Source organism: Hathewaya massiliensis, from assembly GCF_902143515.1.
Classification (GTDB): Bacteria; Bacillota; Clostridia; order Clostridiales; family Clostridiaceae; genus Hathewaya; species Hathewaya massiliensis.
Genome location: NZ_CABFVD010000004.1, coordinates 1 through 115,343, shown reverse-complemented (window position 1 = coordinate 115,343; position 115,343 = coordinate 1). Strand labels below are relative to the sequence as shown.

Genomic DNA, 115,343 nt, shown 5'->3' with positions numbered 1-115,343 from the left:
ATTTACCAGCCTTAACTAGGGTATGTGAAGATGCAATTCGCTTATCAGGAAAACACATAAAAGAAGGAAGTTTAGCTCTTGGGGCTACTAAGTGGCAAACTATAGTAAAGGTAATTTTACCTAATGCTTTTCCGCAAATATTAACAGGGATAATTCTTGCAGCTGGAAGAATATTTGGAGAAGCAGCAGCTCTTTTATATACTTCTGGAATGAGTGCACCAGAAATTAGTTTTAATATTTCAAATTTATTTAATAATAACTTTGCATTTAATGTGTTTAGACCGGCAGAAACTTTATCTGTTTATATATGGAAAGTTAATTCTGAAGGTATGATTCCAGATGCTGATAGAATAGCTAATGGAGCTTCAGCGGTACTAATAATAATTGTTTTATTATTCAATATAATTTCTCGAACAATAGGAAAAAAAATATACGAGCGTTATACAGGTAAAAAGTAAAAGGAGAGGGGGAAAACTAAATGAATATAATAGATGTAAAGGATTTAAATCTTTACTATGGAAGTAATAAAGCATTAAATAATGTTAATATAAAAGTTGAAAAAAATGAAGTTACGGCCTTAATTGGACCATCTGGCTGTGGTAAATCTACTTTTTTAAGAACTATAAATAGAATGAATGATTTGATTGAAGGAGTTAAAATTACAGGAGAAATAAACTTCGAAGGAAATAATATATATTCAGAGGAATATGATATTATAAATTTAAGAAAAAGAATTGGTATGGTTTTTCAAAGACCCAATCCGTTCTCAATGTCTATATATGATAATATAGCTTATGGTCCTAGAATTCATGGTATAAAAGAAAAGCATAAGTTAGATAAAATTGTTGAAGAAAGTTTAACTGGGGCTGCTATATGGAATGAAGTTAAGGATAGACTCCATAAAAATGCACTAGGCTTATCAGGAGGGCAACAACAGAGGATATGTATTGCCAGAACCTTAGCTGTAAGTCCAGAAGTTATACTTATGGATGAACCAACTTCTGCTTTAGACCCTATTTCAACTTCAAAAGTAGAAGAACTTATGGGGGAGCTTAAAAAAAATTACACAGTTATAATAGTAACTCATAATATGCAACAGGCAGGTAGAATTTCAGATAAAACAGCTTTTTTCTTAAGCGGAGATTTAATTGAATGTGGACGTACAGAAGACATATTTTATAATCCTAAAGATAAGAGAACAGAAGATTATATAACTGGAAGATTTGGCTAAAATATGTTTAAAATTATAATTAGAAAGTTGGTGTAATAATGGTTAGATCAGGTTTTGAATCCAGTTTACGTGATATGCATAATGATTTATTAAGAATGGGTAGCATAGTAGAAAAACAAATTTTTGATTCTATTAAAGCTCTAGAGAATAGGGATTTAGAGTTAGCCGAAAAAGTAATTAAAAATGATGATATAATAGACAATACTGAAAAAGAAATTGAAGATATGGCAATTAAACTTATTGCAATGCAACAACCATTAGCAAGTGATCTTAGAACTATATTTACAACTACGAAAATAGTAACAGACCTTGAAAGGATAGCAGATCATGCTGTTGATATTGCTAAGATAACAAAAAAATTAAGTAAAGATGAATATGTACGTGAGCTTGTATATATTCCTAAGATGAGTGAAATAGTAAAAAGCATGATAAAAGATTCCTTGGATGCATATGTAGAAGGAAGCATAGATAAGGCTTATGAAGTGTGCAGACGAGATGATAAAGTTGACGAATTATATAAAATAGTTTTTAATGAGATGATTGAAATAATGAAGAATAATTCCGAGCATACTAATCAAGCTACACAATTTTTGTTTGTTTGTAAGTTTTTAGAGAGAATAGCAGATCATACAACTAACATTTGTGAATGGACTATTTACTTAGTTACAGGTAAACAAGTAGATTTGAACGAATAAAATTTAAAATAAGGAGAAAACTAAAAAAAAGACTAAAGAACAGGAGCATGTTTATGAAAAAAATTTTAGTTTTCTTTTTAATTTTTATATCTATATTCGTCTCTTCTTGTAGTAGCAAGAAGGAAGAGAATAATACAAATCAGAGTAGTGAAAGTTCAAAAATAACTTTATATACAGATGAATCCTTAAAGCCTATGATTGCAGATATATCAAAGGATTTTAATTTAAATGTTAATAAAAAAATAAACTTTAAAACAGTATCAAAAGCAGAAGTAGAAAAATTAATAAAAGAAACTAATAAGGGTAAAGAAGACGGCAAGTCAAGTAGCAAAAGTACTGAGAGTGAGGAAATTAGAATTTTTATAGGTTATGATATAGAAAAAGAAAATTATAAAAGCGAAACTATAGCAAAGGACGGAATAGCTATTATATCAAGTGAAGAATTTCCTATGGATAATATAAACATAGAAAAATTAAGAGATATTTATAGTGGGAAAATTAAAAGTTTAAAAGAAATGGAAAATATTGATGTTAAAAATAAGACAGAAGATAAAATTAATTTTATTACTTTACAAGAAAATAATTTTTTAAGACATAAGTTTGATGAAAAGGTTATGAGAATTCCTTCAAATCTAAATTATGGTGAAGAATGCACAATAGTTAATTCCTTAGAAGAAGCATTACAAAAGATAAGTGATAAAAACACTATAGGATATTCTAATATGCAGAACATAAAAACACATTGTAAAGTTTTAAAATTAAATGGTGTTAATTTTTCAAAGAATAGCATTGAAGCGGGAGTATACCCTTTAGTATATGAAATTAAAATCACCTATAAGAAAGAAGAAGAGAAAAGTATAGAAGAATTTATTAATTATATTAAAAGCGATGAAGGAAAAAAAATCATACAAAATTATTGTATAGGACAAAAATAATAAATAGATTTCTAAGTTCAAAGGGAGCTATGAGCTTAGTATTACTTATCTAGAGACTTAGCCACCTCTACTGCTTTTTCACAGCTTACTATTAGAGTTGGTAGGTATAGAATAAAAACCTTCTTTTAATATAATAAAGAAGGTTTTTTATAGTTTTACTTGTTATATGTTTTTGTATATATTTAAGGAGATATTTACTATATATTAAATCATTAATAAAAAATAAATTTTTATTAGCTTATCCTAGTATAATTTCAGATTGACTTAATTTAAGAATTACTGTATTATAATTTGATGTATAATTATAACCAAGGAGAGGGATATATGAAAAATTATATAAGTCATATAGAACCTAATAGCATAGCAGAAGAGGTAGGAATTGAAGTAGGAGATTATCTGCTTTCTATAAATGCCAAAGAGGTAAAAGATATAATTGATTATAAGTTTTTAATAACTGATGAGTTTTTAATACTAAGTATAGAAAAATCCTTCGGGGAAATATGGGAAGTAGAAATAGAAAAAGATTATGATGAGGATCTGGGATTGCAATTTAAACAAAGTATTATGGATAGTGCTAGAAGTTGCACTAATAAATGCATATTTTGTTTTATAGATCAAATGCCTAAAGGCATGAGGAAAACTTTATATTTTAAAGATGATGACTCTAGATTAGCTTTTCTTCAAGGGAATTTTGTTACTTTAACCAATATGAAAGAAGAAGAAATTCAAAGGGTTATAGATTATAAAATTAGTCCTATAAATATTTCAGTACATACCACTAATCCTGAACTTAGGGTTAAAATGCTTAATAATAGGTTTGCAGGAAAAATATATGATTATATGAAACGATTCTCAGAAGCTGGTATAATAATGAATTGCCAGATAGTTCTTTGTCCAGGTATTAATAATGAAGAAGAATTAGTTAAAACTGTAGAAGATTTATTTAAATTGTACCCCCAAGTTAAAAATGTAGCTGCAGTTCCAGTAGGTGTAACTAAGTTTAGAGAAGGACTTTATAAGCTTGATACCTATGCTAGAGAAGAGGCCAAGAAAGAAATAGAAAATTTAAAGTTTCTTCAAGAAAAGTATATGAAAAAAATTGGGGAACCTTTTATAAGGTTATCTGATGAGTTCTATGTTTTAGCAGAAGAGGAAATACCTGCGGATGATTTTTATGGGGACTTTGGTCAACTGGAAGATGGGATAGGTATGATCAGAATTTTTAGGACTAATATTGAAAGTACATTAACAGATCTTCAATGTAATAAAAAGGGAAGCTTTACTATGGTAACAGGTGTTTCTGCCTATAATGAGATAAAAAAAGCAGCAGAAAAGATTATGAAAAGAAATCCTAATATAAAAATTACAGTGGAGAAAATTAAAAATGATTTTTTTGGCGAAACAATAACTGTAGCAGGCTTAATTACAGGTACAGATATAATTAAAAATCTACAACATAAAGAGTTAGGAGAATATATAATACTTTCTAGTAATATGGTGAGAAAAGGGTATGAATTAGCTGAAGATAATAAACAGATACTGTTAGATGATTATACCATTGAAGATTTAGAAATAGAGCTAGGAAGAAAAGTTATTTTATGTGATTATACTGGTGAAGATTTAATTAACAAATTAAATAATTTTAGCAAGGAGGAATAAATATGGCAAAACCCATAGTAGCAATTGTAGGAAGGCCTAATGTGGGCAAATCTACCTTATTTAATAAATTAGCAGGAGAGAGAATAGCTATTGTAGAAGATACACCTGGTGTTACAAGAGATAGAATATATGCACAATCTGAATGGTTAAACCATAAATTTACTATAATTGATACAGGAGGTATTGAACCTGAATCAGAAGATATTATCTTTTCACAGATGAGAAGACAGGCACAAATAGCTATAGAAACTGCAGATGTAATTATGTTTGTGGTAGATGGAAAACAAGGTATGACAGACTCAGACAATGAAGTAGCTCAAATGCTTAGAAAAAGTAATAAACCTATAGTTTTAGTAGTAAATAAGATAGATAGATTAGAGCAAGAAAGTAACTTATATGAGTTCTATAATTTAGGACTTGAAAATCCAATAAGTATATCTGCAAATCAAGCTTTAGGTCTTGGAGATATGCTAGATGAAGTGGTTAAACACTTTAAAGATATAGAAGCTTTAGAAGATGAGGAAGAAGATGTTGTTAAAGTAGCAGTAGTAGGAAAGCCTAATGTAGGGAAGTCCTCTCTTATAAATAAAATACTTGGAGAAGATAGAAATATAGTTAGTAACATTCCAGGAACCACTCGTGACGCTATAGATAGTTATATAGAAACAGAAGAAGGAAAGTTTATTTTAATAGATACAGCAGGAGTTAGAAGAAAAAGTAAGGTAAAAGAGGAAATTGAAAGATATAGTGTAATTAGGAGTCTTACATCTATTGAAAAAGCTGATGTTTGTATACTTGTTATTGATGCAGAAGAGGGATTAACAGATCAAGATGAAAAGATAATAGGTTTTGCTCATGAACAAAATAAAGCTATTTTAATTATAGTGAATAAATGGGATTTAATAGAAAAAGATAACAAAACTTTAGATGTGTATACTAAACAATTACAACAAGGACTTAACTTTATGTCTTATGCAGAATATTTATTTATATCTGCAAAAACTGGCCAAAGAGTTAATAGAGTATTAAAAGCAGTTAAAAAATGCTATGATAGTTATTGCTTTAGAGTTCAAACAGGCCTACTTAACGATATAATTAGTAAAGCAGTTATGATGCAAGAACCGCCAGTAGTAACTGGTAGGAGACTTAAAATATACTATGTAACTCAAATAGGTATAAAACCTCCTACTTTTGTATTCTTTGTAAATAACCCACAACTTGTACATTTCTCTTATAGAAGATACTTAGAAAATCAGTTAAGAAATGGATTTGACTTTAAAGGAACTGGTATTAAGTTTATTTTCAGAGAAAGGAATGAAAAGAATGACTAAGGTAACTTTTATTGGAGGGGGCAGTTTTGGAACTGCCCTTTCTATTGCATTAGCAAGAAAAGAAAATATAAATATTACTATATGGGATAGAAGTAAAGAGGTTATTGATGATATAAATTTAAATCATAAGAATTCTAAATATTTAAAAGATATTGACTTATCAGATAGAATAAAGGGAGAAAATGACATAGAAATAGCCGTAAAGAATGCAGACTATGTGGTTTTATCTCTACCATCTCATGTTATTCGTCAGTATTGCAGTAAAATATCTAAATTAGTGAATAAAAATACTATAATAATAAGTATTGCAAAAGGTTTAGAACAGGGGACTTTAAAAACAATGTCAGAAATAATCGAGGAAGAAATGCCTGATAATCCTGTGGTTATTTTATCAGGACCAAGTCATGCAGAAGAAGTTAGTATTGGTATTCCTACAGCTATAGTTGCATCCTCTAAGGATAATAGGGTTGCAGAAAAGGTTCAAGATATTTTTATGGATGAAAAGCTAAGAATATATACTAATAATGATATTATAGGAGTGGAACTGGGGGGAGCTGTAAAAAATATCATAGCTCTTGCAGCAGGAATATTAGATGGTGCAGGTTATGGTGATAATGCTAAAGCAGCACTTATGACAAGAGGTATGAGTGAGATTATTAGAATAGGAGTAAAATTAGGTGGAAATCCTAAGACCTTTTACGGATTAACTGGAATGGGAGACTTAATTGTAACTTGTACAAGTATGCATAGTAGAAATAGACGTGCTGGAATTTTAATAGGTAAGGGATATTCTATGGAAGAAGCTTGTACAGAAGTTAATATGGTGGTTGAAGGTGTAAAGGCTTGTAAGGCTATATATGAGTTAAAAGAAAGAATAGGAGTGGCTATGCCTATTACAGAAGCCCTATATGATGTTTTGTATAGGAGTAAAGATGTAAAAGATGTTATTCTAGAACTTATGACTAGAGATAAAAAAGATGAAATAATTGATTTTTAGTAAAAAGTAGTTATAAATGTATGTGTACCTAAATATATATATAATGTTAAAACGTATATAGGAGGGTATATATATTGGAAAATTTTGATATATATAAGGATATTGCAGAAAGAACCCAGGGAGATATATATGTTGGTGTAGTAGGGCCTGTTAGAACAGGTAAATCCACTTTTATTAAAAGATTTATGGATCTTATGGTAATTCCCAACATAGAAAATCCTCATAAGAAGGAAAGAGCAAAAGATGAACTTCCACAAAGTGCATCTGGAAAAAGTATTCATACAACAGAGCCCAAGTTTGTGCCTAATGAAGCAGTAGAAATATCCTTTGATGAAAGTACAAAGTTTAAAATAAGAATGGTTGACTGTGTAGGATATATTGTAAAAGGTGCCTTAGGCTATAAAGAAGGTCAAGGGGATAAGATGGTTACAACGCCATGGTATGATTATGAGATTCCCTTTGAAGAAGCAGCAGAAATCGGGACTAAAAAAGTAATAAATGAACATTCTACTATAGGCATAGTAGTTACTACTGATGGTAGTGTAACAGGAATAAATCGTGATGATTATATGGAAGCAGAAGAGAGAGTTATAAATGAGCTAAAGATTATTAATAAACCTTTTATAGTAGTATTAAATAGTAAAAATCCACAGGGCGAAGAGACCTTAGAGTTAAAGAAGTCCATGGAAGAAAAATATGATGTACCAGTTCAAGTAATTGACGCTCTAAATATGACAGAAGAACATATTAAAAATATATTTGAAAATATATTAAAAGAATTCCCAGTAAAAGAAATAAAAATTGATATGCCAGAATGGATAGAAAAACTTAATCCAGGTCATTGGTTAAAAATTGATTTTTTAAATGTAGTAAAGGACCTATGCAAAAATATATTTAAGTTAAGGGATGTTAGACAATCCTTTAGAAGTGTTGAAACAGTTGACTTCCTTCAAGGGTCTAGGTTAAATGAAATAAATATGGGAGATGGTACGGCTAGTATCGAACTTAATCCTAAGTCAGGGCTTTTTTATAAAGTTTTAAGTGAAGTTAGTGAGTGTGATATAAGAGGAGAAAGTGAGCTTTTAAATATAATGGAGGATTTCCATAAGGCAAAAAAGGAATATGATAAAATTAAAGATGCCCTAAGAGAAGTTAAAGAAACAGGGTATGGCTTAGTGGCACCTCAGCTTTCTGAAATGAGACTAGAAGAGCCTGAGATAGTAAAGCAAGGTACAAGATATGGAGTGAAGTTAAAAGCCAGTGCACCTTCCCTTCACTTAATTAAGGCTGATATTCAAACAGAGGTTTCTCCAATTATGGGAACAGAGAAGCAAAGCGAAGAGTTGGTTAAATCTATCTTAGAGCAATTTGAAAATGATCCTTCTGAGATATGGCAAAGTAATATGTTCGGAAAGTCTCTTGAAGTTTTGGTTAAAGAAGGTCTTCAGAAGAAATTATATAAAATGCCAGAGGATGTTCAAGTAAAAATTCAAAAGACTCTAGAAAAAATTATAAATGAAGGTAACGGAGGACTTATCTGTATAATATTATAGATATCTTTAATGAATTTAGGCAATTTGAGAAATCAAGTTGCCTATTTTTGTGCTTATATTAGAAAATATAAAAGCATAAAAACTTAGATATAGGGAAAATATAAGTATGAATAGTACAAAATAAAAAGGATAATCTAATATGGAGGGTAATATGATTAAAAAATTTAAAAAAGGTGAATATGAAAAAGCAGTAGAGAAGGCTAAAGATATGATGAATAGAGGAATAGGCAGTTTAGAGATAATGAGCGAGACTGGTTTGGATGAAGGGCATATAAGCAAAATACAAACTAAAAAATATCAAAAGGAAAATGATTAACTTAGGAGGAAGAGATGGATAGTAGGATAGAGAAGTATGCTGAAAAAGGGTATAAGCTTTTAAATGTTGCAAGGGATGTTCAAAAGAATACTGGAGAAGAAATATTAAAAGTGGAACTTAAGGATTTAGATGGTGAAATAAAAATTTTAGAATATGATGATAATTGTGGTGATGAAGTAGAGAAAATCATATTTACCTATTTAAAGGATAAAGAGGGTTTTTCTTAATAAAAAGAGGCTAGATAATTTTTAAATTTTCTAGCTTTTTTTATGCAATTAAACTGACAGAATTAAAATAAAGATATATAATATGTATGGAAATATACTTGGTAAATAAGTATATAAAAATTTTAGGAGGTTGTTATTATGAAGAAGGTAGCTGTTGTATTTAATGGTGGCACAATAACAATGAAGGTTGATCCAAAACTTAAGGCTGCTATTCCTACTTTAAGTGGGGAGGAGATTATGTCCATGGTAACTGGAATAGAAGAATATACAGAAATAGAAACATATACTTTTTCAAGTTTGCCAAGTCCTCATGTAACTCCAGAACTTATGATGGACCTTTCAATATACATAAAAAAGTTATTAGATAGAGAAGATATAATAGGAGTTGTTACAACTCATGGTACTGATACTTTAGAGGAAACCGCATATTTCTTAGATTTAATTATAGATTCACAAAAACCTGTTATAGTTACAGGTTCCATGAGAAATAGTTCTGAACTTGGGTATGATGGACCTGCAAATCTTTCAGCATCTATTTGTACAGCCATGTCGCCTAAAGCTAAGGGGAGAGGAGTTTTAGTTTGTTTAAATGATGAACTCAATTGTGCAAGTGAAGTAACTAAAGAGCATTCAATGCATTTAAATACTTTTAAAAGTCCTGAGTTTGGACCTATAGGTGTGGTAGATAATAATGAAGCTATATTTTATAGGGATAACTTAAATAAGCAAAAAATATTAACTGATAAAATTGATCCAAAGGTGGATCTTATAAAATCAGCAGCAGGTATGGATGGCAAATTAATAGATTTTTGTGTAAAAGAAGGGGCTAAAGGAATTGTAATAGAAGCTATGGGAAGAGGAAATATACCTCCTAAAATGGCTGAAGCTGTAGATAGGGCAATTAAAAGTGGGGTTGTAGTAGTGCTTGTTTCTAGATGCTTTAAAGGAAGGGTTTTAGATAGTTATGGATACTTAGGTGGAGGTAAAGGATTAAGAGAGTCTGGTGTTATTTTTGGGGACAGGCTTCCAGGACAAAAAGCTAGGATAAAGTTAATGCTAGCTTTAGGTAAAACTGAAAATAAAGAAGAAATAAGAGAAATATTCGAACAAGATTTATATAAATAAAAAAAGTTGATTATATGGGATTTAAATAAAAATTACGAATTATAATTTAAAAAACAAATAAAATGTTCGTAAATCTATTGACAATATGATTCTACTTTGATAATATAGTCATATAAATAATTGCATATAGATGCTTATATAATACTGATAATACGGATCAGTAGTTTCTACCGAATACCATAAATATTCGACTATGAGCTTATCTTTAGCTATGTTTGTAAAATTTTCACTAAAAGTTTCGTGAAATGATTACATTACTAAAAACCTTAGGATAACTCATCTTAAGGTTTTTTATTTTTTAAAAAACGGGGGGAAAGTAATGGAGAATTTTTTCAAACTCAAAGAAAATGGCTCAGATGTAAAAAAAGAAGTTATTGGAGGTATAACTACATTTTTAACCATGGCGTACATAATCGTAGTTAATCCTGACATACTTAGCGTTACTGGTATGGATAAAGGGGCATTGGTTACAGTAACATGTATAACAGCAGCTTTTGCCACAATATTTATGGGACTTTATGCGAATTTACCATTTGCTCTAGCTTCAGGTATGGGGCTTAATGCATATTTTGCTTTTACAGTATGTAATCCAAAGGGTATGAATATACCATGGGAGATGGCATTAACTGCTATATTCATAGAAGGATTAATTTTTATATTGCTTTCTTTAACTAGAGCTAGGGAAGCTGTTGCAAATTGTATTCCTAAAAATCTTAAGCTAGCGGTAACTGCGGGTATAGGTCTTTTTATAGCATTTATAGGCTTTGTAAATGCTGGAATTGTAGTTTCTAACGAAGCAACAAAGGTTTCAAAGGGAGATTTAACTTCACCAACAGTAATTATAGCTGTTATTGGGATATTAGTAATTATAATTTGTGAGATTAAAAAGATAAGGGGCGGAATATTACTAGGAATATTAGCTAGTACTTTAATTGCATGGGGATATGCTTTTATATCACCAGAGTCTGCAGCATCTCACATGATATTTGCTCCAAATGGAATTTTTAAATTTGCAAGTATGAAGCCAATTGCATTTAAACTGCAAATTCAACATATATTAGATGCAGATAAAATAGGGAAATTTATAGTAGTAGTATTTTCATTTTTATTTGTAGATTTCTTTGATACTTTAGGAACCTTAGTAGGAGTTGCCTCTAAAGTAGATATGGTAGATAACGAAGGTAAAGTTAAGAACGCGGGCAAGGCACTTTTAGTAGATGCTGTTGGTACTACAGTTGGAGCTGTATTAGGGACTTCTACTGTAACCACTTTTGTTGAAAGCTCAGCAGGAGTCGCACAAGGGGCTAGAACAGGACTTGCATCTGTTGTTACGGGAGCATTATTTTTAGTTGCTATGTTCTTTTCACCTTTATTTATAAGTATACCTTCATGTGCTACAGCACCAGCACTTATAATTGTAGGGATATTTATGATGCAAAATGTAGTTAATATAGACTTTAATGATCTTACAGAAGGAGTTCCAGCCTTTTTAACTATTGCTTTAATGCCTCTTACTTATAGTATTGGGGATGGATTAACTTTAGGAATTTTATCTTATGGAATAATAAATGGGATATATAATATAATGAGAAGGACAAAAGGGCAGGAAAGAAAAAACGTTTCTTCTATAGTATATATACTTTCAATAGTTTTTATTTTAAATATAATAGCACCATCAATTTTATCAAAGTTCTTTAAATAATGGTGAATATTACATATACTATGATTAAAGACACTTACCATAATACATGGAAGTGTCTTTAATCTTTATTATTTTTGAATTTTATATATTTTAAAGGTTGATTTTTTTAGTAAAATATGTTTTAAATATTATGATAAGATTAAAACTTGAAATATAGGCTTTTTATTAGGTATAATTAATAGCATGTATGTATAATTAATATTATAATTGAAATTATGAGTAATAGAGTGCAATTGGAAGGTGGATAATTAGCATGGTAAAAAGTATGACTGGTTTTGGAAGAGGAACTTGTAGTGAAGGGGATAAGACCTTTATAATAGAAATGAAAAGTGTAAATCATAGGTTTCAAGAAACTTCTATAAAGTTTCCTAGGATTTTCTTATCTCTTGAAGACAAGGCTAGAAACTTAATTAATCAACATATTAAAAGAGGAAAAGTTGATGTATATATAACACAAAAAGATTACAATAAACAGTCCACAGAGGCTATACTAAATATGAATTTAGCAAAAAGTTATCTAAAATGTCTAAAATCTATTAATGAAGAGTTAAATTTAAGAGAAGATATAACTGTAAGTTCACTTTCAAGATTTCCTGAAGTTATAAGTCTTGAACAAAAAGAAGAGAGCTTGGATGAAGTATGGGTTAGTATAGAATCTGCACTTAGAGAAGCTCTAGATAAACTTTTATTAATGCGTAATAGTGAAGGTGAAAAACTACAAGAAGATTTAATCTTAAAATTAGACAATATAAAATCCTTAATTGCTAAGATAAATAAAAGAACACCTTTTGTAGTAAAAGAATATAAAGAAAAATTATCTTCAAGATTAAAGGATTTATTAGATGATAAACAGAATTATGATGAAAGCAGAGTTGCTATGGAAATTGCAGTTTTTGCTGATAAGGCTAGTATAGATGAAGAGATAACAAGATTAAATAGTCATATAGAACAAATAAAATCAACACTTAAGTTAGAAGAACCTATAGGAAGAAAATTAGATTTCATTGTTCAAGAGATGAATAGGGAAGCTAACACTATAGCTTCAAAGGCCAATGACTTGGAAATTCTAAATTATACTCTTGAATTAAAAAGTGAAATTGAAAAAATAAGAGAACAAGTTCAAAATATAGAATAAAATTTTCTAGGAGGGTTATTATGAATATTAAATTAATTAATATTGGTTTTGGTAATATAGTGTCAGCAAATAGGTTGGTAGCTATAGTAAGTCCAGAATCTGCACCAATTAAAAGAATAATACAAGAGGCAAGAGATAGGGGTATGCTTATAGATGCCACTTATGGAAGAAGAACTCGAGCTGTTATTATAACAGATAGCGATCATATTATATTATCTGCTGTTCAACCTGAAACTGTTGCTCATAGATTATCAGTAAAAGATGAAGAAGCAGTGGATGAGGTGGAAGAATAAAATGATAAAAAAGGGGTTATTAATAGTAATATCAGGGCCTTCAGGTGCAGGAAAAGGAACTGTTTGTAGGGAACTTTTAAAAGATAAAAGTTATTGGCTATCTGTATCAGCAACTACTCGTCTTCCTAGAGAGGGTGAGATTGAGGGAACTAGTTACTTTTTTTTAGGTAAAGAAACCTTCTTAGAAAAACTAAGCAAAGGAAATTTTTTAGAGTACGCTGAAGTATATGGTAATTATTATGGAACTCCAAAGGATAAGATAGAAGATAAACTAAATGAAGGCATTGATGTAATTTTAGAGATAGATATTCAAGGTGCTTTAAAAGTTAAGGATATATGTCCAGAAGGAGTATTTATATTTATAATGCCACCTTCTATGGAGGAGCTAAAAAATAGAATTATAGGAAGAGGTAGTGAGACAGAAGAAAGCTTAAACTTAAGGTTTAAGTCAGCTTTTCAAGAACTAAACTACGTATCTAGATACAATTATGTAGTAATTAATGATATTATAGAGGATGCAGTAAGTGAGATTAAGTCAATTATTACAGCTGAAAAATGCCGTGTTGATAGACAAAAAGATTTATGTGATAAAATAGGAGGTCTTATAAATGAATAATTCAGATTCAATGATAAATCCAGCAATAGTTAATTTATTAAAAAATGTAGATAATAGGTATTCTTTAATAATTTCTACATCAAAAAGAGCAAGACAAATTATAGATGGTGACAAAAAACTTATAGAAATAGAGTCTATTAAACCATTGACCATAGCTATAAATGAAATAGATAAAGGGGCAATAACAGTTCAAAGGGTGAAAGAAGGTATAAAATAGATGGCAACTGAAAAAACCATAGTGCTTGGAGTTTCAGGTGGTATTGCTGTTTATAAAGCATTGGAAGTAGTTAGTAAACTTAAAAAAAGAAATATGGACATTCATGTTATAATGACTAAATCTGCAAGGGAATTTGTAACTCCTTTAAGTTTTCAAAGCTTAAGTCAAAACATGGTAACCTATGATATGTTTGAAGAACCTAAAGCCTTTGAAATTCAGCATATATCTCTAGCTAAAAAAGCTGATTTAATGGCAATAGTACCTGCTACAGCTAATATTATAGGTAAGGTGTCAAATGGAATTGCTGATGATATGTTATCCACAACTATTATGGCAACAAAAGCCCCTGTATTATTTGCACCGGCTATGAATACAAATATGTATAGCAATGTAATAGTACAGAAAAATATTAAAAAGCTAAAAAGCTTAGGTTATGAGTTTATTGAACCTGAAAGTGGAAGACTTGCGTGTGGTGATGAAGGTATGGGAAAGCTTGCAAATACTGATGTGATTGTACATAGTATTTGCAGTAAGTTGTACCCTATTAAGGATTTAGTAGGTAAAAAAGTTTTAGTTACTGCTGGACCTACTATTGGGAAAATAGATCCAGTTAGAATATTTACTAATCGCTCTTCCGGTAAGATGGGATATGCCATTGCAGAAGAAGCTAGAAATAGAGGTGCAGAAGTTATTTTGATTTCTGGCCCTACTAACATAGAACCTCCATTAGGAGTAACGTTTATAAGAGTTAATACAAACGAAGAAATGTTTAATGCTGTAATGGAGTATTATGATTTTATGGATATTGTAATTAAAACAGCGGCTGTTGCAGATTATAAACCTAAAGAATATAGTTATGAAAAGATTAAAAAAGGAAGCTCTTCTTTAAATATCGAACTTATTAAAGATAGAGATATACTACTTTACTTAGGGCAAAAGAAAAAATCTCAAATTTTAGTTGGCTTTGCTGCAGAAAGTGAAAACTTAATAGAAAATGCTAAGAGAAAAATTGAGAAAAAGAATTTAGATTATATTGTGGCTAACAATATAAAAAATAGTGAAACAGGGTTTGCATCAGATTTTAACAAGGCTACTATAATATCAAAGTGTGGAGAGGAATATGAGTTAAATAAGATGAGTAAGAGCGAACTTGCAAATAGATTATTTAACTTAATAACTTTAGTTAGGCAATTTTAAAATCTAAATTAACTATTGTAGATAAAATATGCTTGTTAGCATATTTTATCCAAACTGAATAATAACACTTATCCAATTTAAATTTATGCATTTTTTAAAACTTCTTAAGCAATTTTTAGTTCTGATAAAATATCTTCTAGTTTAGTATTTTGTTTTAATTTTTCGTATATAAAGCATACAAGTGCTTTTGCCGTGAGGCTGTTTAGATACTTCTGGGTTTCACCTATAGTATTAAAATCTTTGTATTTGTAACTAACTCTAAATAATTCTAAAAAATTATAGATTAGGAATACTATAAGAAAATATCGTTCTATAGATAAAATGCTACGCATTCTATATTTATCAAAGGCTAAATTGCTTTTTAAATACTTATATGAAGTTTCTATACTCCATCTGTGTGAATAATATTTAATTATAGTTTCTGCATTTAATAAAATGTCGGTAGACAGCAAATATACTGGATTCTTGAATCCATCATCGGTAACTTCATAGCAAATAAGTACTTTAGCATAAGGGAATTTAGCAATATTACCTTCATAGGTATATACCCTATAGTCCTTACCTTCAACTGTAACGAGGTCTAAGGTGTTAGGACTAATAAATTTTTCAAATTCTGATAATTGTAGCGAAATTCCTAATGGAGATATTTTTCTGTTAGATTTAATTGCTCCTATTAGGTGGTAGCCCTTTGCTAAAGAAGCTTCTATTAATTTGTTATTTGTATACCATGAATCCATAAGACAATATATTTTTTCACACTTAGATGGAGTTTTAAAAGAAGTTATAAAATCTTTTGCAATATCAACCTTAGATTTAAAATTTTTCTTTAAATCTTCGCAAAATTCCTTTTTATAGTAAGGTTTATATTGTAAAGGAATGGATTTGTCATTTACAACAAAATTTGAAGTAACCACACAATGTGACCAAATATTTTTGCCTTCCGTATGAGAGTAATTATAAGATAGTCCTTGTATTTTCTTCGCAGATTCCTTGGAATTTACAGTATCATCTATAATCAAGAATCCTACGGATTTAGGTTTAATATTATGTTCAAGGAAAAAGTTTAAATAATTGATTCGATTGTTGTTTAAAAGACTATCGTCCCATTTAGAATGGCTTAAAAACCTGTAAATACAACTTTTGTCTTTTGAAGACAATACATTTTTAGCAATTTCAGATAAAGTTTTAGTGCCAGGTAAATTAATTAATCCATTGGCAATAGTGGTTAAATGATTAAATTGAGGCTTAGACATTCCATAGTTTACATCATTTAAGTAATTGTAAAGTTCATCATTAATGGATACAATATTAGTACTTGGCATACTTCTTACCTCCCGTGTTTGTATTTGTGTGGTAACTTTTATATAACACGGCAAGAGAAAGTATGCCATATTTATTTTTTGGTAGTATTACCAATTTAGATTTTTATTTTGCATAACTAAAGTTAATAAATAAAAAGCGCTAATGCGCTTTTTTCTTTATTGAATAATAGTGAAAAAGGTGATTTATTGAATAAACTTGCTAGTGTAATTATTAATTCTTTAAGTTCAGCTATAGATAAGGCTTTTACCTATAAAATACCAAGTGAACTAGAAAATGAAGTTAAAATAGGCCACAGGGTTAAGGTTCCTTTTGGAAATGGCAATAAAGTATCAGAAGCTTTTGTAATTGAGATTTATAACAAAGATGATTTAATTGGAAAAGATATAAAGTTAAAATCTATAAGTAAAATATGTGAGAAGTATCCCGTATTAACTAAAGAGGATATAGAACTAATAAAGATAATGCGTTCTAAATATCTATGTACCTATATAGAATGTATTAGATTATTTTTACCTACTGGAATAAGTAAGGGGGTTACTTTCAAAAAAAGAGAAATACTATATAAAATAAAGGATTTAGATGAGAAATATAAAAAAGAGCCTTACATAAGTATTATGAAAGTAATTCAAGATGAAAGTCTTATTAAAAGTGATATAACAAATAAGTATAAGCTTTCACAATCCTCTCTAAACACTCTAATAAAGCATGGATATATAGGTACAAAAGAAGAGATTGTAGATAGAATGGGTAAAAAAACATATGAAGAATATAAAAAAAAGCAGTTAAGTTTATTACAAAAGAATGCCTTACAAAGTGTTCTTAATTCTGAGGAAAAGAACTTTTTAATTCATGGAGTTACGGGAAGTGGGAAAACAGAGATTTATTTAAATTTAGTAGAACATATGTTGAGTGAAAATAAGCAGGCTATAGTTTTAGTTCCTGAAATTTCACTAACTCCTCAAATGATTGAAAGATTTAAAGGGAGGTTTGGACATAATGTAGCAGTGTTTCACAGTAAACTTTCTGATGGAGAAAGATTTGAACAATGGATGAAAGTTAAGAATAAAGAAACTAATGTGGCAGTTGGAGCAAGGTCGGCATTGTTTTTACCCTTTGAAGATTTGGGAATAATTATAATAGATGAGGAACAAGAAGGAAGCTATAAATCAGAAACAGATCCTAAATATAATGCTAGAGAAGTAGCCTTTTTAATTGGTAGACTTAAAGGGTGTAAAGTTGTTTTAGGTTCTGCCACACCTAGCTTAGAGACTTACTATAGTGGACTTACAAAAAAAATTAAAATAATTGAAATAAATGAAAGAGTATCAAAAAAACCTCTTCCTAAATCTAAAATAATTGATATGAGAAAGGAATTAGAAGAAAATAATAAATCAATATTTAGTAGGGAGTTGTTTAACTCTATTGAAGATAGACTCTACAAGGGAGAACAGGTAATTTTGTTCTTAAATAGAAGAGGTTTTTCACCCTTTGTTTCATGTAGGAAATGTGGTTATGTATTTAAATGTGAAAATTGTGATATAAGTTTAACCTATCATACTAATGGAGACCTAGTTTGTCACTATTGTGGATATAAACAAAAATCTGTAAACACATGTCCTAAGTGTAAAAGTAAATATGTAAAGTATTTTGGTGTTGGTACAGAAAGAGTTGAGAGGGAAGTTAAAAAGTATTTTCCTAAAAGCAAAACTATTAGAATGGATTTTGATACTACAAGAAAGAAAAGTTCCTATGAAGATATGTATAATGCTTTTAAAAATAATAAGGCTGATATCTTAATTGGAACTCAGATGATAGCAAAGGGACTAGATTTTGAAAATGTTACTTTAGTAGGGGTTCTAGCAGCAGACCTCTCTCTAAATTATCCTGAGTTTAGAGCTGCTGAAAAAACTTTTCAGCTTATAACTCAGGTAGCAGGAAGGGCTGGAAGAGGGGAAAAGGAAGGTGAGGTTATAATTCAGACCTACTCTCCTGATAATTACAGCATAGTATTAGCTTCTAATAATAAATACAAAGAATTTTTCAAGGAGGAAATTAAAATAAGGAAAGCTTTAGATTATCCTCCATTTTCAAAAATGCTCTTAATAAATATTAGCTCAGAAGATAAAGCTCAGGGAGAAACTTATATTGAAAAGTTAAAAAATAGTTTAGACAATCTTCTTGACAAATATGATAAAATTAAAATGTTAGGACCCTGTCCATGCACTATTTTTAAACTTAAAAAAGAGTATAGATGGCAGATAATATTTAAAGGGAATTTTACACAAGAGTTTTCTTTCAGTGTAAAAGACGCAGTATATGATATTTTATTTAAACATAGATTTAAAAATATAAAAATAGGTTTAGACAGTAACCCTACAAACTTAATATAAGGAGGACTTAAATATGGCACTTAGAAATTTAAGATTCAATGGAGATGAAATTTTAAGAAAAAAATGCAAAGAAGTAAAGGAAATAGATAATAGAACTCTTCAATTAATAGAGGATATGAAGGAGACAATGTATAAAGAAAATGGAGTTGGACTTGCAGCACCACAAGTTGGAATATTAAAAAGAGTAATAGTTATAGATATAGGTGAGGGACCTATTGTAGCAATAAATCCTGAGATAGTTGAAATGAGCGGTAGTAATATAGATTTAGAGGGATGCTTAAGTGTACCTGGCGCTCAAGGAAAAGTTGAAAGACCTGACTATGTTAGGGTAGAAGCCTTAAATGAAAAAGGCGAAGAAGTTATATATGAAGGACGAGATTTTTTAGCTAGGGCATTTTGTCATGAGATAGATCATTTAAATGGAGTTTTATTTATTGACAAGATGAATGAAGGAGTGGAAGCTTAAATATGAAAATTGTTTTTATGGGAACCCCAGATTTTGCAGTTCCTTCTCTTAAAGCTTTAATAGATAATTATGAAGTGGAGGCAGTTTTAACTCAACCTGATAAACCAAAAGGAAGGGGAAAAAAGCTTACTGCATCCCCTGTAAAAGAATTAGCTTTAAAATATAATATTCCTATATATCAACCAATTAAATTAAAAGAGGATGAAGAAGTTAAGGCGATATTAAAAAAAATAAATCCAGACTTTATAGTAGTAGTAGCCTTTGGTCAAATATTGACAAAAGAAATATTAGATATTCCAAGGTATGGATGTATAAACTTACATGCTTCTCTTCTTCCTAAATATAGAGGAGCAGCACCAATTAATTGGGCTATTATAAATGGGGAAAAGATTACAGGTAATACCACTATGCTTATGAATGAAGGATTGGATACAGGAGATATGTTGCTTTGGAATAAGGTTGAAATAGGTGAGAACATTACAGCTGGAGAACTTCATGATATACTAATGAATACAGGAGGACCACTGCTTATAGAAACTTTAGAAAAACTTTACACAGGAGAAATAACACCTATTAAACAAGGAGAAACATCAACTATGTATGCCTCAATGTTAGGCAAGCATATGGCTAAGATAGATTGGAATGTTTCTGCAAGTGAAATAGAAATGTTCATTAGAGGATTAAATCCTTGGCCAGTAGCTTACACTTATTATGAAGGGAATTCAATGAAAATATATGAGGCAGAGGTTATTAAAAAAGATATTAGTGAAGAACCTGGAACAATTTTAAGTGTAAATCATGAGGGAATTAAAGTTGCTTGTGGAAGAGAAATATTGTTAATCAAAAAATTACAATTTCCAGGTAAGAAATCTATGGAAGTTGGAGAATATATAAAAGGAAATGATATTAAAGTTAAAAGTATACTAGGACTTTAAATATGTACTTGGGATAGAAGCTTTAGTATAAAAAATATTAAGGAGTGATTGATGTGCCTTTTTTCTATGATAGTACTATGATAATTTTATTGCCTGCTCTTATAATTTCTATGTATGCACAATTTAAGGTTAATAGTGCTTTTCAAAGATATTCAAAGGTGTTTAGTAAAAGAGGAGTTACAGGAGCAGAAATTGCAAGAATGCTTTTAGATGAGGCTGGGTTATATGATATTCCTGTAGAGCTTGTTTCTGGCAAACTTACAGATCACTATGATCCAACAAGGAGAGTAATGAGACTTTCTAATGAAGTATACTATGGAAATTCCGTTGCATCTATAGGAGTTGCAGCGCATGAGACAGGGCATGCAATTCAACATAAAGAAAGTTATTCGCCACTTATTATAAGGAATAAAATTGTTCCTGTTGTTAATATTAGTTCTAGTGCCTCTTGGTTTTTATTTTTCATAGGATTAGTTTTTAGTATACCAAGTTTAACGAGTTTAGGCATAATTTTATTTTCTGCAGCAGTTATTTTTCAAATAATAACTTTACCTGTAGAATTTAATGCATCAGCTAGAGCTATTAGGATTTTAGATACAAGAGGTATTTTGGATAAAGAGGAACTTTATGGTGCAAAAAAAGTTTTAAAAGCAGCGGCTTTAACTTATGTAGTAGCAGCCTTAACAGCAATTTCTCAGCTTTTAAGATTAATTGCATTAAGTAATAGAAATAATGATTAAATTTATATAGAGGTGCTTATGAACACAAGAAAAGTAGCAGTTGATATTGTAAATGAAGTATTATATAAAAATTCATACTCTAATTTATCACTTAATTCTAATTTAAAAAAGTATAGCTTTCAAATAAAAGATAAGGCACTTATTACTGAAATTGTATATGGTACCTTAAAGCATAAATACACTATAGATAAAATCCTCTCTTCTTTTTTAAGAGAGGGGATTGATAGTGTAGATAAGTTTGTACTTACTTTACTTAGAATATCCATATATCAATTTAAGTATTTGGATAAGGTACCTAATTTTGCAGTGGTAAATGAGGCTGTGGATATATGCAAAAAATACAACACACTTAAGAACTCTAAGCTAGTAAATGGAGTTCTTAGAAACTATTTAAGACGTGGTGAACCTAAGTTTAACTTTAAAAGTGAATCAGAAAAGCTTGCTTATGAATTTTCTTATAATCCGTGGATGGTAGAACTATTCATAGAACAATATGGTAAGGAAACCTGTATAAAAATATTAAAAGGTTTAAATGAAAGACCTTTAGTTACTGTTAGGGTGAATTCTCTTTTAGGCGATTATGAAGAGGTCTTAGATAAATTAATAACTAATCAATATGAAGTTACAGAAGGAGAAATTTGTCCAGAGGCTATAAAAATCAAAAAGGGAAGTAGTATAGAAGAAAATAAGCTTTTTAAAGAAGGACTTATAACTGTTCAAGATGAGAGTGCTATGTTAGTGGCAACATTAATGGAACTAAAAGAAGGACTAAGAGTTATTGATACTTGCAGTGCGCCTGGAGGGAAAACTACCCATATGGCAGAACTTATGGATAACAAAGGTGAAATATTAGCTTTTGATATATATGATCATAAGTTAAAGTTAATAGAAGATAATGCAAGAAGACTTGGAATAAACATTATAGAAACTAAACTTAAAAATGCAGAAGAACTTTATAATGATCTTATAGAAAGTGCAGACAGAGTATTAGTAGATGTACCTTGTTCAGGACTTGGTATAATAAGAAAAAAACCTGAAATAAAGTGGAATAAATCACAACAGGAACTAAAAAGTTTACATTCAATTCAAACTAATATATTAAATAACTCATCTAAATATGTAAAGAAAGGTGGATATTTAGTATACTCAACTTGCACATTGAATAAGGAAGAAAATGAAAGAATTATACATGAATTTTTAGAAAAAAATAAAGAGTTTAAATTAGATAAAATTTATTTAGGTAAAGTTGAAAATATAATATATAATGAAGAAGGTTATATTACTATTTTACCTAATGAGCATATGGATGGATTTTTCCTGTGCAAAATTAAGAGACAGTAGGTGTTTTACATGAAAAACATTTTAGATTTTACCTTAGATGAACTAAAAACTTTAATGGAAGAAATGGGTGAAAGTTCTTTTAGAGCAAAACAGATATTGGATTGGATATATAAAGGTGTTTGGAATTTTGATGATATGAATAATATACCCAATGCTACTAGAGAAAAACTAAATTTACAATTTAAAATAGAGATACCTAAAGTTATAAGTAAATTAACTTCAAAAGAAGACAATACTGAAAAGTTTCTTTTAGCCTATGGTGATGAGAATTTAATAGAGACTGTAGTTATGAAATATAAACATGGAAATTCTATTTGTGTTTCAACCCAAGTAGGATGTAGAATGGGATGCAAATTTTGTGCATCTACTATAGAAGGCATGGTGAGAAATCTTTCATCAGGGGAGATAATATCTCAAGTTTTAGTAGCCCAAAAAGAAATGGGAGAGAGGATTTCAAATATTGTTTTAATGGGAAGTGGAGAGCCACTTGACAATTATGATAATGTAATTAAGTTCATAAATTTAGTAGGAGAAAAATATACTTTAAATATAGGAAAGAGACATATAACCTTATCAACCTGTGGTATTGTACCTAAGATAAAAAAATTGGCCGATGAAAATCTTCAAATAACTTTAGCAATTTCACTGCATGCTCCAACGGATTATATAAGAAAGCAAAGTATGCCAATTGCAAACAAATATACTATACAAGATATTATAGATGTGTGCAAATACTACATAGACAAAACGGGTAGAAGAGTAAGTTTTGAGTATGCCTTAATAAAGGAATTTAATGATAAGAAAGAGCATGCTGAAGAACTTTCTAATTTATTAAAAGGAATCTTATGTCATGTAAACCTAATACCTGTGAATGAAGTTAAGGAAAGAGACTATAAGAAATCAGAAAAACACAGGATTGAAAACTTTAAAAAAATACTAGAAGAAAGAGGTATACAAGTAACCATAAGAAGAGAAATGGGCTCTGACATAAATGCAGCTTGTGGGCAACTAAGAAGAAGTTATTTAAATAAGGAAAAATTTATTTAAAGGGGGCTACAAAATTGGTGGGTATAGTTTCTGATGTAGGAAATTATAGATTAGTCAATGAGGATTCCGTTGGATACTTTGAAGATTCCACTCTAAAATATTATGTAGTTGCAGATGGTATGGGAGGACATAATGCAGGTGAAGTTGCAAGTAATATAGCCGTTAATAATACTATAAATTTTATAAAAGACACTTATTCAGGTGAAAAAAATTTAAGGGAACTATTAAAAAAATCTATTGAAAAAGCAAACAGACATATATATATGCTATCTAAGGAAAAAGAAGCATATGAAGGAATGGGCACAACTATAACCGCATGTTTGATTAAAGAAGATAAAGTCCTAGTTGCTAATGTAGGGGACAGCTCATGTATTGTAATAAAGCAAGATAAAACTATTAAGAAAGTAACAAAAGACCATTCTTTAGTACAAGAACTTATAGATAGTGGAAGCATTACTTTTGAACAAGGGTTAAAGCATCCAAATAAAAATATAATAACAAGGGCCTTAGGCACTAGAAAAGAGGTAGAAATAGATCTCTACGAATTACAACTAAGTGATCTTTTTAAAATAATTTTATGTACTGATGGTCTTACAAACGTTGTTTCTTTAAGTGAAATTTTAGATATAGTAACAAATTTTAACGAGGATGTTGCTAGTCAAAAACTTATAGAGCTTGGTAAAAAAAATGGAAGTAAGGATAATATATCAGTAATTGTTTTTAGAGGAGCTGATGAAGATGATAGGTAAAGTTTTGGGAAACCGATATGAAATATTGGAGAAAATCGGAGAAGGAGGAATGTCTGAGGTCTACAAAGGGAAATGTAATTTATTAAATAGATATATTGCAGTTAAAATTTTAAAAAGAGAATTTGCAAATGATAGTGAATTTGTAGAAAAATTTAAAAGAGAAGCAACTGCAGCTGCAGCCTTAACTAGTAATAATATTGTCAGTATATACGATGTTGGTAGCGAGGATAGTATTAATTATATAGTAATGGAACTTGTTGAAGGTAAAACCTTAAAAGCATATATTAGAGAAAAAGGATTTTTAAACTTTAATGAGGCTCTAGATATAGGGGTCCAAATAGCAAAAGCCTTAGAATGCGCTCATAAAAACAAAATAGTACACAGAGATATTAAACCACAAAATATTCTTATAACAGAGGAAGGCACTATAAAGGTTACTGATTTCGGAATAGCAAAAGCCATGAATTCAGCCACTATAACTAATACCAATAAAGTGATGGGCTCTGCACATTATTTTTCACCAGAGCAAGCTAAAGGGAATATAGTTGATTTTAGAACAGATATATATTCTCTAGGTGTAGTACTTTATGAAATGTTAGTTGGAAGGGTTCCTTATGATGGGGATAGCCCTGTAACTATTGCTGTAAAACATATACAAGAACCTTTAGTAGAACCTAGAATTCTCAATAAGGATATTCCTCAAAGCTTAAATAATCTCATAGTAAAGAGTATGGAAAAGGACCCACTTAAAAGGTATCAATCTATAAAATATATGATAATGGATATGAACATGATTCAAAACAATATAAATGTAGATTTAAAGCCAAATGTTTACGATACAAGTGAATTTACTAGGGTTATGGAGCCAATTGATGAGAATATATTAGATAATAGCATACATACCAATGGAAATATTCCTAATCATAGGGAAGAAGAGGACATTGAAGAAATTGATGACGACGATGAGGAATATGATGAAGAGTTTAAAGAACTTAATTTTAACAAGAGCAAGATTATAAAGGGTTTAGTAATAGGTATATTGGTATTATTCTTAGGGATTGGTTCTGCTTTTGGGATAAAGAGCCTTTTATTTAAAAACCATGGGGACATAGCAGTGCCAGATATAGTGGGACTAAATAAGGATGAAGCTAAGAAAAAAGTAGAGGAATTAGGATTAAAGTTTTTTATAGATAAAGAAGAAGAAAGTGATAAGCCTAAGGATACGGTTTTAGAATCTTCTCCTAAAGAGGGGGAAAAAGTAAAAAAGCAGGATGAAGTTAAGGTAGTTATAAGTAAAGGTGATAAAAATTCAATAGAAGTAAAAAACTTTGTAGGATTAAAGTTTAGTGAAGTTAAGCCAATGATAGAATCCTTAAAATTAAAGGTTGGAAATGTAAGATATGAATTTAATAATTCAGTACCATCTGATGAGGTTATAAGCCATAATCCAGGGGCAAGTGAAAAAGTAGAAGAAGGTACTGAAATAGACTTTGTAGTAAGTAGGGGACCTGAAGAAAAGAAAGTTACCGTACCAAACTTAGCAGGTAAGAGCATTAATGATGCTTCAAATATTTTATCAAGTTTGGGACTTAAGCTTAGCAAAGGTCAAGAAGTAAAAGTTGGAGATCCTAAAAAAGATAAAATAATAAAGGCACAACAACCAGGAGAGGGTTCACAAGTAAAAGAAGGAAGCTATATATCAGTTGAATATTACATTTTTGATGCTGAATTAGAAATAAAAAATAGATAAGTATAGGAGGTAAAATGGAAGGAATTATAGTTAAGGGAGTAGGTGGACTTTATATAGTAAAAGTAGGTCAGGAGTTTTACAAGTGTACGGCTAGAGGGAAATTTAGATTTAAAAAATATACTCCTATGGTAGGAGATAAAGTAAGGATAAGTTCTGAAAAGGATGGTAATACCATAGAAGAGATATTTGAAAGAACCTCTGAACTCATTAGACCATTTGTTGCTAATGTTACTCAAGCTTTTGTAGTTTTTACTTTAAAGAATCCAGAAGTTAATTTTGAGCTTTTAAACAAGTTTTTAGTCTTATGTGAGAACAGTAATTTAGAAATAACACTATGTTTAAATAAAATAGATCTTATAGATTTCAATAAGGAAGATCAAACCCGAATTATAGAAATCTTAAAATCTATTGGATATGACTTAATATTTATAAATGCAAAAGAGGGGGATGGAATAGATATCATTAAGGATAAAATAAGAGATAATATATCTGTTTTTTGTGGCCCTTCAGGAGTAGGAAAATCTACAATTTTAAACTCTATTATTGGGAAAGAATATATGGAGACAGGAGCAATAAGTGAAAAGTTAAAGAGAGGAAAACATACTACTAGACATGCTGAACTTATAGAGTATGAAGGGGGTTTCTTAGTAGACACCCCTGGCTTTTCTTCTATTGCTACAGAATTTATAGACGGAGAAGATTTAATTCAATGTTTTCCTGAATTTAGGTCCTATCAGGGGCAATGTAAATTTTCAAATTGTATGCATAATAAAGAGCCTGGATGTATTATTAAGGGAAAATTAGAAAAGGGAGAAATCTATAAAGAACGTTATGAATTTTATATAAAATTATTAGAAGAAATACAAAATTTAAGGAGGTACTAATTATGAAAATATCACCTTCTATATTATCTGCAGATTTTGCAAATTTAGGGGAAGATTTAAAGAAAATTGAAAAGTATGGTGCTGATTTAGTGCATATTGATGTAATGGATGGGAGATTTGTTCCTAATTTGACCTTTGGTATGCCTATAATAAAAAGCATAAGATCATATTCTAAACTACCCTTCGATGTTCATCTTATGATAGAAGAACCATCGAAATACATAGATGATTTTATAGCTGCAGGAGCAGACATTATAACTGTTCATTATGAAGCGGATAGACATATAGATAGAACTATAAATTACATAAAGAGTAAAGGTGTTAAGGCTTCTGTAGCATTAAATCCGGGAACTCCTATAAGTAATATAGTTGATTTAATTCCAATGTTGGATATGGTTTTAATTATGTCTGTAAATCCAGGTTTTGGTGGGCAGAAATATATTGACTATTGTTCAAAAAAAATATTACATCTTAGAGAGTTAAGTTACAAATATAATAGTGAACTTTTGATTGAGGTAGATGGAGGAGTAACTAAAGATAATATTAAAAGCATAGTAAATTCCGGTGCAGATATACTTGTAGCTGGATCTGCTGTATTTAAAAATGGAGAAATAGAAAAAAATATAAGAGAATTAAAAGAGGCGTTATTGTAACATGAAGGGAATTATTATTTCTGGAGGGAAAGCACCCTCTTTAGAATTATTAAGTACTTATCTTAAAGATAAGTACTTAATAATTGCTTCAGATAGTGGTGCAAACGTAACATTAAAATATAAGTTAGAACCAAACCTAATTGTAGGAGATCTAGACTCCATATCAAAAGAAGCATATCACTATTATAGAGGTAGGAATTTTAAATTTGTAGAGTTTAATCCTGAGAAAGATTTTACAGATACTGAACTTGCTATAGAAGAAGCTATAAGATTGGGAGCAGATGAAATTCTTTTGTTTGGGTGTACAGGCACAAGAATAGATCATGTACTAGCTAATTTAGGTTTATTAGTGGATTATCATGAAAAAGGTATAAATATTAAACTTATAGATGATAATAATGAAATTTTTGCTACAAAAAAATCTATATATCTAAAAGGAAATAAGGGGGAGACTTTTTCACTACAGGCTTTTAGGGAGAATGTTCGTAAGCTTACTATAAAAAATGCAAAATATGAACTTTTCAACTATGATTTGAAAGCAGGTTCACCTTTAACAGTATCAAATGAATTTTCCGATGAGGATGTTTATATAGATTTTGAAAGTGGTATTTTATTAATAATATTACCTAGAGATTAATTTAAATATATTTCATATACTTTTTATAATCTAAATGAGTAAAAGTTTGTGTGTATTAATTTTAAATAATCTTTCATGAACCCTTAAAATATTTTTGAATAAGATATTTTGAAAGAAAAATTTATGTATTAATAAATTTTTCTTTGGAATAAAGAAGATTCTAAAACATATAAATATTAATGTAAGTCTAAATCAAGTTTTAGGGGTGAATTAAATGAAGATATTTACTGTTAAACTACCTAAATTTTTATCTAATATAATAAAATTTTTTATGAGGAAAAAATAAAAAAATGCAGATTTTAACTGCATTTTTTTATTTATTTTATATTATACTGCACGTTGAACTCTTCCAGAACGTAAACAACTAGTACAAACTTTTACTGTTTTAGGTGTTCCGTTAACTACAGCCTTAACTTTTTTTAAGTTAGGAGCCCAAGTTCTATTACTTTTATTTTCAGCGTGGCTGCGTTGTCTTCCGTATACAACACCTTTACCACATATTTCACACATTCTTGCCATGTAAAACACCTCCCTTTAAACCATATGTAAAAATCTATGAATTCAAACATAGCTTATTTTATCACAAGTTATATATATATATCAAGTATAATATAAAATAATTAAATAAAATTATAATGAATTTATAATCTTGAATAAATCTATTATATCATATAAAATAGCTATAAGGTATAAATTAAGGAGGAATAATAATGAAAGGAAACTTAGCCACTGAATTTGGAAATGTTTACTATACTGATGAGGTGTTAGGTAACATAGTAGGACTTTCAACAATGGAGTGTTATGGAGTTGTAGGAATGGCCTCTAAAAATGCCACAGATGGGTTTTGGGAACTTTTAAGAAAAGAAAACCTAAATAAGGGTGTAAAAATTAATTCAAAAGACAATGAGTTAAATATAGAACTTTTTATAATTGTTGAATATGGAATTAGAATATCTGTAATTGCAAACAATATTATTCAAAAAGTTAAGTATACTGTAGAAAGTCTTACAGGATTAAAAGTATCCTGCATTACAGTAAATGTTCAAGGCGTGAGGGTTTAAGGAGGTACGACAATTGAAATATCAAAGTGTTACAGGACATAAATTTTATAATATGATAGTAAATGCTTCAAATAAACTTGGAGAAAGTAAGGAGCATATAAATGCATTGAATGTATTCCCAGTACCTGATGGAGATACAGGAACAAATATGTGGATGACTTTTAGTTCTGCAGTAGATGAAGTTAAAGGTTTAGAACATAATAATGTTGGAGACATAGCCAAAGTTTTATCTAGAGGAGCTTTGATGGGTGCTAGGGGAAACTCTGGAGTAATATTATCTCAAATTTTAAGAGGTTTTGCTAAGGGTGTAGAAAATAAAGAAAGTGCTAAGGTAGAGGATTTTAAAAATGCATTAAAAGAAGGGTCAAGTTTTGCATATAAGGCTGTAATGAGACCTACGGAAGGTACTATATTGACTATTATTAGAGCTGCAGCAGAAGTGGCAGAAAAAAGCTCTAAAAGTGACGTTTGTGAATTTTTTGAAGAAGTTATAAACTATTCAGAAGAAATTTTAAATAAAACTCCAGAGATGCTACCACAATTAAAAGAAGCTAAAGTTGTAGATGCTGGAGGTGCAGGGCTTTTATTAATCTTAAAAGGCATGTATGAAGCCCTAGAGCTTGATGTAGATGTTACTCTAAATAAAGAGGTTAAAGATAAAAAGGAATCAAATCATATAAATACTGCGCAAAGTAGTATAAGTACATCCAATATTAAGTTTGGATACTGCACAGAATTTTTTGTATATGCAGATAATGTAGATGTAGAACAATTTAAAAGAGACCTAGAAAAGCAAGGTGACTCTATGGTAGTAGTTGGACTTGAAGATGTAGTTAAGGTTCATATTCATACCAACGATCCAGGACTAGTTTTATCAAAGGCTTTAAAGTTAGGAGAATTATCAAAAATAAAAATAGATAATATGAGAGAGCAACATAGACATATTATTTGTAGTGATAATGAAGTAGAAGAGGCTAATGATAATATAGCAGAAAGTAAGAAATTTGGATTTATATCTGTAGCTCGTGGAGAGGGGATAAAATCCATATTAGAGGAACTTGGAGTAGATAGGGTTATTGAAGGCGGACAAACAATGAATCCTAGTACTCAAGATATATTAGACAAAATAGAGAGCTTAAATGCAGAGCATATATTTATTTTTCCAAATAACAAGAATATAATAATGGCAGCTAAGCAAGCAGTGGATCTCACAGATAAAAAAGTTTATGTTATTCCAACTAAGACTATCCCACAGGGTATAACTGCTCTTACAATGTTTAACCCGGAAGCTTCCATAAATGATAATTTAATGGAAATGGAAAGTGTTATAGAAAATGTGGCTACAGGGTCAGTGACTTATGCTGTTAAAGATACAGAAGCTGATGGAATAAAAATCAAGAAAGATGACATATTAGGGCTTGTAGAAGAAAAAATATGTGAAGTTGGAAATGATATATATGAAGTATGTGAAAAAATATTAGAACAAATGGTGGACGAGGACAGCGAACTTATAACTATATACTATGGAGAAGATTGTGACAAAGAAAAAGTTGAAGAACTTATAGAAATTTTGGAGGATAAGTTTGAGAATTTAGATGTTCAGTGTTATGAGGGAAAACAGCCTTTATACTATTTTATTGTTTCTGTGGAATAAAAGCCTTAGGGCTTTTTTTCTTTTAAAGTTAAGAATTCTGTTTATTTCCCATGTTAGGAGTGATAAAGAAGTGAGAATTCAAGATGATATTAAGTTTGTAAAAGGTGTGGGGCCAAAACTTTCTAAGGAATTAAATAAAATTGGTATATTTAGCATAATGGATCTTTTATTGTACTTTCCTAGGGATTATGAAAGTGTGGCTTTTGCTACAGATTTAAATGCTTGCAAGGATAAAGAAAAAATCTCTGCATATGTTAAGGTTGTTAAAATAGATAGAGATATTAGAACCAAAACTGGTAAAATAAAAAGTAGCATTATTTTTGATTTAAATGGAAAAAGTTTAACAGGTGTATGGTTTAATCAACCATACATGAAAAATAGCTTTTTTATTGGGAAAACTTATTTAATTTCAGGTAAATGTGAGTTTTTAGGGAAAAACATAAATATCTTAAATCCTAAAATCATTAGAAATACTTCTTTAGATGGAGATAAAATTATTGCAAGGTATCCTCTTAAGGGTAAAATAACTAATAGATTTTTAAATAAAGTAATAACAAATTTATTATGTGAAATTAAGATTGAAGAAAATTTACCACAGGAAATCTTGGATAAATATAAATTAATATCTTTAGATGAAGCTATAAGAAGTATACATTGTCCTAAGGATAGGGAAAGTATAGAAAGGGCAAAGGAAAGGCTAAAATTTCAAGAACTATTTATTTACAGCTTAAAAATATTAATGCTTAAGGATGTTTATAATAAGGATAATGGAATTAGTTTTAAAATTTCATCCAAGTTAAAAAACTTAAAAGAAAAACTACCCTTTGAACTTACAGAGGCTCAAAATAGGGTTGTAAGAGAAATCTTAAGTGATAGTAAAAAAAATAAACCCATGAATAGATTAGTAGAAGGAGATGTGGGATGTGGTAAAACTGTAGTTGCTATTATAGCTATGTTTAATGTAGTAATGAATGGTTATCAAGCTGTAATGATGGCACCTACTGAAATCTTGGCAAAGCAACATTTAAATGAGATAAGGAATTTACTAAAAGATTTTAATATAAATATAGAAATCTTAACTGGGAGTACTACAAAGAAAAATAAGGAAATCATAAGAGAAAAGTTAAAAACAGGTGAAATACATATAATAGTTGGAACTCACGCTCTAATAGAAGAAAATGTTGAGTATAAAAACCTAGGACTTATTATAACTGATGAACAACATAGATTTGGAGTAAATCAGAGGTGTAGACTTTCTAATAAAAACGAAAATGCAGATGTATTGGTAATGACGGCAACACCAATACCAAGAACTCTAAGTTTAAGTTTTTATGGTGATTTAGATCTTTCTGTAATAGATGAATTACCACCTAGTAGAAAAAAAGTAAACACATATTATATAGCTAAAAATGAAAAAAGTAGAGTATATAATTTTGCCTTAGAAGAAATAAATAAAGGAAGGCAGGTATATGTAGTTTGCCCTTTAGTTGAAGAATCTGAGGACTTAAATCTAAGTTCTGTAGAGAATTTATATGATGAACTTAAAAAAGAGTATTTTAAAGATATTCCTGTAGGTATTTTACATGGAAAAATGCCTTGGCGGGAAAAAGAAGATATTATGAATAAGTTTAAAGAAAAAGAACTAAAGGTTTTAATCTCAACTACCGTTATAGAAGTGGGAGTAAATGTGCCCAATGCTACCTTAATGATAATTGAAAATGCGGAAAGGTTTGGACTTGCACAGCTTCATCAGCTTAGGGGTAGAGTGGGGAGAGGCGAATATAAATCATATTGTGTTTTAATAGCTAATATAAAAAGCAAAAAAGTTAAACATAGAATGGAGATTATGCAAACTGTAAGTGACGGTTTCAAACTTGCAGAAGAAGACCTAAAAATTAGAGGTACTGGAGAACTTTTTGGATATAGACAACATGGTGAAAGTGACCTTATAATATCAGACCCTATAGATGATTTTAATATATTGAGATGTGCTAATAGAGAAGCCAAAGAACTTTTAAAAAGCAATAAGCAATGTCATAATGAATTTAAAAAATATATAGAAGAACACATAGAAAAATCTTCAAAATACATATGCTTTAATTAAGACTTTCTACAAGTTCTTTTTTATGCTAGAATAAAAAAAGAAAAAAGGAGGATGTTAGATGAGAGTAATAGCAGGAATAGCAAGAGGGAGAAAAATTTTACCACCAGAAGGTATGGTTACTAGACCTACTTTAGATAGAGTAAAGGAAGCTATGTTTAGTATGATACAGAATTACATTCCAGAGGCTGTAGTTATAGATGTTTTTTCTGGAACAGGTAGTTTAGGCATAGAAGCAGCTAGTAGGGGGGCTAAAAAATGTTATTTAGTTGATAAAAACCCTACTACTTTTTCAATTTTAAAAAAGAATGTGGAAAATCTTAAATTTCAAGATATATGCCAAACTTTAAATGGTGATTCATATGAAATTTTAAAGAAATTAGGGAAAAAGGGAGAAAAATTTGATATAATATTTATAGATCCACCTTATGCTAAAGAAATGATACCTCTAGCAATTAAGATTATAGAAGATTACTCTATGCTAAAGGAAGAAGGCATTATAATGTGTAAAATTGATTCAGGAGAAGAAATTTTCAAGGGGCATGGAGATATTGTTTTAATAAACCAAAGGAAATATGGAAATACAACAGTGCTTTTATATAAACACAGAGGGGAATAAATTAAAATGAAAATAGCAGTTTACCCAGGAAGTTTTGACCCAATCACAAATGGACATTTAGATATTATAAAAAGAGCTTCTAAGGTCTTTGATAAAGTAGTAGTAGGAGTTTTAATAAATCCAGAGAAAAAAGGATTGTTTTCTATAGATGAGAGAGTAGAACTTATAAATAAAGTTATTAGCCCTTATGAAAATGTTAAGGTAGAGAGTTTTGAAGGATTATTAATAGATTTTATGGATAAACACAATGCAAATGTCATTGTAAAAGGCCTTAGAGCAGTATCAGATTTTGAATATGAATTTCAAATGGCCATGATGAATAATAAGCTGGATAATACAAAAGAAACTGTTTTTATGGCCACTAGTCCAGAGTACTCCTATTTAAGTTCTTCTTCAGTAAAACAAGTTGCAAAGTTTGGTGGATGCATAAAAGAATTAGTTCCAGAAGAAATAAGGGAAATAATATCAAGAAAAGTTATAGATAGAAAATAAGGAGTGGTCTTATGGATGTTATAAAGTTACTAGAATATTTAAAAGAAATTTTAGAAACCTCCTCAACAATTCCTATAGTAGGTAAAGTGGTCATAGATAGAAAAGAATTTTCTGATGTAATTGAGCAAATTATAGATTATCTTCCTGAAGAATTTAAAAAGGCAAAATGGATTACAGAAGAGAAGGATAAAATACTAAAAGATGCTTATGAGCAGGCTGAAATGATAAAAAAAGAAAGCTTAGACATAGTAAGAAAAAAAATAAACAACCATGATTATGTAAGGGAAGCTAACTCAAAAGCTGAGGAAATAATATATGATGCACAGAAAAAATCAAAGGTAATTAAGGATGGAGCTAAAGAGTATTCTTTATATAGAATAGAAGATACACAAAAAGAAATCAATTCAAAATATGAAGAAATGATGAATAACTTAAAAAAAGAGATGGAAAGCTTTATAATCAATATGGATACTTATATAAAAGCTACCACCTCTACCATGGAAGAAGATATGGAAGAATTAAAAAACATTAAATAATCGCTTTAATTTTTCTAAAAGCATTGGAACTATTAGTATACACCCACAGAGGAACAAATAGTTTAAAAAATCAAATTTTTTATTATAGGTATTAAGATTTAAAAAAGAGGAAATGCTATTATAGCTAAATAAGTAAATAATTATACTTATTAGGGCACTAATAATTCCTTGAACAAATTTTCTTAATATATACTTTTTTATTGAAAAATTATATTTATATATAAATGAGTGAACTTGCAATATTATGCAGATACCACTAAATGACATTAAAAAGCTAATTAAACTTAATTTTATACTCATAGGAATATTCATTGAGGATACACCATGACATCCATTAGTTATTTCTAAAAGTCCTAATAAAAATGAAAATAAAACATTAGATTTGGTAGAAGCAATACTTTGGGTATTGCTTCTTATTATTTCTATTATTACTGAAAAAAATACTACAAATCCACTAACAGTTATACATACATTAATAGCATCCTCTATACTATGACTAAAGGCTTTAGAAAAGGAAGTTTTATTATTTACTGCAATAGTATTATTAGATTTTTTTAAATTAGGCTTATTTTTTCCTCTTAAAAGAAAACCTAATATAAGACAAGATAAATAATTGGAGATTAACAGTATATACCCAAGAAAACTACTCTTTAACATAGTAATGGAAATTGTGCCCATAACAAATAGTGGACTTGCATTTGAAGCTATGTTTAAAAGTCTTTCTGAAGTTGCAAAATCTATAATATTTTTCTCATATAAATCTGCAGTATATTTTGCTCCCATGGGATAACCACATAAAAAACTTAGGATTAAAACAACACTGCAAGAAAAAGGTAACCTTAGGGGTTTGCATAATATTGGGCCTAAGACTTTTGCATAGACCTCCACCCCGTTAAAATATATGATTAAATTGCATAATACTAAAAAAGGAAATAAACATGGAAATACAGAATTAATAAATAGCTTTAAGCCTTTTATAGAACCATCCATACAAGGTTTTGGAAAAATTATTATATTTAATACTAAAATACTTAAAATAAAAATAAATACTTTGTTATTTTTGTTTTTATTTTTTTTAAAATATTTCACCTAAATCTTCCTTTTAAAATTGCTTATATAATATCTATATTTCTCTTTTAAAAATAAATTACTATAGTTATTTAATAATTATAGGTTTTCTATAAAAGTCTTCATTATAGTTAATACTTTTATTTAAAAGTCCATAAAAAGCTGTACTATCCAGATCAAGTTTTAAAAAATCATTTTTTTCTTTAGGTATTTTTGTTATTATAGGTATCATTGATTTCTTCTTAATTTCTTTTAGCATCTCTTGCCCCTTAGAATTAAACCCTAATATTCTAGCATAAGGAGCCTTAGACTTTCGCATATCTTCTATAGGATAATTTTCAAAGCCGAGAAAAAGTTGCATTAGTATTCTATGTATTCTTGTTAAAGTGTATCTTTTACTTTTTATATTATTTAGAATGTATGAAAAATCATCACTTCTTAATATTTCATATATTATTTTGTTTTCTATGCCCTCTTTTACATCAGGAATTTTTAAAAGACAATTTCTATTGGTATAAATTTTATGTTTTAAATATGGCAAAATATCTCCCTCCAAAGGAAAGTTTTCTTCTCCATAGTTTGTAAGAATATGAAAAGTTTCTAAAGGAAGAAGATCCTTTAAATCTTTAATTGAATTATTAGAAAAAATAAACTTTCTAATGGCTGTAGCACTAGAAATTTCAGCTATATTTTTTGAATTGTAAGATTCCCCAAGTCTTTCTATAGTTAAGGGTTTTATATTACTTTCTAGCTTTAATAAGCTCTTTAGATATTCTATTCCTAAAATATTATTTGAGGAATTTAAAATCACAGAAAGATTTTCAATAGGAATATTATTACTTTTAATAAAGCTTTCAAGAGCATTGCTTCTAGCCTTTGGAAAACTTAAGCCTTGTTCCAAATAAAAACTTAGAAGTTTTTTATATTGGACTGGTTCTTTTAATAAAACTTCAGCTATTCTCTCTAATATAGTTATATCACCTAATTCACTACCAAAGGAGAGAGTATTAACTATATTTAAAGAGTTAATTAGACTTATACTTCCATATGAAAAAAATTCAGCAGAAGCTAAGCTATAGACTACAGGAAGCTCTATTACTAAGTCTATTCCATTTTTTAAAGCCATGGTTGTTCTACTCCATTTATCTACTATAGAAGGAAGACCTCTTTGAACAAAATTACCACTCATGATACATATAATTCCATCACATTTGGTCAATTCCTTTGTTTTTTTTATGTGATAAAGATGACCTTTGTGAAAGGGATTATATTCTGCTATAATAGCACTGACATTCATTAAAACACCTCATTTTATCATATTTAAGTATATTATAATTAATAATAAAAAATTTATAAAGAATATCTATACTTTCTTTATAAATTTTTTATTAGAAAGTGCTGAATATTAGGTAAATAGTAGGAAACAAAAAAATATCAAAGTAAAACTTGAATAAAAGTGGTAAAAAGGTTATATTATTAATGTGCATGTGTAACCTTTTTTATGTAAAACATTATATCTCATGGGGGGAAGACATATGGAATTAATGAATAAGATATGGAGTATGGCAAAAGAAAATAAAAAAAGAATTGTTTTACCAGAAGGTGATGAAGAAAGAAATTTAATAGCTAGTGAAAGGATTCAAAAAGAAGGGTTAGCAGAAGTAGTCCTTGTAAGCAATGAAGAGTCTATAAAGCAAAAAGCAAAAGAATTAGGAGTAGATATTTCAGGTATAGAAATCATAGACCCTGAAAAATCAGAAAAACTTAATGATTATGCTAAAGAGTTTTATGAACTTAGAAAACACAAGGGCATGACAGAAGAAAAGGCATTATCTACAATGAAAGATCCACTATACTATGGTACTATGATGGTTAAACTAGGTGATGCAGATGGTTTAGTATCTGGAGCTATTCATACTACAGGAGATCTTTTAAGACCAGGTCTTCAAATAGTTAAAACTGCACCTGGAATAAAAGTTGTTTCAAGCTTTTTCTTAATGAATATACCAGATTGTGAATACGGAGAGGACGGATTTTTGTTATTCTCTGATTGTGCAGTAAATCCAAATCCAAATTCTGAAGAATTAGCTTCAATAGCTATATCAACTGCTGAAACAGCTAGAAATCTTTGTAAAATAGAACCAAAGGTTGCTATGTTATCCTTCTCTACTATGGGTAGTGCAAAACATGAATTAGTTGATAAGGTTAAAGTAGCAACAGGTCTTGCTAAAGAACAAAGACCTGATTTATTAGTTGATGGGGAACTTCAATTAGATGCTGCTATAGTAAAAAAAGTTGGAGAGCTAAAGGCACCTGAAAGTCCTGTTGCTGGAAAGGCAAATGTTTTAATATTCCCAGATTTACAAGCAGGAAACATAGGTTACAAATTAGTTCAAAGATTTGCTAAAGCAGAAGCAATAGGACCTATATGTCAAGGATTTGCAAAGCCTATTAATGACTTATCAAGAGGATGTAGTCCAGAAGATATAGTGAATGTTGTTGCAGTAACAGCAGTTCAAGCACAAGCTTAGTTAGTATTTTAAATTTAATATATATAGAAATTTAAGGAGGAAAATAAATGAAAGTTTTAGTTATTAACTGTGGAAGTTCATCATTAAAATATCAATTAATTGATATGGAAACTGAAAAAGCTTTAGCAAAAGGCTTAGTAGAAAGAATAGGAATAGAAGGTTCTATATTAACTCATAAAGGTGATGGAAAAGATAAACATATAATAGAAACTCCAATGAAAGACCATCAAGTTGCAATAGAATTAGTTCTTGGTGCTTTAACAGACAAAGAACATGGTGTAATTAGTGATATGAGCGAAATTTCTGCAGTTGGACACAGGGTTGTTCATGGTGGAGAAAAATATGCTAAATCAGTAATAATTAACGATGAAGTTATGGTTAATTTAGAGAAATGTGCAAAATTAGCTCCACTACATAATCCAGCAAATATTATTGGAATAAATGCATGTAAAAAATTAATGCCAAATACACCAATGTCAGTAGTATTTGATACAGCATTCCATCAAACTATGCCAGAAGAAGCATATATATATGCTCTTCCATATGAAGCTTATGAAAAACATTCAGTAAGAAGATATGGAATGCATGGTACATCTCATAAATTTGTATCAGGCGTTGCCGCAGATATGATGGGCAAAAACATAGAAGATCTTAAAATAATTACTTGTCACCTAGGAAATGGTGCAAGTTTAACAGCAGTTAAAAATGGTAAGTCTGTAGATACTTCAATGGGATTCACTCCACTTGAAGGATTAGTTATGGGAACTAGATGTGGGGATATAGACCCTGCAATAATTCCATTCTTAATGAAAGAAGAAGATTTATCAGTTGATGAAATAGATCAATTAATGAATAAAAAATCTGGTGTATTAGGTATATCAGGTGTAAGTTCAGATTTTAGAGATATAGAGGATGCTGCTAAAGAAGGTAATCATAGAGCTAAACTTGCATTAGATGTATTCCACTATAGAGTAAAACAATATATTGGAGCTTATACTGCTGCTATGAATGGTGTGGATGCAATTGTATTTACAGCAGGATTAGGAGAAAATTCTATAGGATCAAGAGAAATAATCTGTGAAAACATGGATTTCTTAGGAATTAAATTAGATAAAGAAAAGAATAATGTTAGAGGAAAAGCAGTAGAAGTAAGTGCTGATGATTCAAAAGTTAAGATCTTTGTAATTCCAACAAATGAAGAGCTAATGATAGCAAAAGAAACTGTTGGTTTAATTAACAAATAATAGACTTATGTTCTTCAGGTTTCGAGTAAAACTTCTTTTACTCGAAACATTTCTTTAAAAATAAACTTGACTTTTATACGTAATATCTATATAATAACTCTTGTTTAATATATAATAATCTTATTCAAGAGGTATGTATTAATGAAATTTGATTTAATTCAATTAATCAATGGAAAAAAAGATGAAATTGAAGTACATACAATAATTGAGAAGGATAAGCTGATTTTAGGAGATGAAGAAATAAAATATAGTTCTCCAATTACTTTAAATGGGATTTTTAGAAAAAAGTCAGAACAATACATATTTAAAGGTAATTTTATAACTTCTTTAGTCTTTTCTTGTTCCAGATGTTTAGAAGAATTTACTAAGGAAGTAGAGTTTGATGTAGAAGAAGTTTTTTCTAAATATCCTAGTGAAGAAGAGAGGATTATAGAAAATAGTACTGTAGATCTATACAGTATTATTGAACAAAATTTAGTTTTAAACCTTCCAGTTAAGACATTGTGTACAGAATCTTGTAAGGGGCTTTGCACAAGTTGTGGAACTAACCTAAATTTTTCATCTTGTACTTGTATTGTAGAAGATGAAGAAATAGAGGAAGAACCCTTATTGGATCCAAGATTTGCAAAGCTTAAAAACTTATTAAATGATAATAAGTAATGTATAAACTTTATTCATAGGTTAAGGAGGTGTTTATAATGGCTCATCCAAAGAGAAAAACTTCAAAAGCAAGAAGAGATCAAAGAAGAGCTCAAAACTTTAAGCTAAGCATGCCTGGTATAGTGGAATGTCCTCAATGCCATGAATTTAAATTAGCTCATAGAGTATGTAAAAGTTGTGGATATTACAAAAATACAAAGGTAGTATCTGATGATAAATAATAAGAAAGTCGAAAGACTTTCTTTTATTTTTATATCCTATAAAATCACATTAATAGTTTGATGGGTGAAAGGGAAAGATAAACTTTTCTTAAATCTACTCTACAAATTTTGCTAATATGATATAATATATATATAAACTATTTAAGTATAAATACTTTAAAGTGAGGTTAGTATATGATTATAGCAGTAGATGGTATGGGTGGAGATAATAGTCCACAAGAAGTTGTTAAAGGATGTATAGAAGCTTCTAAGGAAGATAATAGTCTTAAGGTTATTATAACAGGACCAAGTGATAGAATACATGAGGAATTAAACAAATACAAATATGATAAAGATAGAATTGAAGTATTTAATGCAGAAGAAGTTATAAGCAATAATGAGCATCCTGCTATGGCTATTAGAAGAAAAAAAAATTCTTCTTTAAGTAGGGCTCTATATTTAGTAAAAGAAGGTAAGGCAGATGCAGTTTTATCTGCAGGAAGTACAGGGGCATTACTAACAGGAGCCACATTAATTATAGGAAGAATAAAAGGGGTAGATAGACCTGCTTTCGCTCCAATTATGCCAGGTAAAAACGGTCAGTTTATGGTAGTAGATTGTGGTGCTAATGTAGACTGTAAACCTAAAAATTTACTCCAATTTGCTCTTATGGGAAAGGTTTATTTTGAAAAAGTTTTAAACATTAAAAATCCTTCTGTAGGACTTGTAAATATAGGTGTGGAAGAAGAAAAAGGTAATGAACTTACAAAGGAGACTTATAAACTTTTAAAAGATGCAAACTTGAATTTTGTTGGAAATGTAGAACCAAGAGAAGTTCCAAAGGGAGATGTAAAAGTTCTAGTCTGTGATGGGTTTGTGGGAAATACTATTCTGAAGATGTATGAAGGAGTAGCAAGTACAATATTATCTACTTTAAAAGAAAACATAATGAGTTCTTTTAGAACTAAAATTGGAGGAGTGCTTTTAAAACCTGTATTTGAGAAGTTTAAAAAGAACTTTAACTACAAAGAAGTTGGAGGAGCTGCTTTTCTAGGTGTTAAAGGTATATGTGTAAAAGCTCATGGAAGTTCTGATGCAAAGGCTTTTAAAAATGCTATTAAGCAAGCTAAGTTTTTTTATGATAATAAGGTTATAGAAGAAATAAAGGAAGAAATTGAGAATATAAATATAGAAGATATAAAAAAATAAATATTTAGATATAAATTTAAGAATAATACATATAAATATAGAAAAGATAATATAAAGTATTAATATATTTATAAAAAGTAGTTGATAAATATATTGAAAACGATTAATATTTATTTATAAACATTAAAAATACTATTAATTTGGAGGAGTAAGTATGGTTTTTGATAAAGTGAAGGATATAATAGTAGAACAATTAAGTGTTAATGAGGATGAGGTTACAATGGAGGCTTCTTTTGTAGATGATTTAGGAGCAGATTCTCTAGATGTTGTAGAATTTATCATGGCACTAGAAGAAGAGTTTGATATAGAAATACCTGATGAAGCAGCTGAAAAGGTTACAACTGTAGGAGATGTGGTGGAATACATAAAATCTCGTGTTGATGAATAATATGGTCCCGCAATGCGGGACTAAATTTTTTTAAATATAAATTAAAGGAGTTAACAAATTATGCAAAGAAAACCTGCAATTAATGAGCTTGAGAAAATAATTGCAATTAATTTTGAAAATAAATCCTTATTAAGAACGGCTTTAACACATAGTTCCTATGCAAATCAAAGAAAGAATGTTTCCTATAATGAGAGATTAGAATACTTAGGAGATGCTGTATTAGAACTTGTTATCTCAGAGTATCTATATATAAACTGCAAAGATAAATTAGAGGGAGAATTAACTAAAATAAGAGCAACAATAGTTTGTGAAAGTTCCTTACATGAAATAGCTCAAAAATGGAATCTTGGACAATTTATAATAATGAGCAAGGGAGAAGAGCAGACTGGTGGAAGAACTAGAAATTCAATATTAGCTGACTGTGTAGAAGCTATTATTGCAGCCGTTTATTTAGACAAAGGATTGAAATTTACAAGAAAATTTATATTAGATAATTTTATGCCAACTATTGAAAAAGCTATTAAAAATCAAATAATTCTAGACTATAAAACTAGGCTCCAAGAATTATTACAAAAAAATGGGGAAATAGCAATTGTATACAACCTAACTTCTTGCGAAGGGCCACCTCATAGACCAATTTTCCATGTTGAAGTATCTATTAATGGAACACCCTATGGAAAAGGTACTGGCTTTAGCAAAAAAGAAGCAGAACAAAATGCAGCTAAAGAAGTTATTCAAGATATGGAGAAGAGAAATGAGTAAAAATCATTATATAATTCCGGTATTTGTACCTCATATAGGATGTCCTCATGATTGTGTGTTTTGTAATCAAAACACAATTACAGGAAAGAAAAAAATAACTATGGTTAATGAAGAAGAACTGGATCCAAACAGAGTTAATCATATAATAAAAACTTATTTATATACAATAAACAAAACAAAAAATAAAGATGCTATTGTAGAAATATCTTTTTTTGGAGGCACATTTACAGCTATTCCTATGAACAAACAAGAAGAACTATTAAAAGTGGCGTTTTCTTATAAAACTCAAGGGGACATAGATTATATAAGGTTATCTACAAGGCCAGATTACATAGATAATGTGAGATTAGGTTTATTAAAAAAATATTCTGTAGATATAATAGAACTTGGAGTACAATCCTTAGACAGAGAAGTTTTAAAATATTCAGGCAGAGGTCACAGTGATGAAGATGTTTATAGTGCAAGTAAACTTATAAAGGAATTTGGATTTACACTAGGAATTCAAATAATGCTTGGACTTCCAGGGGATACTATGAAAAAGGATATTGAAACTGCAGTTAAAGTAAGCAAAATTCATCCTGAAATTGCTAGAATATATCCAGCCTTAGTAATAAAAGATACTCCTATGGAAACTATGGTTAAAAGGGGACAATACGAACCATATACATTATTTTATGCTATAGAAGTGTGTAAAATAACCTATAGTATACTAGTTTCTAAAGGGATAAATGTAGTAAGAGTAGGACTTCAGCCAACTGAAGATATTAATGAGAATGCAGAACTTATATGTGGACCTTTTCATCCAGCCTTTAGGGAGTTAATGGAGAGTAGTCTCTTAAATGAAATGATATTTACCTATATGAATTTAGGGAAAATTAACAGTGATATTTTACTAAAAATAAACCCTAAGAATATTTCAAAATTATATTCTAATAAGAAATATTATTTTAATTTTTACAAAGAAAAACATGGTGCTTATGATATTACAGTTGTGCAAGACCCAAGTATGGATCTAGATAAAGTAGTCATAGATACATGTAAAGAAGAAATAGAATTATCATATATGAAGTTCCTTAACAACAAGTCTGAGGAAGGAAAAAGGATGAGTTTATAGAATAGTTAAATAAAACCGTGAAATCACGGTTTTTAATTTTAATATTATATTTATTTGATATTTTAAAATAAATATAATAAACTTATATAATGAAATAATTAAATTTTAAGAGGTGTTTTCATGAATAAACGTCAAAGGGAAAAAAGTACTAAAATAATGGCTATACTAATTTTAATTATATTTATAGCTGTAACATTTTTATCAATTTTAATTAGATAACTATTAGGAGAGATGGATTTATGTTCCTTAAATCAATAGAAATAAGAGGCTTTAAATCTTTTGCTGACAAAACAGAATTAAATTTTAAAAAAGGGATTACTTCTGTAGTTGGTCCTAATGGTAGTGGAAAAAGTAATATTTCTGATGCTGTAAGATGGGTTTTAGGTGAACAAAGTATAAAACATCTTAGAGGAGCTAAGATGGAGGATGTTATTTTCATTGGAACAGAATTTAGGAAGCCAGTTGGACTTGCTCAGGTATCTCTTATATTAAATAATGAGGAAGGAGAACTTAAGGTTGATTATTCTGAGGTTAAAGTTACGAGGAGACTTTATCGTTCAGGAGAAAGTGAATATCTTATAAACAATACTAAATGTAGGTTAAAAGATATACAAGAACTTTTTATGGATACAGGAATCGGAAAAGAAGGATATTCTATTATAGGACAAGGTAAAATTGATGCTATATTAAGTGGGCGACCAGAAGAAAGAAGGGCCTTGCTTGAAGAAGCAGCAGGTATTGTTAAGTTTAAAAACAGAAAAGAAGAGGCAGAAAAAAAACTTAATATAACAAATGAAAATTTAACTAGAATTACAGATATATTATCCACTTATGAAGAGAGATTAGAACCTTTAAGATTGGATATGGAAAAAGCCAAAGAATTCTTATCCTTATCTGAGGAATTAAAAGAAAAAGATCTGGGATTAATTATACATAATATAGACCAAATACAGAAAAAAGTTTTTACTTTTAAAAATGAAAAAGAGAGTAAAGAAGAATCTCTTGGAGAATTCATAAAAAATAAAAATTATTTAAAAAGCCAGCTTGAAAAATACACATTACTTTTAGAAGAACATGAGGAAAAAAATAAGAGAAGTCTACAAGAATATTATGACTATAAAGAAAAAATTAATAATACAGAAATGGAACTAAAAGTAATTAGTGAAAAAATTAAAAATGCAGAACTGTTAATAAAAAGATATGAAGAAGATATAGCAAAATTACAAAGAGAATTGCAAAACTTATTAATAAATAGAAATGATACAGAAAAAGAAATTGAATTTTTAAGAGAAAAACAACTTAAGTTAAAAAATGGATTAAGCATATATGAAAAAGAGTTATCTAAATTTGAAGGATATTTTAAAGAAAGTAATATGGAATTAGATAACTTAAAAGAAAAACTTAAACTAGTAATTGAAGATGAGCTAAAAAGTGAAAAAGAAAAAGAAAATTTAAATAGAGAGATTAAAGTTTTACTAGATAAAATAGAAGAAATAAACATAGTTACAGAAAATACTTCGAATCTAATTAAAATAAATGCTAACACTAGAAAAAAGTTAGAGGAACAATGCAAAGATATAGAAGAAAAAGTAAAGACTTATGAAGAAAGTATAAAAGAAAACACTAAAGAAATTTCTATTTTTAGAAGTAAATTAAGCAATATAAAAAATCAGCATAAGTCTAAAAATATAGAATTTAATAAGTTAGAAGCTAATCTTAATATTTTATCTAATTTAGAAAAACAATATGAAGGATACACAAAAGCTGTAAAAAAACTTATGGAACATATAGAAAATGGATTCGTAAAAAAAGTTACAGATGCTTTTGTCCTAGGAGAAACGATCAATGTACCAAAAGGATTTGAAACAGCTATTGAAATAGCTCTTGGTGGAAGTATATCAAATATTATTACTGATACGGAAGAAGAGGCTAAAATATTAATAAGTTATTTAAAAGAAAAATCCCTAGGAAGGGCAACTTTTCTTCCTCTTAACATAGTTAAGGGTAGACATATAAATACTAAATTAGATTTTAGTAATATAAAGGGGTTCCTTGGAAGAGCTAGTGATATTCTATCTTATGATAATAAATTTAAAAATGCTATAGAGTTTGTTTTAGGTAATGTAATATTAGCAGAAGATATGGAAAGTGCATTACATATAGCTAAACTCACATCTTATAGCAATAGGATAGTTACCCTTTCTGGTGAAGTTATAAATGTAGGAGGGTCTCTTACTGGAGGTAGCACTTATAGCAAAAGTTCTAATATAATTAGTAGAAAAAGAGAAATTGATGAATTAAGTAGAAGAATAGAAGAGTTAAAAGACGAGATAAAATCTACTACCATAAAAATAGAAGAATATAATAATAGAATCTCTGAATTAGATGAGTATAATTTAAATCTAAGAGATACTATTCACGGAGAAAATATAGATATAATTAAGTTAAAAGAAAGGATAAATTCTCTTTTAGAAGAAGAAAATAAGGGAAATAACACATTTAAAAAATTACAAAATGATGTAAAAAATTATGCATCAAAAATAAATATATATAAAAATAACTTAAATTTTATAGAACAATCTACTTCTAGTTTAAGTATAAATAAGAAAACCTTAGAAGATAATATAAGAGACTTAGAGGATAAACTAGTAAGTTCAAATAAAGAACTTAATTATATAAAAGAAGAAGCTATAGAGAAAAAAATTGCGCTTGCTGCTTTAAATGAAAATCTATCTAACAAGGAAGTAAAATTAGAAGAACTAAAAGTTGAATTTACAGAAAAAGATCATATGATTGGAAAATATTCTTCTTTACGAAATGAAGAAAATAAAAATTTAACAGAGTATAATAAACTAATAAGTTTTAATAAAATGGAACTTTTAAGTTTAAGAGAAAATATAAAGTTATTTGATGAGAAATTTAAAGAAGAGAACATAGATAGATTAAAATTAAAAGATAAAATTAATGAGTTTTCAGGTAAAATAGAAAATCTGTCCATAGAAGAAGAATCTATAAATAAAGAACTTAATAAAGTTATAATGAATCTTACAAGGTTTGAAACAGAGTATAATTCTATTCTAGAAAGATTAAATGAAGAATACAACATAACTTATGCAGAGGCTATAGATTATAAGAACTCTAATTTAGATATTTACAATACTAAAAAAGAAATTGAAAATTTAAAAGCTAAAATTAATAGCTTAGGCATGGTAAATGTTGGAGCCATTCAAGAGTATAAAGAAGTTAAGGAAAAGTATACTTTTATGAGTACTCAAAAAGAAGATCTAGAGGAGTCAAAAAAAGAGATACTTACAGTTATTAATGAAATGACATTAAAGATGAAAGAGGTTTTCAAAGATAACTTTGAAAAATTAAATGAGTATTTTCATGAAACATTTACGGAATTATTTAAGGGAGGAAGTGCTTCTTTAATTTTATCACAAGGAGATGAACTCTCAGGTAAAATTGATATAAATGTTCAACCACCAGGAAAAAAATTGCAAAATATAAATCTAATGTCTGGTGGTGAAAAGGTATTATCTGCTATTGCGCTTTTATTTTCTATTTTAAAAATGAAGCCTACACCTTTTTGCATATTGGATGAAATAGAAGCTGCCTTAGATGATGCCAATGTTTTGCGCTATGCAGAATTTTTAAAGAAATTTTCCGATAGAATACAGTTTATAGTAATAACCCACAGAAAAGGAACTATGGGAGTAAGTGATGCGCTTTACGGAATAACCATGGAGGAAAAGGGAATTTCTAAGGTCGTATCTGTGGATTTGAATAAAAACATTAATAATTAAGGTGGTGCTAATTATGTTTGGAAATTTTTTTGATAAACTAAAAGAAGGACTAGCAAAGACTAGGGATAATTTCACTGAAAAAGTTACAGAAGTTTTAAGTTTTGCTGTAAAAATTGATGAGGAAATGTATGAGGAATTAGAAGAGGCTCTAATTACTTCGGATATTGGAGTTGATACAACTTTAGATGTTATAGAAAAATTAAAAGCTAAAATTAAAGAAAAAAAGATTAAAGATCCTTCAGAAGTTATGCTATGTTTAAAAGAAGTTTTAAGTGAAATATTAAAAGAAGAAAAGAATGAAGAAGAATATCCTAAAATTGTTCTTGTAATTGGAGTAAATGGAGTAGGTAAAACTACATCCATAGGTAAAATTGCTCATAGATATAAGGAAAACAATAAAAAAGTAATTCTTGCCGCAGCGGATACTTTTAGAGCTGCTGCTATAGATCAGCTTCAAGTATGGAGTAATCGTGTAGGAGTAGACATTGTAAATCATCAAGAAGGTGCAGATCCTGGTGCTGTAGTTTTCGATGCAATTCAGGCAGCAAAAGCTCGTAATGCTGATGTTTTAATTTGTGACACAGCAGGAAGGTTGCACAATAAAAAGAATTTAATGGATGAGCTTGGTAAAATAAACAGAATAATAGAAAGAGAATTTGGAACTAAAAATGTAGAAACTCTTTTAGTGTTAGATGGGACTACAGGACAAAATGCAGTTCAGCAGGCAAAGCAATTTAAAGAAGTATGTAATATAAACGGAATAATTTTAACCAAATTAGATGGCACAGCAAAGGGTGGCATAGTTATTTCAATTAAAAATTCTCTTAATATACCAGTAAGATACATAGGTGTAGGCGAGGGTATGGAGGATTTACAAGAATTTAATCCTGAGGCCTTTGTTGAAGCTTTATTTTAAAAAAAGTTGTGTTAGATTAAAATGTTTAAAAAAGCCTAAAAAAAATATGGGGTGTTAAGTCAGAAGTTTAGCACTTAAAAAATTTTTAGGACGATAGTCCGTTGATTTATAATGTTTTATGAGTGAGTATTAATAAATGTGTTAATTCCGATTTTTACTGGAAATTATATAGAAAAAATTTGCATAATAAAAGCATCCCTTTTATAATAAGTTTTGCGAAAACAACAGATAAAAAGGATGCTGATAAAATGAACAAAAGTTATTTAAAACAAATGCTCACTTACTTCTCTAAGGTATACCATCTTGGAGAAAAAATCAATACCCTAAAAGATAAAAAAGTAAAATCTCCAGTAAAAGTTTCAACAATTACCTTTGTGGTATTATTTGGATTTATGCTTCAGATAAGGAGTTTCAACAGATTAGAACATTGGCTTAAAAAAGATAAATTTAAAAAAGTACTACCTAAAAAAACTAAAATGCCACGTATTGATGCCGTTAGGCGTTGTTTAAGTGATTTTGATTTAGATGGATTAAAAGAAATCCTTAAACATATAATAAAAACTACTGTAAAAAATAAGGTATTTAGAAATGGTACAATAGATAGCTTAAAAGTAGTTGCTATAGACGGTGTAGAACTATTTGAAAGTACTAAAAAATGCTGTGATAAATGTCTTACAAGAGTTGATAAAAATGGCTTAACTCATTATTTCCACAGATCAGTGATTTGTGCAACTGTAGGTTCTGACCATCATCTTATTTTAGGTCAAGAAATGCTTGAACCAAAACAAGACGGATCGGATAAAGATGAAGGTGAAATCACAGGAGGTAAAAGACTAATTAGAAGGCTTTATAAAGAGTATCATCATTTTGCAGATATTATAGTAGCTGATGCTTTATATTGTAAATCTACTTGGATAAAAGAAGTACTTTCATTAGGAATGAATGCAGTAGTACGAGTTAAAGATGACCGACTGCACATTGTAAAAGATGCATTAGCTTTATTTAAATGCCGTGAGGCAAATAAAGAATGGATAGTTCATAAGGGAAGCAAAAAGTATGTACAGATAAAAGCTTGGGATGAAGGTAATTTTGAAATGGCTGATTCAGAAGTAAAAGTAAGATTTATAAAATTTATAGAAGAAGTTCATACTGGAGATAAGGTACAATTTAAAGAGGCATGGATTATAACAACAGACAAATTTACGTCAGTAGAAACTCTATGGAAAATAATGCATAAAAGATGGGACATTGAAAACAATGTTTTTCATCAGTTAAAAACTGAGTGGCATTTAGATCATTGTTTTCTTCATAGCCCTACGGGCGTAGAAACAGTGGTAATGTTTTTAATACTAGCATTTAATTTGATGCAATTGTACTTTTTTAGGTGTATAAGATCCTTCAGAAAAAAACGAATGCTTCAAATAGATATTGTTGAGGATATAAGAGATGAGAGATTTACTATAGAAGATGACTGGATCAATCCACTATTTGTAAAAACTTAACTTTAAAATAAAATTGGAAATTATTTATTAAGATTTCGTGGGGTAGGGGTAAGTATATCTATTTTTGCGACCTATCGGTCTGCGGGCTTACCAGCCCTTTAAGTAATTGTAAAAAAATATAATTCCAGTAAAAATAAAAATTTCACTGGAATTTAGGTGCTAAATCTCTGGTGTTAAGTAAAAAAGCTTGACATGAAAAAATTAATCTGTTATTATTAAATTCGTGTTTAAGGTGATTTAATGGATAAGCGTACAGAAATACTTATTTTATTTGATATTTATGGTATGTTACTTACAGATAAACAAAAAAATATAATGGACTTATATTTTAATAATGATCTTTCATTATCAGAGATTGCAGAGAACTCTAGTACTAGTAGGCAAGCAATTCATGATACTATAAAAAGATGTGAAAAATTATTATATGAATATGAAAAAAAACTTCAGCTTATGAATAAAAGTAAAAAAATAAAAAGTATAAAAAATAATATACAAGAAAATTTAAAAGAACTTAATAAGTTAGAACAAACTGAAGTTCATAATATTATATATAAAATAGAATGTCAGCTGAAGGAATTAAATTAGGAGGTTACTTCTATGGTATTTGAAGGTTTATCCTCAAAGTTACAAGATGCTGTAAAAAAGTTAAAAGGGAAAGGTAAGCTTACTGAAAAAGATATAAAAGAAGCTATGAGAGAAGTAAAACTTGCCCTTTTAGAAGCAGACGTTAACTATAAAGTAGTTAAAACCTTTATAAAAACTGTAAGTGAAAAATGCATGGGAGAAGAAGTTTTAGGTAGCTTAACTCCAGGACAACAAGTAATTAAGGTAGTTAATGATGAGTTAACTAATTTAATGGGAACTAAAGAAGCTAAACTACAGTTTTCCACCAAAGGACTTACTGTTATTATGCTTGTAGGGCTTCAAGGTGCAGGTAAAACTACTATGTGTGGTAAATTAGCTTTAAATTTAAGAAAATCTAATAAAAAACCATTACTAGTTGCATGTGACGTTTATAGACCAGCTGCTGTAAAACAATTACAAGTTGTTGGAAGTCAAATTGATATTCCAGTATTTACAATGGGAGATAAAGTCTCTCCAGTAGATATTGCAAAAGCATCTATTGAACATGCTAAGAGTAATGGAAACAATGTAGTTATAATAGATACTGCAGGAAGACTTCATATAGATGAGGTTCTTATGGAAGAACTTGAAGATATTAAAAAAGAAGCTGAACCCTCTGAGATTTTACTTGTAGTAGACTCTATGACTGGTCAGGATGCCGTTAATGTAGCTGAAACCTTTAATAATAAGTTAGATATAACAGGTGTTGTTTTAACTAAATTAGATGGTGATACAAGAGGCGGAGCTGCACTCTCTATAAGTTCTATTACGGGAAAACAAATTAAATTTGCTGGTGTGGGTGAAAAAATGTCTGATCTTGAGGTTTTCTATCCTGATAGAATGGCTTCTAGAATATTAGGCATGGGTGATGTATTAAGTTTAATAGAAAAAGCTCAGCAAGCTATAGATGAAGAAGAGGCTAAAGAATTAGGAAATAGGATGCTAAGTAATGATATTAACTTTGAAGACTTTTTATCCATGATGAAGCAAATGAAAAAGTTAGGTCCACTTAACAAATTGGTAGAGATGATACCAGGGGTTAATGCAAAACAACTTCAAGGAATAGATTTAAGTCAAAGTGAAAAAGAACTTACAAAAATAGAATGTATAATTAATTCTATGACTGTTGAAGAAAGAAGAAATCCAACATTACTTAGTGCACCTTCAAGAAAAAGAAGAATTGCAAATGGATCTGGTAATACAATTCAACAAGTTAATAAATTAGTAAAAGATTACGAAATGATGAAGAAAATGATGAAGAAAACAAAAGGGTTCCAAAAGAATGCTAAAAAAGGTCTTTTTGGTAAATTACCTTTTTGATAAATAGTTTTAAATTTTAAGGAGGTGAAATATATGGCAGTTAAAATCAGATTAAAAAGAATGGGTGCTAAAAAAGCTCCTTTCTATAGAGTAGTTGTTGCTGATTCAAGAGCACCAAGAAATGGTAAGTTCATAGAAGAAATAGGTTACTACAACCCAACAACTGAACCAGTAACTTTCAAAGTTGATGAAGATAAAGCAGCTCAATGGATAAAAAATGGAGCTCAACCTTCAGATACAGTTAAAAAATTATTTAACAAAGCAGGTATCTGCAAATAATGAATGGAGGCGTATCTCGCGTGAAAGAGCTATTAGAAGTAATTGCCAAGTCACTTGTAGATAATCCAGAATTAGTTCAGGTAAATGAGGTAGTTGGAGAGCAATCAATAATATTAGAATTAAAAGTTGCTCCTGAAGATATGGGCAAGATTATTGGTAAACAAGGTCGTATAGCAAAAGCTATCAGAACAGTTGTTAAAGCTTCAGCTATTAAAGAAAATAAAAGAGTAGTTGTTGAAATAATTTAAGTACATAAGAGTTAGGGGAGCCTAACTCTTATTTTATAATCTTATATTTTAAGGAGGAAGGCCTTTGAAAGAATATTTGGTTATTGGTCAAATTTCTAAACCTCATGGTGTAAGAGGAGAGGTAAAAGTATTTCCCTTAACAAATGATCCTAAGAGATTTAAAAAATTACCCTATGTGTTAATAGACAATAAAGAATATAAAATAGAACACTGCAAATTTCAAACTGATAGGGTGATTTTAAAACTAGAAGGAATAGATTCAATTGATGAAGTTATGAAATATAAAAATAAGTATCTAGAGATTAAAAGGGAAGATGGTGTAATACTTCCAGAAGATGAGTACTATATAGCGGATTTAATAGGCTGCGAAGTATATGACACAAGTAATAAATTTCTAGGAACTGTATATGATGTAATAGAAACAGGGAGCAATGATGTATACTGGGTTAAGTCAGAAGACGGTGAACTACTTATTCCAGCCATAGGGTCTGTAATTGATACTGTTATAATAAAAGATTCAAGAATTATTATAAAACCAGTAAGTGAGTGGATGTAATGGAAATTGATATATTAACCTTGTTTCCAGAATACTTTTCTGTTTTTGATTATAGTATAATTAAAAGAGCTAGAGAAAAAGGGATCTTGAGCATAAAATCTCATGATATTCGAAATTTTTCTAATAATAAACATAAGAAAGTAGATGATTATCCTTATGGGGGTGGAGCAGGTATGGTTATGACTCCTAAGCCTATAGTTGATTGTATAAGGCATGTAAAAAACTTTAATAAGGGCAAAGTTATATACCTAGGACCAAGGGGAAAGACCTTTAATCAGAGTATGGCTAAGGATCTTTCTAAAGAGAAAGAATTGATATTCTTATGTGGACATTATGAAGGAATTGATGAGAGGGTTAGAAAATATATAGATGAAGAAATATCTCTTGGGGATTTTATATTAACGGGAGGAGAAGCTGCATGTATCCCAATAATAGATAGCATTTCAAGATTAATCCCAGGAGTACTATCTAGTGCTGAAAGTTATGAGGAAGAATCTTTTTATAATGGACTTTTAGAGTACCCTCAGTATACCAGACCAGAAAACTTTGAAGGAGAAATTGTTCCTAAAGTTTTACTGTCAGGGCATCATGATAATATAAGGAAATGGAGAAAAGCTCAATCACTTTTAATTACTAAAAGATATAGAGAAGATTTATATAGAAAATATAATTTTAATAATGAAGAGAAAAAAATACTGAAAGATTTAAATAAAAATACTTGATTATAGTTTTCTACTGTGGTAAAATTTATTTTGTGCATTCCGGGCGGTCCTCTGTCATGTTATGTGACCATGAACGTCTAATACTTTGTGGGAGGTTGTACATATGTTAGAAATAATAAAATCAATTGAAGCTGAACAACTTAGAAAAGACTTACCAGAATTCGGAGTTGGAGATACTGTTAAAGTTCACATTAAGATTAAAGAAGGTAGCAAAGAGAGAATCCAAATATTCGAAGGAACAGTTCTTAAAAGACAAAATGGTGGAATTAGAGAAACTTTTACTGTAAGAAGAGTTGCTTATAACTGTGGAGTAGAAAAGACTTTCCCAGTTAATTCACCTGCCATTGATAAGATTGAAGTGGTAAGAAAAGGTAAAGTAAGAAGAGCTAAATTATTCTACTTAAGAGATAGAGTTGGTAAAGCTGCAAAAGTAAAAGAAAGATTATAGTAAATTGGGACTTTTTAAGTCCCTTTTTTCATAAGTTTTTTTAAATAGGAAAGGAAGTGTTTTTTTATGGATATTAATTGGTATCCCGGTCATATGGCAAAGACCAAGAGGGCTTTAATAGAGAGCTTAAAGTTAGTAGATGCTGTAATTGAAATTAGAGATGCTAGAATTATTACTTCTAGTGCAAATCCTGATATAGATAACATTTGTAAAGACAAACCAAGGGTCATTTTATTAAATAAAGCTGATCTAAGTGATATAAGGACTACTGAAAAATGGATTAATAAGTTAAGCAATGGTAACACAAAAGTTATTAAAACCAATAGTGTTACAGGAGAAGGGTTAAAAGCTGTAAAACCCGCTTTAAATGAATTATTAAAAGAAAAACATGATAGGCTAAAAGCAAAGGGACTTAAAAATATAGTAATAAGAGTTATGGTAGTTGGTATACCTAATGTTGGAAAGTCATCTTTTATAAATAAAATGGCAAATAATAAAAGTGCGAAAACTGGAGATAAACCAGGTGTCACTAGAAGTAATCAATGGATTAAAACTAAATATGGTATAGAACTTTTAGATACACCAGGAGTTCTTTGGCCTAAGTTTCAAGATGAAGAAGTAGCCTTAAAGCTTGCTTTTACAGGTGCAATAAAAGATGAAATTATGGATATTGAAGAATTAGCACTAAAATTAGTAGAAAATCTTCAATCAAATTATGGGGAAAATTTAAAATCTAGATATAAGTTACAAGAGCTTTCAGAGTCACCTATAGAAAACCTCGAAAATATAGGTAGGAAACGTGGGTGTGTTATGTCAGGAGGACTTATAGATTACAATAGAGCCTCTGTAATGCTTTTAGATGAATTTAGAGGCGGTAAACTAGGTGGCATATCTTTAGACCGTCTTAAGGAGTAATAACATGAATTTACCTTATGATATAAATAATTTAGGAGTTAAAGAAGTAAAAAACTATTCTCTTAAATATGAAAGTGATATAGAAAAATATGGTAGTGAACAAGAGTTCTTGGAGTTCCTAAAATGTCTTGAAGAAGATCAACGTAAAGGAATTCAGGATATATATAATAAACTTTATAGGGCTAAAGAAAAATTTGATTTGGACTGTTCCAGAGTAAAAAAATTATATGAATTTGATAGGAATTTTAAAGGTATTAGATATGTAGCTGGAGTTGATGAAGTAGGGCGTGGTCCTTTAGCTGGCCCTATTGTTGGGGCTGCCGTAATATTAGATTTAAACCACATAATTAACTATATAGATGACTCTAAAAAATTAAAGGAAAAAAAAAGAGAAGTGCTAAGTAAAATAATAAAGGAGAGTGCTTTAGATTATAGTATAGTAGAGATTTCTAATGAGGAAATAGATAAGTATGGTATTGCTACATGTAATAATGAAATATTTAAGAGAGCTATAGCTGGACTTAAAATTAAGCCGGACCTAATTTTAACAGATGGCTATAGGATAAAAAACTGGAATGGTGTATTAAATAAGCATGTTATAAAGGGTGACTCTAAAAGTTCTAGTATAGCTTGTGCATCTATAATTGCTAAAGTTTATAGAGATGAACTAATGAAAAGATATGCTGAAAATTATCCCACGTACAATTTCAAAAAAAATATGGGATATGGTACTAGGGAGCATATAGAAGCTATTAAAACACAGGGAATATGTGAAATTCATAGGAGAAGTTTTTTATCTAGTCTTGGATATTAGTATTTTAATCAATAGAGACTAAGAAGGGGATTTTTATTATATATGATCCTTTAAATAAATAAGGAAGTAGTTACATAATAATACAAGTTAAGCTTCTGTTGCAATACTTGAAATTTTACAGAAGCTTAACTTATTATTTAAATAAATTTAAAAACCTATTCTAAAAGCATCTTCGATGAAATTTATTTTAAATTTCATATTATAGTTTAAATATACTTCTAATACATCAAATCTTATAAAAAAATCATTTAACTTATTTTTTTGAATGTAGAATTTAGAAGCATTAATTATTTTTTTCTTTTTATAAAAATTTACTGCTTCCATGGGTTTTCCATATTTATCTGAGTATCTAGTTTTAATTTCAATAAAAGAAATTACATCTCTTTTTTTCGCTATAACATCAATTTCACCAAGTTTGCACAGAAAATTTTTTTCTAAAATAGTATAGTTATTTTCTTTTAAATACGCTATAGATAAGCGCTCACCATAATAACCTATATCTTTATTTAACATATTCATTTATATTTTATCTCCTAGTGTTTTTTATAAATATACCCTTAATTAATATTTTTAAACAGAGTTATGTATTTAATTATAAAATTAGTCAATAATTTAGATATATATTTTAAAAGGAGAGAAATAATTTGATTAGTTATTTAAATAGTTCTACTGTTAAAGGCATAATTGGAGAGAATGTAAAAGTAGAAGTGGATATATCTAAAGGACTTCCTACTTTTAATATAGTAGGGTTAGGAGATACTTCTATTAAGGAATCAAAAGAAAGAGTTAGGTCAGCTATAGTAAATTCTTCCTACGAATTTCCCTTAGGGAGAATAGTAGTAAATTTAGCTCCAGCAGACTTAAAAAAGGAAGGATCAATTTTTGATTTAAGTATAGCTATAGGAATTCTTGCTGCTTCAAATCAAATAAATTGTGAAGGTTTAAGTGAAACCATGATATTAGGAGAACTTTCTTTAGACGGAGGCATAAATAAGGTAAGAGGAATCCTTCCTATTATATGTAGTGCAAAGGAAAAGGGGTATAAAAATTTTATATTACCCCTTAAAAATATAGGTGAGGCTTCTTTAGTTAGAGATGTAAATATATATCCTATGAATAATTTAAAAGAAGTTATTGGTTTCATACAATATAAGGATCTTATGCCTTATAAAAATAATAATTTAAATATAGAGGAAGAAATTAATGAAATAGACTTTCAAGATGTATATGGACAAGAGAATGCAAAAAGAGCTTTAGAAATTTCTGCTGCTGGAGGGCATAATATTTTACTTTATGGTCCTTGTGGCTCTGGGAAGTCTATGTTAGCTAAAGCTTTTAAAAGTATTTTACCTTCTATGAACTATGAAGAGGCTTTAGAAGTTGCAAAAATTTACAGTATTTTAGGAAAACTAAAAGAAGATAAAATTAGTTTTTCTCCTCCTTTTAGAACTCCTCATCATTCAACTACAGGAACAGCCTTAATTGGAGGTGGCAGTAATCTAGTTCCAGGGGAAATTTCTCTGGCTCATAAGGGAGTTTTATTTTTAGATGAACTTTTGGAGTTTAAAAAAAACATACTAGAAACTTTAAGGGAACCCTTAGAAGAAAAGAAAATAAACATAACTAGACTTAAGGGGAGTTATACATATCCAAGTGATTTTATTTTATTGACAGCTATGAATCCTTGACCGTGAGATTTTCTACTTTGATAAATGAATACTTTATATTTAATATAGCCTTTTTACAATTATTCTCCTGTATAGTACTCACTAGTATTTTATCTACTAATATTTTCACTATTTGTCTTTTGTCCTGAAAAGTTATATTAGGATTATTTATTTTAATTTTCATTTCTTTTAACATTTCTTCAACTTTAGTATAATCTTCAATGTCATTTAAAGTTTCTAATTCAGTTGTAAGTGAGTTTAAATTGTTTTTAATGTTATTATACTCTGTAGTAATTTTACTTATCTGTAGCTCTAAATCATGTGAATTTATAATGCCTTTTCTAAATAAATCTAATATAGACTGCTTTTCATGTTCTTTACCATGCATATTATTTTCTAATAGTTCTTTTTGCTTAAGTAAATCCAATTTACTGTCGTGCTTAGTTTTCAGATTATTTTTTAATATTTCTATTGTTTCTCCTGGATTGTTAACAAAGTTAGTTATATCATTCCAAACAATAGATTCTATATAATTAGTGTTTATATTTTTCGAATTACATTTTCCTCTATAACTTATCTTGCCATTACATACGTAATATCCTCTTTCGCCATACGTAGCTCCAACATAAGTTCTATTACATAAGCTGCACTTTATAAGCCCTTTTAATAAATAATTTCTTTTATGGTTTCTTGAAGCTTCTATTTTATTATCCTCAATTACATGTTGTGCTTTTTCCCATGTTTCTATATCCACTATAGGTGGAACTTCTCTAGTTATTACATCCTTTTTTTTATTAGACCTTTTTCCATAACTATGAATACCTTTATAAGTGGTGTTACGTAGCATTCTTAAAATGTTGCCTGGTCTCCATACACCTGCAGTATTTATTTTTCGTTTACCTTTAGAGACTTTTCTATTATCTTTTTGGTAACTAGTAGGAACATTCATAGCATTTAAGTAATCGCATATCTTAACGGTACTATAATGCTTTTCAACTGTAAGATTAAATATTAACTTTATTATATCAGCCTCACTTAAATTTAAACCAGGTATAATGTCATTGTTTATTTGTAAGTATTTAAATTCATCTACATAGTAGCCATAGGGAACTATTCCGCCTAGCCACTTACCTTCTTTAGCTGCTCTATTGGTACCAAGTTGCATACGTTCTAAAATAGTAGAACGTTCTAAATCAGCCACTCCAGCTAACATAGTTATCATAAATCTACCAGAAGGTGAAGAGGTGTCAAAAGGTTCTGTCATAGATTTAATTTGCACATTTAATTCTTCTAACATATGTATTGAATTTAGTGTTACTCTAGCAGATCTACCAAGTCTATCTAATTTATATAATAGTAAAGTATCAAAATTATTATTTTTAGCATCTTGGATAAGTTGCTTTCCTTGAGGTCTATCTTCTAAAGGAATAGTACCAGAAATACCATCCTCCTTATAGATTTTAAATACTTTAAGTTCATGTAAGTCACAATATTTTTTAGAAAACTCTATTTGATTTTCAATTGTTTTTCTTTCTTGTTGGTCTTCTGTAGATACCCTGCAGTATATAGCTATCATTTAATTACTCCTTTCGCAAACTTATGTTCGATTAGAAACTAAAAAAATTTATCGAATTTATATTTTATTAATTCTTTAGGTACACAGAAATAAGAAGCTAACTGTTCTAAACATAAATTCTCTAAACAATACTTATCTATATCTTTTTCATTAATTAATAGTTCAGCAGCAAATTTGTTAGCTTCATTTTCATAACGACCGGTTGGGAACAAAGTAAATTCCCTTATAAAACGTATGTCTTTATTGTGATGTAAAATAGCATGTCCTAGTTCATGAGCTAGGACTATTTCTTTTTCATGGTCCGTAAGGTTTTGATTTATAATAATAAACTTATTTCTAAGTATCTTTAAAAAGTAACCCTTTGTAGAATCTGAATAATATCTGTACTCTATATTTATACCTAAATAATTAGCTAGTTTATAAGGATCACGGGTACCATATTTTTGAACTAAATGCTTTACTCTTACAGGTATATTTATCATATCCCCAACCCCTTATTTCTTCTTAGTATATTTATTTTTATTAATTTCTTTTGATTTCCAAAATAGTTCGGTTATATCTCTAAATATTTTTTCTTTATCTTCTTCAGCAACACTATCATCCATGAAAAATTCCCCAGCATCTTTTATAAATTCATTATATTGAGCAATTTCTTTTTTATTTGAATACCTCTCAGGAATTTTTACATTACATTTCTTATCATCAAATAAATCATTTACTGAAACATTTAAAGCAGTTGCTATTTTTTGGAGAGTAGCAGCAGTAGGACTCACTTTATCATTTTCAATATCACTTATAGTTGATTTACCAACGCCACTAATTTCAACCAAATCTCGTATACTCATTTTATTTGCTTTTCTAAGAGTTTTAATATTTTCACCTATGCTCATTTTATTCCCTCCTATTGTGTACGGTATAACATACAATTATTATAACACTTTGTACGTTAAAGTAAACAGTAAAATAAAGAAATTTAAAGAAAGTACGAGAAAACGGAATTTATATTGAAAATCTGTCCGATATATGGGATAATTAAAGATTGTCTTTTGTCCGATAAAACGATATTATGTAATCACAGGAGGTAATAAAAATGACTAACAATATTAAAGAATTATTGAATGAAAATCATATTAAAGTTTCAGAAGTTATTGAAAAAACAGGGCTTTCACGTTCGCATTTTTATGACGTTATGAAAGGGAATAGCATTCCAAGCTTATTAGTTGCTAGAAAAATAGCTGATGCAATTGGTGTCCGTTTAGAAGAACTATTTCCAAAAGAAGAGGGTGAATAAATGAAATATAAGACAGATTGTTATTTGGTTAAAAGAGAATATGAGTTAAATAAAGAAAAAATAGAGAAGGCATTCAATATTATTTTAAGTATTCAATATGAAGAAAATGATAAAAACCCAATGTCTAAAACTAAATAATGTTTAAAAATATTTAGTTCATGTAGAGGATAAGCACCATGTAAACAACGTATCCCCATGGTGACTAAGGGAATGTATAGGAAGCTCCAGTTAAAATCCTACTGGTTCTAAGGGTAAATAAAGTCAAGGAGTGATTTAGATGCCATTAACAAAGTTATTTTTAGTTACTTCAACAGATAGAAGAAAAATAGGAAAGATAGAAAAGCAGACTCAAGAAACAAGACCAGAAGGGTTATTTGAATTATTTTGCGAGCTTGCAATGGAAGGCACTGCAACAAGCTATTCTGAAAGTAGAATTTATTACTTAGCTTATTTGTTAAGTAAGGAAGGAATAAAAGTAAAAATAAAAGACTAGGAGGCATGTATGAACGAATTACAGGTTTTTAAAAACGAACAGTTTGGTTCAGTAAGAATGATACAGATAAACAATAAGCCCTATGCTGTAGCAAATGATGTTTTAAAATCATTAGGTTATGCAGAAGGGAGTTGGAGAACAACTTTATCAAGGAAGTGTAAAGGCGTTACAAAATGTAACGGGTTAAAAGTTAATGGAGTAGAAATCAATTTAATACCAGAAGGTGATATTTACAGATTAATTGCTGGATCTCATTTGCCACAAGCAGAAAAATTTGAATCATGGGTTTTTGATGAAGTATTACCACAAATAAGACAAACAGGTGGATATATTCCTCACGGTAAAGATGAATCAGAAGAAGATATATTAGCAAAAGCTATCTTAATAGCACAAAAGACTATAGAAAAGAAAAATCAAATAATAGAGCAACAAAAACCACTTGTTAACTTTGCTAATAAAGTATCAACATCAGAGAACAGTTTGTTAGTTAGGGAAGTTGCCAAATTGGCTAGTAAAGAAGGAATAACAATAGGCGAGAGAAGGTTGTGGCAAAAACTTAGAGAGTGGGGGCTGATATTTAAGAATAGTACAGAGCCTAAGCAACATGGAATAGATAGAGGATATTTTGAAGTAGTAGAGGGCACAAGAGAAAATTCAAAAGGAGTTTTTACTTATCATACTACTAAAGTTACTGGAAAGGGACAGATTTATATAATCAATAGATTAGAAAAGGAATTTAAGGAAGTGATGTAATTATGGAAGAACTAAGAGAAAAACTTTATAACTTCATAGAGCAGTATGGTCCACTAGACCAAAGAACCATAGATCTAAGCCAAGAGTTGGACAAGCTAGTTGTAAAAGCAATGATTAAAAATAAAGGGGGTTACTATGAAACAGGTATTAAAAAACATAGAAGAAAGGGTTATATGGCAGAAAAGAGTTTTTAAGATGCTAGACTATATAGCTAGGGTTTTGTTCTTGATAGCATTTGATTGGATATTCGTAAAGCTATATCTAATAGCTTACAGGTAAACTAAGGGATAGGATTTAGGGATTAAAATTTATTTAGAAAGGAGAATAAAGAAATGTTACAAGAGAAATATAAGGTTTTTAAGTATAACAAAAACGTTTTCTTTACTAAAGAAGCAAACTTAAAGGAAGTTGAAGGTATTCGTTTTAGCTATATGGGAAGGTGTTTGATACTTGTTAATAGTGACTTGAATACTTCTGATAAGCAGGCAGTTTTGCACAGGCTTGTAAAGAATATAGGTGATATAACACTAAATAAAAAAAGAGATGGCATAAAGCCACCAATAAATTAATTTAAATATCGTAACTAAAGTATATGAGAAAATCGGAGGTTTGTAAAGATGGTTAAATCGCTAGAAATTTTAATAGAGAGCATTAACTCTCAATTAGCTATACTAAATGCTAATAATTTTAAGATTCATGATGAAGATAATACAGAGTTTTATATAAAAGAAGTTTATTACAGTAAAGAGGATGACAAGCTTTATTTTAGATGTTGTGAGGAGGAAAAATAAATGAACTTATATGAATTAACTGAAAACTATTTAAATTTACAGGAGCTAATAGACAATCCAGAGGTACCACAAGGAATGATTAATAAAGCTTTAGATGAAGTTGGTGAAGCTATAGAAGAAAAGGCGGAAAATATTGCTAAGCTGATTAAAACTAATGAAGTATATATAAATGGGTTTAAGGAAGAAGAGAAAAGAATAGCAGAGAAAAGAAAAGCTATGGAAGCTAAAAATAAAGGATTAAAAACTTATCTTGAAAATTGTATGAGAGAAGTTAACAAACTTAAATTTAAGGGAAAATTATTTAGCTTTAACATTCAAAATAATGCACCTAGTGTTAAGTATGTAGATGAAACAAAGATACCTAAAGATTATTACGTGGAACAGGATCCAGTGTTAGATAGAAAGGCATTATTAGAAGCTTTGAAAGCTGGGAAAGAAATTGAAGGTGTAGAATTACAGCAAACTTCTAGTTTAAGAATTAGATAAGGAGGGCAATATGAATTTACAAGAAAAACTTCTTAATATACAAGCTAATCTTAAAGCACCTAAGAGCCAATACAACAACTTTGGAAAGTATAGTTATAGAAATTGTGAGGACATCCTAGAAGCGGTCAAGCCATTACTGGCAGAAAATAAACTGGCTTTGACAATATCAGACGAGATAGTCCTAATAGGCGATAGGTATTATGTAAAAGCGGTTGCATCCGTAATAGACGCAGAGACGTGCGATAAGGAAAGTGTTAGCGCTTTCGCCAGGGAGGAAGAAAATAAAAAAGGTATGGATGCAAGTCAATTAACAGGTAGTACAAGCTCATACGCTAGAAAATATGCTTTAAACGGATTATTTTGCATAGATGACACAAAGGATAGTGACACACCTAATGGTGATACAGGAGCAGAGGGGAAAACAAACAACCTAACACAAGCACAATTAAAAAGATTATATGCAATAGCAAATAGTAAGGGCAAAGATAAGAAAACAGTTGAAGCGGAGATTAAAAAGGTATTTAACAAAAAGCCTTCTGAACTTACAAAAGCTGAATATGACAGAGTGTGTGGCGGTTATGAAAACTTAAAATAAGGTGGGATAAAAATTGATAAGAACATATGCAACTTCAAGTGCAGCAGTAGTAGAGATTTTAGAAGAAGAAGGAAGAGTTGAATTTAAGAATATAGAGGGAATAAGAACATCAAGAAAATGTATGTTTATAGATTATGAAAAGGAGAATTCTGAAATAGTAATTCATAATTTATCAGAAGAAGAATTAAGAGAGATAAAAAGAGTAGTGAACGAGTTATAGGAGAAGAAAGTAAGAAAAAACTATTCCATAAATAGAGTTTTCTCCACTAAAACTATAGTAAATTCGGAGAAAACTCTATAAAAGGAGGTGCAAACGTGGCTAGACCTAGAAAAGAAGGACTTGATTATTTCCCTTTAGATGTATATTTAGACGATAAGTTCAAGTTTATAGAGATTAAATTTAAGCTTGAAGGCTTTGCAATAGTTATAAAGTTGTTACAGAAAATATATGCTAATGGGTACTATATAGGTTGGAGTGAAGACGAGGAGCTGCTGTTTACAGATGAAATTAGAGCAGAGTTAACTACAGTCAAAGATGTAGTAGAGGAATGTTTAATAAGAGATATATTTTCTAGAGAGATGTATGAAAAATATAAAGTATTAACTTCTAAAGGTATCCAGAAAAGATTTATAGAAGCAACTAAAAAAAGAGCTGCTAGAAAGATAAAAAAAGAGCTGGATTTAGTTTCCGAAGAAATAACGGAAGTTTCCGAAGAAAAAACAGAGGTTAAAGAAGAGAAAACCCCAGTAAATTCTACAGAAAGTACACAAAGTAAAGTAAAGAATAGTAAAGTAAAGAATAGTAAAGTAAACAATAACATTAATGAAAGTGATGAAAATATTGTTGATAAAAAATATGTTGATTTTTTTAATAATAATTTTCACCTTATAACTAAATTTGAATTAGATACTTTAAATAGCTTTATAGAAGATGGATTAAGCGAAGAAGTAATAGTGTTAGCTTTAGAAAAGGCAGTTGAAAATGGTGTAAGGACCATAAATTATGTAAAAGCAATACTTCAAAGTTGGTTAGAAAATAATATTAAAACAGTTGATGATGTTAAAGCTTTTGATGAAGCATTTAAAAGAAGTCAAATAGAAAAAGGCAGTAAAGGTAAAACAGTAGTGCATAAGAAACAAAATGAATTTTGTGACTATGAGCAGAGAAAATATGATTTTGAAAGCTTGGAAAGAAAATTATTAGGTTGGGATAAGGAGGGTGAAGAAGATAATGAAGCTTAAACATATAAGTAATATAAAGTGGATTGGTGGAAAGCATGGCAAAGAAGAAAAGTACCTGGATTTAATGCCAGACCATAAAATATTTGTGGATTGTTTCTTTGGATCCGGAGCAGTACCTTTTTATAAAGAAACAGTTAGTCCTGTAAAACTTACAGTGGTAAATGATATAAATGATAAACTTGTAAATTACATGATGGTAATCAAGGATAATCCGGAAAGGTTATATAAAGAATGCAGCTCTTTACCCTATAGTGAAAGTTTATTTGAAAAATGGAAGTGGGAGCCATGGCCGGAAGATAAATTAGAATCAGCAGTAAGATTTTATTATCTCATGAGGGTTTGTTTTGGTGGAGGAGGTCACAAATATAAAAATGGTATAGGATTATCCAAAACACAAAATAAGGCCAAGCAATTAATTACTGCAACAGAACTTATTCCTAAGATGGCCGGACTAATAAAAAACTGGAATATATTAAACAGAGATTTTGAAGAAGTAATAAAATTTTATGATACAAAAGATACATTATTTTTCTTAGATCCACCTTATCATTCCCATGAGGATATGTACTATGGAGGATTTGAAGAGAAGGACCATATAAGGTTAAAGAAAAGGTTAGATAAGATAAAAGGCAAAGCAATGGTTTGTTATTACAGCAGTCCATTAATTGATGAATTATATCAAGATTGGTATATGGTGAAATACAGTACGGCCAGCCAAATAAAAAATAGAGCTGAGGGGGATAAGTGTCCTGTTAGGAATGAATTAATTTTAATGAATTATGAACCACCTGCAGAACAATTAAAAATAATTTAAGGAGTGAGTGGGTTGAGAGAAATAATCTTTAGAGGTAAAGATAAATTAGGAATTTGGCATTATGGAAACTTGCATATCGATACAATTTCAGATAAAGAAAATAAACACTATATCATATCTACAATAATTATTGATGATGAAAACATACCAGACTATATAGAAGTCAATCCATATACAGTGGGACAAATGACAGATAGTGTAGATGTAAATGGAGATGGTATATGGGAGGGGGATTTAGTAAATCAAAAATCAGTTCTTGTTGGAGATGATGAAAATATTGACTTCACTGGTTATGTTAAATTTTCAGAAGGTAGATGGGTAATAGATAATGGTAAAAATGCAATACCATTATGGAGTGAACATAGAGAAAATAAAATTATAGAATAGTTATATTTCAAAGATATTGAGAACTAAAACTCTAGGTATAGGCTAAATTTAGGAAAGTTTATACCTAGAGTGTACTAGAGAAATAAAACGTTAATACATTATTTTAAGCATAAAAGGAGTTTTAAACATGGGAAACATAAAAGTAATGGCAATACCCTATAAAACTTTTAAAGAACGAATACGGCTTACTAATGAGTATTTAGACGCATACCACATAGAGAATATGAATGGGTTTTTATATTTACAGAAAAAAGAGGTGCTTAATAGTGAAAAGTAAATATGGATCTAAGGAAATTGTTATAGATGACATTAAATTTGATTCAAAGGATGAAGGTAAGTATTATGAATATCTTAAGAAACTTAAAGCTCAAGGAAAGATATTAAACTTTGAATTACAGCCTAAATATGAATTACAACCAGGATTTAAAAAGAATGGTAAGACATATAGAGCAATAACATATGCACCAGATTTTTTAGTATATCATCTTGATGGAACAGAAGAACTTATAGACGTTAAAGGTATGAGTACACAACAGGGAGAAATGAGAAGGAAAATGTTTGATTATAAGTATCCGGATTTAAAGCTTACATGGGTAGCTAGATCCTTGAAATATAGTCCTACAGGGTGGATAGGATATGACCAATTAAACAAGATTAGAAGGGAGAATAAGAAATGCCAAAAATAAGAATTATAAACGATAAAACAGGAGAAATGAAAGAAATAGATTGTATAGGCTATAACCTACAATTTGTCACATCAGAGGGTGAAGGAAGAGTTCAAATGGTACGAGCTTTAGGAAATGGCAAATACGATAGTAAACACTGGATAAAAAATGATATTTACCATCCTATGGCTTTAAAGATAAAAGAAAATCTTAAAGAGCTATCGCCTAACTTAGTAAGTGTAAATATAGAAAAGATATTATTCCTAGAAGATATTGATTATGTTGCAGATGAAATAAACAGAGAAACTGATTGGGTAATGAAAATCAAGAAAGCTCCAGCACAATTAACTAAATTAACAGGGTACAAGTTTATTATAGTTAGCAGAGGGTTTTGGATGGAGAGAATAAGCAATGAACAGATTGTAGCTCATATATATAGCTGCCTAAAACAGATAGATGGAGACAAGTTAATAGAGCCAGATATAAAAGGTTGGAAAGAAGTATTAGGAACATTAGGTTATGGGTGGGAGACCACTATAAGCCCTGTTCCAAACTTACTTAACGGATTTGAAGATGATGATTTTTTAATGCTTAAAAAGGCAGATAATCAAATGAAATTGGATTTAAGAAATGTAAAATAAATAGTTTTGTAGTTAGGGGATATAAAGCTTATTTCCTAACTTTAAATAAATGTTCTTTGAAAATTGAATAATGCGATATTAGGGAAATATGTTATAATTTACTTAAAATAATAGATAAATATTAAGTTTTAAGGAGTGGATCTATATATGGCAGTAGAATTTGATTTTGATAAATTGAAAAATGTGTATATTGCAACTTTAAAATCTCCAGATAAAGCATTGGCGTTTGATTTGGAAATAGGTAGAGGTAGATTTTTATTTATGATGTTTTTATCAGAAGAAGATAAAGAATCTAAGGATATGTTATTTTTATATATGAGGAATACAAGCATTATGAAAAGTATTAAATTGTATGGAAATCATATAGCGGGCACATTTAAAGCCTATATAAATGAGGACGTGCAAAATTGTTTTATTCAAGAATTACAATTAAGACCTACAGATAGGAATTTTAATTTTATAGGTTTCCTTAATCAAATTAATATGGCTATCCCACAAGAAATTAATACAGATGACAAAATAAGGAGTTTAAGAGATAATTGCAATATTATTAGAACATTAAATGTTATTGATGAATCTGATAAAACAGTATTAATAGGACAAAGAAAATTGTCTGTAGGGACTCCGCAAGATAAAACACTTAGAAAATTGTATATGTACACAAATTCAAGTGTAGAAGATATCAATGAACTTATTAGATTATTAAAAAAAATAAATATGACAGTTGCTTGGACAACAGAACAAAATAGATATAGGGAAGCTGATATTAGAAGGATGATTGAGAATTTAAAATAAATGGTATTATTATGGTTATTATCTGTATTAATTGATTTATAAAATAGTAATTTTTAGGGGAGAAAAGATATATGTCTATATATGATGAATTAAAAAAAGCTTATGGAAATCATTTTCAAGATGTATTTTCACAGATAATGAAAAGTAAATATGGATTAAATTATGTGCCTACAAGCACAAATGGAAAGTTCGGAGACTTAAAAGTTGATGGTGTATTAAATTATATAACAGCATTTGCAGTATATGCTCCAGAAATATACACTGATGATAAAGCAATTCAAAAACTAAAGAGTGATTTTAGGGGATTCATGGATCTTAAAAATGCTGGTAAATGGGAAGATATAAAAGAATATTTTTTTGTAATAAAAAGAAAACGTTCCGGTATAACATCCACAGTAATTAATCTGATTTCGGAATTTAATAAAGAATTTACTGTTAAAATAATGACTTTAGATGATATAATGGGTATTATTAGTGGATATCAACCTTTTTCGGATGATGGAATATTATTAAGAGAATTAAAAAAAGATGTTACAGATATAATGGAATATGTTGTGAATACTGATTTTGCATCACAACCTTTTAGTATGAGGTTAGCAGATGAAATTGATGATATATCATCTAAATGGAAGAAAAAACGTTATGTTTTTTCTAATCAAGATATTGATAATATTAAAGTTGATATAATTCAGTCCTTAACAGAAATCTGTTACTATTTAACTCCAGAATACGTACACCCTATTTCAGATAATCAACTTTTATTTAATAATGATTCATCTGAGGCTGGAGAGAAGTTGAGAAATGTACTTCAACCACAAATCCTTAAAATGCGTTGCAAAGTAAAGAGAATACTTGACCAGTTATATAAACTTCAGTAAGTACCAATTTATTCATAAAATTATAATTTCGTATGTTACTAAACTAAAAAAGTAAGTATCACATTAAAGTATCGCATTATTCACAAATGAATATGCGGTATTTTTTATTTTTAATTAGGAGTAGGTGATTAGATGATAGATAAAGAAGAATTTAGAAAAACAGAAAAGAAACTATATAATTACTACGGGAAAGATAAAAAAATAGAAAATCTAAAAAAGAAAATATATTTATTATATAAACAAATAGAAGAAATAGAAATTAAATTAAAAAAAGTTGATATAGATATTCCAGAAGAAAGCAAATGTATTGCTTATGAAGAAAGAGTGCAAACATCCAGTGATGGTACAAGTTATGCTGAAAGGGCACTTATGAGGATAACAGACAGGTTAATAAATGAACAGGCTAGAAAGAAGGAAGAAATAGTACGAATAGAAGAAGAAATAAGAAACATAGAAGCAGATAATATAATAATTAAAGAGAATATAAAAGATTTAAGAAATGAAGATAAACAGTTTCTAAATTTAAAATATAAAGAAGGGATGAAAGATTGGCAAGTTGGAGTTAGGTTAGGAATGGATCAATCAACTGCAACTAGGAAAAGACAAAAATTAGTTGAAGACGTAGCGAGATGGGAATTGTGGATTAGCTATTAAATATAAATAAAAATAAAAAAGAGCGGTAAACCGCTCTTTAGCCTAATTGATAGTATTATTGTTACCAATAACTATCACAATCTTTGATTCGCCAAATAGCTTATCAAGGAAAAATATTAATAATTTAGGCATATCTATTACTCCTTTAGATGTATCTTTATAGTTATGATACATCTTCCAGTTAATAGCTACATTGTAACATTAATTATAATAAGAATATTCATAAAAGTCAATGGATTACTTTGATAAATTGGAGTATAAGAGATTAAATTAGATATTAAAAAATAGTGCATTAAGTTTGCATTAAGTCTGCATTAAAACCACTATAAAGGCATGTTATTCTAGTATCATAGAAAATTTAAGTAAAGCGCTTGGAATAATCCAGGTGCTTTTTTATATGGTGGCGGTGTGTAATTAACCCAATAGAATAAAAATTACTAGGAGTGATATAAATGCTTAAGCCACCAATAGCTCGTATGGGCGGAAAAAGTAAATTAAGAAAAACAATAATAGAACTGATACCAGAACATATTTGTTATGTTGAATTATTCTTTGGAGCAGGATGGGTTTATTTTGGAAAAGCGCCTTCAAAAATAGAGGTTATAAATGATATAGACAAGGAATTAATAAACTTATTTAAGATGATTAAGTATCATGCTCCTGAAATAGAAAGACAACTAGAATATGAGTTCTCAGGTAGAGATGTATTTGAAGAATATAAAAATATTGAGATAGGAAACCTTACTGACATACATAGAGCAGTGAGGTTTTTATATTTAATATCTCAAAGCTTTGCAAGTAGAATGGGAACATACGGGTATGGGACCACGACTAGACCTTCGCCACAGATATTTTATAAAGGAGTTCTAGGAGATATAAAAGAAAGGCTAAGAAATACTTATGTAGAAAATCTAAGTTTTGAAAAAGTTATTGAAAAGTATGATAGAAAACATAGTTTTTTCTTTTGTGATCCTCCATATTTTCAAACTACAGGTTATGGTAATACATTTGAAGAAAAAGAACATTTAATATTAAGAGATAAGCTTATAAATTTAAAAGGGAAGTTCTTATTAACTATAAATGATCATGAAATGGTTAGAGAATGGTACAAGGACTTTAATATAAAAGAAGTTGAGGTTAATTACTCTGTTTCTAAAGAGCAGAATGCAAGAGGAAAGTATAAAGAATTAATTATAACTAATTATTAAAAAAGGATGTGAGGATATGCTAAGTATTTATACAAGTTACAAGTGTTGTGGCTGTAAGTGTGAGTTTGTTTTATTAAGTGAAGATGTAGAAGGCATGAAAGGATATTTAGTGTGTCCTTATTGTTCTAGTAGGAAGATTAAGAAGGAAAATGTAAGTGATAATTTAAGAGAATGTATGAGTGAGAGAAGCTATAGGAGAATTAAGGGAGTTATTAGGCAGAGGTGAGTTTAATAGTTTTGGTATAAATATTTCCTTTTTATATAAGTTGTAGAATAAAAGGGCGAACGATTGCTAGAGGGTTACCTTCTTTTGTGTAGAAACATATAACATAAACAAATATATGAAAGAAGGTATTAACATGGAAACTGCAATAAAAAAGAATTCACAACGCATGATTAGTTTCTTTAAATTTGGCAAGAAAAAACATTTAGAGTCACTTAAAAGTGGGAAACTTTACATGAGAAATTTACAACATTTTATCGATTATGAAGAAAAGAATAAAACTAAGGGCAGAGGAGATTCGAACGAGGCAGCTTTAATTATAAATGATGCTACGATTAAATTTAAAGATCCTTTGACAGGGAAAGAAATAGTAACAGCAAAATCAAAAAGAGCTATAGCAAGAAATACGGAAGATTTAAGCACGCCGGTATTTTGCATGACATGCATAACAGAAGATAATTTAAAAAAATATGATGAGAATAAATATATATTAGAATTTACCGACATCCAAAAAGAGGAAATCATCAAAGAGTTTGGGGAATATGCTTTACATATTTCACCGGGTGATTTCTTGAACAGAATTGACGAAGCATTTAAAAAACAAAATATAAAGCATGAAGCAAGATGCGTAGAATACACAGACATGAACCAAAATCATTCAGACAGGATATATGGGTTTCCAACTAATAATAGATTTTTTTATAAAGATAAGAAAACTTATGAATATCAACAGGAACATAGAATAATTATTTTAAATAGACACATAGATGATCCAGAAGAAAATTTAACAATAGACATAGGTGATATATCAGAGTTTTCGTGTCTTATGGAGACTAAACAACTTTTAGAAAATGGTTTGCTTGTAGAATTTATATCCAACAAAAGGTAATGAAAAGCATTTATAAAAATTTAATTTAAAGGGAGCTCATAACAGGGCTCTTTTTTAATGGATAAATTAAGGGGGTGGCATTGTGAAACTAACTTTTAGTTATATATAAAGATGAAGTGTAACTATACGATAATTACATATAACACAAATTTTATATAATTATCGGAGGCGCACAATGGTATATTATAGAAAGGCAAAAAAAGAAGGAAATGAATATAAAACATTGATTGAACATCAAAGATTATTACATTACGAAGATCTATTAATAAGGAAAATAGATAAATTAGAAGAACGGTACAAGGCGGGAGTGGATAGTAACAAAATACTATTTTTTATATCCCTATTAATTTCAGTTTTAGGATATTCTAATGATGTAATTGGAATAAAAATAATAAAAAATATACCAAATTATAAAGAAGTTATGTTAAGAAGTATATTCTTATTGTCAACTATTATGTGGTTACGTTCTCTTATTAAATTTTTTAAATTTAATAAGAGAATTAGGGTTTATAACATGAAGACGGAATATGGTCAGGATATGCTATTTTATAAATATATAGTAGAAAAGGTTAAAGAAGATGAGGATTTATATAAAAAGTTAAATAATTCAGTTGATAAAAGCTCAAATTTTAATACAAAAATTTTTGAATATTACTGGGTATTGAATAATAAAGATAAAATAGTTTTCTCCAAATCAGATTTAAAATTTTTTATTTATGAATACGTAAGTAAATTAGATAAAAATATATGCAATGAACTACATAACTATTTATATGAAGTAATCATATCAAGGCATATAATAAGGGGAGATTTGCGAAAAGATAATATAAAAGATGAATTTACATTTACTATAAATAAAAATAATTTGATATCTATTCAGTTTCTTCCAACTCAAAAATAATAGTTATAAACTAAGAGAGGTGAGTTCATGGCAAAGTCTAAATATGAAACTAATGTAAAAGATAAATTGATATTAGTTGGAGGGTGGGCAAGAAATGGGCTCACCGATGAACAAATAGCTAAGAATTTAGGTATAGGATTAACTACATTTTATAAATATAAAAAGGAACATTCCGAACTTTCCGAAGTCCTAAAAAAGGGTAAAGAAGTAATAGACTTTGAAGTAGAAAATGCACTCTTAAAAAGGGCATTAGGCTATAGATACAAAGAAGTAACCAAAGAAATTAGTGAGGTTACAGGTGAATTAGAAGTAACTAAAGAAGTTGAAAAGGAAGTACTTCCAGATACAACAGCACAAATATTTTGGTTAAAGAATAGAAAGCCACAAGAGTGGAGAGATAAACAAGATATTGAACATAGCGGCAATATGAAAATTAATTCTACAACTAAGCTAGATTCAATACTAGAGCAATTAGGTGATGAAGACAATGAGCAATGAATATAAGTTATCTCCTAAGTATAAAGCTTTTTTAAAACATAATGCTCCTGTAGAATTTTTAGAAGGTACAACAGCAGCAGGAAAGACCACAGTAGGAATTACAAAGTTCATGCTAAAGGTTGCTAAGTCTAAAAAGAAAATGCATGTTATAGCAGCTAAAACAACAGGGGTAGCAGAGAAGAATATAATCCAAAAGGAATATGGAATTATAGATGTATTTGGGGATTTAGTTAAGTATAACGGTAATGGTGATAAGGATAATAAGATACCTCATATAAGATATCAAACCAGTAATGGAGAAAAGATAATTTATATTTTAGGATATGACAATGTTGATAAGTGGAAGATGGCATTAGGTTCTCAATTTGGTTGTGTGCTTATAGATGAGATTAACACAGCAAGTATTGAATTTGTAAGAGAGATATGTACTAGAAATGATTATCTTATGGCCACACTTAATCCTGATGACCCTAACTTACCTATTTATTCAGAGTTTATAAATTGTAGTAGACCATTAGAAAAATATAAAAAAGATGTACCAGTAGAAATATTAGAGCAACTCAATTCAGAAGAGAAGCCTAATTGGACCTACTGGTTTTTTAGTTTCTATGATAATGCAAGTCTTAGTAATGAGGATATAGAGAAAAAGAAAATGAGTGCTCCAAAAGGAACTAAGTTATATAAGAATAAGATACTAGGCTTAAGAGGTAGAGCAACAGGACTTATATTTACTTGCTTTGATAGGAAAAAGAATCTAATAACTAAGCAAGAAGCTAAGAAGTTTAAATTTATATATTACACAGCTGGACTTGATACATCTTATTCAAGTCAAAGTAATGATACTATTGCTATGACCTTCATGGGTATAACAGAGGATAAGAAGCTTATATATCTTGATGAAGAAGTGTATAACAACAAAGATAATAAAGAAAGGCCTTTAGCTCCAAGTGATACGGCTATTAAATTTGTAAACTTTTTAGAGAAGAATAGAAAGAATTGGGGACTTGCTAGAGATGTATTTGTTGATAGTGCAGACCAAGCAACAATAACAGAATTGAAGAAACTTAAAAGGCAAAAACCTAATCTATATAACTTTATTAACTCATATAAGAAAGTTGAAATACTTGATAGAATACTTTTCGTACAAACATGGATAGATTCTATTGAGGGTATATTCTACTATGTTGTTGATACATGTAAAGAACATATAGGAGAGCTAGAAGTTTATAGTTGGAAAGAGGATAAGGACGAGCCAGAGGATGCAAATGACCATACAATAAATAGTTCTCAATATGCATGGATTCCATATAGGAAGTTAATAGGAAACTATAAAGGAGAGTGATGAAAGTGGGGTGGTTTAAAGAGATGGCAACTAAAGCAGCTATAAAGCTTTTAAATATTCAACCGGCAATACAAAATCCAGTAATGATAAGGGAACCCTTAAGTTATGAGGGTAATGTGATGAAAAACAGAATATGGTACAGAGGGGATCCATCGGAACTAGACCAATTTTTTAAGAGTATGGCTTTAGACCAGGTAAGCAAATCTAGATTTTGGGCTGCAGTACCAAGTGAAAAATTGAATATAAGGAAAATGCATAGTGGGTTACCAGCAATAATAGTTGAGACATTAGCAGATATAGTTACAAGTGATATAAACAGTATAGATATGGAAGAAACACAGCAAAAGATATGGGAAGAAATATGTAAGGATAACAAGTTTAATAAACTAATAAAAAAATCTATTGTTGAATCCCTTGTTGCTGGTGATGGAGCTTTTAAAATAACTATAGATACTGATTTAACTCCATATCCTATATTGGAGTATTACAGTGGTGAAAGAGTAGATTACACAGTAAAGAGAGGAAGGCTTCAAGAAGTACAGTTCTTTACTGATTATACTATAAGAAACAAAAACTATAGACTTATAGAGAGTTTTGGCAGAGGATATATAAAGAATAAGCTAGTTGATGAAAGAGGAGAAGAAGTTCCTTTATCTTTGGTTCCAGGACTTGAACAATTACAAGACGTAACCTTCGATAATAGTTTTATGATGGCAGTACCTATGAAGTTCTTTGAATCCCAAAAGTGGAGTGGAAGAGGTAAAAGTATATTTGATAATAAAACAGATTCCTTTGATGCATTAGATGAAGTGATAAGCCAATGGATAGATGCAATAAGAGCAGGAAGAGTACAAAAGTATATACCAGAAGATTTAATACCTCATAACCCTAATACAGGAGAGCCGTTGCAACCTAATCCCTTTGATAATCAGTTTATTCAACTTAATTCTTCACTTACAGAAGGAGAGAATTCTAAAATTGATATGATTCAACCTGAAATTAGATACCAGGCTTTTATTGAAAGTTATGCTAAAGCTTTGGATATGTGCTTACAAGGAATAATATCTCCAGCAACTTTAGGAATAGACCTTAAGAAATTAGATAATGCAGAGGCTCAAAGAGAAAAGGAAAAGACTACACTGTACACTAGAAAGAAGATAATAGATGAACTTCAAGAGGTATTACCGGAGTTAATCAATACTATTTTTAAAACCTTTGAGGTCATGAATAACAACGCTCCTAAAGATGATATGGATATAACTATTAACTTTGGTGAGTATGCTTCACCCTCCTTCAATGATAAGGTTGAAACTGTAGGAAAGGCTAAAACTTTTGGTGTTATGAGTATAGAGCAATGCATTGAAGAATTATATGGTGATACATGGACAGATGAAGAAAAGGCAGAGGAAGTAGAAAGACTTAAGGAAGAGCAGGGATATATGACAACAGATGAACCTCCTATTGTTGGTGATGATGAAAAATACAAAGATGATGATCCAGAGGAAATAGAAGATGGCGAAGAAGAGTAAATTATCTAAGCTAGGTGATATATTAAAAAAGTTTACTAAAAAATCTATGGAAGCAGAAATAAAAAAAGAAAAGGCAAAGTCTTATGATATTAGAAAGATTTTTCAAGATATGGAGCTTAACCTTATATCATCTATGAAAAAGGCATTTTATTTCCATGAAAGAGAACAACAAAAGGAAGGATTTCAGTGGGAGCAATGGCAATTAACTAAACTCAGAGAGCTTGAAAAATACAGAAAGAGAAATAAGGATTTAGTTGATTCTTATAGTGATCCTATTCAAGAAGCTATTGATAGAGAAATAGATGGTAATTATAAAAAAGGACAGAATAGAGTAAAGAAGCTTATTAAAAAGGCTGTGGATAAGGCTAAAGAGTTACTGCCTAGAGACAAAGTGCCTTCCATTGATTTACCAAGTGATATAGAAGATGAACAAAGCTTAAAAGATTATATATCTAAGTTATTAAAAAGACCTATAAAGCCACCAGAAGAAACAAATTTCTTTGGTGTTAATGATAAGAAATTAAATGCATTACAAGAAACAGTAACTAAGGATTTAAAGAATGCTAATCATGCAGTTCTTAGGAAAATGGATGATATTTATAGACAAGTCTTGTATAAGGCACAGGTTAATATGCAGGCAGGAGCAAAGACTTTAAACCAAGCAATAGATATGGCAACTAAGGACTTCTTAGACAAAGGGATTAGTTGTATTAGATATAAAGATGGTAAGATGGTTAATATCACTTCATATGCGGAAATGGCTTTGAGAACTGCAAGTCATAGAGCTACTTTATTAGGTGAAGGAAAAAAACGTGATGAATACGGATTATATCTTGTAGTAGTAAGTGCTCATGCTAACACCTGTAAGAAGTGTTTACCATGGCAAGGAAAAGTAATAATAGATGATGTATTTAGCCATCCTAGTAAAGAGTTTATAGAAGAGAATAAACAATATCCACTACTAAGTGAAGCTATAGAAAAAGGACTATTACATCCTAATTGTAGGCATACATTAACAACTTATTTTCCTGGTATAACTAAATTACCTGTAGTTCCTGATGAAGAAGAAGCACTTAAGAATTATGAAGCAGAGCAAAGGCAAAGAGCACTTGAAAGAGAACTAAGAAAGTGGAAAAGAGTTAAAGCTGGAGCTTGTGATGTTGAGAATCAAGAAAAAGCTACTGTTAAGGTTAAAGAGTTGGAAGATAAGTTAAGGCAACATTTAAAAGATAATCCTCAACTTAGAAGAGATTATGATAGAGAGCAAATTCAGTTGTCGGTTAAAGAAAAGAAAGTTATTGCTAACTATGATAATGGACTTGATAATAAGAATGAATTTATATCTATACCTAAAGAAACAGTAATACATGCAAATGAAGGTGAGTTTACAAATCCTAAGAATCCAAAGAAGATTAAATCAGGAGAAATAAGACTAAAAAGTGGGGGCCATGGACAAGACGGAATGGAGCTTTTAAATTCAAAAGAAATAGAGTATAATATAGTTAAAGAATATGATAATGGGGTAAGGATTGGTAATGTTCCTAAGCATAGAGTAAAAGCAAAACAATCAGGAACTGGTCAAGCATGGTTTCCTAAAAGTTGGGATAGCAATGATATAGAAATAGCAGCCAAATATGTTGGAAATTTAAAGGATAAAAATAAATATTTATTACAACATAATAAGGACGAAGACGGCAATATAATAAGTATATTTAAATATGCAAATCATAGTGGAGTTACAGTGGGAATTTGTTATGATTGCAAGAAGAGAAAGATAACAACAATATTTCCAGATGAAAAACAAAGAATGTTAGGAGGTGAATCTAGTGAATGAAAAGGATAGGAAGAAAATATTTTCACTTATAGAGTGGCGTAAAGGCCTAGAGTGTATTAATGGGATGGAGGATTATTACTGGGAACCTCTAACAACATTGCTAACTAAAAATGAAGATGATACAATTGGGTTTCTAAGGGAATGTTCAGATGAACAGATCTACTGGATAAGTGAAGTATTTGAAGATATTTCAGATAAATTTCAAAGTAAAAGGTTCCTAGAGTTTCTGAAAGAGCTACAGTATAAACACTCTAATATAGATATAAAACAAGACCTTCAAGCTGCTGAATATAGATTAGCAGAGGAATAAGCACTTACTAAGTTAAATAGTAGGTGCTTTTATTATGCCTAAAAATAAGGGAGGAATTAGTGAGAGCTTGGTACTTGCAATACATTCTCTTACTAAAAAGAATTAATATGAAAAAACCAAATATTGAAAATAGGATACCATTAATATTAGCTTTATTAGGAATAATATTAAGTTTGATATCTTTAATTTTATAATGGGCTAAGAGGTTTAAAGTCGCCAGTAAGCGGATTTATTGTAATTGCTTTTTTAAATGATTTACTTGGAGTATCAATTATTATTGTATATGACTTAGCTTCTTTTAAAGGTTCAATATTTTCAAAGACCGCAAATCCATTTAATGTTCCGTATGAAGGTATTCTTGTATTATTTAATATGTTTTGAGAAGTTATATTAATTGGCTTGCATAATTTTTTAGCATCGTCAATCAATGATATACCATTCTTGTTGTGTGTATCAGCAATCTCAATTGTATTAGCTATATAAGTGTTATTTTCATCAATTAACTTAATTCTACTAATATCTACAGAGTTAGTTGAGTTGTTTTCAATTGTTAAATCTACTATTAATAATTCATATGCTTGATACCATATGAATCCTAAAGAATAAATATTTTTAGAATCATAAGAAATTTTAAACTTAATAATTGATTTAATATAATTTTTAAAAGAAAGAACAAAGCTTGCAATAGATACAATAAGAGCTAAAAGAGCAGTTAAATTGTTTGTAATGTATTTAAGTATACCAACACCCCCTTTCAACAAAATATTACCATATTTGAAATGTGTGTACAAACTAAAAGTCTTAAAAATAAGGCTTTTTATTTTGCTCTTTTTTAAGTGTTGTAGAGCATAAAGAACAACGGTACTCCTAACTGGGAGCAACCAGTATAAATATGCTATTGGAGGTAATAGAAATGGAATGGTTAAGAAAATTATTAGAAGGTGCAACAATTAAAGATGGAAAGCTAGATGTTGATGGATTAATGAAGTCAATTAATAATGAATTTCCTAAAAATGCAGTACCAAAAGATAAATATAATGAGGTTTCAGAAGCTAAAAAGCAATTAGAAACTGACATTAAAGAAAGAGATATACAACTAGAAACTCTTAAGAAATCAACTGGAGATAATGCAGAGCTACAAAAACAAATTGAAACTTTGCAAGCTGATAATAAGAAAAAAGATGAAGAATATCAAGCTCAATTAAAAGATTTACAAATATCTAATGCTATAAAATTAGCTATAGCTGATAAGGCACAAGATGCTGAATTGGTATCAGGATTATTTGATAAGTCTAAATTAATCTTAGGTGATGATGGTAAAATCACAGGGCTTGAGGACCAACTAAAAAACTTACAAGAAAGTAAGTCTTTTTTATTTAAGCAAGAAGAAAAAAACCAAGAAACTCAACCAGGCTTTAAAGTTGGAGCTGATGGTACATCCCAAAATGGAGATGTTAACACTCAATTAGCTTCAATCTTTGGAAACAACAATAAATAATAAAGGAGAGATATGAAAATGCCAGTATACAGTTATGCTGAACAATTCGAAAGAGAGTTACAACAAAAATATGCAAGGGAATTAACATCTTATACGTTAACACAATCTAATCCAGGAGTTAAATTTATTAATGCTCAAACAATAAAGTTACCTAGATTAACTTTAAGTGGCTACAAGGATCATAACAGAAACACTATGGGTTTTAATACAGGAACTATATCAAATGATTGGGAACCAAAGAAATTAGCTCATGATAGAGATGTAGAATTTGCATTGGATCCTATGGATATTGATGAGACTAATCTTGTTTTAGAAATTGCCAATATCCAAAATGTATTTGAAACAGAGCAGGCAATACCTGAAAAGGATAGTTACAGATATTCTAAGTTATATGCAGAAGCAAAGGCTTATAAGTCTAAAGGAGCTATTATAGATAATACAGTTCTTACTATAGCTAATATATTAGATTGGTTTGATACTCAAATGGAAAAGATGGATGATGAAGCAGTTCCAAGTGAAGGAAGAATACTTTATGTAACTCCAGCAATGAATAAACTACTTAAAAATGCTAGTGGCTTAACTAGAAACATTGATGTAACTTCCAACAATGGTAATATTGACAGAAGGGTTTATTCTTTAGATGATGTTAACATTGTCAAAGTACCAAGTGCTAGATTTAAGACTAAGTATGACTTTACTAATGGTTGTGTACCAGCTACAGGTGCAAAGCAAATAAATATGATACTTATACATCCATCTTGTGTTGTATCAAGAGATAAATATGCTTATATGAAAGTATTCACTCCTGGTACTGATTCAAGAACAGCAGATAAGTATGTTTATCAAAATAGATACTACACAGATACATTCTTAATAGAAAATAAAGCTTGTGGTATTGCAATTAATGCAGAGGCGGAATCATAGGAGGGATAATATGAAGGCGAGTAAAGATAATAAGGTTTATACAATAGATGAAACTCAAAAAGAGTATTATATAACTCAAGGGTATGATATTACAGATGATGACGGTAATTTAATTGCAGATGGAGCTGGTAAAACAGTTTCATTTGAAGATTATAAAGGTTTAGAGGACAAAATCACAAAACTAGAGAAAGAAAATAAAAAATTAAAAGAAGAAATGAAAGAAAGTAAAGATGCTAAGGGAAGTAAAGAATCAAAAAAGGGTGATAAATAATCACTCTTTTTTTCTTAAGGATGTGGATCTAATGTCTTATGTGGATAATGAATATTATAAAAATGAGTATGGTGGGAATATCATATCAGATAAAGATTTAAAGCAAGAATTAAATAAGGCCAGTGATCAAATAGATACTTTAACCTATAACAGAATTGTAGGTATAGGGTTTGATAATTTAACTCCATTTCAACAAGAAAGGGTAAAGAAGGCAGTATGTTATCACGCTGATTTTATAGCTCAATATGGTGATTATATTAATATGCCTTTAAGTGGTTATTCGGCGGGAGATATAAGCCTTTCATTTAAAGCTAAAGAGGGCGGAGGGAATATAAAAACCTCTGATGAAGTTATTAATTTGCTTAGATCTACTGGACTTACTTCAAGGAGGTTGTAGTTATGTTAGGAAAACTTCCATTTCCAAAGTGGATATTAGTAACACCGGTAAAGATATATCAAACTTATATCAATGAAGATGGTGAGCCAGTAGAAACACTTTTATATGAAGGGTTATGTAACTATTCAGAGAAGAGTAAACAGACTTTAGATGCAGAAAGAAGGCTCATAACTTTAAGTGGCAAAGTTATAGTTGAAGGTGATATTAATCCAGGTAAATTAATTGAGGGATATGTTCAAATTGGAGAAATAAAAAAAGATATATACAAATCTGCAAGACCACGTAACCCTGATGGTTCAGTTTTTAGTACTGAATTGGAGTTGATTTAATGGGTGTTAAAGTAACTATAAAGTTAGATAAAACTAAAATAAAAACATTGGTTAACTCACAAAAGAAAGCATTAGAATTAACTACTGAAGCAGTGAAAAGTGATATAGTAACCAGTGCAGTAGTACCAAAACAAACAGGAGAACTTGAAAGAAGTCACTTTGTAGATATATCACAATTAGATAAAATGAAAACCTCAATAAATGTCGCTGGGCCACCTTATGCAAGAAGATTATATTGGCATCCTGAATATAATTTTAGGAAAGACAAAAATATAAATGCACAAGGAAAATGGATGCAGAGCTATATTGATGGAGAAAAGAAAGACTTTGCTAAAAATACATTTAAGATATTTCTTAAGCAGCTCTCAAAGGGGTTGATTAAATAATGCTACTAAGTGAAGTAAGAGAGTTTTTAAAAACTAAAATAGATTGCCCACAATGGTATTCAGGGAAAATAGATGGGGGTAAGGAACAATGTATAGGAATATATAATATACAAGGTCCTGCACCTAATATAGCCTTAGGAGGGTTAGTTAATACAAGCTATTCCACTAAGGCTATTTCTATATTGGTTCACTGGACTAAGAATTGTAATACTGCAGAGCAAAAGGCTCAAGAAGTATATAATGCTTTATTTGGACAAGAGGGCACTATTGGAGGGCATAGGATAATTAAATTTGATATGAGGACACCAGAGCCAGTAGGAGTAGGAACAGATACAAATGGTATTTATGAATATGTAATTGAAACAGTAATTTATTATGAAAGGTAGGTAATGTAAATGGCATTTACAGGAGTATTTCCGGTTTATAATCTTGTATTTAAGGTTGGAACTAAAGGTAAAGAAAGTAAAGAAACAGACATGAAAGAGATAGCTGATTTAGAGAACTTTGGTATTAGTATAGATGGTAAGGTGGAGGATTGGACACCAATGACTACTGCAGGTTGGGCAAGAGCATTAATGACAGGAAAAGCTTTTTCTATTTCTTTAAAAGGGAAAAGAAACGTAGGGGATCCAGGTAATGATTATGTAGCAAACACAGCATGGAAAGATGGTTTAGATTGTAGTACCAAAGGACAAATATTATTTCCAGATGCAGCTAAGTTAGATTTTGACTGTGTAATAGACGTTAAGAACGTAGGTGGTGGAGATTCTACTAACGTTGCACCATTAGAATTTGATTTAAAGGGTGATGGTAAACCAAACTATACACCAGGAACAACAGTACAAGGATAAAAGGAGAGGATATAGATGGCACAAGTATATGATATAGTAAATAGACTTACAAATGATAAACCAGTAATAAAATTAGCAGAGGACAAAGAATTTAAGGTTAATAATAGCAAAAATTCAGCAATATTAATAAAATCATTAAGTGAGGATACAACACTTGACGAATTTGAAATGATGGATAAAATAATAGAAGCTGGAATAGGAAAAGAAGGATTAGAGTATATAAATAGCCTAGAGCTATCATTTAAAAGTTATGAAACAATTATGAATGCTATTATGGCGGCTATAAGTGAACAGAGCTTAGAAGAAGTTGAAAAGATAGCAGAGCAGGAAATGAAAAAACTTAAAAAAAAGTAAATAATCAATGGTATGATTTATTTGAGGATTGGGGGCTTATAGAAGCCTCCTTTACAACTCAATATGGAATAAGGCTTAGGAATGAGCCGGATATGTCTTGGAGTGAATTTTGTACACTACTTGCAGGAATAATGCCTAAAACTCCATTAGGTCAAGTTGTAAGTATCAGAAGTGAAGAAGATAAGGACATTCTTAAACATTTTACTCCTGAACAACATAAGATACGTAATGATTGGAGAAATAGGCAGGTAGTTGAAATGTCAGAAGAAGAAAAGAAAGAAAAAATAAAAGAATTACAAGAAATATTTGCAAAAGCCTTTAGTTAATGTATATTATAATTAATATATGTTAATTAGGGGGGGAAGTTTTTATGTTAGTGGATAAGGGAAGGTTCAAGGAACTTAAAAAAGAAGGTGGGGGGATATTTAAGGCTATACATGCCACAGCTACATTAGAGTATGGTATTCCTGAAGTAAAAATTGGGGCTATTTTAAACCTCTATATAATGTCCAATGGAGTTTTAGGAGACATCACTTTAGGAAGTAAAATTTATATAAACTTTAATTCTATTACAGATGCAACACTAAGTTATGATAAATTGATATTAGATATTAATGAGAATGGTGCCAATAATCAAATAGTATTTAAAATCAAGAATACAAATGAATTAGAAAAAGTATATAATTACATAAGACAATATTCTAACTTGGGATACAAAGATGCTGAAATAACAACAAGAAATGAATATAAAGAATCTAAAATTAGTAATAAGTCAAAAAGACAAGAAGAGAAGGAAAGAGTACAACAACTTAAGAAGGAACGCATTCCATACTGCCCTAAATGCCATAGCACTAGCATAACTACTCAAAATAAAAAGTTAAGCGTTGGAAGAGCTACAGTTGGTGGGGTGCTATTCGGAGGAGTTGGAGCTGTACTCGGAGGTTTGACTAGTAATAAAATAAAAAAAGTATGTCTTAATTGCGGACATAAGTGGAAATAAAAAAAGAATTTGAAACACTTACTTAATAATTAGTAGGTGTTTTTTATTATGTCTAAAAGTGAGGTGAGAGAGCATGTCAGATAGTGTAGGTCAAATAAGTTTAGATTTGGGATTAAATGATATTACTGAAAAGCAGATTGAGAATATTAGCGAAAAGATAAAAGCAAATGTAACTAAGGCTTTAAGTGGATTAAGCAATATAGGCAATATAGATAAGTCATTAGACAATATTCAAACAACAATAAAGCAAATGATAAGTTCAATACATTCTCAAATAAAAAGCAACTTAGCAGAACTTAAGAGTTATATTGAAAACATATTCTCAAGTATTAAAGTTAAAAATCCCATGGATGATTTTTTAGATAAAGGGGATTCTTCCAATAGTAAGGATAACAGTACTCCTAAAAGCACAAGAGGTCCACCTACAGGAAAAGCTTTAAGTATAAAGGTTCCTAAAGTTGATTTATCAAACAATGCTGAATATATAAAATCACAAATAGAAATACTAGATAAGCAATTGGAGATTATGGGTGGTAAGGCTGAAGAGCAGAGAGGTAAGATACAGGATTTAAGGAAAGAAATAGAGAACCTGAGTAAACCAACTGGTAATAAAGTGATGGATTTTATAAATCAAGACACAATTAAAAAGTTAGAAGTTGAACTTAGCAAAGCAGAAGAGGCTTTGAATAAATTTAGTTCAACTTCTAATAAAACTACATTTACAATAGATGCACTTGAAAAGAAATTAGATGAACTAGGAAGTGTTGCAAAGAGTTCATCATCAAAAGCAGAAGAAGGAAGCTCTATCTTTAGTCGTATAAAAAATAAGATTTCAAGTTCAATTAAAGCTGGGGCAGGTGGTATTAATAACACACTTAAACATTTAGGACATGAAAGCACAAATACAGGGAGAAACTTTTTAGGTATGGGAAATATGATATCTAGAAGTTTTGGTAGGGTTCTAAGACAGGTATTTGTGATGGGGGTTATATATAAGGCTTTAAGAGGATTAATTTCTCATACAGGATCTGCACTTATGACAAATAGGCAATTTGTGTATTCTTTAAATCAAATTAGGACTAATTTAATGGTAGCATTTATGCCTATATATCAAGCCGTACTACCAGCGATAAATGCTTTAATGAGGGCATTATCTACAGTTACTGCTTATATAGCTACTTTTATAAGTGCTATATTTGGCAAAACATATAAACAAAGTTTTAATGCTGCTAAAGGTTTAAATAATGCAAAGGCAGCTATGGGGGCATATGGGAAAAGTGCTAAAAAGGCAGGAGCAGACACCAAAAAAGCAGCTAAAGATATGGAAGAAATGAAAGGTGCTTTGATGGGATTTGATGAGATAAATCAATTAGACCTAGACAAAGGTAAAAAAGACACAGGAGATTCCGATAGTTCTGGTATGCCACCTATGGTAATGCCTGATATCGATGTAAGTCCGGCAAGTGCTGCAGGAAAAGCTATAGAAAATATTATAAACAAGCTTAAAGCAGTTCTCTCTTCTATATTTCAACCTTTTAAAAATGCATGGGCAAAAGAAGGGCAAGCCACTATTGCGAGTATTAAATATGCATTGCATAGTATATTAGATCTATTAGGTAGTATAGGCAAGAGTATGCTTACTGTTTGGACTAATGGCACTGGCGAAAAGATACTAACTGTTATATTGCAGATACTTCAAAATATATTCAATATTATTGGGGATATAGCAAGCACATTTGCCACTGCATGGAATAGTGGTGATATTGGAACTAAAATAATACAGGGGTTATCTAATGCATTTTTAAACCTATTAACTTTAGTAAAGAAAGTAGGAGATTCATTTAGAGAAGTATGGGGCCAAATTGGAACTCCTTTAGCTAATATGTTTATGAAAGTTTTAAAATCTACTACAGATGTATTAGAAAATTTATCCCAAAAACTTATTTACGTTTGGGATAATGGGGGTAAACATCTATTTGAGGGTCTTGTAAAGTTAGGTGCTAAGGTACTTGAATTAGCAGGTTATATTTATACTGAATTTGTAGTACCCTTTGTAAATTGGTTTATAGATAATATAGCTCCAGCTATCGCAAAGGTTATGGACTGTATTGGAGACTTGTTAGATAAATTCAGCACATTTATAGGTTGGTTGCTTGGTGATGGTAAGCCAGTTTTGGAAACTATAATAATAATTCTTGGAAGTATGGCAACATCATTTGGATTAGTTACGCTTGCAACTCAAGCTGGTGCTATAGCTACAGGTATTTGGTCGGGAGTAATGGCAATTGCTACTGGAGTTGCTGGAGCTTTTAAAGTGGCTATAACATTCTTAACTAGTTCCTTCGGAATAGCAGTTGTAGCTATAGGAGCAGTAATAGCTATAGGTATTCTTTTATATAAAAATTGGGATGAAATAAAAGCTTTTCTTTTAAAAACATGGGACACAATAAAACAAAAAGCACTTGAAATATGGACTGCAATAAAAGAATTCTTCATAAATACATGGCAGAGCATTAAAGATACAGCTAGTAACATATGGAATGCTATTAAACAATTCTTTATAGACACATGGAACAGTATAAAACAAAATAGTATGGATGTTTGGAATTCTATAAAGAATTTCTTTGTTCAAATATGGAACTCTATAAAAGATATAGCTAGCACTATTTGGAATAGTGTTAAGAAATTCTTTGAAGAAACGTGGAACTCCATTAAACAAACTACTACTACAGTTTGGAATAGCCTTAAAGAGTTTTTAGTAGGCATATGGAATGGGCTAAAGGATTTAGTAATTAATATATGGAGTGGTATTAAGAAGTTTTTAGAAGATACATGGAATTCTATAAAGAACATTGCCACAGGTATATGGGGTGCTATAAAAGATTTCTTTGCTAGTACTTGGAATGGAATTAGTATAATAGCAAGTACAGCATGGAATGGAATAAAAGATACATGTAAATCTGTATTTAATGGATTGTATAGTATTATAAAGGATATATGGGGCTCTATTAAGGGAGTTTTCAATGGTATTGTGGAGTTTGTTAAAGGAGTGTTCACTGGAAATTGGGAACGAGCTTGGAATGGGGTAAGAGATATTTTTGGTAGTGTATTCAGTGGTCTTGAAGCCTTAGCAAAAGCACCGCTGAATGGTGTAATAGGATTAATCAATGGAGCTATAGGAGGACTTAACCAAATAAGCCTTCCTGATTGGGTTCCCGTAATAGGTGGTAAGGGAATTAACATTCCTAAAATACCTATGCTAGCGAAAGGTGGAGTTATAAATCAACCTACATTATCAATGGTAGGTGAAGCAGGTAAAGAAGCTGTTGTTCCACTTGAAAACAATACTGAATGGATGGATAAAATATCTGCTTCAGTAGCTAATGCAATAATAGCTGCTATGCAATTTAATCAGGGTAATAATTCAAGTGATGAAAATATTGGCGATATGGTAATGCAGCTTGATGGTGTTACATTTGCAAGGCTAATAAAAAATTATACAGACAAAGAAAACCAAAGAATAGGTAACAATTTAATAATTAAAACGACATAGATAAAGAATTGGAGGGAAAATAAACAATGAAATTATGGGAAGTAACTAATGGTTATTGTGGTGAAACATATATAAAATGTTTTGTTATTGCCAAAGATAAAAATAAGGCGATTGAAATAGCAAAGGAACATTTTAAAAAAGAAGCAGAATCAGACGGCCGCGATAAAGACTATTATTATGATTTAGAAGCTGAGCTAATATGTGAAGATGTTAATGGGGAATGGTGCAGTTGCACTTATTAATGAGGTGGGTGAATTGAAAGGGCATTAAGATTTGAATTATCTAACTAAGAAAGGGGCGGGTAGTCATGATAAGCATAAATGGAGTAGAGCTTCCTGCTCCAACTGATTTTCAAGTAGGTATAATGGATATTTCTAAAGCTGAAAGAAATGCTAGAGGGAGTATGATAATTGAGAGGATAGCAACTAAAAGAAAGTTAGAATTAGCTTTGAAAAACTTATCTAAAGAAGAAGTAAGCAAAATACTAAAATTAGTTTCGCCTGTATTTTTCAATGTTACTTATGTAGATCCTCAAGACAATAGTACAAGAACAGGAGTTTTTTATTGTGGTGACAGAAATATAGGAATGCTAGGATTTATAAATGGTCAAATATACTATAAAGATGTTAAGTTTAATTTAATTGAAAGGTAGGTGTGTAAATTTATAACAGTTAGTAAAGAGTTTAAAAAAGCAGTTTATGCACCTGAAAGAATGTGTAAGGCAAAAGTGAGATTTGAAATTTTAGATCTAACTGCATTTAAGGATAATACTAAAACAGTAAGTAGTGAATGTATAATAAGCAGAAAAGACCAGCTAACAAATAAAATAAGAGCTATGAGTAATAAATATGCTGTATTTGAAAAGGACTATCTAAAACTAGATGGTTCTTTTATTATTCCACCTAAGCCTAATGAAATGCTAAATGCAGAGTTAGGGTGGTGGAGTGATGTTTTATGCGATAAAGATGGATTATTTAACCCATACCAGGCATTAGAGTTTAACTTCAGCAAGGAACATTCTTCCGCTGGATTAACCCTATACTTTGATATTTTGAATAATGAATATGCTACTAATTTTGATATAGATGTATATGGAGCTACAGGATTAATTAAGCATGATTCTATAGTAGATAATACTGATTCCAGGTATATCTATATAAGCCAACTATCTAATTATAAAAGAATAGTAATAACCATTAAAAAGTGGTGTAAAGGAATTAGAAGAGTGAAAGTTACAGAGGTAGACTTTGGGATAATTAAAGAGTATACAGATAGCAATTTAATCAAACTGAATGTTCTTCAGGAGATTAACACAACTAGCAGTACACTACCAAGTGACGAATTAAAATTTACAGTAGACAACTCTAACAGGGAATTTAATGTACTTAATCCACAAGGTTTTTACAACTTCCTTAAAGAAGGTCAGGAATGTTTTGTAGACATGGGTGTTATGTTAGAGAATGAAACCATTGAATATATACCTATAGGGAAATACTACTTGAAGCAATGGCAATCTGATGAAGGAACCCTCACAACTACATTTACTGCTAGGGATATTTTAGACTCTTTATCTAACACAGAAGTTGAAAATACTTCTATAAGAGATATTACACTCTATGACCTAGCAGTAGAGGTTATGAGGGCGAGCAGTATAGAAAATTATACATTAAGTAATAATTTAAAACTTATAAAAACCAAGGCTTTACACAATAAAATGAGCTATAGAAGTCTATTGCAATTGATAGCTATATCCGGAATGTGTGTAGCTTATGCAGATAACTTAGGCATATTTCACATGAAACAGCTAATAAGTGCTAAGACAGTAATTGATTCTATAAATGTTACAAGTCAAGATTTTATAAGCAGTAAAGACCAGGTAATAAATAATATCTTAGAGCCTAGTTTTAATATTGCTACATTTGAAAAAGATAGATTTAAATTGGATGGTAGTTTTAATATTCCTATTGAAGATATGAAAGGTTATGAGGTTGGGTGGTGGAGTAGTGATTTATGCAATATGGAAGGTGTGTTTACAACACCTTTAAAATTAGAAATAAAGCTATCTAAAGACCACAACAGTAAAAACTTTGAGATAATCTTTGATACATTGAACAATGAATATGCTTCAGAGTTTGATTTAAAAGTTTATGCTGCAGATGGATCCATAAAGATTAATGAAACTATAGTAAACAATAAATCTAGATTCTTCTATGAAAATAATTTGTTGGAGAACTGCAGAAAAATTGAAATAGTAATTAAGAAGTGGTGTAAAGGAATTAGAAGAGCAAGGATAGTTGAATTTGGTTTTGACTTACCAGTAGATAATATAACCTTTGATAATACGTATAAAGAACCACAAATAGAATTGGGTCAAGCTGTTAAAGCAGTTGAAGTTACCTATTATCCAGTGGATTTAGAAAATAAAGCAACTTACATTGCAGTAAATAATGATATAAAAGAAGGAGCTATTCTTAAGTTAGAAAATAGTTTAATAAACACACAAAATGATGCTAAGAATGTAGCAGAATGGTTACTAAAAGAAAATACCAGTAGGGCTACATTTAAAGTGGATTGGAGAGGTAACCCGGCATTAAATCTAACTGATAAAGTATCTATAGAAAATGGCTATGGTACTAATAATACTGCAAATATAATTAAACAAGAACTTAATTATGAAGGCTATTTAAGTGGTAAAACAGAAGCAAAGGGGGTAATTTGATGTGGATACAACCTAAAACAGATTGGACTCCAACTAATTATTATAATCCAGAGGATTTAAATAGAGTTGAGAATAATACTTTAGAAGTTAAAAATCTATTAGAGCAACTATTAAAACAGACAGTATCTTTAGAAAGTACAATTACCAATAGAACCTATGCTTCTATAGAGTTCGCTAGCAGTCTATCAAGAATTGAAAGGAATATTGATAAGTTAGGTTTTTACTATAAGCCACCAGGGTGGCAAAATACCCTTAGCTGGGTTGTAGGTCATTCTTTCAATTATGTGGATGCTAATAGGTTGGAAATAAACTTAAAATTACTATATGAATTTTTAATTCCTAATGTAAAATATGAAAGGTATTGTGGTAACTTTACTTGTGGAGAGGAGGACTTTATATAATGGCATATAAAAAAACAGTATGGAAAAATGGTGTATTTGAGAAACCCAGAACTTTTAAGAAACAAGATAATATTGATGGCACCTTAACACTCGTACCCGCTTTTGGACAAGTTATACAGACTGGTACTAAGGTGGAAGCTGATGTAATGAATAACATTGAAAATGCTGTTGAAAGCTTAGATAAAGAAATGTCTAATAAGGCAGCTTCCGAAGACGTAAAAAACCTTAGTAATAATCTGACAGCTCATACTGGTAAGGTAGAAAACCATAGGAAAATAACTTTTGGGACAACGGAACCCACTGGTGGGGTAGATGGGGACATCTATTTCCAGTATGAATAGAGGTGAAGAACAATGAAAGCAACGTGGATCAAAGCTAATGGAACCTGGAAACAGGTTAAAAATGTGTGGCAAAAGGTTAATGGTGTGTGGAAGAAAGGAGTTATGCCAAAAGTAAAGATAAGTGGGACTTGGAAGGAATTAATGAGTTACTTTGAAAAAGGTGTAGTCTTTATGGAACAGCAAGATAATAAATATTATTTAAGGATAGCTGATTATAATTTAAACATATTAAAAAGTTTTGAAGTAAAAATTGATGTGTTTAGTAATATTAACTTTGGACAAGGTGATGGGAAGTATTTTTATATAACTCATGGGTCTTCAATTTCTGGTGCTAATTCTCGTATATCAAAAATATCAAAACAAGATGGTATTGTTTGTACAAAGGATTTATCAACAGGTGATGTTCCATCAATCAATCTTATCGCAGTTCCAGATAAAGGGGCAAACTTTTTTATTAATAGTACAAAGAAATTTACATCCTTAGAACTTTATAATAAAAATGATTTACAATATGTAACAAGCATAGATGGGATAGGATTAAATAAAACGAAATTGTTTCCACAAAAAAATGGAGATGTAATATTTCAAGATAATGAAGCTATTCTTTATGTGTATAACAACATAGGTCTAAAAGTTTCACAACGTTCACTTGGCATTGGAGGCACTCTTGTTGGGATAACAGATGAACATATTTATTTTGCTGAACAAATACGATATTACAACTATAGCTTAGATCCTGCTGAAAGATATAAATTAGACTTAATAGTATATGAAAGAGGAACACTTAAGGAATTAGGAAGAAGAAATATATTTAAGGATTTAGAATTTAATTCTATTCCAAGTCTCTCAGCTAAATGGGTAGTAGAGGTAGTAGGGGATTATGTATATTATATTGACTATAATAGATATGTAAACTGTTGCAACAAAACACTATCAACTCTATATTGGTCAAGAAGTTATGAGATAGAGTATTGGAATCATAGTAAAATACATTTTGTAGACTCTGAAAAAAGTATATGGGTTTACGAAGATAATAAGACAAAAAAAATAAAAATAAATGGTTTAAGCACAACATATAATAATAGGATATATGGAGATTTTGCAGGGTATCCAACAGCATTCCCACAAAATTTTAAATAGGAGGATAGTTTAATGATATTTTTACAATGTAATAAAGTGGGCAAAGTAGAATTTATTCACTATATGCCATTTGATGAAATTCACGGTCTAGGTCAAACAGAAGAAGAATTAAGACAAAATGGTATATTAGTAAACAGCATTCCAGAGCCTCAAAATATACAAGGAAAACAAGGGATACTATATTTTGAAGAGGGAAAAGGGGTTTATTATAAATATGAAGATATGCCTAAATTAGAAGGAAACAGTGAGTTAGAGAAAAGAGTTAATGCACTAGAGCAATCTAATGCAGAGTTAATGAACTTAATTATGATGCAAGGCATAACACCTAAATAGTGAGGTGTATTTTTTATGCTTAAAATTATAAATAAAATAATTAGGAGGTTTTTCAATATGAAATTTAATAAAGAAAGTGGTTGCACTAAGGTTTGGATAACTCTTATAATGAATGGAGTTTATACTTATGACCAGGTACCAGCCTTACTAAATCTTAGGGAATGTGTAGGAGAAGTACTTGTAGAAATAGGCATGATAGAAAGTAAATAAAAATCTAAAAGGCAATAGATAGGACTTCTAATAAGTCTTTTTTTATTGCCTTTTAGATTTTATACGAGGAAGGTGTAATATGAATAAAGAAAATATTTTTAATGGCATTATAGCGGGATCTGGAACATTGTTTACTGCTCTGTTCGGAAGTTGGGATTTAGCATTGCAGATATTGATAATATTTATGGTGCTAGATTATATAATGGGTGTTTTAATAGCATTAAGCAACAAAACATTATCTAGCAATATAGGTTTTAAAGGACTTCTTAAGAAAACAGTTATATTAGTAGTTCTCATAGTGGCAGTTTGTTTAGATAGGCTACTTAATACTGGTAATTGGGTTTTCCGTACCCTTGTTTGTTATTTTTACATAGCAAATGAGGGTATTTCTATTCTTGAAAATTGTGCATGTTTAGGAGTACCAGTACCTAAGAAAATAACAGAAGCATTAGCACAGTTAAAAGAAGGAAACAAGAAAGAGATTAAAGAGCAGAGCAAATAGTTCTGTTCTTTTTTAAATTAAATTTTTAGGAGGTATTTTATGAGTACATTTAATATAAATACAGGACACACTTTAACAGGTGGAGATATAGGAGCACGAGGAATTAATGGATTAAAAGAAGAAGTATTAACTAGAGAATTAGGAATAGAAATAGATAAAGAATTAAAAAGCAGAGGACATAAGGCTAATATGTGCAGAGTGGATCATGCTAATAGCTTAACTGATAGTTTAAATAAACAAGTAGCTTTATGCAATTCAGTAAATGCAGATTTAAACATAGTAATTCACTTTAATAAATGTTCTGGTGGTAATGGTTCAGAGATTTATACTTATGGTGGAAAGTATTTAGTTGAAGCAGATAGAGTTCTAAAGGAATTAAATAAATTAGGATTTAGGAATAGGGGGATTAAAGACCAAAACTTAGCTTTAACCAAAAGAACTAAAGCTAAAACAATATATATAGAAGTATGCTTTATAGATTCACCAAAAGATGTTGCAATACTAAATAAGTACGGCATGAGTGGAATAGCTAAAGCTATAGTAAATGGCGTGCTAGGAACAACTTCTAATGTAGCAGTTACTAATAATACTATTAAGCCTACTACTAATAATGATTGGATTAACCTAGACGGTAAAGTAGGATATATAAATACTCCATCTGGTGTAAATGTTAGAGAAGGAAAATCAACTTCTAGTAAAATATTAGGAACATTAGCTAATGGGGCAAAAGTTAATCTATTTAGACAAGAAGGAGATTGGATTCATATATATTTTAAACCTCATGGAGGATATATCTATAGTAAATATGTAAAGTATTAAAAAGTAAAAATAATGCACTCATAATGAAGGATTAGAGGAGACTTTTTAACTTTACTAAACCTTTTCTATTAAGAACTAAGAACAATTCAATATAAACTAAAATATAAGGTTTTAGTGAATTAAAGAACAAAATTTAAAATAATCATATAAGATATAAAATAAGACATAAACAGAACATACAATATATGCTATTAATGGTATAATTAAATTGTCAGATACGATCCCTTAAAATATATAGGTTTTTATACACTAAGAAAATATACATTAATAAAAAGGTAGTTGCAGTTTATACTGAAGCTACCTTTTTTTAATTTTTTGTATAAAACTTTTTATATTGGGCATGCTATATATATGTAGAGAAAATTTTTTCATAACTCCTAAAGGTAGTCATGGCTTAGGTCGTGGCTATTTTTTTATTTTGTCATATTTTAGGAAGTTATGTAGAAAATATTGCATTATTTAATTAAAAGTTTACAATTATGGTTGTAGTAAATAATGAGGAGGGATTATCATGGGGAAAAGAAATAAATTTTCATCATTGTTATTAGCTATTTTTGTGACTTTTTCTATATTTTTAGGTGGTTGTAGTGAAAATAATACTGTTAGCACAAATAAAAATGTGGAACAAAAAACAGAAGCGCAAAAGTTAGATGACCAAAACAAGAAAGAAGAACAGAAGAAGAAAGAAGAGCAAAAAAAGAAAGATGAAGAATCAAAAAAAATTAAAGAAGAAAAGAAAAATAAACTTTCAGAATTTAATTTAGTTGAAGCAAAAGTAAAAAGGGTTGTAGATGGAGATACGATTGAACTAGAGGATGGTAAAAAAGTTAGACTTATAGGTGTCAATACGCCTGAGTCCACAACTAAACATGAACCATATGGAAAAGAAGCATCTAACTATACTAAATCTGAACTAGAAGGAAAGACCGTCTATTTGGAAAAGGATGTTTCTGAAACTGATAAATATGGAAGGTTATTAAGATATATTTGGACTGATATACCTAAGGATAAAAGTGAAACAGAAATAAGAGCAAAAATGTTCAATGCATTATTAGTATTAAATGGATTTGCTCAACAAAGTACATATCCACCAGATGTTAAATATCAAAACTACTTTGGTAAATATGCTACTGAAGCTAGAAATAATAACAAAGGTTTATGGGCAATAAATCCTAATGGAACTACAAAGGGTGACAATAATAAGGTAGCTAAATCAAACAATAGCAAAAATAAGAATACCGCTAATGTAAGTTCAAATTCATCAACTAAAAGTAAATCCAATGTAGTATCTAATCAGAAACCTAAAGTTCAAAATACACCACAACAGAAGCCACAAGGTCAAATGGTATGGTTGTCAGCCACAGGCAGCAAGTATCATAGTAAGCCTAACTGTGGGAAGATGAATGCTAATAAAGCTAGACAAGTTCCACTTTCAGACGCTCAAAAGAGTTATTCACCTTGTAGTAAATGCTTTTAATAGAGAATGCAGATTATAAGAAACTATATAAAAATTTAAATAATTATAGCCACCAATACGGTGGCTTTTTTATAACTAAAATACAATTTATAATTTTTTTCTACATATTATATATAATTTATTTATATACTTTTTTAAGATATCCATATTCTTTTTACTAGGGGTTACAAGATCTCTTTCCCACTTTTCTAATGATCTATATCCAACACCTAATATTTGAGCAAACTCCTTTCTACCATATCCTAAAAAAAGCCTACATTTATATATACGTTCTCCTAATGTATTTTCTTCAAGGGAGTCATAATTTCCTAAATACCAAAAATCTTTATCTAATACACTTTCTAGTTTCTTTAAAGTAGCAAGTGTAGGAGTACTCTTATTTGTCTCGATATTATGAATTTGCGTTTCTGTTAAATTAGATTGAATAGAAACTTGTTTTATGGTTAAACTTTTAGATAATCTTGCTTCATGTATTCTATTATAAGCATTAGAAGCACTATTTTTTTTAACATTATATGATTTTTTAATATTAAATTTATAGTACATATTATCTAAGTAGTTACTTTCATGGTTGTCCATGTGGTAATTTTCTATCTCAAAAGGAATGTACCTGTACAAGAGAAGAAAGACGAAGGTATTTAAATAAACTCTCTGCCCCATTTTTAGATAGAATAGATATGTATGTAAGTGTACCAAATCTCTCCTTTAATAAATTTAGGGATTCCCATAATGAATCATCTAAAATTATTAAGGAAAGAGTATTAATAGCAAGGGAAATACAAAAAAGAAGATTTAAAGATAATAAGATTTATACTAACGCTTCTATTAGTTCTCCACTTTTAAAAAAGTATTGCAAATTAAACATAAAAGAAGAGGAATTTTTAGAAAGCATGTTCAAGAAATATTCTCTCAGTGGTAGGGCTTATATCAGGATTCTTAAGATATCTAGGACTATAGCTGATTTGCAAGGTAAAGAAAATATTGATAAACAAGATTTAATAGAAGCCTTTAGCTATAGAAACTTTTTAAAAGAGGATATAATATAAAAAGTTTTTTTACTTTAGAATAAATTTTTATTTACATTTAAGTTTATAAATTCTTATCTAAGTACATGGCAATCTATACTTCACTTAAAAAAGATAAGAGTAGTAAATGAGAGGTCCTAATATAAAGCAATATAGAGGAGTGTATGGATTGAATAAATATGCGATATGGTTTTCTATGGTGGAACTTTCCCCTATAAATAAGTATACTATAATAAAAAACTTTAGTAGTTTTAAAGAGTTATGGGATTTTATATATGAAGATGGATTTAAAAAATCTTCATATATAAAAGAAAGATTAATTGACAAATTTAAAGCTGCATATGATAAAGAAAAAATAGATAAAATTGAAGAAATAATTTTTAAAGAAAACATTGGAATTACTACTATCTTTGATGATAATTATCCTGAAAAACTAAGAGATATTGTAGATCCACCATGTGTGTTATATTATAAAGGAAGTTTAGATAGTATTAATCATAAATCTGTTAGTGTAGTTGGAGCTAGAGAGTGTACTTTATATGGAGAAAATGTAACAAAAGAAATATGCAAAATATTAACCCAAAATAGTATAAATATAATATCAGGTCTAGCAAAGGGAGTAGATAGTATTGCACACAGGGTATGCACTAAAAAGAAAAACTATACCTGTGGTGTTTTAGGATGTGGTATAAATAATATATATCCAAAAGAAAATAAGGGATTATATAAAGAAGTGGAAAATTACGGAGTTATAATTTCGGAATATGTTCCTAATACTAGACCTAATGCTTGGAATTTTCCTATAAGAAATAGGATTATAAGTGGGCTTTCTGATCTTTTAATAATAGTTGAAGCATCAGGTAAAAGCGGTTCACTTATAACGGCGAATTTAGCCTTAGAACAAGGAAAGGAGGTTATGGCAGTTCCTGGTTCTATATTTTCCAGATACAGTATAGGAACTAATGACCTTATAAAAGATGGTGCACATATATTTACCAATTCAAAAGATTTATATGAATTATTAAATATAGAAGAAAAAAGTATTAAAAATTTTAAAAATAATGTTAATTTTACTAAAGAACAAAGTGAAATATTTGGGGTTTTAACTGATAGACCTATGCATATTGATGATATATCTAAATTAACTAATATTGACATAGAGTGTTTACATGGGTTATTATTTGAAATGCAGGTATTTTCAAAAGTAAAATGTATATGTGGAAATTATTATGTAAAAATTGAAGAATTAGCTTAATAAAGAGTATTGAAATGTTAATGGAGGGGAGATAATGGGACAAAAGTTAGTAATAGTTGAGTCACCAACAAAGGTAAAAACTATAAAGAAGTATTTAGGTAGTAACTATGTTGTTGAAGCAACTATGGGTCATGTAAGGGATTTACCTAAGAGTCAATTGGGTGTTGATATAGAAAACGACTATGAACCAAAATATATTACAATTAGAGGGAAGGGGGAAGTTTTAGATAAGTTAAGAAAACAGGCTAAAAAATCAGATAAGATATATCTTGCAACTGACCCTGATAGGGAAGGAGAAGCTATTTCTTGGCATTTATCTAAAGCACTAAAATTACAAGAAGAAGAAACTTGTAGGATTGAATTTAATGAAATTACAAAGACTGCTGTTAAAAATGCAATTAAAAATCCTAGAAAAATAAATGAAAGTTTAGTGGATGCACAACAAGCTAGAAGAATTTTAGATAGGTTGGTTGGCTATGAGATAAGCCCTATACTTTGGAGAAAAGTTAAATGGGGATTAAGTGCAGGTAGAGTTCAATCTGTTGCTTTAAAAATAATATGTGATAGAGAAAAGGAAATAGAAGCATTTATACCAGAGGAATACTGGACAGTTGAGTGTATTCTAAAGAATAAAAAAAATGAAGAGTTAAATTTTAAACTAGTAAATTATAATGGGGAAAAGATCTCTATTAAAAACGGGGAAGAGTGCAATAAAATAATTCAAGATTTAAAAAGCAACAATTTTTTTGTGAATAGCATAAAACAAACAAAGAAAGAAAAATCACCTCTTGCTCCTTTTACAACCAGTACTATGCAACAGGAAGCATATAAGAAATTGGGGTTTTCAACATATAAAACTATGTCTGTGGCTCAAAGTCTTTATGAAGGCGTGGATATAAAAAAAATAGGCACTGTAGGATTAATAACTTATATGAGAACTGATTCAGTAAGAGTTTCAAAAGAAGCAAAAGATATGAGCAAAAATTACATAATTGATTCATTTGGAAAGGAATATATCCCAGATAAAGAAAGAGAGTTTAAAAGTAAAAAGGATAGTCAAGATGCTCATGAAGCTATTAGACCTACTAATTTACAGTTAGTACCTTCAGATATTAAAGAAAGCTTAAAGCCAGAACAGTATAAGTTATACAAATTAATATGGGAGAGATTTGTAGCAAGCCAGATGTCTAATTGTGTCTATGAAAGCACTTCAATAGATGTATTAAATGGTGAATACACCTTAAGGACTACAGGTAACAGAATTTTATTTGATGGGTTTACCAAATTGTATGATAGTAGTATAGATACTGATAATAAAATTCTTCCACCTATAGTTGAAAATGAAGAACTAAATTATAAAGATGTTTTAGGCAAACAACATTTTACCCAACCACCAGCTAGGTTTTCAGAAGCTACATTGATAAAAACAATGGAGGAAAATGGTATTGGCCGTCCTAGCACATATGCCCCAACTATAAGTACGTTGTTAGGTAGACAGTATGTAGAAAGGGATAAAAAAACTCTAAAGGCAACTGAACTTGGAGTAATTGTAAACGATATTGTAAGTGAGCACTTCAATGATATAGTAGACGTAGAATTTACTGCAAGTATGGAGGAGAAACTTGACAAAATTGAGGAAGGCAAACTTGGTTGGAGGAAGGTAATAGATGAATTCTTTATTCCTTTTAAGAAAACTATAGAAATTGCTGAAAATGAAATAGCCAAAATAACCATAGAAGATGAAGTGACGGATATAAAATGTGATAAATGTGGTAAATTTATGGTTATAAAGAGAGGTAGGTATGGTAATTTTTTAGCATGTCCTGGATATCCGGATTGTAAAAATACCAAACCTATAGTAGAGGAACTAGATGTTAAGTGTCCCTTATGTGAAGGTAATGTATTGGTTAGAAAAAGTAAAAAGGGAAGGAAATTCTATGGATGCAGTAATTATCCTGAATGCAATTTTGTAAGTTGGTATGAACCTACGGAAGAAAAATGCCCAAAATGCACTTCTATATTAGTGAAAAGAAGCTCAAAATCTAAGGGAGACTATTTACAGTGTATTAGTAAGGAATGTGGATATAAAAGTAAATAGTAATTTTTAACGTATTATTAACAAAGTTTTTACATTTTTATTAAAACTTATTAATAATACGTGTTCTATTTATAATAATTTTAAATAGAACACGTAAATAAATTAAAAAAATGTCGAAACAATAACAATTAGTTATTGAAATAGTAGATTCATTATGATATTATATATAAGGATAAGGGATAATTCTAAAAATTTAAAATTTTTATTATATTTTGAAAACTTTGTATTTTACAAAACGATAAACAACTTAAGGAGGATATAATTAATGTCTATTTTAAATAAAACTAGAATGTTAAATAAGATTTTACAGAAAACAGGAAATGAACCAGTTTCATTTTCAGATATATGTACATTATTAAGTGAGGTTTTAGAGTGTAATGTGTACATAATAAGTAGAAAGGGAAAAATTTTAGGATATAATTTTTCCAGCAATTTTGAGTGTGATATAGTAAAGGACGAAGTTGTAGACAAACTTAGATTTCCTGAAGATTATAACAGTAAATTGATGACAATTGAAGGAACTAAAGAAAACTTAACTAGTAAAGGGAATTGTGTATTTAAAGATAAAAAGTTATGCGAATTAGATAATAAAATAACAACTATAGTTCCTATTATAGGAAATAGAGAAAGATTAGGAACTTTGCTACTTGCTAGATTTGATAAACCTTTTACAGAGGATGATTTAGTTTTAGCAGAATATAGTGCAACAATTGTTGGGATGGAAATATTAAGATCTAAAAACGAAGAGATGGAAGAAGAAGCAAGGAAAAAAGCTATAGTTCAACTTGCTATAGGCACTTTATCTTACTCTGAATTAGAAGCAGTAGAACACATATTTAATGAGTTAGAAGGAACAGAAGGATTATTAGTAGCATCTAAAATTGCAGATAAAGTAGGTATCACAAGATCTGTAATAGTAAATGCTCTTAGAAAGTTTGAAAGTGCAGGAGTAATAGAGTCTAGATCCCTAGGCATGAAAGGTACTCACATAAAGATTTTAAATGAAAAATTATTAGAAGAGTTAGATAAAATAAAATAGTTTGGTAATAATATTTTCAGGATGAATTTCATCCTGTTTTTTAATGTTGTAAAAATCATAAATTTATATTGAATAGAACTGTACCTTGTGATATAATACATAAAGTATGAATTACACACACTATCCAATTTATAAAACAGGGTCCTATGTTTAGGCGTTTTATAAAGGTGAAGGTAGTGGAGGAAAAAACCAGGAGGTATTAAATTATGGCAGTTATTAGTATGAAACAATTATTAGAAGCAGGTGTACACTTTGGACACCAAACTAGAAGATGGAACCCTAAGATGGCTCCTTATATTTTCACAGAAAGAAATGGAATATACATAATCGATCTACAAAAAACTGTAAAAAAAGTAGATCAAGCTTATGATTTCATTAAATCAGTATCTGCTGAAGGTAAAGATGTATTATTTGTTGGTACAAAAAAACAAGCACAAGAAGCTGTTGATGTAGAATCAAGAAGAGCAGGAATGCATTTCGTAAACAACAGATGGTTAGGTGGAATGTTAACTAACTTTAATACAATTAAATCAAGAATAGCTAGATTAGAAGAGATAGAAAAAATGGAGGAAGATGGAGTTTTTGAAGTTCTTCCAAAAAAAGAAGTTACATTACTTAAGAACGAAGCTGAAAAGCTTGAGAAAAACTTAGGTGGAATAAGAAATATGAACGTAGAAAATATTGGTGCTATGTTTGTTATAGATCCAAGAAAAGAAAAAAATGCTGTATCTGAAGCTAAAATTCTTGGTATACCAGTAGTATCTATAGTAGATACTAATTGTGATCCAGATGATGTTGATTATGTAATTCCAGGTAATGATGATGCTATAAGAGCTGTAAAATTAATCACAGCTAGAATGGCAGATGCCATTATTGAAGGCAGACAAGGTGAACAATTAGCTGAATAATATTATTAGTAGTTTTTGTAACAATAATTGTTCAATTATCATTAAGGAGGAATTTAAATGATTAGTGCAAGTATGGTAAAAGAGCTTAGAGAGTCTACTGGTGCAGGTATGATGGACTGTAAAAAGGCTTTAACAGAATCTAATGGAGACATGGAAGCTGCTGTAGAATTATTAAGAAAAAAAGGTTTAGCTGCAGCTGCTAAAAAAGCTGGAAGAGTTGCATCAGAAGGTTTAGTTCAAACTTTTATATCTGAGGATAACAAAAGTGCTTCTATCGTAGAAGTAAACTGTGAAACAGACTTTGTTGCAGCAAATGAAGATTTTATAAAACTTGTTAATGATGTTGCTAAACAAGCATGTGTATCTTCAGCAACTTCTGTAGAAGAGTTATTAGAAGAGAAATATATGGAAGATCAATCTATATCTTTAAAAGATGCTGTTACTGCTTTAATAGCTAAGCTTGGAGAAAATATGTCCGTAAGAAGATTCGAAAGATTCTCCGTAGAAAATGGAGCATTAAATAGCTATATACATGGAGCAGGAAAAATAGGGGTAATGGTAGAATTAGGATGTGAAACTTCATCTTCTGATCTTTGTGAAATTGCAAAGGAAGTTGCAATGCAAGTTGCTGCTACTAATCCATTATTCTTAGATAGAGATGCAGTAGACAATGAAAGTTTAGAAAAAGAAAAAGAAATTTTCAGGGTTCAAGCTAAAAATGAAGGAAAACCTGATAATATAATAGAAAAAATGGTTATGGGAAGAATAAATAAATATTACAAAGAAAACTGCTTAATTGAGCAAGTTTGGGTTAAAAATCCTGACCTAACTATAGAAAAGTACTTAAATGAAGAATCTAAGAAAATAGGTTCAACTATAAAAATCAACAAGTTTGTGAGATTTGAAAGAGGCGAAGGTATCGAGAAAAAAGAAGAAAACTTTGCTGAAGAAGTAGCAAAACAAATGGGTGGTAAATAAAATTAAAGAGAACACGCCGTGTTCTCTTTTTTTAAAATATAACTCTAAATATTAGAAAAATCTATTTGTTAGTAAAATTCTCTTTGGAGGTATAATATTATATGGAAACAGCAAAGTATAAAAGAGTAATGCTTAAGTTATCAGGTGAAGCTTTATCAGGTGAAAAAGGATTTGGAATTGATTTTAATATTGTAAAATGCATTTCAAGTCAAATAAAAGAGTTAGTTGAAATGGGAGTTCAATGTGGCATGGTTGTTGGTGGCGGCAATATATGGAGAGGTAGAAATGGAGAAGATATGGATAGAGCCACAGCTGATTATATGGGAATGATGGCTACTTGTATTAATGCATTAGCTCTTCAAGATTCTTTAGAATCTATGGGCATTCCAACAAGAGTACAAACAGCTATTGAAATGAAAGAAGTAGCAGAACCATATATCAGACGAAAAGCTATGCGACATTTGGAAAAAGGTAGAGTTGTTATTTTTGCTGCTGGTATCGGAAACCCTTATTTTTCTACAGATACCACCGCAGCTTTAAGAGCCGCAGAAATAGAAGCTGAGATTATATTGCTTGCTAAGAATGTAGACGGTGTATATAATAAAGACCCAAGAAAATTTGATGATGCTAAAAAGTATTCTTCATTATCATATATTGAAATCTTAGAAAAAGGATTACAAGTTATGGATTCTACTGCAACATCATTATGTATGGACAATAATATACCAATACTTGTTTTCGGACTTGATAAGCCGGAGAATATTATAAGTGCTGTTTGCGGAAAACAAATAGGAACTATTGTTAAAAAATAAATATACGGGGGTAATAAATTTATGGTATCTGATATTTTAAAAAATGCTAAAGAAAAAATGAATAAATCTGTTTTAGTATTAAAAGAAGAACTAGCTAGTATGAAAGCTGGAAGAGCTAACCCTAAAATGCTTGAAAAGATAGAAGTTGAGTATTATGGTACTTTAACTTCAATTACTCAGTTAGCTAATATATCTGTACCAGAAGGAAGAATACTTTTAATTCAACCATACGATAAGTCTTCAATAAAAGAAATTGAAAAAGCTATTTTAAAATCTGATTTAGGTTTAAACCCTTCAAGTGATGGCACAGCTATAAGACTTATTATTCCTGAACTTACTGAAGAAACTAGAAAAAATTTAGTTAAATCTATAAAAAAATCTGGTGAAGATGCTAAAATAGCAATAAGATCTATAAGACGTGAAGCTAATGATAAAATTAAAAATTTAAAGAAAGATAATGATTTACCAGAAGATCAAGCTAAAGCCTTAGAAGAAAAAGTTCAAAAAGAAACTGATAATTTTGTTATAGAAATTGATAAATTAGTAATTGAAAAAGAAAAAGAAATTATGACAGTTTAAATTATAAACCTGCTTTTGCAGGTTTATTTAATAAATAAAAAATATATTTATTTATTTTTTATTTGGTATTATAATATAAACTATGCTCTACATATTAAATTTTTAGGAGAGTGGCAGCAAAAGTGAAGAATTTTTTTAATATATTTAGATCAAAAAACAATATAAGAAACATAAAAGAAAACTCTGATAAAAAAACTTTAGATCTAAATAATATACCAAAGCATATAGCAATTATAATGGATGGAAATGGTAGATGGGCTAAGGAAAGAAATATGCCAAGAACTTTTGGGCATAAAGCAGGAGTTGAAACCATAAGAGATATTGTTAAAGAGTGTAGTTATCTTGGAGTTAAGTATTTAACTCTATATGCTTTTTCAACGGAAAATTGGAAAAGACCTAAAGATGAAGTAAACACGCTTATGAATTTATTACTTAGTTATTTAAAAAATGAATTTGATGAACTTCATGAAAATAATGTTATAATAAATAGTATAGGTGATACTTCTTATTTACCTAAGTCTTGTAGAGAAGAGCTGGAGTCTGCATATAAAAAGACTAAAAACAATACTGGATTAACTTTGAATTTAGCTTTAAACTATGGTGGAAGAGATGAAATAATAAGTTCTATAAAAAAACTATATAAAGATGTTGAAAATAATAAATTAAATATATCAGATGTAAACGGAGATATATTTGAAAATTATTTAGATACTAAGGGGATGAATGATCCTGAAATAATTATTAGGACTAGTGGTGAACAACGATTAAGTAATTTTCTATTGTGGCAAAGCTCCTATTCAGAGTTATGGTTTACGGATACTCTATGGCCTGATTTTACTAAGGAAGAGCTTAGAAGTGCAATAAAAGATTATCAGGGTAGAGAAAGAAGATTTGGAGGAATAAAGTAATTATGAATTCAGTTTACGACAGATATTTAGGGGTTCTCGTATTACTTCCTTTAGCAATATTTTTATTTGTAGGGGGAGACTATTTAAGATTTTTAATTTTAATTTTATCTTTAATTGGTTTGCATGAGTTTTACAGTATTCTAAAAGAGAAAAATTATTATACTTTTAATTATTTAGCATACTCATTTACAATAATTTATTTTTTTTATTTAAATAAAATGTCAATTGATCATTTTTTATTTATACTTATATTATTTACTTGTATATGTTTAAGTATTCCAGTATTTAATTTAAAGCATAATTTTATTGAATCAGCGTTAACCATATTTGGCTTTTTATATGTTCCACTCCTATTTAGCTTAATACCTAAGATAGAGTTCAAAGAAATTGGTTCCTATTTTGTATGGCTTGTTTTTATATGTTCTTGGGGCAGTGATACTTTTGCATATTATGCTGGTAAATTTCTAGGTAAAACTAAACTATGTCCTAAGGTTAGTCCTAAAAAAACTATAGAAGGTGCCATTGGTGGCCTTATAGGAAGTGTTTTAGGATGTTCTTTATTTGGAATTATAATATATAACTTTGGTGTTCATATAAACTTATATCACTATTTATTAATAGGGCTAATAGGGGGAATTTTAAGTCAGATTGGTGACTTAGCTGCTTCTATAATAAAAAGATATTTAAGTGTAAAAGATTATGGCAGTATAATTCCAGGGCATGGTGGTATATTAGATAGGTTTGATAGTATACTTTTTGTTTCAGGAGTAGTATATTTTTATATAACTTTTATAATAGGACTATAGTAGGTATAAAGAGAGTTTAAGGATTTTTAATCTTGAAACCCTCTTTTTTAATTAATTTTTAAATTACTATATAAAGGTTTTATTATATGTATTAATAATATATAATTATATAGGTGAATATAATTATACAGTAAAATAATTTTAAGGGAGAATCTTTTGTTTAAAAAGTATAAAAATATAATATTTATAATTCTGCTATTTATTTTATTGTGTTTTATGTCTATAATTATATCTAAATATTTCCAAGCTTTTTTAATAGCTATTTTCTTGATTATATTAACTAAACCTATATATGCTTTATTAAGTAAAGTTAGTTTTTTTAATAAAAGCTTTAATGCTCTAATTAGTCTATTTTTAATAAATTTATTTTTTATATATATTGTTCTTAGGTTAGGAAACACTTTACTTGAGAATTTAGCTTTAATAGAAGAAGGTTTTTATTATATTATAAGGTTATATAAAAAGATATATATAAGTATTTTAAGTAAATGGCAATCTATTTCTTTCTTAGTGAATGCTATTGATATTAATGATACTACTATATTTAGCAAGGCGACTCTGACTCATGGGGCAAGAAATACTACAACATTTTTATTTTCATACTTTATTGGAAATATAATAAGCTATTTTATTTTAGTAGATGAAGATATAATATTAAATTTTTTAAAAAAATTTTTTACAAATACTCTTTTAAGTGTATTTTATAAAAGTTTAAAAGTTTTAAGAGAAGTTTTTTTTATAGAAATAAAGCTTATGATTATTTCTACAATAATAATTACTATAGGTTTTTATATTTTTTCTATAAATCATTTTATATCTTTAGGTATTCTATGTGGTATTTTAGATATTTTACCTTATGTAGGTACTATATTTATATTTATCCCTTTGATATTATATAAAATAGTTTTAAAGGAATATATAAGAGCTATAGGTCTTATAGCTCTTTATTTATTTATTTTAATAATAAGACAGGTTTTAGAAACTAAATATGTTAGTAAAAATCTTAAAATACATCCCTTAGCTGTATTAGTCTCAGTATATATATTTGTAAAATTCACTGGAATAGTTGGAGTTTTTCTTGGCCCAATTTATATAATTATGGCTAAAGAAATATTAGATTTATAAGGAGAGATAATTTTGAAAAATATAAGTATTTTAGGTGCTACGGGTTCTATAGGGCTTCAGGCCCTCGATGTTATAAGAAAAGAAAAAGAAAACTTTAATTTAATAGGGATTAGCGCAAATACTAATGTAGATAAAATTATTGAAATAATAGAAGAGTTTAATCCTAGATATGTAGCAATGATGTCAGAAAGGGCTGCTTTAGAAATAAAAGAATATTGTGGCATAAATTCTAAGGATACAGAGATACTAAGTGGTATGGAGGGATTAATTACCATAGCTACAATTCCAGAAGTTAATATAGTCTTAACTTCTGTTGTTGGAATGATAGGGCTTAAGCCTACTATAGAGGCTATAAGGCATAAAAAAGATATAGCTCTTGCTAATAAAGAAACTTTAGTAGTAGCAGGTGACATAGTAATGAATAAAGCAGAAAGATATGGAGTTAAAATTTTACCTGTAGATTCTGAACACGGTGCTATTTTTCAATGTTTAAATGGGGAGAAGAAGGAAGATATAAGTAGAATTCTTCTTACAGCTTCTGGTGGGCCATTTAGAGGCAAGACCATAGAAGATTTAAAAAACATATCACCTAAAGAGGCCTTAAGACACCCCAAGTGGAATATGGGAAAAAAAATAAGTATAGATTCAGCTACATTAATGAATAAAGGACTTGAAGTTATTGAAGCTCATTATTTATTTGGAGTTGATTATGATAAAATTGAAGTAGTTGTTCACCCTGAAAGCATAGTACATTCTATGATAGAACTTAAGGATAGCAGCATTATAGCTCAATTAGCGTGTACAGACATGAGATTACCAATTCAATATGCATTAAATTATCCACATAGGCAAAATAGATTAGTACCTAAACTAGATTTATTTAAGATTGGATCACTAAACTTCTTTAAACCAGATATGGATACTTTTAAATGCTTAAAGTTAGCTTTTGAAGCTGGTAAAAAAGGAGGCAATGCACCTGTAATCTTAAATGCTGCTAATGAAGTAGGGGTAGATTTATTTTTAAAAGAAAAAATTAGTTTTTTACACATAGGAGATATAATTGAAAGTTCATTGGAGAAATTTGAATATAAAAGTAAGGTTTCTATAGATGAGATAATTCATACAGACTTAGAAGTAAGAAAATACATAAAAAATAAATTTTATGATTTAAATGAAAGGAGATATTAAATGACAGTTATATATGTAATTGCTGCCATACTAGCTTTTAGTATCTTGGTAATTGGTCATGAACTTGGGCATTTTATTGCGGCAAAGTTAAACGGAGTTAAAGTTGAAGAATTTTCTTTAGGCATGGGTCCTAAACTATTTAGTATAAAGGGCAAAGAGACTGAATATCTAATAAAAGCTGCACCTATTGGTGGGTATGTAAAGATGTTAGGGGAAGATGACGAGGTACAAGATGAAAAAGCCTTTTCAAGTAAAAGTCCTCTACAAAAACTTAGTATAGTAACAGCAGGTCCTATAATGAATATAATTATGGCTATAATTTTCTTTGCTATAACTAGTAGAAGTATAGGATATTTTACACCTAAAATCTCTGAAGTTATAGATAATTCACCTGCTATGGTAGCTGGTATAAAACCTGGAGATGAAATAATTAAATTTAACAATGAAAAAATTTCATCTTGGAATGATTTTTTAATGAAAATGCAGGATGTTAAAGGAGAAAAAATTAATATTTCTGTTTTAAGAGATAATAGGGAACTTAGTTTTTATATACTACCACATAAGAAGGATAATAGATATGCAATCGGAGTAGCTCCTACCCACCTTACTCCAACTGGAACTAAAGCAATTAAAAGTGGATTTGATCAAACTTTAGATACTACAAAACAAACTTTTTCTTTTTTCAAAACATTGTTTAAAGGAAAGTTAAAAAAGGACGATGTAGGAGGTCCTATTACTATAATGAAGGTATCTGTAAAAACTGCCTCCATGGGATTAACTAATTTAATTTATTTTATGGCTCTATTAAGCGTTCAATTGGCCATATTTAACATAATACCTTTCCCAGCATTGGATGGTGGATGGATATTTATACTGTTATTAGAAATAATAACAGGTAAGAAATTTGATGATAATAAAATTGGAATACTTAATTATATAGGGTTTATTATTTTAATATCATTAATGATATTAGTTACAATAAAGGATATTGTAAGTCCTATAAAACTATAGGGGTGATTTTTAGGATGATTAATAGAAGAAAAACTAAGGAAGTTAAAGTTGGAAATATAATGCTTGGTGGAGATAACCCCATAGCAGTTCAATCTATGACTAATACAGATACAAGAGATATAGAAAAAACTATAGAACAAATTAAAGAGCTTGAAAGTGTAAAGTGTGATATAGTGCGCTGTGCAGTTCCAGATAAAGTTGCAGCAGAAGCCATAAAAGATATCGTAAGTGCTGTAAATATCCCTGTGGTAGCAGATATACATTTTGATTATAGATTAGCATTAAAATCTATAGAAAATGGTGTTTCTGCGGTTAGAATAAATCCTGGAAACATTGGAAATGAAGAGAGAATCCGTGAAGTTGTTGAAGCTGCAAAACATAATAATATACCTATAAGAATAGGGGTTAATTCAGGTTCTCTAGAAAAAGATATATTAGAAAAATATGGAGCTCCTACTGCAGAGGCTTTGGTGGAAAGTGCTTTAAAAAATATAGAATTATTAGAAAAATATAGTTTTCATGATATTGTAATATCCATAAAATCTTCTGATGTATTTAAAACTATTAAGGGTTATAGGCTTCTTTCAAGTGAAGTAGATTATCCTCTTCACTTAGGAGTTACAGAAGCAGGAACCATATTCTCCGGTACTGTTAAATCTTCTGTAGGCATAGGAACTCTTCTTTCTGAAGGTATTGGGGATACTTTAAGAGTTTCTTTAACAGGGGATGTAAAGGAAGAAATAAAAGTAGGAAGAGAAATATTAAAGTCCCTAGGTTATATAAATGAAGGTATAAAATTTGTGTCATGTCCTACTTGCGGAAGAACACAAATAAATTTAATTAAAATAGCAGAGGAAGTAGAAAAGAGACTAAAAGACGTAAATAAAAATATAAAAGTTGCTGTTATGGGCTGTGCTGTTAATGGACCAGGAGAAGCAAGGGATGCAGATATAGGTATAGCAGGTGGTAATGGTGAAGGACTTATATTTAAAAAAGGTGTTATAATAAAAAAAGTTAAAGAAGAAAACTTAATTGAAGAACTTATAAATGAAGTAAATAAGTTTTAATACTAATGGCTATGAACTTCATAGCCATTGTTCATTTGAATATAACTTATCTAATGTCTATCGCCCTAAATTTTATGTGTTTTAATACTATTATAAGGGTGATTATGACCCTGGATAATGTTTTCTAAGCTTCATATCAATAATATAGCTTTTTTATAAAATTTAAAAGGAAGCTGAAGATAACTTTATAAGGAGGTAAGAAATTGGATATTGTACAGGTTTTAAAAGAAAATTTAAGAGAAGATGATTTTTTAAAACTTAAAGATTTTAAGTTTTTGAAAGTTCAATATTATAAAGCCTTTAACAAATTAAAACTTATTTTAAAAGGAAAAAATTCACTTGAGTCCAATCTTCAAGAGAATATAAAAAATATATTAAAAGATTTTTTTCAATGCTTTGATGATATTGAAATTATGCTATATAAGGATATTTCTGATATTACTCTAGAAGAAGTTTCAAGACAGTACTGGATAGAGTTGGTACAGAATATTTCTGAAACTATACCTCTTTGTAAAGAGTGTCTTTTAAACTCTAAAAAAGTTATAGATGGTGAGAATTTAAATATATATTACGGAAATAGCTTTGTGTGTAAGTTTTTAAAGGAAAAAGACATAGAAAAGACACTTAAAACACATATTAAAGAAATATTTGGACTTCAATGTGAGGTTTATCTAGAATATATAGAGGAACTAAATGACGATAGTTATTTTAATAAAAAAGAAAAAGAAAACTTTATGCTTCTTAAGGAAGCTCTAGATAATAAGCCTTCTTTAGTAAATAAAAATATACATACAAAACAGGAGTATAAGAAAACTCAAACATTATCTAAGGAAAATGATGTGAGTAATCAGATTTTAGGAAAGAATATAAATGAAGAGCCTATAGCTATAAGTGAAGTAAATTTAGATCTAGATAAGGCTTGTATTGAGGGAGATTTATTTAAACTCGAAATAAAAGAAACAAAAACTGGTAAAATACTTTTTGTGTTTAATCTAACAGATTATACAAGTTCCATAACATTAAAGTGTTTTCCAAATAAAAACTCTATAGATAAAATGAAGGAAGAATTAAAAGTTGGTGAACATTACAAGATAAAAGGTGATATTAGGTATGATAAATTTATAAATGAAAATATAATTTTTGCTCAAGACATAATAAAATTAGAAAAGATAGAAAAATTAGACCTATGTGAAGAAAAAAGAGTAGAACTTCACCTACATACTAATATGAGTGCTATGGATGGGATTACTCCTACTAAAAAGTTAGTAGAAAGAGCAGCTAAATGGGGACATAAGGCCATCGCCATAACAGATCATGGTGTTGCACAAGCATTTCCAGAGGCTATGGATGCAAGCAAAAAGTATAATATTAAAGTCATCTATGGAGTAGAAGCTTATCTTGTTGATGATGGAACTCCAATTATAATAGGCGGAGAAAATAGAACTATTGAAGATGAATTTATAGTTTTTGATATTGAGACCACAGGTTTTTCAAGTGAAAATGATAAAATAATTGAAATTGGCGCTGTAAAAATAAAAGAGGGAGTTATAATAGATAATTTTAATAATTTTGTAAATCCTAAAATTTCCATACCTTACAATATAACAGAACTTACAGGAATAACTAATGATATGGTTAGATCTGAAGATGGTATAGAAATAGTACTACCAAAGTTCCTGGATTTTATAAAAGACTCTGTATTGGTTGCACATAATGCAAGCTTTGATACATCTTTTATAAAAAAGAATTGTAGGGATTTAAATTTGAAGTTAAATAACCCAATTATGGATACTATTCCTCTAAGTAAATTTTTATACCCTGAATTAAAACGTTTTAAATTAAATGTTGTTGCAAAACATCTTAATATATCACTTGAAAATCATCATAGGGCTGTAGATGATGCTAAAGCAACTGGAGAGATACTAATTAAGTCTTTTGAAAAGTTAAGAGAAAACGAAATACTAACTATGAAGGAATTAAATAAGGCATTTTTAAACAATTTTAATGTAAAATCAGCTAATACTAATCATCTTATAATTTTATGTAAAAATCAAATAGGTTTAAAAAATCTTTATAAATTAATTTCTTTCTCAAATTTAGATCACTTTCATAAAAAACCTCGTATGCCTAAAAGCTTAATTGAGCAATACAGAGAGGGACTTATAATTGGTTCAGCTTGTGAAGCGGGCCAAGTTTATAGAGAAATCTTAAATGGAAAAACCTATGAAGAGATTAAAGATATAATAGAGTTTTATGATTATCTTGAAATACAACCTATAGGAAATAACAAATTTTTAATAGAGAATGGTAATGTAAAAGATGAAGAAGAGCTAAAAAGTATAAACCGAAAGATATGTGAAATTGGTAGAAAGTCAAATCTTCCTGTGGTAGCTACTGGTGATGTTCATTTTTTAGATCCTAAGGATGAAATTTACAGGAGAATTTTAATGGCTGGGCAGGGATTTAATGATGCAGATAATCAACCTCCACTATATTTTAAAACTACAGAAGAAATGCTAAAAGAATTTAGTTATTTAGGTGAAGAGCTTTGCAAAGAGGTAGTTATAACTACCCCTAATCTAATTGCTGATTCCATTGAGAATGTAAAGCCAATTCCTGAAGAAACCTTTACTCCTAAAATAGAGGGGTCAGAAGAGGAAATAAGAAATATGACTATGGAAAAAGCCTATTCCATATATGGCTCTCCTCTTCCTGAGGTTGTACAAAAAAGATTAGATAAAGAGCTAAATTCTATTATAAATAATGGATATGCTGTTCTTTATTTAATTGCTCATAAGTTAGTTGCTAAATCTATAAATGATGGATATCTTGTAGGTTCTAGAGGGTCTGTTGGCTCATCTTTTGTTGCTACTATGTGTGACATTACAGAGGTAAATGGATTACCTCCACATTATGTATGTGGTAAATGTAAGTATAATGAGTTTATATTAGATGGATCTGTTGGTTCGGGAGTTGATATGGAAGATAAAAATTGCCCAAAGTGTGGGCAGTTACTTCATAAAGATGGTTTTGACATACCCTTTGAAACATTCCTAGGGTTTGAAGGAGATAAAGAACCCGATATAGATCTTAATTTCTCTGGAGATAATCAAGGGGAAATACATAAGTATACAGAGGTTTTATTTGGTGAAGGACATACTTTTAAAGCTGGTACCATAGGAACAATTGCAGATAAAACCGCTTATGGATTTGTAAAAAAGTATCTAGAGGAAAGAGGCAAAAAAGTTACAAATGCTGAAATTGAAAGATTAACAGTTGGTTGTACCGGGGTTAAAAGAACTACAGGACAGCATCCTGGTGGCATAATGGTTGTACCTAGCGATAATGAAATTTTTAATTTTTGCCCTATACAACATCCAGCAGATGATTCACAGTCTGATATTATAACTACCCACTTTGATTATCATTCAATAAGTGGAAGGTTATTAAAGCTAGATATTCTAGGTCACGATGACCCTACTGTACTCAGGATGTTGAAAGATATAACAGGTGTAGATCCTAAATCGGTACCTTTGGATGATGAGGCTGTACTTAGTCTTTTTACTTCTACAGAGGCTTTAGGTATAAGTAAAGAAGACCTAGGATGCGAAGTAGGCACTTATGGTCTTCCTGAGTTTGGAACAAAATTTGTAAGACAAATGCTATTAGATACAAGTCCAAAGACATTTTCAGACCTTGTGAGAATATCTGGACTTTCCCATGGTACAGATGTTTGGATTAATAATGCTCAGTATTATATTAAAGAAGGATATACAACATTAAAAGATTGTATTGCTACAAGAGACGATATAATGGTCTATCTAATATATAAAGGCCTTCCACCTAAAATAGCTTTTACTATAATGGAAAAGGTTAGAAAGGGTAAGGGGCTTACAGAAGAGCATGAAAATATTATGAAAGAACATGATGTACCAAATTGGTATATAGAATCTTGTAAGAAAATTAAATATATGTTTCCTAAGGGGCATGCTGTTGCCTATGTTATGATGGCTATTAGAATAGCTTATTTTAAAGTTCACTATCCTAGAGCATATTATGCTTCATATCTTACAGTAAGAGGAAATGATTTTGATGGTGAACTTATAATAAAAGGTGAAGAAGTCATTTTAAATAAAATGAATGAACTTTATGCTGAAGGAAATAACATAAGTGTAAAGGATAAGGGGCTACTTACAACACTTGAAATATGTTATGAAATGTATAAAAGAGGTATAAAATTTTTACCAACAGATATTTATAAATCAGATTCTACTAAATTTACTTTAGAAGGTGATTCTATAAGAATGCCACTTAGTGCACTTCAAGGTGTTGGAAAAAATGCTGCCAAAAGTATTGAAAATAGTAGAAAGGATGGAGAATTTATTTCAAAGGAAGATTTAAGAAATAGGGCAAAAGTAACTAAAACTGTTATAGAAGCTCTAGATAAACATGGTTGTCTAAAGAATCTTCCTGATACAAATCAACTTTCATTTTTCACAGGTGAAATTGGTATTATACAGAAGTTTAGCACTTAAAAAATTTTTAGGACGATAGTCCGTTGATTTATAATGTTTTATGAGTGAGTATTAATAAATGTGTTAATTCCGATTTTTACTGGAAATTATATAGAAAAAATTTGCATAA

General features: G+C 29.5%; 131 protein-coding genes, 1 pseudogene and 1 riboswitch (1 of these 133 running past the window's edge). Of the genes and pseudogenes, 122 read left to right on the top strand and 10 right to left on the bottom strand.

Features of this window, described 5'->3' with window-relative positions:
* The 17 genes from pstA to coaBC all read left to right on the top strand — a co-directional run.
* A protein-coding gene (gene pstA, locus FNZ64_RS09030) for a phosphate ABC transporter permease PstA (protein WP_142414478.1) crosses the window boundary here: on the top strand, nt 1–458 show its 3' portion. The gene continues 430 nt to the left of window position 1, outside the view; only the last 458 of its 888 coding nucleotides appear in the window; its start codon lies beyond the left edge, outside the window; it ends in the stop codon at nt 456–458.
* A gap of 20 nt (nt 459–478) precedes the next feature.
* A complete protein-coding gene (pstB, locus tag FNZ64_RS09025; protein ID WP_142414477.1) occupies nt 479–1,231 on the top strand; it encodes a phosphate ABC transporter ATP-binding protein PstB in 753 nt (250 codons plus the stop codon).
* Between the two features lie 38 nt (nt 1,232–1,269).
* The gene (gene phoU / locus FNZ64_RS09020; protein ID WP_142414476.1) at nt 1,270–1,926 is read left to right on the top strand and encodes a phosphate signaling complex protein PhoU; all 657 of its coding nucleotides are present in this window, start codon (nt 1,270–1,272) and stop codon (nt 1,924–1,926) included.
* Nucleotides 1,927–1,979: 53 nt separating this feature from the next.
* Complete coding sequence (locus FNZ64_RS09015; protein WP_142414475.1) at nt 1,980–2,861, top strand: substrate-binding domain-containing protein; 882 nt, start codon at nt 1,980–1,982, stop codon at nt 2,859–2,861.
* A 324-nt stretch (nt 2,862–3,185) separates the two neighbouring features.
* A complete protein-coding gene (locus FNZ64_RS09010) occupies nt 3,186–4,520 on the top strand; it encodes a DUF512 domain-containing protein (protein WP_142414474.1) in 1,335 nt (444 codons plus the stop codon).
* 2 nt (nt 4,521–4,522) lie between these two features.
* Nucleotides 4,523–5,851, top strand: a complete 1,329-nt coding sequence (der, locus tag FNZ64_RS09005) for a ribosome biogenesis GTPase Der (RefSeq protein ID WP_142414473.1) — start codon at nt 4,523–4,525, stop codon at nt 5,849–5,851.
* Nucleotides 5,844–6,848 (top strand): NAD(P)H-dependent glycerol-3-phosphate dehydrogenase, encoded by a 1,005-nt coding sequence (locus FNZ64_RS09000; RefSeq protein WP_142414623.1) that lies wholly within the window; start codon nt 5,844–5,846, stop codon nt 6,846–6,848. The genes der and FNZ64_RS09000 overlap by 8 nt, the downstream gene beginning before the upstream one ends.
* Before the next feature lie 74 nt (nt 6,849–6,922).
* Nucleotides 6,923–8,401 carry a stage IV sporulation protein A gene (gene spoIVA / locus FNZ64_RS08995; protein WP_142414472.1) on the top strand — a complete coding sequence of 493 codons (1,479 nt, stop codon included), beginning with the start codon at nt 6,923–6,925 and terminating at the stop codon, nt 8,399–8,401.
* 151 nt (nt 8,402–8,552) lie between these two features.
* Entirely contained in the window at nt 8,553–8,717 is a 165-nt protein-coding gene (locus tag FNZ64_RS14700) for a hypothetical protein (RefSeq protein ID WP_185903735.1), read from the top strand.
* 14 nt (nt 8,718–8,731) lie between these two features.
* Nucleotides 8,732–8,944 carry a hypothetical protein gene (locus FNZ64_RS08990; protein ID WP_142414471.1) on the top strand — a complete coding sequence of 71 codons (213 nt, stop codon included), beginning with the start codon at nt 8,732–8,734 and terminating at the stop codon, nt 8,942–8,944.
* Nucleotides 8,945–9,082: 138 nt separating this feature from the next.
* On the top strand, nt 9,083–10,069 hold the full coding sequence (locus FNZ64_RS08985) for an asparaginase (RefSeq protein WP_142414470.1): 987 nt from the start codon (nt 9,083–9,085) through the stop codon (nt 10,067–10,069).
* A 114-nt stretch (nt 10,070–10,183) separates the two neighbouring features.
* A riboswitch (purine riboswitch) is annotated at nt 10,184–10,283 on the top strand.
* A gap of 105 nt (nt 10,284–10,388) precedes the next feature.
* Nucleotides 10,389–11,771, top strand: a complete 1,383-nt coding sequence (locus FNZ64_RS08980; protein ID WP_142414469.1) for an NCS2 family permease — start codon at nt 10,389–10,391, stop codon at nt 11,769–11,771.
* Between the two features lie 253 nt (nt 11,772–12,024).
* The gene (locus FNZ64_RS08975) at nt 12,025–12,906 is read left to right on the top strand and encodes a YicC/YloC family endoribonuclease (RefSeq protein WP_142414468.1); all 882 of its coding nucleotides are present in this window, start codon (nt 12,025–12,027) and stop codon (nt 12,904–12,906) included.
* A gap of 20 nt (nt 12,907–12,926) precedes the next feature.
* Nucleotides 12,927–13,199 carry an extracellular matrix/biofilm regulator RemA gene (gene remA, locus FNZ64_RS08970; RefSeq protein WP_142414467.1) on the top strand — a complete coding sequence of 91 codons (273 nt, stop codon included), beginning with the start codon at nt 12,927–12,929 and terminating at the stop codon, nt 13,197–13,199.
* 1 nt (nt 13,200) lies between these two features.
* Nucleotides 13,201–13,815 (top strand): guanylate kinase, encoded by a 615-nt coding sequence (gene gmk, locus FNZ64_RS08965; protein ID WP_142414466.1) that lies wholly within the window; start codon nt 13,201–13,203, stop codon nt 13,813–13,815.
* On the top strand, nt 13,808–14,032 hold the full coding sequence (gene rpoZ / locus FNZ64_RS08960) for a DNA-directed RNA polymerase subunit omega (protein WP_142414465.1): 225 nt from the start codon (nt 13,808–13,810) through the stop codon (nt 14,030–14,032). The genes gmk and rpoZ overlap by 8 nt, the downstream gene beginning before the upstream one ends.
* Nucleotides 14,033–15,229 carry a bifunctional phosphopantothenoylcysteine decarboxylase/phosphopantothenate--cysteine ligase CoaBC gene (coaBC, locus tag FNZ64_RS08955; RefSeq protein ID WP_142414464.1) on the top strand — a complete coding sequence of 399 codons (1,197 nt, stop codon included), beginning with the start codon at nt 14,033–14,035 and terminating at the stop codon, nt 15,227–15,229.
* A 104-nt stretch (nt 15,230–15,333) separates the two neighbouring features.
* Here the strand turns inward: coaBC and FNZ64_RS08950 are convergent, their stop codons facing one another.
* Nucleotides 15,334–16,551 carry an IS701 family transposase gene (locus FNZ64_RS08950; protein ID WP_185903624.1) on the bottom strand — a complete coding sequence of 406 codons (1,218 nt, stop codon included), beginning with the start codon at nt 16,549–16,551 and terminating at the stop codon, nt 15,334–15,336.
* 186 nt (nt 16,552–16,737) lie between these two features.
* Between FNZ64_RS08950 and priA the strand changes: the two genes are divergently transcribed.
* The 11 genes from priA to FNZ64_RS08895 all read left to right on the top strand — a co-directional run bounded on the left by priA (nt 16,738) and on the right by FNZ64_RS08895 (nt 28,144).
* Complete coding sequence (priA, locus tag FNZ64_RS08945) at nt 16,738–18,942, top strand: primosomal protein N' (RefSeq protein WP_142414622.1); 2,205 nt, start codon at nt 16,738–16,740, stop codon at nt 18,940–18,942.
* A gap of 13 nt (nt 18,943–18,955) precedes the next feature.
* On the top strand, nt 18,956–19,408 hold the full coding sequence (def, locus tag FNZ64_RS08940; protein WP_142414463.1) for a peptide deformylase: 453 nt from the start codon (nt 18,956–18,958) through the stop codon (nt 19,406–19,408).
* A gap of 2 nt (nt 19,409–19,410) precedes the next feature.
* Nucleotides 19,411–20,343: a methionyl-tRNA formyltransferase gene (gene fmt, locus FNZ64_RS08935; protein ID WP_142414462.1), complete on the top strand. Its 933-nt coding sequence runs from the start codon at nt 19,411–19,413 to the stop codon at nt 20,341–20,343.
* Nucleotides 20,344–20,420: 77 nt separating this feature from the next.
* A complete protein-coding gene (locus FNZ64_RS08930) occupies nt 20,421–21,083 on the top strand; it encodes a zinc metallopeptidase (protein WP_142414621.1) in 663 nt (220 codons plus the stop codon).
* An 18-nt stretch (nt 21,084–21,101) separates the two neighbouring features.
* Nucleotides 21,102–22,424: a 16S rRNA (cytosine(967)-C(5))-methyltransferase RsmB gene (gene rsmB, locus FNZ64_RS08925; RefSeq protein WP_142414461.1), complete on the top strand. Its 1,323-nt coding sequence runs from the start codon at nt 21,102–21,104 to the stop codon at nt 22,422–22,424.
* A 9-nt stretch (nt 22,425–22,433) separates the two neighbouring features.
* On the top strand, nt 22,434–23,471 hold the full coding sequence (gene rlmN, locus FNZ64_RS08920) for a dual-specificity RNA methyltransferase RlmN (RefSeq protein WP_142414460.1): 1,038 nt from the start codon (nt 22,434–22,436) through the stop codon (nt 23,469–23,471).
* A 17-nt stretch (nt 23,472–23,488) separates the two neighbouring features.
* On the top strand, nt 23,489–24,220 hold the full coding sequence (locus tag FNZ64_RS08915; protein WP_341472632.1) for a Stp1/IreP family PP2C-type Ser/Thr phosphatase: 732 nt from the start codon (nt 23,489–23,491) through the stop codon (nt 24,218–24,220).
* The gene (pknB, locus tag FNZ64_RS08910; RefSeq protein WP_185903734.1) at nt 24,210–25,970 is read left to right on the top strand and encodes a Stk1 family PASTA domain-containing Ser/Thr kinase; all 1,761 of its coding nucleotides are present in this window, start codon (nt 24,210–24,212) and stop codon (nt 25,968–25,970) included. Before FNZ64_RS08915 ends, pknB begins: the two co-directional genes overlap by 11 nt.
* 14 nt (nt 25,971–25,984) lie before the next feature.
* Complete coding sequence (rsgA, locus tag FNZ64_RS08905; RefSeq protein WP_142414457.1) at nt 25,985–26,854, top strand: ribosome small subunit-dependent GTPase A; 870 nt, start codon at nt 25,985–25,987, stop codon at nt 26,852–26,854.
* The gene (gene rpe / locus FNZ64_RS08900; RefSeq protein WP_142414456.1) at nt 26,854–27,507 is read left to right on the top strand and encodes a ribulose-phosphate 3-epimerase; all 654 of its coding nucleotides are present in this window, start codon (nt 26,854–26,856) and stop codon (nt 27,505–27,507) included. The genes rsgA and rpe overlap by 1 nt, the downstream gene beginning before the upstream one ends.
* 1 nt (nt 27,508) lies before the next feature.
* Nucleotides 27,509–28,144, top strand: a complete 636-nt coding sequence (locus tag FNZ64_RS08895) for a thiamine diphosphokinase (RefSeq protein ID WP_142414455.1) — start codon at nt 27,509–27,511, stop codon at nt 28,142–28,144.
* Between the two features lie 327 nt (nt 28,145–28,471).
* On the opposite strand, the gene rpmB is transcribed toward FNZ64_RS08895, so the two are convergent.
* Complete coding sequence (rpmB, locus tag FNZ64_RS08890) at nt 28,472–28,663, bottom strand: 50S ribosomal protein L28 (protein WP_142414454.1); 192 nt, start codon at nt 28,661–28,663, stop codon at nt 28,472–28,474.
* 191 nt (nt 28,664–28,854) lie between these two features.
* Between rpmB and FNZ64_RS08885 the strand changes: the two genes are divergently transcribed.
* The 6 genes from FNZ64_RS08885 (at nt 28,855) to FNZ64_RS08860 (ending at nt 34,607) form a co-directional block, all read left to right on the top strand.
* Nucleotides 28,855–29,205 (top strand): Asp23/Gls24 family envelope stress response protein, encoded by a 351-nt coding sequence (locus FNZ64_RS08885; protein ID WP_142414453.1) that lies wholly within the window; start codon nt 28,855–28,857, stop codon nt 29,203–29,205.
* Nucleotides 29,206–29,218: 13 nt separating this feature from the next.
* Complete coding sequence (locus FNZ64_RS08880; protein WP_142414452.1) at nt 29,219–30,859, top strand: DAK2 domain-containing protein; 1,641 nt, start codon at nt 29,219–29,221, stop codon at nt 30,857–30,859.
* Nucleotides 30,860–30,929: 70 nt separating this feature from the next.
* Nucleotides 30,930–32,963 (top strand): ATP-dependent DNA helicase RecG, encoded by a 2,034-nt coding sequence (gene recG, locus FNZ64_RS08875; protein ID WP_243129242.1) that lies wholly within the window; start codon nt 30,930–30,932, stop codon nt 32,961–32,963.
* 58 nt (nt 32,964–33,021) lie between these two features.
* On the top strand, nt 33,022–33,579 hold the full coding sequence (gene rsmD / locus FNZ64_RS08870) for a 16S rRNA (guanine(966)-N(2))-methyltransferase RsmD (RefSeq protein ID WP_142414450.1): 558 nt from the start codon (nt 33,022–33,024) through the stop codon (nt 33,577–33,579).
* Between the two features lie 6 nt (nt 33,580–33,585).
* Nucleotides 33,586–34,071 (top strand): pantetheine-phosphate adenylyltransferase, encoded by a 486-nt coding sequence (gene coaD, locus FNZ64_RS08865; RefSeq protein WP_142414449.1) that lies wholly within the window; start codon nt 33,586–33,588, stop codon nt 34,069–34,071.
* An 11-nt stretch (nt 34,072–34,082) separates the two neighbouring features.
* Nucleotides 34,083–34,607, top strand: a complete 525-nt coding sequence (locus FNZ64_RS08860) for an ATPase (RefSeq protein ID WP_142414448.1) — start codon at nt 34,083–34,085, stop codon at nt 34,605–34,607.
* On the opposite strand, the gene ylbJ is transcribed toward FNZ64_RS08860, so the two are convergent.
* Together ylbJ and FNZ64_RS08850 are read right to left on the bottom strand one after the other, a co-directional pair.
* Nucleotides 34,590–35,696, bottom strand: a complete 1,107-nt coding sequence (gene ylbJ / locus FNZ64_RS08855) for a sporulation integral membrane protein YlbJ (RefSeq protein ID WP_142414447.1) — start codon at nt 35,694–35,696, stop codon at nt 34,590–34,592. The two genes, FNZ64_RS08860 and ylbJ, sit on opposite strands and share 18 nt — an antisense overlap.
* A 67-nt stretch (nt 35,697–35,763) precedes the next feature.
* Entirely contained in the window at nt 35,764–36,972 is a 1,209-nt protein-coding gene (locus FNZ64_RS08850) for a nucleotidyltransferase (protein ID WP_142414446.1), read from the bottom strand.
* Nucleotides 36,973–37,210: 238 nt separating this feature from the next.
* Here FNZ64_RS08850 and pta point away from each other — a divergent pair, with 238 nt between their 5' ends.
* The 20 genes from pta to FNZ64_RS08750 all read left to right on the top strand — a co-directional run bounded on the left by pta (nt 37,211) and on the right by FNZ64_RS08750 (nt 55,933).
* On the top strand, nt 37,211–38,206 hold the full coding sequence (gene pta / locus FNZ64_RS08845) for a phosphate acetyltransferase (protein ID WP_142414445.1): 996 nt from the start codon (nt 37,211–37,213) through the stop codon (nt 38,204–38,206).
* Nucleotides 38,207–38,253: 47 nt separating this feature from the next.
* Nucleotides 38,254–39,450 carry an acetate/propionate family kinase gene (locus FNZ64_RS08840; protein WP_142414444.1) on the top strand — a complete coding sequence of 399 codons (1,197 nt, stop codon included), beginning with the start codon at nt 38,254–38,256 and terminating at the stop codon, nt 39,448–39,450.
* Nucleotides 39,451–39,591: 141 nt separating this feature from the next.
* The gene (locus tag FNZ64_RS08835) at nt 39,592–40,110 is read left to right on the top strand and encodes a YceD family protein (RefSeq protein WP_142414443.1); all 519 of its coding nucleotides are present in this window, start codon (nt 39,592–39,594) and stop codon (nt 40,108–40,110) included.
* 38 nt (nt 40,111–40,148) lie between these two features.
* Nucleotides 40,149–40,331 (top strand): 50S ribosomal protein L32, encoded by a 183-nt coding sequence (gene rpmF / locus FNZ64_RS08830; RefSeq protein WP_142414442.1) that lies wholly within the window; start codon nt 40,149–40,151, stop codon nt 40,329–40,331.
* 174 nt (nt 40,332–40,505) lie between these two features.
* Nucleotides 40,506–41,519 carry a phosphate acyltransferase PlsX gene (gene plsX, locus FNZ64_RS08825; protein ID WP_142414441.1) on the top strand — a complete coding sequence of 338 codons (1,014 nt, stop codon included), beginning with the start codon at nt 40,506–40,508 and terminating at the stop codon, nt 41,517–41,519.
* A 154-nt stretch (nt 41,520–41,673) separates the two neighbouring features.
* Entirely contained in the window at nt 41,674–41,907 is a 234-nt protein-coding gene (gene acpP / locus FNZ64_RS08820; protein ID WP_142414440.1) for an acyl carrier protein, read from the top strand.
* Nucleotides 41,908–41,967: 60 nt separating this feature from the next.
* Nucleotides 41,968–42,669 (top strand): ribonuclease III, encoded by a 702-nt coding sequence (gene rnc / locus FNZ64_RS08815; RefSeq protein ID WP_142414439.1) that lies wholly within the window; start codon nt 41,968–41,970, stop codon nt 42,667–42,669.
* Nucleotides 42,662–43,783, top strand: coding sequence for an elongator complex protein 3 (locus FNZ64_RS08810; protein WP_142414438.1), 1,122 nt, complete (start codon nt 42,662–42,664; stop codon nt 43,781–43,783). Before rnc ends, FNZ64_RS08810 begins: the two co-directional genes overlap by 8 nt.
* A gap of 239 nt (nt 43,784–44,022) precedes the next feature.
* Nucleotides 44,023–47,589: a chromosome segregation protein SMC gene (gene smc, locus FNZ64_RS08805; RefSeq protein ID WP_142414437.1), complete on the top strand. Its 3,567-nt coding sequence runs from the start codon at nt 44,023–44,025 to the stop codon at nt 47,587–47,589.
* A 13-nt stretch (nt 47,590–47,602) separates the two neighbouring features.
* Entirely contained in the window at nt 47,603–48,505 is a 903-nt protein-coding gene (gene ftsY, locus FNZ64_RS08800; protein WP_142414436.1) for a signal recognition particle-docking protein FtsY, read from the top strand.
* A gap of 248 nt (nt 48,506–48,753) precedes the next feature.
* The gene (locus FNZ64_RS14935) at nt 48,754–50,007 is read left to right on the top strand and encodes a transposase (RefSeq protein ID WP_142413796.1); all 1,254 of its coding nucleotides are present in this window, start codon (nt 48,754–48,756) and stop codon (nt 50,005–50,007) included.
* Nucleotides 50,008–50,247: 240 nt separating this feature from the next.
* The gene (locus FNZ64_RS08790) at nt 50,248–50,592 is read left to right on the top strand and encodes a putative DNA-binding protein (RefSeq protein ID WP_142414435.1); all 345 of its coding nucleotides are present in this window, start codon (nt 50,248–50,250) and stop codon (nt 50,590–50,592) included.
* 12 nt (nt 50,593–50,604) lie between these two features.
* Complete coding sequence (gene ffh, locus FNZ64_RS08785; RefSeq protein WP_142414434.1) at nt 50,605–51,951, top strand: signal recognition particle protein; 1,347 nt, start codon at nt 50,605–50,607, stop codon at nt 51,949–51,951.
* Between the two features lie 33 nt (nt 51,952–51,984).
* Complete coding sequence (gene rpsP, locus FNZ64_RS08780) at nt 51,985–52,230, top strand: 30S ribosomal protein S16 (protein WP_142414433.1); 246 nt, start codon at nt 51,985–51,987, stop codon at nt 52,228–52,230.
* A gap of 20 nt (nt 52,231–52,250) precedes the next feature.
* The gene (locus tag FNZ64_RS08775; protein ID WP_142414432.1) at nt 52,251–52,478 is read left to right on the top strand and encodes a KH domain-containing protein; all 228 of its coding nucleotides are present in this window, start codon (nt 52,251–52,253) and stop codon (nt 52,476–52,478) included.
* Nucleotides 52,479–52,542: 64 nt separating this feature from the next.
* Nucleotides 52,543–53,034 (top strand): ribosome maturation factor RimM, encoded by a 492-nt coding sequence (gene rimM / locus FNZ64_RS08770; RefSeq protein ID WP_142414431.1) that lies wholly within the window; start codon nt 52,543–52,545, stop codon nt 53,032–53,034.
* On the top strand, nt 53,034–53,756 hold the full coding sequence (gene trmD / locus FNZ64_RS08765) for a tRNA (guanosine(37)-N1)-methyltransferase TrmD (protein ID WP_142414430.1): 723 nt from the start codon (nt 53,034–53,036) through the stop codon (nt 53,754–53,756). The genes rimM and trmD overlap by 1 nt, the downstream gene beginning before the upstream one ends.
* Before the next feature lie 103 nt (nt 53,757–53,859).
* Complete coding sequence (gene rplS / locus FNZ64_RS08760; RefSeq protein ID WP_142414429.1) at nt 53,860–54,204, top strand: 50S ribosomal protein L19; 345 nt, start codon at nt 53,860–53,862, stop codon at nt 54,202–54,204.
* A 66-nt stretch (nt 54,205–54,270) separates the two neighbouring features.
* Entirely contained in the window at nt 54,271–55,119 is an 849-nt protein-coding gene (gene ylqF, locus FNZ64_RS08755) for a ribosome biogenesis GTPase YlqF (RefSeq protein WP_142414428.1), read from the top strand.
* Between the two features lie 4 nt (nt 55,120–55,123).
* Entirely contained in the window at nt 55,124–55,933 is an 810-nt protein-coding gene (locus FNZ64_RS08750) for a ribonuclease HII (protein WP_423244943.1), read from the top strand.
* 147 nt (nt 55,934–56,080) lie between these two features.
* On the opposite strand, the gene FNZ64_RS08745 is transcribed toward FNZ64_RS08750, so the two are convergent.
* Nucleotides 56,081–56,452, bottom strand: coding sequence for a YraN family protein (locus tag FNZ64_RS08745; RefSeq protein WP_142414427.1), 372 nt, complete (start codon nt 56,450–56,452; stop codon nt 56,081–56,083).
* A 125-nt stretch (nt 56,453–56,577) separates the two neighbouring features.
* Here FNZ64_RS08745 and FNZ64_RS08740 point away from each other — a divergent pair, with 125 nt between their 5' ends.
* The gene (locus tag FNZ64_RS08740) at nt 56,578–57,621 is read left to right on the top strand and encodes a YifB family Mg chelatase-like AAA ATPase (RefSeq protein WP_142414426.1); all 1,044 of its coding nucleotides are present in this window, start codon (nt 56,578–56,580) and stop codon (nt 57,619–57,621) included.
* On the opposite strand, the gene FNZ64_RS08735 is transcribed toward FNZ64_RS08740, so the two are convergent.
* Genes FNZ64_RS08735 through FNZ64_RS08725 form a run of 3 tightly spaced genes read right to left on the bottom strand, consistent with a single transcriptional unit; the run spans nt 57,608 to nt 60,066 of the window.
* Nucleotides 57,608–59,176, bottom strand: a complete 1,569-nt coding sequence (locus FNZ64_RS08735) for a recombinase family protein (RefSeq protein ID WP_142414425.1) — start codon at nt 59,174–59,176, stop codon at nt 57,608–57,610. The genes FNZ64_RS08740 and FNZ64_RS08735 overlap by 14 nt on opposite strands.
* A gap of 38 nt (nt 59,177–59,214) precedes the next feature.
* Nucleotides 59,215–59,658: an ImmA/IrrE family metallo-endopeptidase gene (locus tag FNZ64_RS08730; protein ID WP_142414424.1), complete on the bottom strand. Its 444-nt coding sequence runs from the start codon at nt 59,656–59,658 to the stop codon at nt 59,215–59,217.
* Nucleotides 59,659–59,670: 12 nt separating this feature from the next.
* Complete coding sequence (locus FNZ64_RS08725; protein ID WP_142414423.1) at nt 59,671–60,066, bottom strand: helix-turn-helix domain-containing protein; 396 nt, start codon at nt 60,064–60,066, stop codon at nt 59,671–59,673.
* Between the two features lie 200 nt (nt 60,067–60,266).
* On the opposite strand from FNZ64_RS08725, the gene FNZ64_RS08720 reads away from it, so the two are divergent.
* The 28 genes from FNZ64_RS08720 (at nt 60,267) to FNZ64_RS08600 (ending at nt 78,395) form a co-directional block, all read left to right on the top strand.
* Nucleotides 60,267–60,467, top strand: coding sequence for a helix-turn-helix transcriptional regulator (locus FNZ64_RS08720; RefSeq protein ID WP_142414422.1), 201 nt, complete (start codon nt 60,267–60,269; stop codon nt 60,465–60,467).
* Complete coding sequence (locus FNZ64_RS14695; RefSeq protein ID WP_185903733.1) at nt 60,468–60,605, top strand: hypothetical protein; 138 nt, start codon at nt 60,468–60,470, stop codon at nt 60,603–60,605.
* Nucleotides 60,606–60,744: 139 nt separating this feature from the next.
* Nucleotides 60,745–60,960 (top strand): hypothetical protein, encoded by a 216-nt coding sequence (locus FNZ64_RS08715; protein WP_142414421.1) that lies wholly within the window; start codon nt 60,745–60,747, stop codon nt 60,958–60,960.
* Between the two features lie 9 nt (nt 60,961–60,969).
* Entirely contained in the window at nt 60,970–61,713 is a 744-nt protein-coding gene (locus FNZ64_RS08710; protein ID WP_142414420.1) for a phage antirepressor KilAC domain-containing protein, read from the top strand.
* A 2-nt stretch (nt 61,714–61,715) separates the two neighbouring features.
* The gene (locus tag FNZ64_RS08705) at nt 61,716–61,907 is read left to right on the top strand and encodes an aspartyl-phosphate phosphatase Spo0E family protein (protein ID WP_142414419.1); all 192 of its coding nucleotides are present in this window, start codon (nt 61,716–61,718) and stop codon (nt 61,905–61,907) included.
* 138 nt (nt 61,908–62,045) lie between these two features.
* The gene (locus FNZ64_RS08700; RefSeq protein WP_142414418.1) at nt 62,046–62,282 is read left to right on the top strand and encodes a hypothetical protein; all 237 of its coding nucleotides are present in this window, start codon (nt 62,046–62,048) and stop codon (nt 62,280–62,282) included.
* 48 nt (nt 62,283–62,330) lie between these two features.
* On the top strand, nt 62,331–62,504 hold the full coding sequence (locus FNZ64_RS14690; RefSeq protein ID WP_185903732.1) for a hypothetical protein: 174 nt from the start codon (nt 62,331–62,333) through the stop codon (nt 62,502–62,504).
* Nucleotides 62,505–62,990: a siphovirus Gp157 family protein gene (locus FNZ64_RS08695; RefSeq protein WP_142414417.1), complete on the top strand. Its 486-nt coding sequence runs from the start codon at nt 62,505–62,507 to the stop codon at nt 62,988–62,990.
* A gap of 10 nt (nt 62,991–63,000) precedes the next feature.
* Nucleotides 63,001–63,585, top strand: a complete 585-nt coding sequence (locus FNZ64_RS08690) for an ERF family protein (protein WP_142414416.1) — start codon at nt 63,001–63,003, stop codon at nt 63,583–63,585.
* Nucleotides 63,586–63,598: 13 nt separating this feature from the next.
* Entirely contained in the window at nt 63,599–63,805 is a 207-nt protein-coding gene (locus FNZ64_RS08685; protein WP_142414415.1) for a hypothetical protein, read from the top strand.
* Between the two features lie 95 nt (nt 63,806–63,900).
* A complete protein-coding gene (locus tag FNZ64_RS08680; RefSeq protein WP_142414414.1) occupies nt 63,901–64,827 on the top strand; it encodes a DnaD domain protein in 927 nt (308 codons plus the stop codon).
* The gene (locus FNZ64_RS08675) at nt 64,817–65,641 is read left to right on the top strand and encodes a DNA adenine methylase (RefSeq protein WP_142414413.1); all 825 of its coding nucleotides are present in this window, start codon (nt 64,817–64,819) and stop codon (nt 65,639–65,641) included. The genes FNZ64_RS08680 and FNZ64_RS08675 overlap by 11 nt, the downstream gene beginning before the upstream one ends.
* A 12-nt stretch (nt 65,642–65,653) precedes the next feature.
* The gene (locus tag FNZ64_RS08670; RefSeq protein ID WP_142414412.1) at nt 65,654–66,028 is read left to right on the top strand and encodes a YopX family protein; all 375 of its coding nucleotides are present in this window, start codon (nt 65,654–65,656) and stop codon (nt 66,026–66,028) included.
* Between the two features lie 127 nt (nt 66,029–66,155).
* Nucleotides 66,156–66,305 carry a hypothetical protein gene (locus FNZ64_RS14685; RefSeq protein ID WP_185903731.1) on the top strand — a complete coding sequence of 50 codons (150 nt, stop codon included), beginning with the start codon at nt 66,156–66,158 and terminating at the stop codon, nt 66,303–66,305.
* Nucleotides 66,292–66,714, top strand: coding sequence for a DUF1064 domain-containing protein (locus tag FNZ64_RS08665; RefSeq protein ID WP_142414619.1), 423 nt, complete (start codon nt 66,292–66,294; stop codon nt 66,712–66,714). Before FNZ64_RS14685 ends, FNZ64_RS08665 begins: the two co-directional genes overlap by 14 nt.
* Nucleotides 66,702–67,334, top strand: a complete 633-nt coding sequence (locus FNZ64_RS08660) for a putative metallopeptidase (protein ID WP_142414411.1) — start codon at nt 66,702–66,704, stop codon at nt 67,332–67,334. The genes FNZ64_RS08665 and FNZ64_RS08660 overlap by 13 nt, the downstream gene beginning before the upstream one ends.
* Nucleotides 67,335–67,481: 147 nt before the next feature.
* Complete coding sequence (locus tag FNZ64_RS08655) at nt 67,482–68,129, top strand: hypothetical protein (RefSeq protein WP_142414410.1); 648 nt, start codon at nt 67,482–67,484, stop codon at nt 68,127–68,129.
* 71 nt (nt 68,130–68,200) lie between these two features.
* Nucleotides 68,201–69,007, top strand: a complete 807-nt coding sequence (locus tag FNZ64_RS08650) for a hypothetical protein (protein WP_142414409.1) — start codon at nt 68,201–68,203, stop codon at nt 69,005–69,007.
* 132 nt (nt 69,008–69,139) lie between these two features.
* Entirely contained in the window at nt 69,140–69,661 is a 522-nt protein-coding gene (locus FNZ64_RS08645; protein WP_243129241.1) for a hypothetical protein, read from the top strand.
* Between the two features lie 452 nt (nt 69,662–70,113).
* Nucleotides 70,114–70,869, top strand: a complete 756-nt coding sequence (locus tag FNZ64_RS08640) for a DNA adenine methylase (RefSeq protein ID WP_142414408.1) — start codon at nt 70,114–70,116, stop codon at nt 70,867–70,869.
* Nucleotides 70,870–70,885: 16 nt separating this feature from the next.
* On the top strand, nt 70,886–71,095 hold the full coding sequence (locus FNZ64_RS08635; protein WP_142414407.1) for a hypothetical protein: 210 nt from the start codon (nt 70,886–70,888) through the stop codon (nt 71,093–71,095).
* A 133-nt stretch (nt 71,096–71,228) separates the two neighbouring features.
* Nucleotides 71,229–71,981 (top strand): hypothetical protein, encoded by a 753-nt coding sequence (locus FNZ64_RS08630; protein WP_142414406.1) that lies wholly within the window; start codon nt 71,229–71,231, stop codon nt 71,979–71,981.
* A 175-nt stretch (nt 71,982–72,156) separates the two neighbouring features.
* Nucleotides 72,157–72,882 (top strand): hypothetical protein, encoded by a 726-nt coding sequence (locus tag FNZ64_RS08625; RefSeq protein ID WP_142414405.1) that lies wholly within the window; start codon nt 72,157–72,159, stop codon nt 72,880–72,882.
* A gap of 27 nt (nt 72,883–72,909) precedes the next feature.
* Nucleotides 72,910–73,380 carry a transposase gene (locus FNZ64_RS08620; RefSeq protein WP_142414404.1) on the top strand — a complete coding sequence of 157 codons (471 nt, stop codon included), beginning with the start codon at nt 72,910–72,912 and terminating at the stop codon, nt 73,378–73,380.
* Nucleotides 73,370–74,722: a terminase large subunit domain-containing protein gene (locus tag FNZ64_RS08615; protein WP_142414403.1), complete on the top strand. Its 1,353-nt coding sequence runs from the start codon at nt 73,370–73,372 to the stop codon at nt 74,720–74,722. Before FNZ64_RS08620 ends, FNZ64_RS08615 begins: the two co-directional genes overlap by 11 nt.
* Nucleotides 74,723–74,727: 5 nt before the next feature.
* On the top strand, nt 74,728–76,251 hold the full coding sequence (locus tag FNZ64_RS08610) for a phage portal protein (protein ID WP_142414402.1): 1,524 nt from the start codon (nt 74,728–74,730) through the stop codon (nt 76,249–76,251).
* Nucleotides 76,235–78,085: a phage minor capsid protein gene (locus tag FNZ64_RS08605; RefSeq protein WP_142414401.1), complete on the top strand. Its 1,851-nt coding sequence runs from the start codon at nt 76,235–76,237 to the stop codon at nt 78,083–78,085. The genes FNZ64_RS08610 and FNZ64_RS08605 overlap by 17 nt, the downstream gene beginning before the upstream one ends.
* Complete coding sequence (locus FNZ64_RS08600) at nt 78,078–78,395, top strand: hypothetical protein (RefSeq protein WP_142414400.1); 318 nt, start codon at nt 78,078–78,080, stop codon at nt 78,393–78,395. The genes FNZ64_RS08605 and FNZ64_RS08600 overlap by 8 nt, the downstream gene beginning before the upstream one ends.
* A 188-nt stretch (nt 78,396–78,583) precedes the next feature.
* On the opposite strand, the gene FNZ64_RS08595 is transcribed toward FNZ64_RS08600, so the two are convergent.
* Nucleotides 78,584–79,156: a hypothetical protein gene (locus tag FNZ64_RS08595; RefSeq protein WP_142414399.1), complete on the bottom strand. Its 573-nt coding sequence runs from the start codon at nt 79,154–79,156 to the stop codon at nt 78,584–78,586.
* A 152-nt stretch (nt 79,157–79,308) separates the two neighbouring features.
* Here FNZ64_RS08595 and FNZ64_RS08590 point away from each other — a divergent pair, with 152 nt between their 5' ends.
* The 23 genes from FNZ64_RS08590 (at nt 79,309) to FNZ64_RS08480 (ending at nt 95,900) form a co-directional block, all read left to right on the top strand.
* On the top strand, nt 79,309–79,893 hold the full coding sequence (locus FNZ64_RS08590; RefSeq protein ID WP_142414398.1) for a phage scaffolding protein: 585 nt from the start codon (nt 79,309–79,311) through the stop codon (nt 79,891–79,893).
* An 18-nt stretch (nt 79,894–79,911) separates the two neighbouring features.
* Nucleotides 79,912–80,817, top strand: a complete 906-nt coding sequence (locus tag FNZ64_RS08585; RefSeq protein WP_142414397.1) for a capsid protein — start codon at nt 79,912–79,914, stop codon at nt 80,815–80,817.
* A 10-nt stretch (nt 80,818–80,827) separates the two neighbouring features.
* Nucleotides 80,828–81,088 carry a hypothetical protein gene (locus FNZ64_RS08580; RefSeq protein WP_142414396.1) on the top strand — a complete coding sequence of 87 codons (261 nt, stop codon included), beginning with the start codon at nt 80,828–80,830 and terminating at the stop codon, nt 81,086–81,088.
* 31 nt (nt 81,089–81,119) lie between these two features.
* Nucleotides 81,120–81,485 carry a head-tail connector protein gene (locus tag FNZ64_RS08575; protein ID WP_142414395.1) on the top strand — a complete coding sequence of 122 codons (366 nt, stop codon included), beginning with the start codon at nt 81,120–81,122 and terminating at the stop codon, nt 81,483–81,485.
* Between the two features lie 2 nt (nt 81,486–81,487).
* Nucleotides 81,488–81,814, top strand: coding sequence for a hypothetical protein (locus FNZ64_RS08570; RefSeq protein WP_142414394.1), 327 nt, complete (start codon nt 81,488–81,490; stop codon nt 81,812–81,814).
* The gene (locus FNZ64_RS08565; protein WP_142414393.1) at nt 81,814–82,200 is read left to right on the top strand and encodes a hypothetical protein; all 387 of its coding nucleotides are present in this window, start codon (nt 81,814–81,816) and stop codon (nt 82,198–82,200) included. Before FNZ64_RS08570 ends, FNZ64_RS08565 begins: the two co-directional genes overlap by 1 nt.
* Nucleotides 82,200–82,586 (top strand): phage tail terminator protein, encoded by a 387-nt coding sequence (locus FNZ64_RS08560; RefSeq protein WP_142414392.1) that lies wholly within the window; start codon nt 82,200–82,202, stop codon nt 82,584–82,586. The genes FNZ64_RS08565 and FNZ64_RS08560 overlap by 1 nt, the downstream gene beginning before the upstream one ends.
* A gap of 9 nt (nt 82,587–82,595) precedes the next feature.
* On the top strand, nt 82,596–83,051 hold the full coding sequence (locus tag FNZ64_RS08555; RefSeq protein WP_142414391.1) for a phage tail tube protein: 456 nt from the start codon (nt 82,596–82,598) through the stop codon (nt 83,049–83,051).
* Nucleotides 83,052–83,066: 15 nt separating this feature from the next.
* Nucleotides 83,067–83,405, top strand: coding sequence for a hypothetical protein (locus FNZ64_RS08550; RefSeq protein ID WP_142414390.1), 339 nt, complete (start codon nt 83,067–83,069; stop codon nt 83,403–83,405).
* A gap of 38 nt (nt 83,406–83,443) precedes the next feature.
* A complete protein-coding gene (locus FNZ64_RS08545; protein WP_142414389.1) occupies nt 83,444–83,731 on the top strand; it encodes a Gp15 family bacteriophage protein in 288 nt (95 codons plus the stop codon).
* 44 nt (nt 83,732–83,775) lie between these two features.
* Nucleotides 83,776–84,405 (top strand): hypothetical protein, encoded by a 630-nt coding sequence (locus FNZ64_RS08540; RefSeq protein WP_142414388.1) that lies wholly within the window; start codon nt 83,776–83,778, stop codon nt 84,403–84,405.
* Between the two features lie 73 nt (nt 84,406–84,478).
* On the top strand, nt 84,479–87,958 hold the full coding sequence (locus FNZ64_RS08535; RefSeq protein ID WP_142414387.1) for a phage tail tape measure protein: 3,480 nt from the start codon (nt 84,479–84,481) through the stop codon (nt 87,956–87,958).
* Nucleotides 87,959–87,984: 26 nt separating this feature from the next.
* On the top strand, nt 87,985–88,200 hold the full coding sequence (locus FNZ64_RS08530; protein WP_142414386.1) for a hypothetical protein: 216 nt from the start codon (nt 87,985–87,987) through the stop codon (nt 88,198–88,200).
* Nucleotides 88,201–88,265: 65 nt separating this feature from the next.
* Nucleotides 88,266–88,610, top strand: coding sequence for a DUF6711 family protein (locus FNZ64_RS08525; protein ID WP_142414385.1), 345 nt, complete (start codon nt 88,266–88,268; stop codon nt 88,608–88,610).
* 60 nt (nt 88,611–88,670) lie between these two features.
* Nucleotides 88,671–90,677 carry a hypothetical protein gene (locus FNZ64_RS08520; RefSeq protein WP_185903730.1) on the top strand — a complete coding sequence of 669 codons (2,007 nt, stop codon included), beginning with the start codon at nt 88,671–88,673 and terminating at the stop codon, nt 90,675–90,677.
* Entirely contained in the window at nt 90,677–91,078 is a 402-nt protein-coding gene (locus FNZ64_RS08515) for a hypothetical protein (protein ID WP_185903729.1), read from the top strand. Before FNZ64_RS08520 ends, FNZ64_RS08515 begins: the two co-directional genes overlap by 1 nt.
* Nucleotides 91,078–91,419: a hypothetical protein gene (locus FNZ64_RS08510; protein ID WP_142414382.1), complete on the top strand. Its 342-nt coding sequence runs from the start codon at nt 91,078–91,080 to the stop codon at nt 91,417–91,419. The genes FNZ64_RS08515 and FNZ64_RS08510 overlap by 1 nt, the downstream gene beginning before the upstream one ends.
* A gap of 12 nt (nt 91,420–91,431) precedes the next feature.
* Nucleotides 91,432–92,559, top strand: coding sequence for a hypothetical protein (locus FNZ64_RS08505; protein ID WP_142414381.1), 1,128 nt, complete (start codon nt 91,432–91,434; stop codon nt 92,557–92,559).
* A 12-nt stretch (nt 92,560–92,571) separates the two neighbouring features.
* Nucleotides 92,572–92,892, top strand: a complete 321-nt coding sequence (locus tag FNZ64_RS08500) for a hypothetical protein (RefSeq protein WP_142414380.1) — start codon at nt 92,572–92,574, stop codon at nt 92,890–92,892.
* A 57-nt stretch (nt 92,893–92,949) separates the two neighbouring features.
* Nucleotides 92,950–93,102 carry a hypothetical protein gene (locus tag FNZ64_RS08495; RefSeq protein WP_185903728.1) on the top strand — a complete coding sequence of 51 codons (153 nt, stop codon included), beginning with the start codon at nt 92,950–92,952 and terminating at the stop codon, nt 93,100–93,102.
* A gap of 79 nt (nt 93,103–93,181) precedes the next feature.
* Entirely contained in the window at nt 93,182–93,604 is a 423-nt protein-coding gene (locus FNZ64_RS08490) for a phage holin family protein (protein ID WP_142414378.1), read from the top strand.
* Between the two features lie 39 nt (nt 93,605–93,643).
* Nucleotides 93,644–94,423 carry an N-acetylmuramoyl-L-alanine amidase gene (locus FNZ64_RS08485; RefSeq protein WP_142414377.1) on the top strand — a complete coding sequence of 260 codons (780 nt, stop codon included), beginning with the start codon at nt 93,644–93,646 and terminating at the stop codon, nt 94,421–94,423.
* A gap of 511 nt (nt 94,424–94,934) precedes the next feature.
* Nucleotides 94,935–95,900 carry a thermonuclease family protein gene (locus FNZ64_RS08480; protein ID WP_142414376.1) on the top strand — a complete coding sequence of 322 codons (966 nt, stop codon included), beginning with the start codon at nt 94,935–94,937 and terminating at the stop codon, nt 95,898–95,900.
* A gap of 87 nt (nt 95,901–95,987) precedes the next feature.
* Here FNZ64_RS08480 and FNZ64_RS08475 read toward each other — a convergent pair whose 3' ends face one another.
* Nucleotides 95,988–96,479 (bottom strand): helix-turn-helix domain-containing protein, encoded by a 492-nt coding sequence (locus FNZ64_RS08475; protein WP_185903727.1) that lies wholly within the window; start codon nt 96,477–96,479, stop codon nt 95,988–95,990.
* Here FNZ64_RS08475 and FNZ64_RS15115 point away from each other — a divergent pair.
* The 16 genes and pseudogenes from FNZ64_RS15115 to FNZ64_RS08400 form a co-directional block, all read left to right on the top strand.
* A pseudogene (locus tag FNZ64_RS15115) lies at nt 96,434–96,550 on the top strand (ATP-binding protein); the annotation flags it as partial. The gene FNZ64_RS08475 and the pseudogene FNZ64_RS15115 sit on opposite strands and share 46 nt — an antisense overlap.
* A gap of 27 nt (nt 96,551–96,577) precedes the next feature.
* Nucleotides 96,578–96,946 (top strand): magnesium chelatase subunit ChlI family protein, encoded by a 369-nt coding sequence (locus tag FNZ64_RS08470; protein WP_142414374.1) that lies wholly within the window; start codon nt 96,578–96,580, stop codon nt 96,944–96,946.
* A 148-nt stretch (nt 96,947–97,094) separates the two neighbouring features.
* Entirely contained in the window at nt 97,095–98,180 is a 1,086-nt protein-coding gene (gene dprA, locus FNZ64_RS08465) for a DNA-processing protein DprA (protein WP_185903726.1), read from the top strand.
* 34 nt (nt 98,181–98,214) lie between these two features.
* Complete coding sequence (topA, locus tag FNZ64_RS08460; protein ID WP_142414372.1) at nt 98,215–100,278, top strand: type I DNA topoisomerase; 2,064 nt, start codon at nt 98,215–98,217, stop codon at nt 100,276–100,278.
* 265 nt (nt 100,279–100,543) lie between these two features.
* Nucleotides 100,544–101,317 (top strand): GTP-sensing pleiotropic transcriptional regulator CodY, encoded by a 774-nt coding sequence (codY, locus tag FNZ64_RS08455; protein ID WP_142414371.1) that lies wholly within the window; start codon nt 100,544–100,546, stop codon nt 101,315–101,317.
* Nucleotides 101,318–101,523: 206 nt separating this feature from the next.
* Nucleotides 101,524–102,225: a 30S ribosomal protein S2 gene (rpsB, locus tag FNZ64_RS08450; protein WP_142414370.1), complete on the top strand. Its 702-nt coding sequence runs from the start codon at nt 101,524–101,526 to the stop codon at nt 102,223–102,225.
* Between the two features lie 57 nt (nt 102,226–102,282).
* Nucleotides 102,283–103,203 carry a translation elongation factor Ts gene (gene tsf / locus FNZ64_RS08445; protein ID WP_142414369.1) on the top strand — a complete coding sequence of 307 codons (921 nt, stop codon included), beginning with the start codon at nt 102,283–102,285 and terminating at the stop codon, nt 103,201–103,203.
* A gap of 101 nt (nt 103,204–103,304) precedes the next feature.
* On the top strand, nt 103,305–104,015 hold the full coding sequence (gene pyrH / locus FNZ64_RS08440) for a UMP kinase (protein ID WP_142414368.1): 711 nt from the start codon (nt 103,305–103,307) through the stop codon (nt 104,013–104,015).
* Between the two features lie 21 nt (nt 104,016–104,036).
* The gene (gene frr / locus FNZ64_RS08435) at nt 104,037–104,594 is read left to right on the top strand and encodes a ribosome recycling factor (protein ID WP_142414367.1); all 558 of its coding nucleotides are present in this window, start codon (nt 104,037–104,039) and stop codon (nt 104,592–104,594) included.
* Between the two features lie 161 nt (nt 104,595–104,755).
* The gene (locus FNZ64_RS08430; RefSeq protein ID WP_243129248.1) at nt 104,756–105,502 is read left to right on the top strand and encodes an isoprenyl transferase; all 747 of its coding nucleotides are present in this window, start codon (nt 104,756–104,758) and stop codon (nt 105,500–105,502) included.
* A 2-nt stretch (nt 105,503–105,504) separates the two neighbouring features.
* On the top strand, nt 105,505–106,308 hold the full coding sequence (locus FNZ64_RS08425; RefSeq protein WP_142414365.1) for a phosphatidate cytidylyltransferase: 804 nt from the start codon (nt 105,505–105,507) through the stop codon (nt 106,306–106,308).
* A gap of 156 nt (nt 106,309–106,464) precedes the next feature.
* Nucleotides 106,465–107,433 carry an AI-2E family transporter gene (locus FNZ64_RS08420; RefSeq protein ID WP_279233267.1) on the top strand — a complete coding sequence of 323 codons (969 nt, stop codon included), beginning with the start codon at nt 106,465–106,467 and terminating at the stop codon, nt 107,431–107,433.
* 12 nt (nt 107,434–107,445) lie between these two features.
* Nucleotides 107,446–108,621 carry a 1-deoxy-D-xylulose-5-phosphate reductoisomerase gene (gene dxr / locus FNZ64_RS08415; RefSeq protein ID WP_142414363.1) on the top strand — a complete coding sequence of 392 codons (1,176 nt, stop codon included), beginning with the start codon at nt 107,446–107,448 and terminating at the stop codon, nt 108,619–108,621.
* Nucleotides 108,622–108,630: 9 nt separating this feature from the next.
* Nucleotides 108,631–109,632, top strand: coding sequence for an RIP metalloprotease RseP (gene rseP / locus FNZ64_RS08410; RefSeq protein WP_142414617.1), 1,002 nt, complete (start codon nt 108,631–108,633; stop codon nt 109,630–109,632).
* 17 nt (nt 109,633–109,649) lie between these two features.
* Nucleotides 109,650–110,699, top strand: coding sequence for a flavodoxin-dependent (E)-4-hydroxy-3-methylbut-2-enyl-diphosphate synthase (ispG, locus tag FNZ64_RS08405; protein ID WP_279233271.1), 1,050 nt, complete (start codon nt 109,650–109,652; stop codon nt 110,697–110,699).
* A gap of 203 nt (nt 110,700–110,902) precedes the next feature.
* Nucleotides 110,903–115,234 (top strand): PolC-type DNA polymerase III, encoded by a 4,332-nt coding sequence (locus tag FNZ64_RS08400; RefSeq protein WP_142414361.1) that lies wholly within the window; start codon nt 110,903–110,905, stop codon nt 115,232–115,234.
* Nucleotides 115,235–115,343: the final 109 nt, after the last annotated feature.

What these genes read in the sequence shown, in the direction of transcription:
- FNZ64_RS09010 (WP_142414474.1), top strand. Translation starts at nt 3,186, where the DNA reads ATGAAAAATTATATAAGTCATATAGAACCTAATAGCATAGCAGAAGAG.
- FNZ64_RS08710 (WP_142414420.1), top strand. Translation starts at nt 60,970, where the DNA reads ATGAACGAATTACAGGTTTTTAAAAACGAACAGTTTGGTTCAGTAAGA.
- FNZ64_RS08985 (WP_142414470.1), top strand. Translation starts at nt 9,083, where the DNA reads ATGAAGAAGGTAGCTGTTGTATTTAATGGTGGCACAATAACAATGAAG.
- topA (WP_142414372.1), top strand. Translation starts at nt 98,215, where the DNA reads ATGGGACAAAAGTTAGTAATAGTTGAGTCACCAACAAAGGTAAAAACT.
- FNZ64_RS14935 (WP_142413796.1), top strand. Translation starts at nt 48,754, where the DNA reads ATGAACAAAAGTTATTTAAAACAAATGCTCACTTACTTCTCTAAGGTA.
- FNZ64_RS08930 (WP_142414621.1), top strand. Translation starts at nt 20,421, where the DNA reads ATGATAATTTTATTGCCTGCTCTTATAATTTCTATGTATGCACAATTT.
- coaD (WP_142414449.1), top strand. Translation starts at nt 33,586, where the DNA reads ATGAAAATAGCAGTTTACCCAGGAAGTTTTGACCCAATCACAAATGGA.
- FNZ64_RS08750 (WP_423244943.1), top strand. Translation starts at nt 55,124, where the DNA reads ATGAATTTACCTTATGATATAAATAATTTAGGAGTTAAAGAAGTAAAA.
- FNZ64_RS08585 (WP_142414397.1), top strand. Translation starts at nt 79,912, where the DNA reads ATGCCAGTATACAGTTATGCTGAACAATTCGAAAGAGAGTTACAACAA.
- def (WP_142414463.1), top strand. Translation starts at nt 18,956, where the DNA reads ATGGCACTTAGAAATTTAAGATTCAATGGAGATGAAATTTTAAGAAAA.
- pstB (WP_142414477.1), top strand. Translation starts at nt 479, where the DNA reads ATGAATATAATAGATGTAAAGGATTTAAATCTTTACTATGGAAGTAAT.
- rpmB (WP_142414454.1), bottom strand. Translation starts at nt 28,663, where the DNA reads ATGGCAAGAATGTGTGAAATATGTGGTAAAGGTGTTGTATACGGAAGA.
- FNZ64_RS08485 (WP_142414377.1), top strand. Translation starts at nt 93,644, where the DNA reads ATGAGTACATTTAATATAAATACAGGACACACTTTAACAGGTGGAGAT.
- rplS (WP_142414429.1), top strand. Translation starts at nt 53,860, where the DNA reads ATGTTAGAAATAATAAAATCAATTGAAGCTGAACAACTTAGAAAAGAC.
- FNZ64_RS08530 (WP_142414386.1), top strand. Translation starts at nt 87,985, where the DNA reads ATGAAATTATGGGAAGTAACTAATGGTTATTGTGGTGAAACATATATA.
- FNZ64_RS08840 (WP_142414444.1), top strand. Translation starts at nt 38,254, where the DNA reads ATGAAAGTTTTAGTTATTAACTGTGGAAGTTCATCATTAAAATATCAA.
- acpP (WP_142414440.1), top strand. Translation starts at nt 41,674, where the DNA reads ATGGTTTTTGATAAAGTGAAGGATATAATAGTAGAACAATTAAGTGTT.
- remA (WP_142414467.1), top strand. Translation starts at nt 12,927, where the DNA reads ATGAATATTAAATTAATTAATATTGGTTTTGGTAATATAGTGTCAGCA.
- FNZ64_RS08575 (WP_142414395.1), top strand. Translation starts at nt 81,120, where the DNA reads ATGTCTTATGTGGATAATGAATATTATAAAAATGAGTATGGTGGGAAT.
- smc (WP_142414437.1), top strand. Translation starts at nt 44,023, where the DNA reads ATGTTCCTTAAATCAATAGAAATAAGAGGCTTTAAATCTTTTGCTGAC.
- FNZ64_RS08570 (WP_142414394.1), top strand. Translation starts at nt 81,488, where the DNA reads ATGTTAGGAAAACTTCCATTTCCAAAGTGGATATTAGTAACACCGGTA.
- rsmB (WP_142414461.1), top strand. Translation starts at nt 21,102, where the DNA reads ATGAACACAAGAAAAGTAGCAGTTGATATTGTAAATGAAGTATTATAT.
- FNZ64_RS08695 (WP_142414417.1), top strand. Translation starts at nt 62,505, where the DNA reads ATGAACTTATATGAATTAACTGAAAACTATTTAAATTTACAGGAGCTA.
- FNZ64_RS08540 (WP_142414388.1), top strand. Translation starts at nt 83,776, where the DNA reads ATGTTAGTGGATAAGGGAAGGTTCAAGGAACTTAAAAAAGAAGGTGGG.
- FNZ64_RS09000 (WP_142414623.1), top strand. Translation starts at nt 5,844, where the DNA reads ATGACTAAGGTAACTTTTATTGGAGGGGGCAGTTTTGGAACTGCCCTT.
- FNZ64_RS08560 (WP_142414392.1), top strand. Translation starts at nt 82,200, where the DNA reads ATGCTACTAAGTGAAGTAAGAGAGTTTTTAAAAACTAAAATAGATTGC.
- FNZ64_RS08790 (WP_142414435.1), top strand. Translation starts at nt 50,248, where the DNA reads ATGGATAAGCGTACAGAAATACTTATTTTATTTGATATTTATGGTATG.
- FNZ64_RS08525 (WP_142414385.1), top strand. Translation starts at nt 88,266, where the DNA reads ATGATAAGCATAAATGGAGTAGAGCTTCCTGCTCCAACTGATTTTCAA.
- ylqF (WP_142414428.1), top strand. Translation starts at nt 54,271, where the DNA reads ATGGATATTAATTGGTATCCCGGTCATATGGCAAAGACCAAGAGGGCT.
- FNZ64_RS08950 (WP_185903624.1), bottom strand. Translation starts at nt 16,551, where the DNA reads ATGCCAAGTACTAATATTGTATCCATTAATGATGAACTTTACAATTAC.
- FNZ64_RS08730 (WP_142414424.1), bottom strand. Translation starts at nt 59,658, where the DNA reads ATGATAAATATACCTGTAAGAGTAAAGCATTTAGTTCAAAAATATGGT.
- FNZ64_RS08505 (WP_142414381.1), top strand. Translation starts at nt 91,432, where the DNA reads ATGAAAGCAACGTGGATCAAAGCTAATGGAACCTGGAAACAGGTTAAA.
- FNZ64_RS08550 (WP_142414390.1), top strand. Translation starts at nt 83,067, where the DNA reads ATGGCACAAGTATATGATATAGTAAATAGACTTACAAATGATAAACCA.
- FNZ64_RS08500 (WP_142414380.1), top strand. Translation starts at nt 92,572, where the DNA reads ATGATATTTTTACAATGTAATAAAGTGGGCAAAGTAGAATTTATTCAC.
- FNZ64_RS08620 (WP_142414404.1), top strand. Translation starts at nt 72,910, where the DNA reads ATGGCAAAGTCTAAATATGAAACTAATGTAAAAGATAAATTGATATTA.
- FNZ64_RS08645 (WP_243129241.1), top strand. Translation starts at nt 69,140, where the DNA reads ATGATAGATAAAGAAGAATTTAGAAAAACAGAAAAGAAACTATATAAT.
- FNZ64_RS08635 (WP_142414407.1), top strand. Translation starts at nt 70,886, where the DNA reads ATGCTAAGTATTTATACAAGTTACAAGTGTTGTGGCTGTAAGTGTGAG.
- rpsB (WP_142414370.1), top strand. Translation starts at nt 101,524, where the DNA reads ATGGCAGTTATTAGTATGAAACAATTATTAGAAGCAGGTGTACACTTT.
- frr (WP_142414367.1), top strand. Translation starts at nt 104,037, where the DNA reads ATGGTATCTGATATTTTAAAAAATGCTAAAGAAAAAATGAATAAATCT.
- coaBC (WP_142414464.1), top strand. Translation starts at nt 14,033, where the DNA reads ATGGCAACTGAAAAAACCATAGTGCTTGGAGTTTCAGGTGGTATTGCT.
- FNZ64_RS08520 (WP_185903730.1), top strand. Translation starts at nt 88,671, where the DNA reads ATGTGTAAGGCAAAAGTGAGATTTGAAATTTTAGATCTAACTGCATTT.
- ftsY (WP_142414436.1), top strand. Translation starts at nt 47,603, where the DNA reads ATGTTTGGAAATTTTTTTGATAAACTAAAAGAAGGACTAGCAAAGACT.
- tsf (WP_142414369.1), top strand. Translation starts at nt 102,283, where the DNA reads ATGATTAGTGCAAGTATGGTAAAAGAGCTTAGAGAGTCTACTGGTGCA.
- phoU (WP_142414476.1), top strand. Translation starts at nt 1,270, where the DNA reads ATGGTTAGATCAGGTTTTGAATCCAGTTTACGTGATATGCATAATGAT.
- FNZ64_RS08885 (WP_142414453.1), top strand. Translation starts at nt 28,855, where the DNA reads ATGAAAGGAAACTTAGCCACTGAATTTGGAAATGTTTACTATACTGAT.
- rlmN (WP_142414460.1), top strand. Translation starts at nt 22,434, where the DNA reads ATGAAAAACATTTTAGATTTTACCTTAGATGAACTAAAAACTTTAATG.
- FNZ64_RS14690 (WP_185903732.1), top strand. Translation starts at nt 62,331, where the DNA reads ATGGTTAAATCGCTAGAAATTTTAATAGAGAGCATTAACTCTCAATTA.
- rnc (WP_142414439.1), top strand. Translation starts at nt 41,968, where the DNA reads ATGCAAAGAAAACCTGCAATTAATGAGCTTGAGAAAATAATTGCAATT.
- rpmF (WP_142414442.1), top strand. Translation starts at nt 40,149, where the DNA reads ATGGCTCATCCAAAGAGAAAAACTTCAAAAGCAAGAAGAGATCAAAGA.
- fmt (WP_142414462.1), top strand. Translation starts at nt 19,411, where the DNA reads ATGAAAATTGTTTTTATGGGAACCCCAGATTTTGCAGTTCCTTCTCTT.
- FNZ64_RS08720 (WP_142414422.1), top strand. Translation starts at nt 60,267, where the DNA reads ATGACTAACAATATTAAAGAATTATTGAATGAAAATCATATTAAAGTT.
- FNZ64_RS14685 (WP_185903731.1), top strand. Translation starts at nt 66,156, where the DNA reads ATGGGAAACATAAAAGTAATGGCAATACCCTATAAAACTTTTAAAGAA.
- FNZ64_RS08490 (WP_142414378.1), top strand. Translation starts at nt 93,182, where the DNA reads ATGAATAAAGAAAATATTTTTAATGGCATTATAGCGGGATCTGGAACA.
- FNZ64_RS14700 (WP_185903735.1), top strand. Translation starts at nt 8,553, where the DNA reads ATGATTAAAAAATTTAAAAAAGGTGAATATGAAAAAGCAGTAGAGAAG.
- FNZ64_RS08735 (WP_142414425.1), bottom strand. Translation starts at nt 59,176, where the DNA reads ATGATAGCTATATACTGCAGGGTATCTACAGAAGACCAACAAGAAAGA.
- FNZ64_RS08475 (WP_185903727.1), bottom strand. Translation starts at nt 96,479, where the DNA reads ATGGACAACCATGAAAGTAACTACTTAGATAATATGTACTATAAATTT.
- pyrH (WP_142414368.1), top strand. Translation starts at nt 103,305, where the DNA reads ATGGAAACAGCAAAGTATAAAAGAGTAATGCTTAAGTTATCAGGTGAA.
- FNZ64_RS08495 (WP_185903728.1), top strand. Translation starts at nt 92,950, where the DNA reads ATGAAATTTAATAAAGAAAGTGGTTGCACTAAGGTTTGGATAACTCTT.
- FNZ64_RS08615 (WP_142414403.1), top strand. Translation starts at nt 73,370, where the DNA reads ATGAGCAATGAATATAAGTTATCTCCTAAGTATAAAGCTTTTTTAAAA.
- FNZ64_RS08745 (WP_142414427.1), bottom strand. Translation starts at nt 56,452, where the DNA reads ATGAATATGTTAAATAAAGATATAGGTTATTATGGTGAGCGCTTATCT.
- plsX (WP_142414441.1), top strand. Translation starts at nt 40,506, where the DNA reads ATGATTATAGCAGTAGATGGTATGGGTGGAGATAATAGTCCACAAGAA.
- FNZ64_RS08725 (WP_142414423.1), bottom strand. Translation starts at nt 60,066, where the DNA reads ATGAGCATAGGTGAAAATATTAAAACTCTTAGAAAAGCAAATAAAATG.
- rsmD (WP_142414450.1), top strand. Translation starts at nt 33,022, where the DNA reads ATGAGAGTAATAGCAGGAATAGCAAGAGGGAGAAAAATTTTACCACCA.
- rpoZ (WP_142414465.1), top strand. Translation starts at nt 13,808, where the DNA reads ATGAATAATTCAGATTCAATGATAAATCCAGCAATAGTTAATTTATTA.
- der (WP_142414473.1), top strand. Translation starts at nt 4,523, where the DNA reads ATGGCAAAACCCATAGTAGCAATTGTAGGAAGGCCTAATGTGGGCAAA.
- FNZ64_RS08715 (WP_142414421.1), top strand. Translation starts at nt 60,745, where the DNA reads ATGCCATTAACAAAGTTATTTTTAGTTACTTCAACAGATAGAAGAAAA.
- FNZ64_RS08810 (WP_142414438.1), top strand. Translation starts at nt 42,662, where the DNA reads ATGAGTAAAAATCATTATATAATTCCGGTATTTGTACCTCATATAGGA.
- trmD (WP_142414430.1), top strand. Translation starts at nt 53,034, where the DNA reads ATGGAAATTGATATATTAACCTTGTTTCCAGAATACTTTTCTGTTTTT.
- FNZ64_RS14695 (WP_185903733.1), top strand. Translation starts at nt 60,468, where the DNA reads ATGAAATATAAGACAGATTGTTATTTGGTTAAAAGAGAATATGAGTTA.
- FNZ64_RS08565 (WP_142414393.1), top strand. Translation starts at nt 81,814, where the DNA reads ATGGGTGTTAAAGTAACTATAAAGTTAGATAAAACTAAAATAAAAACA.
- FNZ64_RS08895 (WP_142414455.1), top strand. Translation starts at nt 27,509, where the DNA reads ATGAAGGGAATTATTATTTCTGGAGGGAAAGCACCCTCTTTAGAATTA.
- FNZ64_RS08650 (WP_142414409.1), top strand. Translation starts at nt 68,201, where the DNA reads ATGTCTATATATGATGAATTAAAAAAAGCTTATGGAAATCATTTTCAA.
- codY (WP_142414371.1), top strand. Translation starts at nt 100,544, where the DNA reads ATGTCTATTTTAAATAAAACTAGAATGTTAAATAAGATTTTACAGAAA.
- rsgA (WP_142414457.1), top strand. Translation starts at nt 25,985, where the DNA reads ATGGAAGGAATTATAGTTAAGGGAGTAGGTGGACTTTATATAGTAAAA.
- FNZ64_RS08860 (WP_142414448.1), top strand. Translation starts at nt 34,083, where the DNA reads ATGGATGTTATAAAGTTACTAGAATATTTAAAAGAAATTTTAGAAACC.
- FNZ64_RS08975 (WP_142414468.1), top strand. Translation starts at nt 12,025, where the DNA reads ATGGTAAAAAGTATGACTGGTTTTGGAAGAGGAACTTGTAGTGAAGGG.
- FNZ64_RS08990 (WP_142414471.1), top strand. Translation starts at nt 8,732, where the DNA reads ATGGATAGTAGGATAGAGAAGTATGCTGAAAAAGGGTATAAGCTTTTA.
- FNZ64_RS08705 (WP_142414419.1), top strand. Translation starts at nt 61,716, where the DNA reads ATGGAAGAACTAAGAGAAAAACTTTATAACTTCATAGAGCAGTATGGT.
- FNZ64_RS08625 (WP_142414405.1), top strand. Translation starts at nt 72,157, where the DNA reads ATGGTATATTATAGAAAGGCAAAAAAAGAAGGAAATGAATATAAAACA.
- FNZ64_RS08675 (WP_142414413.1), top strand. Translation starts at nt 64,817, where the DNA reads ATGAAGCTTAAACATATAAGTAATATAAAGTGGATTGGTGGAAAGCAT.
- FNZ64_RS08580 (WP_142414396.1), top strand. Translation starts at nt 80,828, where the DNA reads ATGAAGGCGAGTAAAGATAATAAGGTTTATACAATAGATGAAACTCAA.
- FNZ64_RS08425 (WP_142414365.1), top strand. Translation starts at nt 105,505, where the DNA reads ATGAATTCAGTTTACGACAGATATTTAGGGGTTCTCGTATTACTTCCT.
- FNZ64_RS08660 (WP_142414411.1), top strand. Translation starts at nt 66,702, where the DNA reads ATGCCAAAAATAAGAATTATAAACGATAAAACAGGAGAAATGAAAGAA.
- FNZ64_RS08980 (WP_142414469.1), top strand. Translation starts at nt 10,389, where the DNA reads ATGGAGAATTTTTTCAAACTCAAAGAAAATGGCTCAGATGTAAAAAAA.
- FNZ64_RS08850 (WP_142414446.1), bottom strand. Translation starts at nt 36,972, where the DNA reads ATGAATGTCAGTGCTATTATAGCAGAATATAATCCCTTTCACAAAGGT.
- FNZ64_RS08605 (WP_142414401.1), top strand. Translation starts at nt 76,235, where the DNA reads ATGGCGAAGAAGAGTAAATTATCTAAGCTAGGTGATATATTAAAAAAG.
- FNZ64_RS08590 (WP_142414398.1), top strand. Translation starts at nt 79,309, where the DNA reads ATGGAATGGTTAAGAAAATTATTAGAAGGTGCAACAATTAAAGATGGA.
- FNZ64_RS08555 (WP_142414391.1), top strand. Translation starts at nt 82,596, where the DNA reads ATGGCATTTACAGGAGTATTTCCGGTTTATAATCTTGTATTTAAGGTT.
- FNZ64_RS08640 (WP_142414408.1), top strand. Translation starts at nt 70,114, where the DNA reads ATGCTTAAGCCACCAATAGCTCGTATGGGCGGAAAAAGTAAATTAAGA.
- FNZ64_RS08515 (WP_185903729.1), top strand. Translation starts at nt 90,677, where the DNA reads ATGTGGATACAACCTAAAACAGATTGGACTCCAACTAATTATTATAAT.
- FNZ64_RS08690 (WP_142414416.1), top strand. Translation starts at nt 63,001, where the DNA reads ATGAATTTACAAGAAAAACTTCTTAATATACAAGCTAATCTTAAAGCA.
- FNZ64_RS09015 (WP_142414475.1), top strand. Translation starts at nt 1,980, where the DNA reads ATGAAAAAAATTTTAGTTTTCTTTTTAATTTTTATATCTATATTCGTC.
- FNZ64_RS08480 (WP_142414376.1), top strand. Translation starts at nt 94,935, where the DNA reads ATGGGGAAAAGAAATAAATTTTCATCATTGTTATTAGCTATTTTTGTG.
- rpsP (WP_142414433.1), top strand. Translation starts at nt 51,985, where the DNA reads ATGGCAGTTAAAATCAGATTAAAAAGAATGGGTGCTAAAAAAGCTCCT.
- FNZ64_RS08510 (WP_142414382.1), top strand. Translation starts at nt 91,078, where the DNA reads ATGGCATATAAAAAAACAGTATGGAAAAATGGTGTATTTGAGAAACCC.
- ffh (WP_142414434.1), top strand. Translation starts at nt 50,605, where the DNA reads ATGGTATTTGAAGGTTTATCCTCAAAGTTACAAGATGCTGTAAAAAAG.
- FNZ64_RS08655 (WP_142414410.1), top strand. Translation starts at nt 67,482, where the DNA reads ATGGCAGTAGAATTTGATTTTGATAAATTGAAAAATGTGTATATTGCA.
- FNZ64_RS08535 (WP_142414387.1), top strand. Translation starts at nt 84,479, where the DNA reads ATGTCAGATAGTGTAGGTCAAATAAGTTTAGATTTGGGATTAAATGAT.
- FNZ64_RS08630 (WP_142414406.1), top strand. Translation starts at nt 71,229, where the DNA reads ATGGAAACTGCAATAAAAAAGAATTCACAACGCATGATTAGTTTCTTT.
- FNZ64_RS08470 (WP_142414374.1), top strand. Translation starts at nt 96,578, where the DNA reads ATGTATGTAAGTGTACCAAATCTCTCCTTTAATAAATTTAGGGATTCC.
- pta (WP_142414445.1), top strand. Translation starts at nt 37,211, where the DNA reads ATGGAATTAATGAATAAGATATGGAGTATGGCAAAAGAAAATAAAAAA.
- FNZ64_RS08700 (WP_142414418.1), top strand. Translation starts at nt 62,046, where the DNA reads ATGTTACAAGAGAAATATAAGGTTTTTAAGTATAACAAAAACGTTTTC.
- gmk (WP_142414466.1), top strand. Translation starts at nt 13,201, where the DNA reads ATGATAAAAAAGGGGTTATTAATAGTAATATCAGGGCCTTCAGGTGCA.
- FNZ64_RS08835 (WP_142414443.1), top strand. Translation starts at nt 39,592, where the DNA reads ATGAAATTTGATTTAATTCAATTAATCAATGGAAAAAAAGATGAAATT.
- pknB (WP_185903734.1), top strand. Translation starts at nt 24,210, where the DNA reads ATGATAGGTAAAGTTTTGGGAAACCGATATGAAATATTGGAGAAAATC.